The organism is Lacrimispora xylanisolvens (genome assembly GCF_002934545.1).
GTDB lineage: Bacteria > Bacillota > Clostridia > Lachnospirales > Lachnospiraceae > Lacrimispora > Lacrimispora xylanisolvens.
Genome location: NZ_PTJA01000007.1, coordinates 57,672 through 173,014, shown reverse-complemented (window position 1 = coordinate 173,014; position 115,343 = coordinate 57,672). Strand labels below are relative to the sequence as shown.

The 115,343-nt window shown below is 43.0% G+C and carries 114 protein-coding genes, 1 pseudogene and 1 riboswitch (2 of these 116 cut by a window edge); of the genes and pseudogenes, 103 read left to right on the top strand and 12 right to left on the bottom strand.

The annotated features are described in order from the left end of the window. Positions 1 to 224 carry the final stretch of a hydrogenase small subunit gene (locus tag BXY41_RS14465; RefSeq protein WP_242980204.1) on the top strand. The gene continues 673 nt to the left of window position 1, outside the view, so 224 of the gene's 897 nt are visible here — the last part of the coding sequence; its start codon lies beyond the left edge, outside the window; it ends in the stop codon at positions 222 to 224. Position 225: 1 nt separating this feature from the next. Beyond that, positions 226 to 1,602 carry a nickel-dependent hydrogenase large subunit gene (locus tag BXY41_RS14460; RefSeq protein ID WP_104437564.1) on the top strand — a complete coding sequence of 459 codons (1,377 nt, stop codon included), beginning with the start codon at positions 226 to 228 and terminating at the stop codon, positions 1,600 to 1,602. 4 nt (positions 1,603 to 1,606) lie between these two features. On the opposite strand, the gene BXY41_RS26790 is transcribed toward BXY41_RS14460, so the two are convergent. Then, positions 1,607 to 1,774, bottom strand: a complete 168-nt coding sequence (locus tag BXY41_RS26790) for a hypothetical protein (RefSeq protein WP_170072376.1) — start codon at positions 1,772 to 1,774, stop codon at positions 1,607 to 1,609. A gap of 104 nt (positions 1,775 to 1,878) precedes the next feature. On the opposite strand from BXY41_RS26790, the gene BXY41_RS14455 reads away from it, so the two are divergent. From BXY41_RS14455 to nagE, 8 genes and pseudogenes are all read left to right on the top strand, one after another. After that, positions 1,879 to 3,549: a recombinase family protein gene (locus BXY41_RS14455; RefSeq protein WP_104437563.1), complete on the top strand. Its 1,671-nt coding sequence runs from the start codon at positions 1,879 to 1,881 to the stop codon at positions 3,547 to 3,549. Beyond that, positions 3,524 to 3,913: pseudogene (locus BXY41_RS14450) on the top strand (sigma-70 family RNA polymerase sigma factor); the annotation flags it as partial. The gene BXY41_RS14455 and the pseudogene BXY41_RS14450, both read left to right, overlap by 26 nt. A gap of 59 nt (positions 3,914 to 3,972) precedes the next feature. Next, entirely contained in the window at positions 3,973 to 4,539 is a 567-nt protein-coding gene (lepB, locus tag BXY41_RS14445; RefSeq protein WP_104437561.1) for a signal peptidase I, read from the top strand. Between the two features lie 66 nt (positions 4,540 to 4,605). Next, a complete protein-coding gene (locus BXY41_RS14440; RefSeq protein WP_104437560.1) occupies positions 4,606 to 5,226 on the top strand; it encodes a manganese efflux pump in 621 nt (206 codons plus the stop codon). Positions 5,227 to 5,380: 154 nt separating this feature from the next. Continuing rightward, positions 5,381 to 6,208 carry a BglG family transcription antiterminator LicT gene (gene licT / locus BXY41_RS14435; protein ID WP_104437559.1) on the top strand — a complete coding sequence of 276 codons (828 nt, stop codon included), beginning with the start codon at positions 5,381 to 5,383 and terminating at the stop codon, positions 6,206 to 6,208. Between the two features lie 21 nt (positions 6,209 to 6,229). After that, positions 6,230 to 6,721, top strand: coding sequence for a PTS sugar transporter subunit IIA (locus tag BXY41_RS14430; protein WP_104437558.1), 492 nt, complete (start codon positions 6,230 to 6,232; stop codon positions 6,719 to 6,721). Positions 6,722 to 6,729: 8 nt separating this feature from the next. Further along, a complete protein-coding gene (locus BXY41_RS14425; RefSeq protein ID WP_104437557.1) occupies positions 6,730 to 6,984 on the top strand; it encodes an HPr family phosphocarrier protein in 255 nt (84 codons plus the stop codon). Between the two features lie 72 nt (positions 6,985 to 7,056). Continuing rightward, complete coding sequence (nagE, locus tag BXY41_RS14420) at positions 7,057 to 8,493, top strand: N-acetylglucosamine-specific PTS transporter subunit IIBC (protein WP_104437556.1); 1,437 nt, start codon at positions 7,057 to 7,059, stop codon at positions 8,491 to 8,493. Positions 8,494 to 8,551: 58 nt separating this feature from the next. On the opposite strand, the gene BXY41_RS14415 is transcribed toward nagE, so the two are convergent. Continuing rightward, positions 8,552 to 9,097 carry a nitroreductase family protein gene (locus tag BXY41_RS14415; protein ID WP_104437555.1) on the bottom strand — a complete coding sequence of 182 codons (546 nt, stop codon included), beginning with the start codon at positions 9,095 to 9,097 and terminating at the stop codon, positions 8,552 to 8,554. 121 nt (positions 9,098 to 9,218) lie between these two features. Between BXY41_RS14415 and BXY41_RS14410 the strand changes: the two genes are divergently transcribed. Together BXY41_RS14410 and fliB are read left to right on the top strand one after the other, a co-directional pair. Continuing rightward, the gene (locus BXY41_RS14410) at positions 9,219 to 9,560 is read left to right on the top strand and encodes a winged helix-turn-helix transcriptional regulator (RefSeq protein WP_170072374.1); all 342 of its coding nucleotides are present in this window, start codon (positions 9,219 to 9,221) and stop codon (positions 9,558 to 9,560) included. Positions 9,561 to 9,563: 3 nt separating this feature from the next. After that, positions 9,564 to 10,724 (top strand): flagellin lysine-N-methylase, encoded by a 1,161-nt coding sequence (gene fliB / locus BXY41_RS14405; RefSeq protein ID WP_170072372.1) that lies wholly within the window; start codon positions 9,564 to 9,566, stop codon positions 10,722 to 10,724. A 10-nt stretch (positions 10,725 to 10,734) separates the two neighbouring features. Here the strand turns inward: fliB and BXY41_RS14400 are convergent, their stop codons facing one another. Both BXY41_RS14400 and BXY41_RS14395 read right to left on the bottom strand, forming a co-directional pair. Continuing rightward, positions 10,735 to 11,427, bottom strand: a complete 693-nt coding sequence (locus BXY41_RS14400) for an LrgB family protein (RefSeq protein WP_104437554.1) — start codon at positions 11,425 to 11,427, stop codon at positions 10,735 to 10,737. Further along, positions 11,408 to 11,791 carry a CidA/LrgA family protein gene (locus BXY41_RS14395; protein ID WP_104437553.1) on the bottom strand — a complete coding sequence of 128 codons (384 nt, stop codon included), beginning with the start codon at positions 11,789 to 11,791 and terminating at the stop codon, positions 11,408 to 11,410. Before BXY41_RS14395 ends, BXY41_RS14400 begins: the two co-directional genes overlap by 20 nt. Before the next feature lie 139 nt (positions 11,792 to 11,930). On the opposite strand from BXY41_RS14395, the gene BXY41_RS14390 reads away from it, so the two are divergent. The 4 genes from BXY41_RS14390 (at position 11,931) to BXY41_RS14375 (ending at position 15,008) form a co-directional block, all read left to right on the top strand. Beyond that, positions 11,931 to 12,464 (top strand): phosphatase PAP2 family protein, encoded by a 534-nt coding sequence (locus tag BXY41_RS14390; RefSeq protein WP_242980203.1) that lies wholly within the window; start codon positions 11,931 to 11,933, stop codon positions 12,462 to 12,464. Between the two features lie 51 nt (positions 12,465 to 12,515). Next, positions 12,516 to 12,613, top strand: a riboswitch (THF riboswitch). A 61-nt stretch (positions 12,614 to 12,674) separates the two neighbouring features. Then, complete coding sequence (locus tag BXY41_RS14385) at positions 12,675 to 13,247, top strand: folate family ECF transporter S component (protein WP_104437552.1); 573 nt, start codon at positions 12,675 to 12,677, stop codon at positions 13,245 to 13,247. Between the two features lie 187 nt (positions 13,248 to 13,434). Next, a complete protein-coding gene (locus BXY41_RS14380) occupies positions 13,435 to 14,271 on the top strand; it encodes an Mrp/NBP35 family ATP-binding protein (RefSeq protein WP_104437551.1) in 837 nt (278 codons plus the stop codon). 26 nt (positions 14,272 to 14,297) lie between these two features. After that, complete coding sequence (locus BXY41_RS14375) at positions 14,298 to 15,008, top strand: GTP pyrophosphokinase (protein WP_104437550.1); 711 nt, start codon at positions 14,298 to 14,300, stop codon at positions 15,006 to 15,008. Positions 15,009 to 15,075: 67 nt separating this feature from the next. On the opposite strand, the gene BXY41_RS14370 is transcribed toward BXY41_RS14375, so the two are convergent. Beyond that, entirely contained in the window at positions 15,076 to 16,332 is a 1,257-nt protein-coding gene (locus tag BXY41_RS14370; RefSeq protein WP_104437549.1) for a sensor histidine kinase, read from the bottom strand. Beyond that, positions 16,329 to 17,003, bottom strand: a complete 675-nt coding sequence (locus BXY41_RS14365) for a response regulator transcription factor (protein ID WP_104437548.1) — start codon at positions 17,001 to 17,003, stop codon at positions 16,329 to 16,331. Before BXY41_RS14365 ends, BXY41_RS14370 begins: the two co-directional genes overlap by 4 nt. Positions 17,004 to 17,222: 219 nt before the next feature. Here BXY41_RS14365 and BXY41_RS14360 point away from each other — a divergent pair, with 219 nt between their 5' ends. The 9 genes from BXY41_RS14360 to BXY41_RS14320 all read left to right on the top strand — a co-directional run bounded on the left by BXY41_RS14360 (position 17,223) and on the right by BXY41_RS14320 (position 27,965). Then, positions 17,223 to 18,314 carry an S-layer homology domain-containing protein gene (locus BXY41_RS14360; protein ID WP_104437547.1) on the top strand — a complete coding sequence of 364 codons (1,092 nt, stop codon included), beginning with the start codon at positions 17,223 to 17,225 and terminating at the stop codon, positions 18,312 to 18,314. Positions 18,315 to 18,328: 14 nt separating this feature from the next. Next, positions 18,329 to 20,104, top strand: coding sequence for an HlyD family efflux transporter periplasmic adaptor subunit (locus BXY41_RS14355; RefSeq protein ID WP_104437546.1), 1,776 nt, complete (start codon positions 18,329 to 18,331; stop codon positions 20,102 to 20,104). A 64-nt stretch (positions 20,105 to 20,168) separates the two neighbouring features. Next, positions 20,169 to 20,828 (top strand): ABC transporter ATP-binding protein, encoded by a 660-nt coding sequence (locus BXY41_RS14350; RefSeq protein ID WP_104437670.1) that lies wholly within the window; start codon positions 20,169 to 20,171, stop codon positions 20,826 to 20,828. Continuing rightward, complete coding sequence (locus BXY41_RS14345) at positions 20,812 to 21,990, top strand: ABC transporter permease (RefSeq protein ID WP_185140365.1); 1,179 nt, start codon at positions 20,812 to 20,814, stop codon at positions 21,988 to 21,990. The genes BXY41_RS14350 and BXY41_RS14345 overlap by 17 nt, the downstream gene beginning before the upstream one ends. Before the next feature lie 130 nt (positions 21,991 to 22,120). Then, positions 22,121 to 23,113 carry a dipeptidase gene (locus BXY41_RS14340; RefSeq protein ID WP_104437669.1) on the top strand — a complete coding sequence of 331 codons (993 nt, stop codon included), beginning with the start codon at positions 22,121 to 22,123 and terminating at the stop codon, positions 23,111 to 23,113. 103 nt (positions 23,114 to 23,216) lie between these two features. Next, positions 23,217 to 24,872, top strand: a complete 1,656-nt coding sequence (locus BXY41_RS14335) for a Na/Pi cotransporter family protein (protein ID WP_104437545.1) — start codon at positions 23,217 to 23,219, stop codon at positions 24,870 to 24,872. Between the two features lie 39 nt (positions 24,873 to 24,911). Beyond that, positions 24,912 to 25,601: a response regulator transcription factor gene (locus BXY41_RS14330; protein WP_104437544.1), complete on the top strand. Its 690-nt coding sequence runs from the start codon at positions 24,912 to 24,914 to the stop codon at positions 25,599 to 25,601. Positions 25,602 to 25,642: 41 nt separating this feature from the next. Next, the gene (locus BXY41_RS14325; RefSeq protein WP_104437668.1) at positions 25,643 to 27,046 is read left to right on the top strand and encodes a sensor histidine kinase; all 1,404 of its coding nucleotides are present in this window, start codon (positions 25,643 to 25,645) and stop codon (positions 27,044 to 27,046) included. 31 nt (positions 27,047 to 27,077) lie between these two features. Further along, positions 27,078 to 27,965 (top strand): DegV family protein, encoded by an 888-nt coding sequence (locus tag BXY41_RS14320; RefSeq protein ID WP_104437543.1) that lies wholly within the window; start codon positions 27,078 to 27,080, stop codon positions 27,963 to 27,965. 4 nt (positions 27,966 to 27,969) lie between these two features. Here BXY41_RS14320 and BXY41_RS14315 read toward each other — a convergent pair whose 3' ends face one another. Beyond that, entirely contained in the window at positions 27,970 to 28,320 is a 351-nt protein-coding gene (locus BXY41_RS14315) for a NusG domain II-containing protein (protein ID WP_104437542.1), read from the bottom strand. A gap of 183 nt (positions 28,321 to 28,503) precedes the next feature. Here BXY41_RS14315 and BXY41_RS14310 point away from each other — a divergent pair, with 183 nt between their 5' ends. The 14 genes from BXY41_RS14310 to BXY41_RS14245 all read left to right on the top strand — a co-directional run bounded on the left by BXY41_RS14310 (position 28,504) and on the right by BXY41_RS14245 (position 43,942). Then, the gene (locus BXY41_RS14310) at positions 28,504 to 30,435 is read left to right on the top strand and encodes an FMN-binding protein (protein WP_104437541.1); all 1,932 of its coding nucleotides are present in this window, start codon (positions 28,504 to 28,506) and stop codon (positions 30,433 to 30,435) included. Positions 30,436 to 30,548: 113 nt separating this feature from the next. After that, the gene (locus BXY41_RS14305) at positions 30,549 to 31,064 is read left to right on the top strand and encodes a Gx transporter family protein (protein ID WP_104437667.1); all 516 of its coding nucleotides are present in this window, start codon (positions 30,549 to 30,551) and stop codon (positions 31,062 to 31,064) included. An 89-nt stretch (positions 31,065 to 31,153) separates the two neighbouring features. After that, on the top strand, positions 31,154 to 32,671 hold the full coding sequence (galT, locus tag BXY41_RS14300) for a UDP-glucose--hexose-1-phosphate uridylyltransferase (protein ID WP_104437540.1): 1,518 nt from the start codon (positions 31,154 to 31,156) through the stop codon (positions 32,669 to 32,671). Between the two features lie 141 nt (positions 32,672 to 32,812). Continuing rightward, positions 32,813 to 33,676 (top strand): YitT family protein, encoded by an 864-nt coding sequence (locus BXY41_RS14295; protein ID WP_104437539.1) that lies wholly within the window; start codon positions 32,813 to 32,815, stop codon positions 33,674 to 33,676. Between the two features lie 215 nt (positions 33,677 to 33,891). Further along, complete coding sequence (locus BXY41_RS14290; RefSeq protein ID WP_104437538.1) at positions 33,892 to 34,935, top strand: ABC transporter substrate-binding protein; 1,044 nt, start codon at positions 33,892 to 33,894, stop codon at positions 34,933 to 34,935. A 145-nt stretch (positions 34,936 to 35,080) separates the two neighbouring features. Beyond that, the gene (locus BXY41_RS14285) at positions 35,081 to 35,995 is read left to right on the top strand and encodes an ABC transporter permease (RefSeq protein WP_104437537.1); all 915 of its coding nucleotides are present in this window, start codon (positions 35,081 to 35,083) and stop codon (positions 35,993 to 35,995) included. Positions 35,996 to 35,997: 2 nt separating this feature from the next. Next, positions 35,998 to 36,795 (top strand): ABC transporter ATP-binding protein, encoded by a 798-nt coding sequence (locus tag BXY41_RS14280; protein WP_104437536.1) that lies wholly within the window; start codon positions 35,998 to 36,000, stop codon positions 36,793 to 36,795. Positions 36,796 to 36,986: 191 nt separating this feature from the next. Further along, positions 36,987 to 38,579, top strand: coding sequence for a C40 family peptidase (locus BXY41_RS14275; RefSeq protein ID WP_104437535.1), 1,593 nt, complete (start codon positions 36,987 to 36,989; stop codon positions 38,577 to 38,579). Between the two features lie 130 nt (positions 38,580 to 38,709). Then, entirely contained in the window at positions 38,710 to 39,636 is a 927-nt protein-coding gene (locus tag BXY41_RS14270; protein ID WP_104437534.1) for an NTP transferase domain-containing protein, read from the top strand. After that, on the top strand, positions 39,636 to 40,235 hold the full coding sequence (locus BXY41_RS14265; RefSeq protein WP_104437533.1) for a nucleoside-triphosphatase: 600 nt from the start codon (positions 39,636 to 39,638) through the stop codon (positions 40,233 to 40,235). Before BXY41_RS14270 ends, BXY41_RS14265 begins: the two co-directional genes overlap by 1 nt. A 3-nt stretch (positions 40,236 to 40,238) precedes the next feature. After that, positions 40,239 to 41,255 (top strand): FecCD family ABC transporter permease, encoded by a 1,017-nt coding sequence (locus BXY41_RS14260; protein WP_341457841.1) that lies wholly within the window; start codon positions 40,239 to 40,241, stop codon positions 41,253 to 41,255. A gap of 12 nt (positions 41,256 to 41,267) precedes the next feature. Beyond that, complete coding sequence (locus BXY41_RS14255) at positions 41,268 to 42,074, top strand: ABC transporter ATP-binding protein (protein WP_104437532.1); 807 nt, start codon at positions 41,268 to 41,270, stop codon at positions 42,072 to 42,074. Further along, positions 42,047 to 42,790, top strand: coding sequence for a DUF364 domain-containing protein (locus BXY41_RS14250; protein WP_104437531.1), 744 nt, complete (start codon positions 42,047 to 42,049; stop codon positions 42,788 to 42,790). The genes BXY41_RS14255 and BXY41_RS14250 overlap by 28 nt, the downstream gene beginning before the upstream one ends. A 30-nt stretch (positions 42,791 to 42,820) precedes the next feature. Further along, positions 42,821 to 43,942 carry an ABC transporter substrate-binding protein gene (locus BXY41_RS14245; RefSeq protein ID WP_104437530.1) on the top strand — a complete coding sequence of 374 codons (1,122 nt, stop codon included), beginning with the start codon at positions 42,821 to 42,823 and terminating at the stop codon, positions 43,940 to 43,942. On the opposite strand, the gene BXY41_RS14240 is transcribed toward BXY41_RS14245, so the two are convergent. From BXY41_RS14240 to BXY41_RS14225, 4 genes are all read right to left on the bottom strand, one after another. Beyond that, positions 43,939 to 44,916: an aldo/keto reductase gene (locus tag BXY41_RS14240; RefSeq protein ID WP_104437529.1), complete on the bottom strand. Its 978-nt coding sequence runs from the start codon at positions 44,914 to 44,916 to the stop codon at positions 43,939 to 43,941. The two genes, BXY41_RS14245 and BXY41_RS14240, sit on opposite strands and share 4 nt — an antisense overlap. Before the next feature lie 65 nt (positions 44,917 to 44,981). After that, complete coding sequence (locus tag BXY41_RS14235) at positions 44,982 to 45,572, bottom strand: TetR/AcrR family transcriptional regulator (protein WP_104437528.1); 591 nt, start codon at positions 45,570 to 45,572, stop codon at positions 44,982 to 44,984. A gap of 141 nt (positions 45,573 to 45,713) precedes the next feature. Next, complete coding sequence (locus tag BXY41_RS14230; RefSeq protein WP_104437527.1) at positions 45,714 to 48,026, bottom strand: hydratase; 2,313 nt, start codon at positions 48,024 to 48,026, stop codon at positions 45,714 to 45,716. A gap of 3 nt (positions 48,027 to 48,029) precedes the next feature. Beyond that, positions 48,030 to 49,361 (bottom strand): citrate synthase, encoded by a 1,332-nt coding sequence (locus tag BXY41_RS14225; RefSeq protein WP_104437526.1) that lies wholly within the window; start codon positions 49,359 to 49,361, stop codon positions 48,030 to 48,032. 402 nt (positions 49,362 to 49,763) lie between these two features. Between BXY41_RS14225 and BXY41_RS14220 the strand changes: the two genes are divergently transcribed. From BXY41_RS14220 to pgeF, 35 genes are all read left to right on the top strand, one after another. Continuing rightward, a complete protein-coding gene (locus BXY41_RS14220; RefSeq protein ID WP_207715626.1) occupies positions 49,764 to 50,456 on the top strand; it encodes a ClpP family protease in 693 nt (230 codons plus the stop codon). 61 nt (positions 50,457 to 50,517) lie between these two features. Then, on the top strand, positions 50,518 to 53,247 hold the full coding sequence (locus BXY41_RS14215) for an FtsK/SpoIIIE family DNA translocase (protein WP_341457840.1): 2,730 nt from the start codon (positions 50,518 to 50,520) through the stop codon (positions 53,245 to 53,247). Positions 53,248 to 53,298: 51 nt separating this feature from the next. Then, complete coding sequence (locus BXY41_RS14210) at positions 53,299 to 54,969, top strand: formate--tetrahydrofolate ligase (RefSeq protein WP_104437524.1); 1,671 nt, start codon at positions 53,299 to 53,301, stop codon at positions 54,967 to 54,969. A 13-nt stretch (positions 54,970 to 54,982) separates the two neighbouring features. Beyond that, positions 54,983 to 56,467, top strand: a complete 1,485-nt coding sequence (locus BXY41_RS14205; RefSeq protein ID WP_104437523.1) for a UDP-N-acetylmuramoyl-L-alanyl-D-glutamate--2,6-diaminopimelate ligase — start codon at positions 54,983 to 54,985, stop codon at positions 56,465 to 56,467. A gap of 112 nt (positions 56,468 to 56,579) precedes the next feature. Then, entirely contained in the window at positions 56,580 to 57,944 is a 1,365-nt protein-coding gene (locus BXY41_RS14200) for a UDP-N-acetylmuramoyl-tripeptide--D-alanyl-D-alanine ligase (RefSeq protein WP_104437522.1), read from the top strand. Positions 57,945 to 57,968: 24 nt separating this feature from the next. After that, a complete protein-coding gene (priA, locus tag BXY41_RS14195) occupies positions 57,969 to 60,197 on the top strand; it encodes a replication restart helicase PriA (protein WP_104437521.1) in 2,229 nt (742 codons plus the stop codon). A gap of 17 nt (positions 60,198 to 60,214) precedes the next feature. Continuing rightward, positions 60,215 to 60,709, top strand: a complete 495-nt coding sequence (gene def, locus BXY41_RS14190) for a peptide deformylase (RefSeq protein ID WP_104437520.1) — start codon at positions 60,215 to 60,217, stop codon at positions 60,707 to 60,709. Continuing rightward, the gene (gene fmt / locus BXY41_RS14185) at positions 60,709 to 61,644 is read left to right on the top strand and encodes a methionyl-tRNA formyltransferase (RefSeq protein WP_104437519.1); all 936 of its coding nucleotides are present in this window, start codon (positions 60,709 to 60,711) and stop codon (positions 61,642 to 61,644) included. Before def ends, fmt begins: the two co-directional genes overlap by 1 nt. Positions 61,645 to 61,683: 39 nt before the next feature. After that, on the top strand, positions 61,684 to 62,400 hold the full coding sequence (locus BXY41_RS14180) for a zinc metallopeptidase (protein WP_104437518.1): 717 nt from the start codon (positions 61,684 to 61,686) through the stop codon (positions 62,398 to 62,400). Continuing rightward, positions 62,393 to 63,727, top strand: a complete 1,335-nt coding sequence (rsmB, locus tag BXY41_RS14175; protein WP_104437517.1) for a 16S rRNA (cytosine(967)-C(5))-methyltransferase RsmB — start codon at positions 62,393 to 62,395, stop codon at positions 63,725 to 63,727. The genes BXY41_RS14180 and rsmB overlap by 8 nt, the downstream gene beginning before the upstream one ends. A 1-nt stretch (position 63,728) precedes the next feature. After that, positions 63,729 to 64,766, top strand: coding sequence for a dual-specificity RNA methyltransferase RlmN (gene rlmN, locus BXY41_RS14170; protein ID WP_104437516.1), 1,038 nt, complete (start codon positions 63,729 to 63,731; stop codon positions 64,764 to 64,766). A gap of 20 nt (positions 64,767 to 64,786) precedes the next feature. After that, complete coding sequence (locus BXY41_RS14165; RefSeq protein ID WP_104437515.1) at positions 64,787 to 65,530, top strand: Stp1/IreP family PP2C-type Ser/Thr phosphatase; 744 nt, start codon at positions 64,787 to 64,789, stop codon at positions 65,528 to 65,530. Then, complete coding sequence (gene pknB, locus BXY41_RS14160) at positions 65,527 to 67,683, top strand: Stk1 family PASTA domain-containing Ser/Thr kinase (protein WP_104437514.1); 2,157 nt, start codon at positions 65,527 to 65,529, stop codon at positions 67,681 to 67,683. The genes BXY41_RS14165 and pknB overlap by 4 nt, the downstream gene beginning before the upstream one ends. Positions 67,684 to 67,693: 10 nt before the next feature. Beyond that, positions 67,694 to 68,572, top strand: coding sequence for a ribosome small subunit-dependent GTPase A (gene rsgA, locus BXY41_RS14155; protein ID WP_104437513.1), 879 nt, complete (start codon positions 67,694 to 67,696; stop codon positions 68,570 to 68,572). Position 68,573: 1 nt separating this feature from the next. Then, positions 68,574 to 69,236: a ribulose-phosphate 3-epimerase gene (gene rpe, locus BXY41_RS14150; protein ID WP_104437512.1), complete on the top strand. Its 663-nt coding sequence runs from the start codon at positions 68,574 to 68,576 to the stop codon at positions 69,234 to 69,236. Continuing rightward, on the top strand, positions 69,233 to 69,892 hold the full coding sequence (locus BXY41_RS14145) for a thiamine diphosphokinase (protein ID WP_104437511.1): 660 nt from the start codon (positions 69,233 to 69,235) through the stop codon (positions 69,890 to 69,892). Before rpe ends, BXY41_RS14145 begins: the two co-directional genes overlap by 4 nt. A gap of 96 nt (positions 69,893 to 69,988) precedes the next feature. Beyond that, positions 69,989 to 70,576 (top strand): ECF transporter S component, encoded by a 588-nt coding sequence (locus tag BXY41_RS14140; RefSeq protein ID WP_104437510.1) that lies wholly within the window; start codon positions 69,989 to 69,991, stop codon positions 70,574 to 70,576. A gap of 10 nt (positions 70,577 to 70,586) precedes the next feature. After that, positions 70,587 to 71,426, top strand: a complete 840-nt coding sequence (locus tag BXY41_RS14135; protein ID WP_104437509.1) for a pyridoxamine kinase — start codon at positions 70,587 to 70,589, stop codon at positions 71,424 to 71,426. Positions 71,427 to 71,556: 130 nt separating this feature from the next. After that, positions 71,557 to 72,846 (top strand): serine--tRNA ligase, encoded by a 1,290-nt coding sequence (serS, locus tag BXY41_RS14130; protein ID WP_104437508.1) that lies wholly within the window; start codon positions 71,557 to 71,559, stop codon positions 72,844 to 72,846. Between the two features lie 60 nt (positions 72,847 to 72,906). After that, complete coding sequence (locus BXY41_RS14125; RefSeq protein ID WP_104437507.1) at positions 72,907 to 73,272, top strand: VOC family protein; 366 nt, start codon at positions 72,907 to 72,909, stop codon at positions 73,270 to 73,272. 11 nt (positions 73,273 to 73,283) lie between these two features. Continuing rightward, entirely contained in the window at positions 73,284 to 73,949 is a 666-nt protein-coding gene (locus tag BXY41_RS14120) for an alpha/beta fold hydrolase (RefSeq protein ID WP_104437506.1), read from the top strand. An 86-nt stretch (positions 73,950 to 74,035) separates the two neighbouring features. Beyond that, positions 74,036 to 74,386, top strand: coding sequence for a YlxM family DNA-binding protein (gene ylxM / locus BXY41_RS14115; protein WP_104437664.1), 351 nt, complete (start codon positions 74,036 to 74,038; stop codon positions 74,384 to 74,386). Positions 74,387 to 74,397: 11 nt separating this feature from the next. Beyond that, positions 74,398 to 75,753 (top strand): signal recognition particle protein, encoded by a 1,356-nt coding sequence (gene ffh / locus BXY41_RS14110; protein WP_104437505.1) that lies wholly within the window; start codon positions 74,398 to 74,400, stop codon positions 75,751 to 75,753. An 84-nt stretch (positions 75,754 to 75,837) separates the two neighbouring features. After that, positions 75,838 to 76,080: a 30S ribosomal protein S16 gene (gene rpsP / locus BXY41_RS14105; RefSeq protein WP_104437504.1), complete on the top strand. Its 243-nt coding sequence runs from the start codon at positions 75,838 to 75,840 to the stop codon at positions 76,078 to 76,080. A gap of 15 nt (positions 76,081 to 76,095) precedes the next feature. Beyond that, a complete protein-coding gene (locus tag BXY41_RS14100) occupies positions 76,096 to 76,323 on the top strand; it encodes a KH domain-containing protein (RefSeq protein WP_104437503.1) in 228 nt (75 codons plus the stop codon). Positions 76,324 to 76,455: 132 nt separating this feature from the next. After that, complete coding sequence (gene rimM, locus BXY41_RS14095; protein ID WP_104437502.1) at positions 76,456 to 76,965, top strand: ribosome maturation factor RimM; 510 nt, start codon at positions 76,456 to 76,458, stop codon at positions 76,963 to 76,965. A gap of 21 nt (positions 76,966 to 76,986) precedes the next feature. After that, positions 76,987 to 77,733, top strand: a complete 747-nt coding sequence (gene trmD / locus BXY41_RS14090; RefSeq protein WP_104437501.1) for a tRNA (guanosine(37)-N1)-methyltransferase TrmD — start codon at positions 76,987 to 76,989, stop codon at positions 77,731 to 77,733. 167 nt (positions 77,734 to 77,900) lie between these two features. Next, positions 77,901 to 78,992, top strand: coding sequence for a tetratricopeptide repeat protein (locus BXY41_RS14085; protein WP_104437500.1), 1,092 nt, complete (start codon positions 77,901 to 77,903; stop codon positions 78,990 to 78,992). Positions 78,993 to 79,007: 15 nt separating this feature from the next. Further along, entirely contained in the window at positions 79,008 to 79,541 is a 534-nt protein-coding gene (locus tag BXY41_RS14080; RefSeq protein ID WP_104437499.1) for a metalloprotease family protein, read from the top strand. A 194-nt stretch (positions 79,542 to 79,735) separates the two neighbouring features. Then, positions 79,736 to 80,083 carry a 50S ribosomal protein L19 gene (rplS, locus tag BXY41_RS14075; RefSeq protein ID WP_104437498.1) on the top strand — a complete coding sequence of 116 codons (348 nt, stop codon included), beginning with the start codon at positions 79,736 to 79,738 and terminating at the stop codon, positions 80,081 to 80,083. A gap of 62 nt (positions 80,084 to 80,145) precedes the next feature. Beyond that, positions 80,146 to 80,697: a signal peptidase I gene (lepB, locus tag BXY41_RS14070; RefSeq protein ID WP_104437497.1), complete on the top strand. Its 552-nt coding sequence runs from the start codon at positions 80,146 to 80,148 to the stop codon at positions 80,695 to 80,697. Positions 80,698 to 80,706: 9 nt separating this feature from the next. Then, the gene (gene ylqF / locus BXY41_RS14065) at positions 80,707 to 81,552 is read left to right on the top strand and encodes a ribosome biogenesis GTPase YlqF (protein ID WP_104437496.1); all 846 of its coding nucleotides are present in this window, start codon (positions 80,707 to 80,709) and stop codon (positions 81,550 to 81,552) included. A 71-nt stretch (positions 81,553 to 81,623) separates the two neighbouring features. Next, positions 81,624 to 82,280 carry a ribonuclease HII gene (rnhB, locus tag BXY41_RS14060; protein WP_104437495.1) on the top strand — a complete coding sequence of 219 codons (657 nt, stop codon included), beginning with the start codon at positions 81,624 to 81,626 and terminating at the stop codon, positions 82,278 to 82,280. Beyond that, positions 82,273 to 82,614 carry a YraN family protein gene (locus BXY41_RS14055; RefSeq protein ID WP_104437494.1) on the top strand — a complete coding sequence of 114 codons (342 nt, stop codon included), beginning with the start codon at positions 82,273 to 82,275 and terminating at the stop codon, positions 82,612 to 82,614. The genes rnhB and BXY41_RS14055 overlap by 8 nt, the downstream gene beginning before the upstream one ends. Before the next feature lie 13 nt (positions 82,615 to 82,627). Continuing rightward, positions 82,628 to 83,482 (top strand): peptidoglycan editing factor PgeF, encoded by an 855-nt coding sequence (gene pgeF, locus BXY41_RS14050; protein ID WP_104437493.1) that lies wholly within the window; start codon positions 82,628 to 82,630, stop codon positions 83,480 to 83,482. A gap of 63 nt (positions 83,483 to 83,545) precedes the next feature. On the opposite strand, the gene BXY41_RS14045 is transcribed toward pgeF, so the two are convergent. Then, positions 83,546 to 84,724 (bottom strand): ribose-phosphate pyrophosphokinase, encoded by a 1,179-nt coding sequence (locus BXY41_RS14045; protein WP_104437492.1) that lies wholly within the window; start codon positions 84,722 to 84,724, stop codon positions 83,546 to 83,548. Positions 84,725 to 84,927: 203 nt separating this feature from the next. On the opposite strand from BXY41_RS14045, the gene BXY41_RS14040 reads away from it, so the two are divergent. The 29 genes from BXY41_RS14040 to BXY41_RS13905 form a co-directional block, all read left to right on the top strand. Then, the gene (locus BXY41_RS14040; RefSeq protein WP_104437491.1) at positions 84,928 to 86,286 is read left to right on the top strand and encodes a DUF512 domain-containing protein; all 1,359 of its coding nucleotides are present in this window, start codon (positions 84,928 to 84,930) and stop codon (positions 86,284 to 86,286) included. 3 nt (positions 86,287 to 86,289) lie between these two features. Next, positions 86,290 to 87,618, top strand: a complete 1,329-nt coding sequence (gene der, locus BXY41_RS14035) for a ribosome biogenesis GTPase Der (RefSeq protein ID WP_104437490.1) — start codon at positions 86,290 to 86,292, stop codon at positions 87,616 to 87,618. Positions 87,619 to 87,620: 2 nt separating this feature from the next. Further along, entirely contained in the window at positions 87,621 to 88,265 is a 645-nt protein-coding gene (plsY, locus tag BXY41_RS14030; RefSeq protein WP_104437489.1) for a glycerol-3-phosphate 1-O-acyltransferase PlsY, read from the top strand. Between the two features lie 10 nt (positions 88,266 to 88,275). Next, complete coding sequence (locus tag BXY41_RS14025) at positions 88,276 to 89,283, top strand: NAD(P)H-dependent glycerol-3-phosphate dehydrogenase (RefSeq protein ID WP_104437663.1); 1,008 nt, start codon at positions 88,276 to 88,278, stop codon at positions 89,281 to 89,283. A gap of 152 nt (positions 89,284 to 89,435) precedes the next feature. Further along, positions 89,436 to 90,653 carry an ABC transporter substrate-binding protein gene (locus BXY41_RS14020; protein WP_104437662.1) on the top strand — a complete coding sequence of 406 codons (1,218 nt, stop codon included), beginning with the start codon at positions 89,436 to 89,438 and terminating at the stop codon, positions 90,651 to 90,653. An 87-nt stretch (positions 90,654 to 90,740) separates the two neighbouring features. After that, complete coding sequence (locus BXY41_RS14015; protein WP_104437661.1) at positions 90,741 to 91,622, top strand: branched-chain amino acid ABC transporter permease; 882 nt, start codon at positions 90,741 to 90,743, stop codon at positions 91,620 to 91,622. Between the two features lie 9 nt (positions 91,623 to 91,631). Then, positions 91,632 to 92,708 carry a branched-chain amino acid ABC transporter permease gene (locus BXY41_RS14010; protein ID WP_104437488.1) on the top strand — a complete coding sequence of 359 codons (1,077 nt, stop codon included), beginning with the start codon at positions 91,632 to 91,634 and terminating at the stop codon, positions 92,706 to 92,708. Between the two features lie 2 nt (positions 92,709 to 92,710). Beyond that, positions 92,711 to 93,469 (top strand): ABC transporter ATP-binding protein, encoded by a 759-nt coding sequence (locus BXY41_RS14005; protein ID WP_104437487.1) that lies wholly within the window; start codon positions 92,711 to 92,713, stop codon positions 93,467 to 93,469. Between the two features lie 13 nt (positions 93,470 to 93,482). Then, positions 93,483 to 94,193 carry an ABC transporter ATP-binding protein gene (locus BXY41_RS14000; RefSeq protein ID WP_104437486.1) on the top strand — a complete coding sequence of 237 codons (711 nt, stop codon included), beginning with the start codon at positions 93,483 to 93,485 and terminating at the stop codon, positions 94,191 to 94,193. Positions 94,194 to 94,347: 154 nt separating this feature from the next. Further along, positions 94,348 to 95,127 carry an ABC transporter permease gene (locus BXY41_RS13995; RefSeq protein WP_104437485.1) on the top strand — a complete coding sequence of 260 codons (780 nt, stop codon included), beginning with the start codon at positions 94,348 to 94,350 and terminating at the stop codon, positions 95,125 to 95,127. Between the two features lie 6 nt (positions 95,128 to 95,133). Continuing rightward, positions 95,134 to 95,928, top strand: coding sequence for an ABC transporter permease (locus BXY41_RS13990; RefSeq protein ID WP_104437484.1), 795 nt, complete (start codon positions 95,134 to 95,136; stop codon positions 95,926 to 95,928). A 20-nt stretch (positions 95,929 to 95,948) separates the two neighbouring features. Beyond that, positions 95,949 to 96,950 (top strand): ABC transporter ATP-binding protein, encoded by a 1,002-nt coding sequence (locus BXY41_RS13985; RefSeq protein ID WP_104437483.1) that lies wholly within the window; start codon positions 95,949 to 95,951, stop codon positions 96,948 to 96,950. Further along, positions 96,937 to 98,253, top strand: a complete 1,317-nt coding sequence (locus tag BXY41_RS13980; RefSeq protein WP_170072370.1) for a helix-turn-helix domain-containing protein — start codon at positions 96,937 to 96,939, stop codon at positions 98,251 to 98,253. Before BXY41_RS13985 ends, BXY41_RS13980 begins: the two co-directional genes overlap by 14 nt. A 48-nt stretch (positions 98,254 to 98,301) precedes the next feature. After that, positions 98,302 to 99,777 (top strand): stage IV sporulation protein A, encoded by a 1,476-nt coding sequence (spoIVA, locus tag BXY41_RS13975; protein WP_104437481.1) that lies wholly within the window; start codon positions 98,302 to 98,304, stop codon positions 99,775 to 99,777. Positions 99,778 to 99,821: 44 nt separating this feature from the next. Continuing rightward, positions 99,822 to 101,423 (top strand): MBL fold metallo-hydrolase RNA specificity domain-containing protein, encoded by a 1,602-nt coding sequence (locus tag BXY41_RS13970; protein WP_104437480.1) that lies wholly within the window; start codon positions 99,822 to 99,824, stop codon positions 101,421 to 101,423. A 21-nt stretch (positions 101,424 to 101,444) separates the two neighbouring features. Continuing rightward, positions 101,445 to 101,924, top strand: coding sequence for a ribonuclease HI (rnhA, locus tag BXY41_RS13965; RefSeq protein WP_104437479.1), 480 nt, complete (start codon positions 101,445 to 101,447; stop codon positions 101,922 to 101,924). 124 nt (positions 101,925 to 102,048) lie between these two features. Further along, on the top strand, positions 102,049 to 102,894 hold the full coding sequence (locus BXY41_RS13960; RefSeq protein ID WP_104437478.1) for a lysozyme inhibitor LprI family protein: 846 nt from the start codon (positions 102,049 to 102,051) through the stop codon (positions 102,892 to 102,894). 142 nt (positions 102,895 to 103,036) lie between these two features. Beyond that, positions 103,037 to 103,186 carry a hypothetical protein gene (locus tag BXY41_RS26785; protein ID WP_170072368.1) on the top strand — a complete coding sequence of 50 codons (150 nt, stop codon included), beginning with the start codon at positions 103,037 to 103,039 and terminating at the stop codon, positions 103,184 to 103,186. Positions 103,187 to 103,237: 51 nt separating this feature from the next. Further along, a complete protein-coding gene (alaS, locus tag BXY41_RS13955; protein WP_242980211.1) occupies positions 103,238 to 105,844 on the top strand; it encodes an alanine--tRNA ligase in 2,607 nt (868 codons plus the stop codon). A 140-nt stretch (positions 105,845 to 105,984) separates the two neighbouring features. Then, positions 105,985 to 106,161 carry a 30S ribosomal protein S21 gene (gene rpsU, locus BXY41_RS13950; RefSeq protein ID WP_003504099.1) on the top strand — a complete coding sequence of 59 codons (177 nt, stop codon included), beginning with the start codon at positions 105,985 to 105,987 and terminating at the stop codon, positions 106,159 to 106,161. Between the two features lie 130 nt (positions 106,162 to 106,291). Further along, entirely contained in the window at positions 106,292 to 106,558 is a 267-nt protein-coding gene (locus tag BXY41_RS13945) for a YabP/YqfC family sporulation protein (RefSeq protein WP_104437476.1), read from the top strand. A 25-nt stretch (positions 106,559 to 106,583) separates the two neighbouring features. Continuing rightward, complete coding sequence (yqfD, locus tag BXY41_RS13940) at positions 106,584 to 107,828, top strand: sporulation protein YqfD (RefSeq protein ID WP_104437475.1); 1,245 nt, start codon at positions 106,584 to 106,586, stop codon at positions 107,826 to 107,828. Next, on the top strand, positions 107,815 to 108,831 hold the full coding sequence (locus BXY41_RS13935) for a PhoH family protein (RefSeq protein WP_104437474.1): 1,017 nt from the start codon (positions 107,815 to 107,817) through the stop codon (positions 108,829 to 108,831). The genes yqfD and BXY41_RS13935 overlap by 14 nt, the downstream gene beginning before the upstream one ends. Continuing rightward, a complete protein-coding gene (gene ybeY / locus BXY41_RS13930; protein WP_104437473.1) occupies positions 108,821 to 109,318 on the top strand; it encodes an rRNA maturation RNase YbeY in 498 nt (165 codons plus the stop codon). Before BXY41_RS13935 ends, ybeY begins: the two co-directional genes overlap by 11 nt. Continuing rightward, complete coding sequence (locus tag BXY41_RS13925; RefSeq protein ID WP_104437472.1) at positions 109,315 to 110,469, top strand: DUF3048 domain-containing protein; 1,155 nt, start codon at positions 109,315 to 109,317, stop codon at positions 110,467 to 110,469. The genes ybeY and BXY41_RS13925 overlap by 4 nt, the downstream gene beginning before the upstream one ends. Then, entirely contained in the window at positions 110,456 to 112,132 is a 1,677-nt protein-coding gene (locus tag BXY41_RS13920; protein WP_104437471.1) for a putative polysaccharide biosynthesis protein, read from the top strand. The genes BXY41_RS13925 and BXY41_RS13920 overlap by 14 nt, the downstream gene beginning before the upstream one ends. A 54-nt stretch (positions 112,133 to 112,186) precedes the next feature. Further along, positions 112,187 to 112,573 carry a hypothetical protein gene (locus tag BXY41_RS13915; RefSeq protein WP_104437470.1) on the top strand — a complete coding sequence of 129 codons (387 nt, stop codon included), beginning with the start codon at positions 112,187 to 112,189 and terminating at the stop codon, positions 112,571 to 112,573. 68 nt (positions 112,574 to 112,641) lie between these two features. Beyond that, positions 112,642 to 113,856: a BaiN/RdsA family NAD(P)/FAD-dependent oxidoreductase gene (locus tag BXY41_RS13910; protein ID WP_104437469.1), complete on the top strand. Its 1,215-nt coding sequence runs from the start codon at positions 112,642 to 112,644 to the stop codon at positions 113,854 to 113,856. A gap of 7 nt (positions 113,857 to 113,863) precedes the next feature. Beyond that, on the top strand, positions 113,864 to 115,343 hold the 5' portion of the coding sequence (locus BXY41_RS13905; RefSeq protein WP_104437468.1) for an NAD(P)/FAD-dependent oxidoreductase. Its footprint extends 116 nt past the window's final position; only the first 1,480 of its 1,596 coding nucleotides appear in the window; the start codon lies at positions 113,864 to 113,866; its stop codon lies beyond the right edge, outside the window.

Below are 115,343 nucleotides of genomic sequence, written 5' to 3'. Positions count from 1 at the left end.
ATTATGATTCTGGAATATTTGCAACAAAGCTGGGAGAAGAGACCTGTATGTACATGCTGGGATGCCGGGGACCTGTGACACAGACAGACTGTCCGATCCGCAAATGGAATGGGCACGTAAACTGGCCGATTGGTGATGATTCACCCTGTATTGGCTGCGCCCAGTTTGGATTTCCAGATGCCATGGAACCATTCATTACTTTTGATACCATGAGGAAGGAGTAATATGGCGGACACAATTATCATCAATCCAGTTACAAGAATTAACGGATTCATGGAAATAGCAGCAGAAGTAGGAAATAATGTCATTACCGATGCACGCACCAAAGGCCTTATGTTCCGTGGCTTTGAAAAAATGCTGACAGGCAGAGCGCCTTTGGATGCGGTTTATTTTACACAGCGGATCTGTGGAATCTGCTCAACCGCCCATTCCATGGCCTCAGCCCTTGCCCTTGAAGATGCTCTGGGAATTGTACCCTCAGAACAGGGAAGATATTTAAGGGATCTGCTTCATGCATGTGAATTTCTTCAGAATCATTTAAGGCATCTCTATCAGTATACGCTTCCAGACTATGTAAAGCTGCCGGAAGGCTACCCTCTTTTTAAAACGGATCACAACGATTACCGATTGCCTGATAATGTTAATGAACGCATGGTAAATGATTATTTTGAATCAATGGAATATAGCAGGAATGCACATAAAATGCTGGCAATTCTGGGAGGAAAGGCACCTCACAATCATGGGGTTTTTATAGGAGGAATCACATCTCCTGTAACCGCTGATATGATTATAGCCATTAAATCCATACTATTTGGGATTGAAAAATTTATTACTGAAAAAATGCTGCCGGATGTATACGAAATAGCGGCTTATTATTCGGAATATTATCATTTTGGCGGAGGCTATGGGAATCTTCTGACTTATGGCTGTTTTCAGCATTATAAGGAACTGGGGACTTTATATGTAGATCCATATATTTATACAAATGAGCAGTATTCCCATTTAGATCCGGAACTCATTACCCAGTCAGATGAATATGCCTGGTTTAATGAAGCCAATGAGCCAGACAGGGAGAAACCAGAAGCTTATTCCTGGATCAGGGCGCCCAGATACAACGGGGTACCTTTTGAAGTGGGGCCATTGGCAAGACAATGGTTGTCAGGAGAGTACAGACATGGAATATCTGTCATGGACAGAACCATTGCACGGGTTCTGGAAGCGAAAAAAATAACCCAGATCATGAATACTCTTTTGGAGAATCTGATTCCAGGTGTGCCCATGCAGCAGGAATATGTGATACCGGCTCAGGCCAATGGAAAAGGACTCATTGATACAACCAGAGGATCACTTGGACACTGGCTGACAATTGAGGATGAAAAAATCCTGTTCTACCAGGTTATCACTCCATCTGCATGGAACTTATCCACTCAGACAGGAGAGAAAAAAGGGACAGCAGAACAGGCGCTTATGGGCGCACCGGTGAAAGATGAATCTATGCCAGTTGAAATAGGAAGAATTATCAGATCCTTTGACCCTTGCGTTTCCTGTGCCACTCATGTAATCATCCCCGGAAAAACCAGTAAAATCATTCCGGTTGTCTGACTGCCTAAGTGCTTTCTGCTTTTATTGCATCTAAAAGCGATTTCTTTTGGTCATTTGGGCAGTGAAGCAGGCGGACTGACTGCATTAATACCTGATTGTGAATAACAGCCGCCCTTCTGCCCAGTTCTTTTTTATCTTCTTCCGTTTGAGGATTATATACGATCATGTTCATAGAGAATACCTTGAAATTCAGGGTTACTATATTTGTATGTTATTCTGCGTGTCCGGTATGTTTGAGGACGCGTTTTCCATGTGAAAACAAGGAGGATTTGTGTGATGGAAGACAGAAATCAGCCGTTTGCCATATATTCAAGAAAATCCAAATTTACCGGGAAGGGAGAAAGCATCGGCAATCAGATTGAGCTTTGCAAGCAATATATCATAACTCATTACGGAGAATCCTTTGCAGACAGTGCCCTGATTTTTGAAGATGAGGGTTTTTCCGGAGGAAATTTAGAGCGCCCCCAGTTTCAGCAGATGATGAAAGAAGCAAAGAAAAAGAAGATTTCAGCAATTGTATGCTACCGCCTTGACCGGATCAGCCGTAATATTGGAGATTTTGCCAATCTGATCGGAGAATTGAACCATCTGGAAATTTCATTTATTTCAATTAAAGAGCAGTTTGATACATCATCACCCATGGGAAGGGCTATGATGTATATTGCTTCTGTATTTTCCCAACTGGAAAGAGAAACCATTGCAGAACGAATCCGGGACAATATGCATGAACTTTCCAAAAGCGGAAGATGGCTTGGGGGAAATACCCCAACCGGGTATCAGTCTGAACGGGTAACTTCTGTAACTATTGACGGGAAGCAGAAAAAGGCATATAAACTGAAACGGATTCCCCAGGAGGCAAAGCTGGTAAAGCGGATTTATGAAAAATTTCTGGAAACCGGTTCCCTGACACAGACGGAGACTTATCTCATACAGAATGGATACAAAACAAAGCAGGGACGTTTATTCAGCCGTTTTGCAATTAAGGCCATTCTTTCAAACCCGGTGTATATGATTGCAGATCAGGAAGCCTATCAGTATCTGAAAGAAAAAAAAGTAGAACTTTTTGCTGACCCCGCTGATTTTAAAGGAATCCATGGTATTATTGCATATAACCGGACGTTACAAAAGCAGGGCAAAGCCCATGAGATGAAAGAGATGGAAGAATGGATTGTGGCAATCGGTAAACATGAGGGGTTGATTCCTGGAGCGGAATGGGTCAGTGTCCAGCGACAGCTGGAACGGAATAAATCAAAAAATTACCGCAGACCCAGAAGCAATGTGGCACTTCTTTCCGGCATTCTTGTATGCGGGAATTGCAATCACTATATGCGGCCCAAGCTTTCCGGCAGATATAATGACCGGGGAGAACAGATCTATTCCTACCTCTGTTCCATGAAAGAAAAAAGCCGTATGAAGTGCTGTGCAATAAAAAATGCCGATGGAAACCTGTTAGACAGACTGGTGATTGAGGAACTTAAAAAAATTTCTGAAGACAAAAGAGAATTCACCAGGCAGCTGGAGGAAGGCAGGAAGCTGCTGAAGGAAGAAAAGCAGGATTATGAACAGGATGTCAGCCGCCTGGAGGAGGAGTTGTCTCAAACTGAAAAAGAGATTGATGGTCTTGTGACGTCAATCAAAGTTGCCGGGGGAACGGCGGCATACGACTATATAGTCAGGCAGATTGATGAACTGCATAAAAAGAAAGAACAGATCCTGACCCAGATTGAAGTCTGTAAGGAAACCGCCATGGGGAAAGAATTGACTGATCTGGAATTTGATCTGTTAAAAGATACCCTGTCCAATTTTGAAAAGACTGTGGAGTTTATGGATGTGGAACAGAAACGGGCTGCAATCCGGATACTGGTAAAACGGGTTGTCTGGGATGGGGATACGGTCCATCTCTATCTGTCAGGTTCTAAGGAGCCGCCTTGTGACTCTAGCAAATGAGATCCTAATGCTCCTTCGTGCTAATAAAAAATATTCAAAAGAGGTGTCTTTATATGAACCCATCGGTGTAGACAAGGATGGAGAAACTGTAAGCCTTCTGGATGTGATCGAAATGGAAAATAAAGAGACGTTAGAGACCATCATATTAAAACAGGACATCAAAGAACTTTATGAAGTATTTGATTCCTGTCTGAAAGACAACGAAAAAACAATTATAGGGATGCGCTATGGACTTCATGGCGGCAGGGAATACACCCAGAGGGAGATCGCAGATCTCATGGGAATTTCGAGATCCTATGTATCAAGACTGGAAAAAAAGGCACTGGAAAGGCTGAGGACAGAATTAAAAAGAAATGGGATATAAAACGTTGATTCTGCCCTGTCCATTTGATACAATAATAAAAAACAGTCAAAGGAAAAAATATGAGCGTAAAAAAGGACAGTAAAGTGGAAGAGCCTCTTAACTGGAAGAGGGAGCTGTTTGAATGGCTGAAGATCATTGTCATTGCGGCAGCGATTGCATTTTTTATCAATACGTTTCTTATTGCCAACAGCAAGGTACCAAGCGGATCCATGGAGACCACAATTATGACAGGTGACCGGTTAATTGGATCAAGGCTGGTTTACCGGTTTGGCGGAGAACCCCAAAGGGGTGATATCATTATATTTGATCACATGACCGGGCCTGGAAATGAAGAGATTCATCTGGTGAAGCGGATTATCGGGCTGCCGGGAGAGACGGTAGACATTAAGAATAACCATGTTTATATCAATCAGTCCCAGACCCCTCTGGAAGAACCATACTTAAGGGAACCCATGGAGTCAGAGGATTATCACTTCACCGTGCCTGCTGGATGTTATCTGATGCTGGGAGATAACCGGAATAATTCAGCCGATGCCAGATACTGGAGTGATCCCTATGTGCCGGAAGATAAGATACTTGCAAAAGTTTTGTTCCGCTATTATCCAGGAATAAAAAAAATCAGTTAGTAATTATAAGGTGCCAAACCAAAAGCCTGTGAATATATTAAAATAAAAAGGGTAGTTCGATAAAACATGCGTAATATTTTCATTTTGGTTCTGGCGCTGAGTACAGATACATTTGTTGCCAGCATTGCCTATGGTGCAAACAGGGTAGGCATTTCATGGATAAAGGTAATTGCGGCTAATGCAATCTGCAGCGGCTGTCTTGGGGCAGCCCTGTTATTCGGCAACGTGATCGATGATTTTGTGCCGGAAGCATTCGCGAAAGGGGTAGGGTTTTCCTGCTTATTCTTTTTGGGAGTGATGAAGCTGCTGGACTATACCATAAAAAAATACATCAACAATCACGTTCATGTACACAAAGACCTGACTTTTTCTATTTCGGGACTTAGCATTATTATTAACATATACGGGAATCCTATGGCAGCTGACTGGGATGATTCAAAAACGCTGTCCTGGAAAGAAATGATTATGTTTTCACTTGCCATGTCCATTGACAGTCTGGTGGCGGGCGCCCTGTCCGGTTTTCTTATGATTAATCCGGGATATGCAACTCTGGCAGCTCTTTTTGTTGGGATTGCCGTGATGTATGCCGGACTTTTCCTGGGAAAACGGCTTGCTGCATTAAAAGGTTGGGATTTGTCCTGGCTCAGCGGTGTTCTGTTTTTATTTCTTGCTTTTAGTAAGTTATAAAAATCTTGACATTTAAATAGAAATTTGCTATAGTTAGGGAAATGAATATTAATTCGGATTGTTACTGGAAAGCAGGCAAAACCAATTTTGATTAAGAAAATAACATGTTATTTTCATAGTCAAAGTTGGTTTTTTTATTGATAAGAGGTAATTTATGAATATTGATAAGATCATTAATAACAATATTGTAACTGCAATTGAGCCGGATGGTAAGGAAGTAGTCATCATGGGCAGAGGAATTGGTTTTGGCACAAAGGCGGGACGCCCGATTGCAGAGAACAAAATTGAGAAAACCTTCCGGTTAGACAGCCAGAACAGTCTGGATCAGTTTAAGGAACTGCTTGTGAAGCTCCCACTTGAACACTTAAAGGCATCGACAGAAATCATCGCCTATGCAAAAAGTGTACTTAACAGGACATTGAATCAGAATATCTATATCACACTGACGGATCATATTAATTTCGCCATTCGCCGCTTTAAGGAAAATATGGTTTTTTCAAATCCCATTCTTAGCGAGATTAAGACATTCTATAAAGAAGAGTACCTGGTGGGAGAATATGCAGTTGCACTGATTGAGAGAAGTGTGGGTGTACGGCTTCCTGTAGATGAGGCTGGATTTATAGCAATGCATATTGTAAATGCAGAACTCAATACGGCTATGAATAAGACGATGGATATGACAAAGCTGATTCAGAATGGAGTCAAAATAGTGAAAGAATTCTTTTCCATGGAACCGGACGAGGGATCTTTAAATTATCAGAGATTTATTACCCACCTGCGGTTTCTTGCCCAGCGTATTCTGACCGGAGAGTTGTTAAACAGCGGAAATACAGAATTCAGTAATATCATAGCAGGAATGTATCCGGAAGAGTATGCGTGCAGTTTGAAAATTAAGGAATTTATTTTTGAATCATATCATCATGATGTAACAGAAGAGGAGACTGCATATCTGGCAGTCCATATCAAAAGAATGAGGCTTTAGAAGAAAGGGGTACCAGTCGGCATGTTTGAAGCGTGGAAGAAGCATTTAAAAAGAGGGGGCGGTAAAAAGGAGGAAATTCTGGCGCCTGTGGAAGGATTGGCAGTACCGTTAAGTGAAGTGAAGGATCCTGCTTTTAGTCAGGAAATCCTGGGAAAAGGAATGGCTATTATTCCTTCAAAAGGCAGAATTGTGGCACCGGTAAGCGGAGTGCTGTCAGTGATGTTTGAGACAATGCATGCAGTCAGTATTACGGCAGATAACGGAGCGGAAGTAATGATCCATGTAGGCCTTGATACGGTTCAACTAAAAGGAGAGGGGTTTCAATCCTTTAAAAAACAGGGGGAACGGGTAAAGGAAGGAGAACTTCTGCTGGAATTTGATCTGGAAGGGATTAAGGCAAAGGGTTATGACCTGATTACTCCGGTCATTATTTTAAATACCATGGAGTATCCCGATATGAAATGTCATGTTGGAAAGCAGATTATGGAGCTGGAACCAATCATTGAATTGTAGGTGGCTGAATGAAAGAGTATCAATATGTAGTGGAAGATCCAATGGGACTTCACGCCAGACCCGCTTCCATGATTTTTATAGAAGCAGGGAAATACATGTGTTCCATAGAAGCTTATTGGAATTTACAAAAAGCCGATTGTAAAAGTCTTCTTGCCATCATGGGACTTGGAGCAAAAAAAGGGGATGAAGTCATCTTCCGCTTTGAGGGAGAGGATGAAGATGCTGCATACTACGCAATACGGTCTGTATTAGATAAAAAGTGATCGTAACCTGCTTACCTGCAGGTGAAGATAAAAAATGTCCGGCAGGACAAAAAAAGAAAGGGGTTTCTTTTTATGATGAAGTATTTGCAAAAACTAGGTAAGTCGTTGATGCTTCCGGTAGCGTGTCTGCCGGCAGCAGGGATCCTGATGGGAATTGGTTACTGGATTGACCCAACGGGATGGGGGGCAAACAGTGCCATTGCTGCCTTTTTGATTAAGGCAGGCGGAGCCATTATCGATAATATGGCGATTCTATTTGCCATCGGTGTTGGCGTAGGTATGTCAGACGATCATGAAGGTACTTCCGCTCTGGCAGCCCTGGTATCATGGCTGATGATTCAGACAATTCTTTCCCCGGCAGTAGTTGCAATGTTAAAAGGCATCGATGTCAGTGCTGTGAATCCGGCATTTGGAAAAATCAATAACCAGTTTATTGGTATTGTTTCCGGTTTAATTGGCTCCAGCTGTTATAACCGGTTTAAGAGCACAAAGCTCCCAGATGCACTGGCTTTTTTCAGCGGAAAACGTTCTGTTGCCATAGTTACGGCACTGTTTTCCCTTGTTGCCTGCCTGGTATTGTTTTTCGTATGGCCGGTAATTTATACCGCATTGGTAATATTTGGTAAAGGAATTCTGGGTCTTGGTGCAGTAGGAGCAGGTATCTATGGCTTCTTTAACCGTCTTCTTATCCCATTTGGCCTTCACCATGCCTTAAACTCTGTTTTCTGGTTTGACGTTGCCTCAGTAAATGACCTTGGAAACTTCTGGACCGGAAAAGGTGTGCTGGGTCAGACTGGTCAGTATATGACAGGCTTCTTCCCGGTTATGATGTTTGGTCTTCCGGCTGCAGCCCTTGCCATGTACCATACTGCGAAACCTGGAAGGAAAAAACAGGCTTATGGTCTTTTGCTGGCAGCAGCAGTCTGTTCATTTTTTACAGGAGTTACAGAACCGCTTGAATTTGCATTTATGTTTCTTGCACCCGGATTATATTTAATCCATGCCATCCTGACCGGAATATCCTTAACCATCTGTGCAATGCTTCCGGTACGTGCCGGATTCAATTTCAGCGCCGGATTCGTTGACTGGTTTCTTAGCTTTAAAGCTCCTATGGCTGTTAATCCTCTGTTTATTATTCCTATTGGTCTTATTTACGGTGGGATTTACTATGCAGTGTTTAGATTTGCTATTGTGAAATTTAATTTTAAAACACCAGGACGGGAAGATGATGATATTGATGAATCCGTAGCTGTATTAAAGAACAACGATTTTACATACGTTGCTTCTGTTATTTTAGAAGGAATCGGCGGTAAAGAAAACGTTGTAAGCATTGATAACTGTATCACCAGACTCAGACTGGAAGTAAAGGATTATACCCTGGTAAATGAAAAGAAGATAAAGTCAGCAGGTGTAGCCGGAGTAATCAGACCTGGAAAAACCAGTGTTCAGGTTGTGGTTGGAACTCAGGTACAGTTTGTTGCGGAAGAATTTCAGAAACTATGTAAATAAATATAAAAGCGGGGGTGCACTGCATCCCCGCTTTTCATGCTCTGCCAATTTATGGCAGTTATTGCTTCGTATCATCTTTTGTTTCAGAGAAAGAACCATGGAAAACGGTCTGCGAACGATCCAGACGTTCATCATGTAATTTGTTAGGTTCTGCATCATCTGCGGGATGGCCCATCAGCAGGATTGAAACAGGGACTATGTGTTCTGGTATGTGATATGTTTTTATTACTTTTTCCGGATCGAAATGCCCCACCCATGTAGAGCCAATGCCCAATTCAGATGCCTGCAGCATCATATGGGTAGTGACAATGGCGGCATCAATTTCCCCCTCATCTTTCCCATCAAATTTTCGTTTCCAGCTTACGTTTTTATCGTAACAGGTGAGAAGCGCCAACTGATGGTTAAATTTAAAAGGCATACAAAGACTGAGCCCGGACAAATCAGTTTCATTATCAAGCACAAGAATTCTCTGCGGCTGGTAATTGCAGGCGGTAGGCGCAGTACGGCCTGCCTCCAGAATGAGATCCAGCGTCTCTTTTTCTACTTTTTTATCGCTGAACTTTCTGACAGAGTAGCGATCCTTTGCCAATTCTATAAATTTCATTCCAAACCTCCGTTGACTATATTTGACATTTACATAGAAAGTATATATGATTATAACACATACTTCAAGTATGAACATTTATGTTATATACTAAACTATTGGTTAGTATTGAGGAGAAGACATGGATTTTAATAATAAATTTGGAAATTGTCCAATATATTATACAATTTCAAAAATTGAAGGAAAATGGAAGTGGGTCATATTATATAAACTTTGTAAATGCAGTGTATTAAGATATAACCGGTTATGGGAAGAATTACAGCCGATTGCCCATAGAACCTTAAGCAAACAGCTTAAGGAGTTAGAAGCGGATGGATTAGTCCATCGGGAACAATACAATGAAGTCCCGCCCAGAGTGGAGTATTCCCTTACCAAAGATGGGGAAACACTTGCCCCCATTTTGAATCTCATGTCAGAATGGGGAGCGCAGCGCATCAACCAGGAAATTCTGGGATTGGAGTAGATTATGCAGTTTACAATACCTCACTATTATCACAGTTTCCATTGTATTGCAGCCCAGTGCAGCGACACCTGCTGTGCAGGCTGGGCAATTATGATAGATGATCAATCCATTAAAAAATACAGGGCTCAAACCGATTCCCTGGGCAAAAAGCTTTTAAATGGAGTGGATTGGAAGAAGGGCTGTTTTAAACAGAAATCTGGCAGATGTGCTTTTTTAAACGAAGCAAATCTTTGTGATATTTACACCGATGCAGGACCTTCCATGCTTTGTAAGACCTGCAGGCAATACCCCAGGCATACGGAAGAATACGAAGGGGTACGGGAACTTTCTTTGTCAATGTCCTGTGAAGAAGCGGCAAAGCTGATTCTGGGGCTGAAAGAGCCGGTCCGTTTTCTTACAAAGGAAGATGACCGGGAAGAGTCTTATCCTGAGTTTGATTTCTATCTTTTTTCAAAGCTCATGGATGTAAGAGAGGAGGTTATCACTCTTTTACAGAATCGAAACAGGGACATCCCGTTAAGGGCGTCTATGGTTTTGGGACTGGTTCATGATTTACAAAGAAGGATCAGGGAAGGGAAGCTGTATCAGACGGAGGAACTGACTGCCAGATACAGGAATCCTTCATGTGAAGAATTTTTCCGCATGAAACAGCGGGAATACAGGGTTTCTGACAGAGAACGCTATGAAATAATGAAAAACTGGTTTCCACTATTGGACAAGCTGGAAGTTTTAAACCAGGAATGGCCATTTTATATTGGGGAGTTAAAGGCCCTGCTTACTGATAAGGGACCAGAGTATTATGAAAAAACAAGAGAGAATTTTTATGAATATCTGGATTCTGAGCCAGAAAGAAAGAGGGAGTGGAATCAGTGGCTGGAGCAGCTTTTGGTTTACTTCATTTATACGTATTTTTGCGGAGCTGTTTATGATGAGCAGCCTTATGTAAAAGTGAAGATGGCTGTTATCTGTACCATATTCATCGCAGAACTGGCTCAGGCAGTTTATATTCAAAACGGAGGCAGCCTTACTTTTAACGAGTTTGTACGGCTGGTTCATCGGTTTTCCAGGGAAACTGAGCATTCGGATCTAAATCTTAATGCAATGGAGAACGCGTTTCGGACAGAAAAAACCTTTGGGCTGAAAGAAATACTCAAAGTATTATAATATTGCATAGTTAGATAAAATTAGCAAAAATAGAAGCGAATACAACCGTACAAAGCCCGGAAGTTGCGATGGCAAGACTGCTCATGGCGCCTTCAATTTCACCGATTTCCATTGCTTTTGTAGTGCCTACCGCATGTGATGCAGATCCGATGGCAATGCCTACTGCAACCGGATCTGTAATTTTAAATATCCGGCAAACCGATTCTGCGATAATGCTGCCTAATATACCGGTTACAATAATACTGGCAACCGTAATTGTCACAAATCCTTTCATCTCCTCTGAGATTCCCATTGCAATGGCAGTAGTTATGGATTTTGGTAGAAAGGTTACATATTCCTGATGGTTTAAGCCAAACACTAATGCAAGAAGCAATACGGTACACATGGTAGTGAGTACGCCTGTCAGAGTTCCTGCAATAATTGCTTTGGAATGCTTTTTTAACAGGTTTAACTGACGGTATAATGGCACAGCCAGGCATACGGTTGCGGGAGTTAACAGATAACTGATGTATTTTGCACTTTCATTATAGACCGTATAATTAATCTTAAAGACGGACAGGAATGCCATTACAATTAGAATTGAGATTAACAGGGGATTAAAAATGGCCAGTTTAAAACGTTTCTTAAGCTGAACCCCCATTTCATAACTGACAAGGCTCAAAACCGAGCCAAAAAATAAAAAATCACCGATTGTCTGATTCATGATCCGTTCCTTTCTTCTTTTTATCGGTTTCAATAAAAAACTGGGTTACTTTTCCTGTCATTATCATAACAATAACCGTGGAGAAAAGTGTTATAACCAGAAAAGGTATGAGAATTGGCCGAAGGGAGCCCCACGAATCCAAAAGTCCGACTGCCGCAGGGATAAAAAGCATGGGCATAATTTCCAGTAAAAAATCACTGACATCCTCAACTGCTTCAAGGGGAATCAACCCGGTTTTTAAGCCTAAAAGCATAAGAATAAGACCATAGATACTGGCAGGTACGGGAAGTGGTATAAACAGATGAATCACTTCCCCTGCAAGTGAGATAAATAAAATAATGCCGAATTGTCTTATGTGTTTCATGACAAAGCCTCCTGTATTTCCTGTCGAAAATTCAACTATGCTTAATCCTATACGAAATTCTTTACGTTGTCAAATGATTTAAGAAAAATTAAGATTGTAAATAAATGTGGGATTTTCCATAACAAAGGAGTATGAAACAATGTTATATCAAATAGAATTTGCTTTTTTATATGCACTGCAGTCTCTGCATAATCCATGGCTTGATCAGGTCATGGTCCGTATTACAAGTCTGGGAGACCATGGATTTATCTGGATTTTAATTGGTGTGGTGCTGTTTTGTATCCCCAAAACCAGAAAAATGGGAATCGGTGTATTGCTAAGCCTGGGGGTAGGACTTCTTTTTGGAAATATGATACTGAAAAATCTTGTAGAAAGGCCCAGACCCTGCTGGATTGATACCAGTATTCCTCTTTTAATTCAGAATCCCAGGGACTTTTCCTTTCCTTCCGGTCATACGCTGGCTTCCTTTGAAGGAGCGATCAGCATCTGGCTCTATAATAAAAAGCTTGGAGTTCCCTTTCTGATCCTGGCTTTGCTCATTGCATTTTCCAGAATGTATTTATTTGTACACTTTCCAACCGATGTGCTGGGAGGCGCTGTTCTTGGGATTTGTATTGCCTTATTGATACACCACTTAATAGAAAGAAATATTTGTGTTGAAAAAAACACTTGATTTCTTAAGAATGTATGTTATACTGATGGCGATACAAAACTAAATAAAAGTCGCAGAGTAGACTTGTGTGCGTTAAGTGCCAGCTGAACAGGGAGTTGTCAGCAGGACGAAAAGATTTTCTTGCGGTACACGAGTCGCATCCCGCTGCACCAGAAGATAGGTGTCTTATCTCCGGTCGTAGTCTGAGGTCTGCAAAGGAGGTATTTTTTTATGAAAAAATTCGTCACTTTGTTCACCGATTCTTACAGAGAGTTGAAATCTGTAAGAACAATCACTGCCGCAGCCATGTTTGCCGCAGTTGCCATTATTTTGGACATGTTCTCCATTCAGCTGGGAAGCTACATCAAGATTACGTTTTCATCTATTCCCAATGGAATCATTTCCTACTTATTCGGTCCGGTAGTGGGTGGACTGTTTTCCGGAAGCCTTGATGTGCTGAAGTATTTATTAAAGCCCACCGGCGCCTTTTTTCCCGGACTTACCATGGTTACGGCCCTGGCAGGAGTCCTGTACGGCATTCTGTATTATAAGAAGCCGATTACCTTAAGAAGAATTCTCATATCCAAACTGGTGGTCATGCTGATCTGCAACGTGATATTAAACACCCTTTGCCTCTCCATACTGTATGGAAAAGGATTTATGGTGTTGCTGCCGGCAAGAGCGCTGAAGAATCTGGTTATGTGGCCCATCGATTCTATGATTTTTTATACCTTACTGAAAACCATGGATTCCATCGGTATTTTCCGAACCATTCGGAGTGTTCATCTGCTTCATACAAAATAACCACAAAACCCCGGAGTGTCAATGCGATGCTCCGGGGTTTTTTACGGATAAAAAAATGTCGTATTTTGTAACCTGAATCAGTTAAAAGGACACAGGCATTGGTAAAATACATAGACATAAGATCAATTTCGTAATATAATCTTAGGTATATGTCTGTAAATAACAGTTTTAACAGGAGGAATGAATCATGAGTGAGAGTTGTACTCATAATTGCAATACTTGCGGAGAAAGCTGCGGAAGCAGGGAAGAGGCCCAGACCAGTTTCTTAGAACCGCTTAATCCGTCCAGCATAGTAAAAAAGGTAATTGGAGTGGTAAGCGGAAAAGGCGGCGTTGGTAAATCGCTGGTAACTTCCATGATGGCAGTAAGCATGAGTGGAAAGGGATATAAAACGGCGATCCTGGATGCGGATATCACAGGACCTTCCATACCGAAGGCATTCGGTTTATCAGATAACGGTGTAGGAATGACACCAAACGGACTGATGATTCCTGCAGTCAGCGCAACAGGAATCGAAGTCATGTCAGCAAATTTAATTCTGGATCAGGAGACAGATCCGGTTATCTGGAGAGGACCGGTCATAGCTGGTGCAGTAAAACAGTTCTGGCAGGAAACTCTTTGGGAAAATGTGGATTATATGTTTGTTGATATGCCACCCGGAACCGGCGATGTGCCACTGACCGTATTCCAGTCACTGCCTCTCGATGGCATTATTATTGTAACCTCTCCCCAGGAACTGGTATCCATGATTGTTGGAAAAGCAGTGAATATGGCGAAGAAGATGAATATCCCAATTCTTGGGCTTGTGGAAAATATGAGTTATTTAAGCTGTCCTGACTGCGGAAAGCAGATTGCTGTATTTGGTGAAAGCCATATCGATGAGGTGGCTGAAAATTACGGTATAAAAGTACTTGCCAGAATCCCCATTGATCCTAAGATTGCTGCTTCAGTGGATGCAGGAACCGTAGAGTATTTAGAGGCGCCATGGCTGAAAGATGCAGTTGACGCAGCAGAGGCGGTTTAACCGGAACTGCTTTTTGAGGTATAAGAATGAATATTAATATGAACCCTAACAGTGAACTGAATCAGTCGATTGTAAAAGTTCCCAATCTGGTTTCAGTTCCAGACCCCCTGATTAAGCAGGCGTATCAGTTCCAGGAAGCTATGATGATGTATACCTGTGCCATTCGTGAGGTTAAGACAAAGCTGGAAGTATTAAACGATGAACTATCGGTTCGTAACTCCAGAAATCCCATTGAACTTGTTAAATCCAGAGTAAAGAAGCCGGTTAGCATTGTCGAAAAATTAAAGCGCAGAAACCTTCCTGTCTCTCTGGAGTCCATGATGGAAAACTTAGATGATGTGGCTGGTATTCGAGTTATCTGTTCCTTTTTAGACGATATTTATGCAGTGGCAGATATGCTTGCAAGACAGGATGATGTCCATATCATTGCTATAAAAGATTATATCAGTCAGCCTAAAATCAATGGTTACCGCAGTTACCATATGATCATTGAAATTCCTGTTTTTTTCTCAGATCAGAAAAAATGGATGCGGGTAGAGGTTCAGATTCGAACCATGGCCATGGACTTTTGGGCCAGTCTGGATCATCAGCTGAAATATAAAAAAGAAATGCAGGAATATTCCCAGGAGATCAGTGATGAACTGCGGGAATGTGCAGATGTAATCGCCCAGACCGATGAGAAGATGCTTAATATCAGAAAGCGGATTGAGGAACAGGGGATTACTGTGACGAAATAAATGGAATAAACATAATAAGGGTCAGGCTGTTACGGTTTATCATCTCCGTAACAGCCTGACCCTTAATTCATTGAATATGGGAAATGACTGGTAATGTAACAGTAAATATGGTTCCGGTTTCCGCACTGCTGGCAACACTTATTTTTCCTTTGTGCCGGTCCACAATTGTTTTTGCAATAGAAAGTCCCAGACCGTAGCCGCCTTCTTTGTGGACTCTGGATTTATCAGTTCTGTAAAACCGTTCAAATATGTGCTCTTGCTCGGTGGGTGATATGAGCTCTCCCGTATTGATAATGGTAAGTACTCCGTGACCAGCCTGTTTTTTAAGAAAAACGGATACAGAGCCATTGGCACCGGCATACTTGCAGGCATTATCCAAAAGAATGGTTATTAACTGTTTAAACTGGGCTTCCATTCCTTCTATAAAAACATCAGTCTGAATGTCATTATCCAGAGTAACCTTGCTTTCAAAAGCGACCGATTCAAAGAGCAACACACCATTTAAAACCAGTTCACTGAAATCAAGAGGGAGCTTTGAGATCTGAACTGCTTCTACGGATTCCGTATCCGAGCGGGCAAGGAAAAGAAGTTCTTCCACCAGCTGTCTCATCCGATCCGCTTCCTCTTTCGTATTCATCAGCCATTTTTCCTGCTCTTTGATGGTGCGCTCTTTATGGGTGGAGAGAATCTGTAAATTCGCCAGTATCACAGTAAGAGGAGTTTTTAATTCATGAGATGCATCGGCTATAAACTGATTTTGCTGATCCCAGGCTTTTTTTACAGGCTTTAACGCCAGATGAGAAAGAAACAGGCTTAAAATAAAAAATAATATGATAGCTGTAAGGAAGACCAGAATGCAGTTAACCAGTAAAACCTCTAAGGCATCCCGTTCATAGCTTTGATCTGCAAAACCAATTTCCATTCCGTTCCTTCCGGGCATTTTCATATAACGGAGAGAGTAATCTTTTAAGACCCCTTCTGTACTGTCTGTACCATTGACCAGCTTTATTAAGGATGAGGCTAATTCATCAGATACTGTAATATTATTTTCCTCAATTTTTTCAATGGTATTATCGGATTTTAATGTGATGATAAATACAGGGATGATAGGCAGCGGATTTTTTCTCGGCCGCCGGCCAAATTCCACCTTGTCTGGCGGCATTTTAAAACGTTCATGACTCAGGGACTGAATGAGAGCCATGGAGGTATCCCTCATGATCCGTTTCCGGTTTGAGACGTAAAATGTACCCATTACTACGGCAAGTATACTGATAACAAAGCACATATTAGTGAGTATAAACTTGATTCTTAACTTCTTAATCATTTGGATTCCTCCAGGCGGTATCCTACCTTTCGTACAGTGGTAATCTCTGCTTTTGAACCAAGAAAATGAAACTTTTTACGTAGAAATGAGATATAAGCTTCTACGTTATTATCCTCCGCATCCGAGTCAGATCCCCATACCCGGTTGATTAAAGTATCCTTTGATATAATTTTTCCGATATTGCTCATAAGGATTCTTAACACTTCGAATTCTTTATAGCCCAGATGAATGGATTTGGTTTTACACCACAAATCATTGGTTGACAGATTTAATTTTAAATCTCCAAACACCATTTCTTCTACGATTACTTCCCCCTGTCTGCGGGAAAGCGCCCGGATACGAGCCAGTAGTTCTTCCGGTATAAATGGTTTTGTCATATAATCATCGGCACCTTTATCCAGTCCGGTTACTTTATCACTTACGTTGTCACGCGCTGTAAGCATTAGTATGGGAGTCTGTATTTTAGCTTCCCGAAGCTTCTCAACAATCTGAAAACCATTCTCACCAGGGAGCATCACGTCCAGAATTATCACATCATATTCTCCTGACAGACCGCAGTATAAACCATCTTTTCCGTTAAAAACCAGATCAGTCTGATAATGCTGTTCCTTCATAATCTGTCCTATGGCTTCTGCCAGTCTGACTTCATCTTCCACAATTAACAGTTTCATGGTTAAGCTCTCCTTTGCTTTATTTATTATAGCCTTAAAAATTCATTTAAGCAATCAAATGCCTGTTTTTTCATTATAAGGGTACTGCCTTAAAATAAGCTGAAATACTAAAAACCAGACAGTTCTTAATTTCAGGTTAATTTCAGTTTCCCATCACAAAGCCATCACAACGATTTGTTAAGATATTAAGAAATCTTATAAAGGAGAGGAGAAACTTAAATGAATGCACGAAGAGCGGCGGCTTCACTAGCAATTGTTTTGGCTGCGACGGCGGTTACACCGATGAGAGCAGAGGCATCAGCCAATTTTGATTTAAGAAAAAAAGTCATCGGTATATCGGGTATTATGAATATAACCAATACCGCTATGTCTGTCACACGCGGAGAATTTGCCGCCATGCTGGTAAATGCTTCTTCTTACCGAAGCACAGTAAGCAGTTTAAGCAATACTTCTGTATTTGCGGATGTGCCAAGAGATGGTGAATATTCGGCTCAGATCCGGATTGCGGCAGAACAGGGGTGGATGAATGGTTATCTGGGAGGTGTATTTAAACCGGATGATTACATAACCCTTCAGGATGCAGTAAAAGGGGTTCTGGCATTATTGGGATATAAGAACACTGATTTTACAGGTGACCAGACAGGATCCAGACTTTCCAAATACCATTTTCTTGAACTGGATGAAAATATTAACAGGGAAGCCCAGGAAGTATTGAAAAAGGATGACTGCATCAACCTGTTTTATAATCTGCTGAAGACAAATAATACCTCCGGGACCATGTATGGAAAGATTTTAGATTGTGAATTGACCGAAGATGGAGAAATCAATCCGTTTACCATGGTGGATAACAGCTTAAAGGGACCCAAAGTGGTTCGAAGCAAGAGCAGTCTGAACAATTATCTGCCCTTTAAACTCAAAGATGCCAATGTGTATCTGGATGGGGAGGCAGTGTCCAATTCCAGTGATGCGATTACTGTGGCACTGGAAAGTTCCGATGGAGTACTGGTTTATTATCATTCCTTGTCCAAAACGGTATGGCTTTATACGGTTGGGACGGAAAATGAAAGCGGGCGGTCCGCGGCATTTGGTGAAATTACAAACATCGTTTATAATTCCACAGATTTAATGAATCCAAGTGCCATCATTCTGGATGATGGAAACACTTATACTCTTACCAGCACCGAGATGCAGTTCGCATTTTCTTCATATGGGGATTTGAGAGTCGGAGATACCGTAAATCTTGTTTATACCCTTTCCACCAATAGCAACGGAGATGAAACAAGGACTGTCATTGATTATATAGAAGATTAGCGGGAGAGGCCGGAATGAAAAAAATCATCCAGAAAATTTTAAAAAGTGATCAGAAAAAAAGAAATGGAAAGCGGAAAAAGATTTTTATTATTCTGCTTCTGATCATTGCTGCATTGGCAGGGATATTTTTTGCTTTCTCATACAAAAAGAGTAAGGAAGCAAATGCCCAGGCAAAAAAAATCAAAACTGCAGTTGTAACAAAAAGAGACATCTCATCAAAATTATCTTCTTCCGGAACCATTTCTCCAAAGAATACTTATGATATCACCTCGCTGGCGGAAGGAGAGGTGATAGAAGCCAATTTTGAAGAGGGTGATGAAGTGGAAAAGGGTCAGGTTTTATACCGGATTGACAGCTCTTCGGCGGAAACCCAGCTGACCTCTGCAAACAATTCTCTTGAACGGGCACAGGAAAGTTATCAGGTAGCATTGGATAATTATAATGATGCTTTAACGGATTACAGTCAAAATACATATAAATCTACGGAAACTGGATATATCAGTTCATTGTCTATAAAAGAAGGGGATAAAATCAGTGATAAAACGGAAATAGCCTCTATTGTAGATGACAGCATTATGAAAATCAAGCTTCCGTTTCTCTCTGGAGAGGCAGCCCAGATACCGGTTGGAAGCACCGCAGTTTTAACTCTTTCGGATACGGGCGAACAGGTAAATGGAACGGTCGTTTCTGTAGGAAACATGGATGTAACCCTGACTGGAGGCAGAATTGTCCGCTATGTCACCATGGAAGTCCAAAACCCCGGAGGTCTGACAAAGGATATTTCTGCAACGGCAACAGCGGGAGGTTTTGTATGTACGATGGAGGGGACATTTGAAGCAAAACTTGAGACCACAATGAAAGCGGATCTTCCGTCAGGAGTTGAGGTAAGTGCATTGCTTGTGCATGAGGGTGACTACGTGACCAAAGGAACTCCGGTTTTTACCATAGAAAGCAAAAGTGCGGCAGCCCTTATTCGTACCTATAAGGATGCCCTGGATAAAGCAGAATCATCTCTGGAGTCTGCGAAAAATTCTCTGGATAACACTCAGGAAACCTACGATAATTATACGATTACTGCACCTATATCAGGTAAAGTAATTACAAAAAGCATCAAGGTGGGAGATAAGATTACAAAGAGCACCAGCGGCAGCACTACACTTGCAACGATCTATGACATGTCCAATTATACCTTTGAAATGAGTGTGGATGAGCTGGATGTCAAATCAGTGGCAGTGGGGCAGAAGGTGGAAATTACTGCTGATGCTGTAAGCGGAAAGACATTTTCCGGTACAGTTACCAATGTAAGTCTGAAAAGCACCACAACCGATGGGGTAACAAACTATCCGGTTACCATTACCTTAGATGATGGCATGGACGACCTGCTTCCCGGCATGAATGTGGATGGGGTCATTGTGTTAAATGAGGCTTCTGACGTGCTTACCATTCCGGCCGATGCACTGATACGGGGTAATAATGTTTATATAAAGGATGATACTGTAAAAGAAGCAAATGGAGCTGTCCCGGCAGGATTTAAAGAAGTTGAAGTGAAAACCGGATTAATTAATGATGATTATGTGGAAATAACTTCGGGCCTTGAAGAAAATCAGGAAGTCTATGTTGCTCAGACTACAGTAAGCAATACCAGTAAAAACGCCGGAATGCCAGGAGAAATGGGAGGTCCTCCAGGGGGAATGGGCGGTAACATGGAACGGACAGGACGAAGTGGAAGCGGAAGTGGAAATAATAATAACAGAGGTAACAGCGGCGGCGGTCAGTCCCGTTCAAAATAATGAGGAGGAATGGAATGTGGCAGAGCCCTTAATTGAATTAAAGGAGATCTACAAGGTATATCAGATGGGAGAGGAAGAGGTACGTGCAAATGACGGAGTGACCATGACCATATTCCGGGGAGAATTTGTTGCCATCGTGGGCAAGTCAGGCAGCGGGAAATCCACTCTTATGAATATTATAGGCGCTCTTGACGTTCCAAGTGATGGTACATATCTCCTGGGTGGAGAAGATGTGGGAAGTATGACTGACAATCAGCTGGCACAGATCCGGAACAAAATGATCGGCTTTATTTTTCAGCAGTACAATCTGCTCCCCAAATTAAACCTTCTGGAAAATGTGGAACTGCCCTTACTCTATGCCGGAGCCGGAACTGAAGAGCGAAAAGAACGGGCCATGGCGTCTCTGGAGCGGGTAGGACTGGCAGACAAGTGGAGAAATCTCCCAAACCAGTTATCGGGCGGACAGCAGCAAAGAGTATCCATAGCCAGAGCTCTGGCTGGAAATCCTTCTCTGATTCTGGCAGATGAACCCACAGGTGCACTGGACTCCAAAACCAGCCGGGATGTACTGGATTTCTTAAAGGAACTAAATAATGAGGGCAACACCATTGTAATGATTACTCATGACAGCAGCATTGCTTTAGAAGCACGGCGGGTAATAAGGGTACACGATGGTAAGATTAATTTCGATGGAGACGTAAATGAATATTCTGCAATCCTTTAAAATGGCTCTGAAAAGTATCTGGGGGAATAAGATGCGTTCTTTTCTCACCATGCTGGGTATTATTATAGGTGTGGCATCGGTAATTATCCTGGTCAGTATTGTAAATGGTCAGATGTCTTATATGAAGGACAGCTTTACCAGTATGGGTACCAATCAGATGACGGTCCGTTTAACCAACTTAACAACCAGATATGCAGATGTAGACGAAATGTACCAGTTTTATAACGATAACAAGAATTTATTTTCCCATATGACACCAAGTGTATCGGTGAGTGCCACGTTGAAATATGGAACAGAATCTCTGGATGATACCACAGTAACAGGAGTCAGTGAGGATTATTTAGGCATGAAGGATCAGACTCTTGACGCAGGACGTTTTATTTCCTATTCTGATATTGCTTCCAGACAGAAGGTGTGTGTGGCAGGGTATTACATTGCCTGGAAATTATATGGAAGCGTGGAGAATGCCTTAGACAAAACAATTAAAATAAATGGAAGCGCTTACCGGATTGTAGGGGTCATATCCAGACAGGATGAGGATGAACTGGAAGCCGGAGGAACGGATGATATTTTATATCTTCCATACAGCAGCGCTGCAAAAATGAACAATACAGCAAAAATCAGCAATTATGTGTTTGCAACATCAGATACAGATTATACGGCAAAAGCCAAAGAGTCCCTGGAAACATTTTTGATGGGTATATACAAAGATGACAGTCTGTTCCGCGTCACTGCAATGAGTGAGATGCTGGAATCGTTAGATTCCATGATTGCCATGATGTCCATGGTCCTTGGGGGTATTGCCGGAATTTCACTTCTGGTGGCAGGTGTGGGAGTTATGAATATTATGCTGGTATCAGTATCGGAACGAACCAGGGAAATCGGAATCAGGAAGGCTCTGGGAGCAAAAAAGAAACACATTATGCAGCAGTTTGTAATTGAAGCGGCTGTCACCAGTTCTCTTGGAGGAGTGGTTGGGATTGTAGTGGGCTCCGTAGCAACCACACTGGTGGGAGCTGCCATTGGAATTGATGCAACACCTACGCCGGGCGCGGTGATTGTATCGTTTAGTGTATCAGTGGGAATCGGACTTTTGTTTGGATACATGCCGGCCAGCCGTGCTGCCAACTTAAGCCCTATTGATGCACTTCGAAGTGAATAACAAAGGAATAATTTCTTGCAAATGTGTCATAGGAGTGATACTATTTGCATAGGTACCAAAGGAGTAGCTCTTTTACGGCTACTCCTTTTCGGGCGTAAGAGAATCTTTGTGATAGGAAAGGATAATGAGAATGAATGTTGCAGATATGCATTGTGATACCATAGCGGAGCTTTATTACAGAAGGCAGGCGGGAAAAGAAGGTTCTATCTTAAAAAATGACTGCCATATCGATTTGGAGAGAATGAAAAAAGGGAATTACTGTCTGCAGAATTTTGCCCTGTTTACAGAACTGACAAAGCATGAAAGACCATTTGAATACTGCATGAAGCTGCTGGACTTATTTTATACGGAACTGGAATTGTATGGGGATTTAATTGGAATTGTCACAACATATGAGGATATTGAGAAAAACCGGAAGGAAGGCCGGATGTCTGCCATGCTTACCATTGAGGAGGGCGGTGTCTGTCAGGGGGAAACGGCATTTTTGCGTAATTTTTACCGCCTGGGAGTCCGGATGATGACGCTTACCTGGAATCACATCAATGAACTGGCTTATCCAAACCGAATCCGCATTGAGAAAGAAGAAGCATTTTTTGAACCGGAAACCGAACACGGGCTTACCGAAACGGGGATTGTTTTTGTGGAGGAGATGGAACATCTGGGCATGATTATTGATGTATCTCATTTATCCGATGCAGGTATTTATGATGTGTTCCGTCACACGAAAAAACCTTTTGTGGCAAGTCACTCCAATGCAAGAACCATAGCATCCAATCCGAGGAATTTAACCGACGAGATGATAAAAATGCTGGCAGAGCGGGGCGGAGTTACAGGAATTAATTTTTGCGGGGATTTTCTTCATGACTGGAAGAAAGGGGAGAAGTCACTTAGCCGCATTCAGGATATGGTCTCACATATAAAGCATTTAAAGAAGATCGGAGGAATTGGCTGCATTGGCCTGGGATCGGATTTTGATGGCATCGGAGGAGAGCTGGAGATGAAGTCTCCGGAAGATCTGCCACTTTTAGAAGCATGCATGAAAAAAGAAGGCTTCTCCGATTCTGAAATTGAGGCTGTTTTTTATGGCAATGTACTTCGTGTATATAAAGAAATTTTACAGTAAGACAAAATTTTACATAAATTTTACAATTGCATGCATAATACTTTACATAGATTTGATATGATGCTTACATAACATGACTTGTCATGAAATACAGGAGGATGATATGTCAATTACGGATGTACAAATGCTGTTTCAGTTTATCGGGGGGCTGGGGATGTTCCTTTACGGAATGGATGCCATGGCTGATGGACTACAGAAATCTGCAGGACATAAGATGCAGCAATTGCTTGGAGCATTAACAAGCAATCGGCTGATGGGTGTTTTGCTTGGAACGGGAATTACCGCTATCATTCAGAGCAGTTCTGCCACTACAGTAATGGTGGTTGGATTTGTCAACGCCGGTATCATTAATCTTCAGCAGGCAGTGGGCATCATTATGGGTGCAAACATTGGTACAACTGTTACCAGCTGGATCGTCTCCATGAGTGAATGGGGAGAAATGTTAAAGCCGGAATTTTTTGCGCCTGCACTGGTGGGCGTTGGCGCTCTTTTTAATTTATTTGCAAAGAGTGAAAAGAAAAAACAAATCGGTCAGATTTTAGTTGGTTTTGGTGTTTTGTTTATTGGTCTTACTTTTATGTCTGTATCCATTACCCCTTACAAAGATGCTCCCATATTCGGACAGGCATTTTCTGTACTTGGCAGAAATCCCATCCTTGGAATACTGGCGGGACTTGTGGTAACCGGCATTATACAAAGTTCTTCCGCTTCTGTGGGTATTTTACAGACACTTGCACTCAATGGAATTGTTAACTGGCAATCTGCTATTTTTATCACATTGGGGCAGAATATCGGTACCTGCGTAACTGCATTGCTTTCCAGTCTGGGAGCGAACCGTACCGCCAAACGTGCTGCTGTGATACATCTTCTCTTTAATGTAGTGGGTGCCTTTATTTTTGGAATAATTATGTTTATTCTATTTAAGCTGAATCCGGTACTTGCATCCTCTTCTATTACCAGCGTAGAGATATCCATATTCCATACGGTATTTAACGTAACGAATACCATTATCTTATTTCCTTTTGCAGGGCTTCTTGTGAAAGCTTCCGGGATTTTTGTGCGGAGTAAAGAAAAAGAAGAAGAGCAGGATCCTGAAAGCGAAATGAAACGTCATTTGGATGAGAGAATTCTGGAAACTCCTTCCTTTGCCATTGAAAATGTAAATCACCAGGTGGTGAATATGGGATATGCTGCACTTGAAAATTTTGATGTGGCAGCAGATGCTCTTTTGAGCAGTGACGTATCCGAAATAAAGCAGGTGGAGAAGCTGGAACAAAAGATTGATCATTATGAGAAACTGCTGACAGATTATCTAATAAAAATCAATAATCAATCCTTAAATGAAGAACAGCATATGCTTGTTAAAAACCTTTTCTATACAGTCAGTGACTTTGAACGTGTCAGCGATCACTGTGAAAACTTATCAGAGCTTGCAGCGGAAAAAGCCAACCGTAAGATTATCTTTTCCAAGGAAGCAGAAAGCGAAATGAGAGAAATGCTGAACGCTGTACGCTCTTCTTTGGAACATGCTGTGAAAGCAAGAGAAACTTCCGATATGTCAGAAGTACGTGCTGTCGTTCACAGTGAGGAAAATGTAGACAGCCTGGAAGAAGAATTAAGAGAACGTCATATTGAACGTTTGTCTGCCCAGACTTGTAAACCGGAAAACGGAGTCATATTTTTGGATGCATTAAGTAACCTGGAGAGAATTTCTGACCATGCACATAACATTGCAGGTTACGTAAAGGAAGAAATATAAGAAACATACTTAAACTTTTTTAGACAGAAAGGAGAATGTATGGAACGAATCTATGTGGTAGAGGATGATGACAATATCAGGGACTTAATAAAAATTGCCCTGGAAGGCTTTGGGTATGAGGTGTCTGCGCATGAACTGGCAGAGGAAGCCTTAAAGTGTATGGAAACGGACAAACCCGCACTGGCTGTCTTTGATCTTATGCTTCCTGGTATGGACGGATTGTCGGCGATACGTAAAATCCGGAAAAATGATTCATTAAAAGACATTCCCATTCTTGTCCTGACAGCGAAAGACCGGGAGTTTGACAAAGTGGCCGGTCTGGATGGCGGTGCAGATGACTATATGACAAAACCCTTTGGCGTCATGGAACTTGCGGCGCGCATCCGCAGTCTGTTACGCCGGAGTACAAAAAATCAGGGATCTGAGGATGAACTGGAACAGTATTGCCTGAATTTAAACAAGAAGACCAGAGAAGTTTACTGTGACGGAGTAAAGGTTGAGCTTACCTTAAAAGAGTTTGAACTGCTGCAATATCTTATGGAGAATCACAATAAAGTAGTGACCAGAGACGAACTGCTTAATCACATCTGGGGATATGATTATGATGGGGAAACCCGGACTCTTGACATGCACATCCGTACGCTGCGGCAGAAGCTGGGGGAGAACGGCGGTTCCTGCATTAAGACGGTTCGAGGGGTGGGTTACCGCTTTATTAAAACGGAAGAATGATGGAAAAAAACAGGCGGTATAAAATGGCAGAAGGAGGCACTATGAAACAGGCGATCTTTTTAAAATTTATTCAGATTATTCTTGTAGTACTGGTGTTAAGCAGTTCTATATTTTATATTGCCTCCAGCAGTGCTTTGCTTAAAAATTCCAGAAAAGACATGAAATATACATTAAAGGCTATGGATGAGGTTCTTGATTACAACGGGGATTTAGAGAAGGAAATCGGAGACCTGAAGCCAACATTAAGTGAAAACCGTAGCCGTTTCACCGTCATTAGCCTTGATGGAACCGTAGCGGCCGATACTGGAGAAGTACCGGTCGCTTCTTTGGATAATCACGGAGACCGGGAAGAGGTAAAGGAGGCACTGGCAGATGGGTCAGGAACTGCCAGACGTTATTCAAAGACCCTAAAGGAGAGTATGCTTTATGTTGCAATCCGCTCTTCCAAATCCGATTACATTCTTCGAATGGCAATTCCCTATACCGGTATGAAAGAAAATTTAATTCTTCTTCTCCCTGCGGTATGGCTTAGTTTTCTTGCTGCAATCATGTATTCTGCTTTTTCTGCAGATAGTTTCGCTGAGTCGATCACCCGGCCTCTGAAAGAAATATCCCAGGAAATGTTAAAGGTAAACGGTGATTATACAGATCTTTCTTTTGAGCGATATCAGTATCCGGAAATTAATATCATAGCAGAAACCACCACCAGGATGTCAAAGAATGTAAAAGATTATCTGACTCAGATTGAACGGGAAAAGCAGATCCGCCAGGAATTTTTCAGCAACGCTTCTCATGAGTTAAAAACTCCCATTACATCGGTACAGGGCTATGCGGAACTTTTGGAAAGCGGGATTATACAGGATGAAGCACAAAAGGCAGATTTTATAAAGCGCATTAAAAAAGAAGCGGGTAATATGAATAACCTGATTAATGATATTCTTATGATATCCCGTCTGGAGACAAAAGAGGCAGAGGTTTTAAAAAGCGATGTACGCCTTTCCATATTGGTAGAGGATATCATTGAATCCTTAGAACCCCTTGCAGCTTCCCACGAAGTTCTTCTTCATATGGACTGTAAGCCGGTCTGTATCTATGCCAACGGCCAGCAGATGAAGGAATTAATTGGCAATCTGGTCAGCAATGCGGTAAAATATAATAAACCAGGGGGAGAGGTATGGATCACAGTTCGTGAGGAAGACCGCAATGTGATTATACGGGTAAAAGATAATGGGATGGGGATTCCAAAAGAATCATTAGGGCGTATATTTGAACGGTTCTACCGGGTTGATAAGGGGAGAAGTAAAAAACAGGGCGGAACCGGTCTTGGCCTTTCCATTGTAAAGCATATTGTAAACTTTTATCATGGCACCATTACGGTGGAATCAACCATTGATGTTGGAACGGAATTTATGGTTAAAATTCCGGTCCAGGGAAAAACACTATAAAAAAGCCGTTTCAGGCAGGAGGTGTACGGGTATGGGAAATTTTGTTTTAACCTGTTGTTCCACGGCAGACATGAAAAAGGGATTTTTTGAAAGCCGCAAGATTCCATATGTCTGTTTTCATTACACAATAGATGGGGTAACTTATCCGGATGATTTAGGGGAGAGCATCCCATTTGAAAAATTTTATGAGCGGATTGCCAAAGGGGCAGCACCTTATACCTCTCAGGTAAATGTTGAGGAATACTGCAATTTCTTTGAACCGATTTTAAAAGAAGGAAAGGATATTCTGCATCTGACCCTGTCTTCCGGGATTTCAGGTACTTATAATTCCGCCTGTGTGGCAGCAAGTGAGATGCGCCAGAAATATCCGGGAAAGACCATTATCATACTGGATACACTGGGGGCCTCCTCCGGTTATGGACTTTTAACCGATGCAGCAGCGGATTTGCGGGATAATGGAGCCACATTAGAAGCGGCAGCACAGTGGGTTATGAATAACCGGCTTTCTGTACACCATTGGTTTTTCTCCACAGATCTTACCAGCTTTAAACGGGGAGGTAGAATATCTGCCACTTCTGCCATGCTTGGAACTGTTCTGAATATCTGTCCTCTTATGAATATAGATGATACCGGACATTTAATTCCAAGACAGAAAATAAGGACAAAAAAAAGAGCCATTCAGGAAATGGTAAAAATGATGGAACTCCATGCCCAAAATGGTTCCCGTTATAACGGAAAATGTGTAATTGCCCACTCCGCCTGTGAGACCGATGCAAAAGAGGTGGCGGCACTCATTGAGAGCCGCTTCCCCATGCTGTCAGGAAAAGTAATTATTAACAGCATTGGCTGCGTAATCGGTTCCCACACAGGTCCTGGAACGGTGGCACTATTCTTTTTCGGAGATAAAAGAACGGATTAGTTGTTTAATTCCCCATAATCTGGGCAATCATACGATTGGGCAGGCAGACAATGCTTTCCCCTGTCTGTTCAATTGTGCCCTGATGGATACAGATTTTGTCGGGGCAGGTTGCATCGGAGACGTGCACCTTTCCGCCTTGAATCACAATGCGGTTGGTTCCGCTCTGATATCCGTTTACTAAAATCTCTGCATCATGGTTTAGATCCAGCTTTTCCACAACTTTGCCATCTACGGTGATCTCAAGATATCTGGCAGGCTTTGAAAAAATGATCTTGTTCACAAGGAGGAGAATGCAGGATATTGCTATAATAATAACAATTAATATGACTTCTTTCTTATGCTTTTTAATTTCCATTCTTACAGATCCTCTTACTTATTTTCTATCATTCATAAACAGAAGGGCTTAATAACAAGCCCTGTTTCATTATAACATAAATTTCCCATTCCTTCCAAATATAATTAAAATTTCATAAAGTCGTTGCCGTAACCGTTAAGAGTGTGTTAAAATAAAGTCAAACTTTATAAAACAGGAGGAGATATGAATAAAAGTAACGCAAATGCTAAACGAAACGGATATATTGGGTTAGGAGCCATGATTTTACTGGCTGGCGCTACTGTTTTTGGAACAGATCCACTTTATAAGGCGATTGACAACAGTGTTAGACCCGAAATCTATATTCCGGGTACCTATACAGGTACTGCGAGAGGCTACGGCGGGATCGTCACCGCAGATGTAACAGTATCAGGAAAGACCATTGACTCTATTGTTGTAAATGGAGAAAAGGAAACTCTGCTCAATATGGTATTGCCGGGGCTGACGGATTCCATACTTGGAAAGCAGTCCACAGAGGTGGATGCAGTTTCCGGGGCAACGCTTAGCAGCAATGCCATAAAGGAAGCGGTGGATCAGGCTCTTGCCAAGGCAAGAGGAGAAAAGCCGGAAGATGTACCGGAGACAACGAAAGAGGCTTCTGAGACTTCCGCTTCTTTAAAGGATGGAACCTATACTTATGAATCACCGGAATTTGATGAGAACGGATTCAAAGACCAGGTGAGTATGACCGTGAAGGGGAATGCAATTACAGCCCTTACCTGGGACTGCATAAAGGAAGATGGAACCAAAAAGAGTCAGCTTTCCATGGATGGAAAGTATGTAATGACAGAGAAAGGCCCCAAGTGGCATGAGCAGGCAGAAGCAGTGGTAGGTTATGTTTTAGAGCACCAGTCCCTGGATGGATTGGTGAATGAAAAAGGCTATACCGATTCCGTATCTTCTGTCAGCATCAACTTAATGGGATTTGTAAACGGAGTGAAAGACTGCTTAACCCAGGCCGCCGGTGAAGGTGAGAGTCAGACATCAGCGTTAAAAGAAGGAACCTATACTTACGAATCCCCCAAGTTTGATGAGAACGGATTCAAAGATCAGGTTAGTATGACTGTGAAGGGGAATGCAATTACAGCTCTTACCTGGGACTGCATAAAGGAAGACGGAACCAAAAAGAGCCAGCTTTCCATGGATGGAAAGTATGTAATGACCGAGAAAGGTCCCAAGTGGCATGAGCAGGCAGAAGCGGTGGTCGGTTATGTTTTAGAGCACCAGTCGCTGGACGGATTGGTGAATGAAAAAGGCTATACCGATTCCGTATCTTCTGTCAGCATCAACTTAATGGGATTTGTAAACGGAGTAAAAGACTGCTTAACCCAGGCCGCCGGTGAAGGTGAGAGCCAGACATCAGCGTTAAAAGAAGGAACCTATACTTACGAATCCCCCAAGTTTGATGAGAACGGATTCAAAGATCAGGTTAGTATGACTGTGAAGGGGAATGCAATTACAGCTCTTACCTGGGACTGCATAAAGGAAGACGGAACCAAAAAGAGCCAGCTTTCCATGGATGGAAAGTATGTAATGACAGAGAAAGGTCCCAAGTGGCATGAGCAGGCAGAAGCAGTAGTCGGCTATGTGCTGGAACACCAGTCTTTAGAAGGCCTTGTGAATGATAAAGGTTATACCGATTCCGTATCCTCTGTCAGCATCAACTTAATGGGATTTGTAAACGGAGTGAAAGACTGCTTAACCCAGGCAGCAGGTGAAAGTGAGAGCCAGACATCAGCGTTAAAAGAGGGAACCTATACTTACGAATCCCCCAAGTTTGATGAGAACGGATTTAAAGATCAGGTAAGTATGACCGTTAAGGGAAATGCAATTACAGCTCTTACCTGGGACTGCATAAAGGAAGACGGATCCAAAAAGAGCCAGCTTTCCATGGACGGAAAGTATGTAATGACCGAGAAAGGTCCCAAATGGCATGAACAGGCAGAAGCAGTGGTGGGTTATGTTTTAGAGCACCAGTCACTGGACGGATTGGTGAATGAAAAAGGTTATACCGATTCCGTATCCTCTGTCAGCATCAATTTAATGGGATTTGTGAACGGAGTGAAGGACTGCTTAACCCAGGCGTCAAATCAGTAGAAGTGTATAATCCCGGAAACCGGCAGGAAAAGCCCTTTTCCGGGATTTTTCTTTTTACACAGGCGGGCAAGTGTGATAAGATAAAATCTGCAGGTAAAAAAAGGAGATTTGAAATGAATAAAAAGAAATCGGCACACATGGCCGCACTTTACGGAATGCTGATTGCCCTTGCCTTTGTTCTCAGTTTTGTTGAAAGTCTCATTCCTATTTCCCTGGGCATTCCGGGAGTAAAACTGGGGCTGGCAAATCTGGTGACCGTTGTGGGGCTTTATACGGTGGGAACCACAGGAACCATAGTCGTTTCTCTTCTTAGAATCGTCTTGACAGGATTTACGTTTGGCAACTTATTTGCCATGCTCTACAGCCTGGCTGGCTGGGGGCTGAGTATTGTCATTATGATTCTTTGTAAAAAAAAGAAATGGTTTGGAACTTCGGGAATCAGTATCCTTGGCGGGATCGGTCATAATATCGGACAGATTACGGTTGCGGCATTTGTGGTAAAGCAGGCGGGTGTATTCTTTTATCTTCCGATGCTGTTAATAGCAGGTACGGCAGCAGGGCTTGTCATTGGCATACTGGGGTCGATGATTATCACCAGAATTAGAATTGTTATAAAAAAATTGTATTAAATCAGAAAGATATTATATTGTGTTAAGGCTTTGTCAAAGGTATAATGGGAGAGACAAAAGATGGAATGAAATCCAGGAGGAATAGCAGAATGATTGATAAGGCAATTAAGAAACTGGTAACTTATGGGCTGGATACAGGGCTGATCAGTGAAGATGACCGTTATTATGCAGTAAATCAGATTCTCGACGTATTGTGGATGGACGAGTATGAAGAACCCCAGGAAGAAATGGGGGATATAGATTTGGAGGAGGTGTTAGCCGAACTGCTGGACTATGCCTTTGAAACTGGTATCATTCCTGAAAACAGCACTACATACAGGGATTTGTTTGACACCAAGCTGATGAACTGCCTGATGCCAAGACCAAGTGAAGTGGAAACCAGATTCTGGGGATTATACAATCATCAGTCACCTCAGGCAGCTACTGAGTATTATTATAAGCTGAGCCAGGATTCTGATTATATCAGGCGGTATCGGATTAAGAAGGATATGAGATGGGTGACTGCTTCCAAATATGGAGATCTGGATATCACCATCAATTTATCAAAGCCGGAAAAAGATCCCAAAGCAATCGCAGCTGCGAAGCTTGCAAAACAAAGCGGTTATCCCAAATGTCAGCTTTGCATGGAAAATGAGGGGTATGCAGGGAGAACCGATCATCCTGCCAGAAACAATCACAGAATTATTCGTTTAAAGATCAATGACAGTCAGTGGGGATTTCAATATTCGCCATACGTTTACTATAATGAACACTGTATTGTTTTCAATGGAAAACATACACCAATGAAGATCGAAAGAGATACTTTCGTAAAATTATTTGATTTTGTAAAACAGTTTCCTCATTATTTTCTGGGGTCTAATGCAGACCTTCCCATTGTTGGAGGATCTATTTTATCCCACGACCATTTCCAGGGTGGCAATTATGATTTCGCAATGGCGAAAGCCAGGGAGGAAGAACTGTTTTGCATCAAGGGGTTTGAACATGTGACTGCCGGCATTGTGAAATGGCCTATGACTGTATTACGTACAAGAAGCAGCAACCCGGAGGATTTAATAGAACTTGGGACAAAAGTGCTGGAAGCATGGAGAGCCTATACCGATGAATCTTTATTTGTATTTGCAAACACCGAAGGACAGCCACATAACACCATTACCCCTATTGCAAGAAAACGTGGAGATGAATACGAACTTGATCTGGTACTGAGGAATAATATTACAACGGAAGAATTGCCTTACGGAGTTTATCATCCTCACCAGGAGCTGCACCACATTAAGAAAGAAAACATCGGGTTAATTGAAGTAATGGGACTTGCTGTGCTTCCTTCAAGACTGAAGTCTGAGTTAAATCTTATATCAGAATACCTGCTTGAAGGCAAAGACATAAGAAGCAATGAGTTGATTGAAAAACATGCTGACTGGGTCGATTCCTTCCGTGCAGGGTACCAGTCTTTTACGAAAGACAATGTGGATGAAATATTAGAAAAAGAGGTTGGCCTTGTGTTTGAACGGGTGCTTGAAGATGCAGGTGTGTTTAAATACGATGAGGCAGGAAGAGCCGGATTTAAGCGTTTTCTTACCAGTATGGGGTTTGAACCAGTGTCACAATAGAAAGACTGTGAGACTATCAGAGAGAATCATGTTTGTAATTATCTTCCCTTTGAGTTATATTCTAGTGGGAACGGATGGAAAATCTCCGTTCACTGAATACGGAACCGGACTGATGAGCCGGAGGGGGACATATTAACAGTCATGAAGCAGATAGAAAATAAAACACTGAGAACGCTTACGGAGTATGGACTGATTACGTTCAGTATCTGGATTATGGTGGTGGGGATTTACTTTTTTAAATTTCCCAATAATTTTGCTTTCGGAGGTGTGACCGGGCTTGCGACTGTGATCAGCGCATTAACCCATTGGTCAGCAAGTCAGTTCACGACGATTGTGAACACGGTACTGCTTGTACTTGGATTTCTGTTTTTAGGAAGAAGTTTTGGTGTTAAGACTGTTTACGCCAGTGTCCTGATGTCGGTTTTCTTATATATTCTGGAAAAGGTTTGCCCGATTTCCGGACCATTGACAAAAGAACCGCTGCTGGAATTGATTTTTGCCATACTTTTGCCAAGCGTTGGTACGGCGATCCTGTTTAATATCGGAGCATCCAGCGGAGGAACCGATATTATTGCCATGATACTAAAACGATATACCAGCTTTAACATCGGGACTGTGCTGTTATTAGTGGATGTAACCGGAGTGATCATCGCTTATTTTGTTTTTGGGCCGGAAACCGGACTGTTTTCTTCCCTGGGACTGATGGCTAAATCACTGGTAATTGACGATGTTATTGAGAATATGAATCTTTGCAAATGTTTCAGCATCATCTGTGATGATCCAGCTCCCATTTGTGATTATATTATTCATGGCCTCAATCGAAGTGCTACGGTATATGAAGCCCAGGGGGCTTTCAGTCATCATAAAAAGACGGTGATTCTTACAACGATGAAGCGTTCTCAGGCACTGAAGCTTAGAAATTATATTCGAAATGTAGAACCGTCAGCATTTGTGCTCATTTCTAATTCAAGTGAAATTATTGGCAAGGGTTTTCTTGCCAGTTAAAAGATAAAAAAACCGAAGGACCAATGTTCTTCGGTTTTTTGTATAATAAATACTGCTTATATTGGTAAAAATAAGTCTAAAATCACGAAAATGCACTTTAACACTTTAAAAACACATAAATTTAAAGTAATAAAATTGACGGAGGTTATTTTTTGTAGTATGATACAAATTAAGTTCTTAACAGGACAAGTTTTAGAAGGAAGAGGAGAGAAATTATGAAAAAGAAAGCGAAAGCATTATCCCTGGCTCTTGCAAGTGTTATGATGTTATCCCTTGCTGCATGCTCCGGTAAGGCACCGTCAACAACAGAGACAACGGCTGGCACAACCGCAGCGCAGAGCTCTGAAAAAGCCAGCGAGGCTGCAACCACTGCAGCGGCAAAAACAGCAGATGGAAAACAGTATAAGATCGGAGTTCTTCAGCTGGTTCAGCATACGGCTCTTGATGCTTCTAATAAAGGATTTATTCAGGCCCTTGATGACGCTGGATTAAACTATACCGTTGATCAGCAGAATGCTTCCGGTGACCAGCCAACCTGCCAGACCATAGCAAGCAAGCTGGTGAATGATGGAGATGATTTAATTCTTGCCATAGCAACTCCGGCAGCTCAGGCTGTAGCAGGCGCAACCAGTGAGATCCCGGTTCTTATAACCGCTGTAACCGACCCGGCTGCATCTGACCTGGTTACAAGCAATGAAGCGCCAGGAGGCAATATTACCGGTACCTCAGATCTGACTCCTGTAAAAGAACAGATCTCATTATTAAAGAAGATTCTTCCAGATGCCAAGACTGTCGGTGTTCTTTACTGTACTGCAGAATCCAATTCTGAAATCCAGGCAAAGATGGCAAAAGAAGCAATTGAAGCGGCTGGAATGACCGCGGTGGATTATACCGTTTCAAGTTCCAATGAGATTCAGACCGTTGTTACCTCCATGGTTGGAAAAGTAGATGCCATTTATGCTCCCACAGATAACACCATTGCAGCTGGTATGACTACGGTAGCGATGATTGCCAATGAAAATAAAATTCCTACAATCTGCGGAGAAGAAGGAATGGTAAAAGCAGGCGGACTTGCAACGTATGGGATTGATTACTATGAGCTTGGTTATTTAACCGGCAAGCAGGCAGTGAAAATCTTAACCGAGGGTGCAGATGTTTCTAAAATGCCCATTGAATATCTTCCCCTTGAGAAGTGCAAACTGTCTGTAAACGAAGAAACAGCAAAGACACTGGGGATTGATTTATCCGGTCTGAAATAAGAATAATTATAAATGGAAGAATTGAGCAGGCGGCCTGGAAAACGACCGCCTGTAATCCATAGATGCTTTACATAAAAGATGAATCAGACATTTTTTATGTAAGGCATTTATGCCTGTGAAAAGAAAACATACGGAGGAATGATAGATGAGTGGTTTACTGGTATCCCTTCAGGACGCGGTAGTTCAGGGAGTTTTATGGGGGATTATGGTATTAGGAGTTTATATTACTTATAAGTTGCTTGATATTGCAGATCTGACGGTAGACGGAAGCTTTGCATTAGGCGGCTGTGTCTGCGCCGTAATGATACTTAACTTTCATGTAGATCCCTGGATTGCCCTGGCAGTGGCGGCGATTGCAGGAATGGCAGCTGGTGCAGTAACGGGATTGTTACATACAATCTTTGAAATTCCCGCTATTTTGGCTGGAATATTAACCCAGATCGGATTATGGTCCATTAATCTTCGGATCATGGGAGGGAAGAGTAACGTTCCCCTTTTAAAAACAGATACAATTATGTCCAGATTTATTGATTTTACCGGACTGAATAAACAGATCGCTTCTCTTGTGATCGGTATTGGAATCGCAGTGATCATGATTGCGCTTCTTTACTGGTTTTTTGGAACGGAAATTGGCAGCGCCATGCGTGCAACCGGAAACAACGAATCCATGATCCGTGCCCAGGGCGTTAATACCAACTGGACCAAGCTTCTGGCACTTGTTATCAGCAATGGACTGGTGGGAATTTCAGGCGGACTGGTCTGCCAGAGTCAGAAATATGCAGATATCGGTATGGGTACCGGAGCCATTGTTATCGGTCTTGCTGCCATTGTTATCGGTGAGGTACTGATGGGAAGGCTTCGTTCCTTTGGAAGCAAGCTGACCTCTGCCGTGGTAGGTTCTGTGATTTATTTTGTAATCCGTGCCGTGGTATTAAGAATGGGTATGAATGCCAATGATATGAAACTGTTGTCAGCAGCGATTGTTGCAGTGGCTCTTTGCGTGCCTGTTGTAGTGAGAAAGCTTCGTCTGAAGAAATCTTACACAGAAGGAGGAGAATAATCATGCTTGATATTAAGAATGTAAGAAAGACCTTTAATAAGAATACAATCAATGAAAAAAAAGCGCTGAATGGCATTAACCTCCATCTGAATGAGGGAGATTTTGTTACAGTCATTGGCGGTAACGGAGCCGGAAAGTCTACCATGTTAAACATGGTTGCCGGCGTATATCCCATTGACTCCGGAAAGATTGAGATTGACGGAATTAACATTTCCAGATATCCGGAATATAAAAGAGCACAGTACATCGGAAGAGTCTTTCAGGACCCTATGATGGGGACAGCTGCCGGCATGGAGATTCAGGAGAATATGGCACTTGCTTACAGAAGAGGGAAGGCAAGAGGCTTAGCGTGGGGAATTAAATCTGAGGAAAAGGCATTTTATTATGAAGCGATTCAAAAGCTTGGGCTTGGACTTCAGGACCGTATGACCAATAAGGTGGGACTGTTATCCGGTGGTCAGAGACAGGCGCTTACACTTTTAATGGCGACCCTCCAAAAACCAAAGCTGCTGCTGTTAGATGAGCATACGGCTGCACTGGATCCCAAGACAGCAAGAAAAGTTCTTGATATTACCCAGGAGATTGTAAAGGAACAGAATCTTACGACACTCATGATTACACATAATATGAAAGATGCCATTTCCATTGGCAACCGGTTGATTATGATGCATGAAGGCCGTATCATCTATGACGTTTCCGGAGAGGAAAAGAAAAAACTGGAAGTGGAAGATCTGCTGAAAAAATTTGAAGAAGCCAGCGGAGAGGAATTTTCCAATGACCGTATGATTCTGGCAAAATAAAATGAATAACAGGACTTAGGAGGAATGAAATCCTCTGGTCCTGTTTTTTAATTGGTTCGTAACACAATCTTAATAAATTTTTGAAACTCTGTTGTCGCAAAATGTAATAAATTGTGATATACTGTAGCAGATAAGCTCATAATCTGAATCGGTAAATCGATGTATATATGAGGATGGAGAGAGAATACAGAATGGAAAATAACAACGAGAAAAAAGACTACATAATCCGTTTGGATAAAGCAAAAAAAAACCGTAATAAGAATGATTATAAAAAGATTTTAATACTCGCAGGTTCTGCAATTCTTCTGGTGTCTGTTGCAGGTGCAGCAGGAATTACTGCAAGCAGGCAAAAAAGTGCAAAACCCGCAGCAGCCACAGGTTCGGAAGCACTTGCAGTTGAAACAAAGGCTGCTGATGATACAGCTGAAAAGGAATCACAACAGAAGGAACAGGAAGCCAAAGAGAAAGAAGATGTCATTAATTCTTATAAGAATCTGGGTATCGTCCAGGTAAGCGGATATTTAAACGTCCGGAAAGAACCGGGGACAGACGCAGATGTAATTGGAAAACTGCAGGGAGACAGTGCCTGTGATATTTTAGAGGATAACAAACAGGGCTGGTACCGGATTTCCTCCGGCGGAATTGAAGGTTATATTACTTCCGAGTTTGTAATTACCGGAGAAGAAGCTAAGAAGAAGGCACAGGATCTGGTGAAATTAAGAGCAGTGGTGCAGACTGACAATTTAAATATCAGAAAAGATCCGTCTAAAGATTCCGATGTCGTAGGACAGGCACTGACCGATGAACGGTATGAAGTAGTGGGTCAGACCGATGGCTGGGTGCAGATTCCCACTGGATATCTGTCTTCCGACTACGTAAAACTGGAATATTCCATGAATGAAGCCAGGAAGCTGGATTTAAAGGCCATGGTCTTTAACTTTTATAAAAATATCGGTATCTCCGATGTGGATAATTACTTAAATGTCAGGGAAGAACCCAATGAGAACGGAAAGATTATTGCCAAGATGCCAAGTAAGGCAGCCGGTAATATTCTGGAGACAACCAGTGATGGCTGGTATAAGATCCAGTCTGGAAAAGTAACCGGTTATGTGAAGTCAGATTTTATTCTCACCGGTCAGGCAGCAAAGGATGAGGCCATGCAGGTGGCTGAACTGATGGCAGTGGTGAATACTGACATGCTCAATGCCAGAACCGAACCATCTACCGATGCCAAGATCTGGACACAGATATCCAATAACGAGAAATATCCTGTATTAAAACAGATCGATGGCTGGATTGAAATTGAGCTGGAAGAAAACAGCAGTGCTTTTGTATCTACCGATTACGTTGATGTACGATATGCGCTGCCGGAAGCAATCAAATTCTCACCCCTGGAAGAAAAAGCCAATGCCCAGTCTTCCTTAAGAACCCAGATTGTTAATTATGCCCTTCAGTTTTTAGGCAATCCCTATGTATGGGGAGGAACAAGCCTGACCAAAGGTGCGGACTGCTCTGGATTTACCATGTCCATCTATTCAAAATTCGGCGTAGGTCTTCCTCATTATTCCGGATCCCAGGCAGGTATGGGAAAAGCGGTTAAATCAGGAGAGATGAAGCCTGGCGATCTGCTCTTTTATGCCAGCAGCGGCGGAAAGATTAATCATGTTGCCATGTATATTGGTAACGGGCAGATTGTTCATGCTGCCAGCAGGAGAAGCGGAATAAAGATTTCCACATGGAATTATCGTACTCCTGTGAAGATAAGAAACATGGTGGGAGATTAATAGAATCCCGGAACGAAGTTAAGTTCGTTCCGGGATTTTTGCGTCTTTTTCGGGTTTACAAATATTTTCCAATCAATTATAATCAGGATAGCGTAATGTTTTTAAAAATATAACGGTAGGAGGAATTGGTTTGAAAACAGGTGCTGTTATTACCGCGGCAGGCAATCATCGTTCTGCCAACGGATTTAGTCCGTTGCTGCCAATTGGTCATACTACAGTGATCAGAAAGATCATAGTGACATTAAAGCAATGCGGTGTTGATCCCATTGTGGTGATTACTGGCCAGAATGCAAAGGAAGTAGAAAAGCACATTTCCAAATTACGGGTGATATGTTTAAGAAATGAGGAGTATGAAAACTCCCAGATGTTTGACAGTGTTGGAATGGGTCTTCGCTATATAGAGGATCTGTGTGACAGAATTTTAATTCTCCCCCCTAAATTTCCATTGCTTCTTCCTGAAACAATTAAAACCATAATGAAATGCAATGGGAAAGCCTCCTGTCCGGTATATGACGGAAGAAGGGGGCATCCCGTTATGATTCATAAAGATCTGATTCCGGCCCTTCTGACATACCGGGGGGAAAGAGGACTGGGAGGGGCCCTGAGGCAGGAAAAAGTAGATGGGCTGATGAAGGAAATCCTGGTGAACGATAAAGGAATCATCGAAACGGTTGAAACAGATCACGATGCTGTCCGATATCCGGCTGTGGGACATACTATAGTCCATCCCACTGTCAGTCTGGCTTTGGAATTAGATGAAGTATTTTTTGGCCCCGACATGGCACAGTTTCTCAGGCTGATTGAGCATGCAGGGTCAATGCAGACTGCATGCCGCCAGATGAATATGTCTTACAGCAAGGGTTTTAAACTATTAAAAAACGCAGAAAACCAGCTGGGGTATCCGCTTCTGAATACACAGTCAGGTGGATCGGAGGGAGGATTTTCCCAGCTTACGCCCAAGGCATTGGCTTTGATGGAAAACTATATGGCGCTGGAAAAAGAGTTAAAAGAAAAGGCAGAAGAACTGTTTTTAAAATACTTTAGGGAGGGTTTGTGATGAAACAGAAAAAGAGCCTTTTTTTAACAGGAAATTCGGGAGAGGGCAAGACCACACTTCTTTTTCAGTGTCTGAAGCCATATCGGGCTGTTACGGGCGGATTCTTTTCCCAACGGCTGGTTAGTGAAAGCGGGGACACCGTTGGTTTCCGGCTGGCATCTGCAAATGAGGAGTGGGAGCCTAAGATCTGTTATCAGGACGGTCTTACCAATATCTTTCTTAAACGTACGAAAGAGGGAATGGTATCATTTCCAGAGGTATTTCAAAAGGAAGGAAGAGAACTTCTTACCAGTCATGGAGATCATAAGCTGATTCTACTGGATGAGATTGGCGGAGTGGAGCTTTTGATTCCTGAGTTTATGGAAGCGGTTTACGCCTGCTTAAATGGTCCAAAGCCCTGTATTGGGGTCATTAAGAGCCGGAATAATTTTGCAATGATGATGGCCCGCAATGGGGGAAACTCTTCTGCTTTCCATCTGCGTGATGAGCTGGAAGAATCTGTAAGAATGAGTCTTCGCAATCAGCTGCTAACCTATCATCGTAAGGATGAGGAAGCAGTCAGGGAGAAGATCTTAAAATATCTAAGAGAAGGGATTTAAAAAGTGGAAGACAGGGAGAAGCGTTATAACAATCGGCTTTTTATGATCGGTGGGGTTTTTGTGGTTTGCTTCTTTGGTTCTTTCCTTCTGGGACGTTATCCTGTTTATCCGGCGACGCTGGTGAAGGTCCTGCTGTCACGGGTTTTTCCCATTGAAGTAACCTGGCAGTCACAGGTTGAAACGGTTATTTTTAATGTCCGGCTACCAAGAGTATTGATGGCGGCACTGATTGGTGCAGGACTTTCCTTTGCCGGAGCAGCTTATCAGGGTATTTTTAAGAATCCCATGGTTTCCCCTGATGTCCTGGGAGCATCATCAGGTGCAGGATTTGGCGCAGCATTCGGATTATTTTTTTCTCTGGGATATGGAGGCGTTTCCTTATGCGCATTTATCTTCGGTTTATCCGCTGTGGGGATTGTGTGTATTGTAAGCAGCCGTGTTCCTTATAATCAGGTGCTGGGACTGGTGCTTTCCGGTATTATGGTTAGTTCTCTTGCCAATGCGGCGGTTTCCTTCATCAAGCTTGTGGCGGATCCAACCAATACACTTCCAGTGATTACATACTGGCTTATGGGGAGCCTTGCGTCCATTCGCCAAAAGGATGTTTTCTTTGCGGCTCCATGGATTATATTGGGCATCATCCCTATTTATCTTCTCAGATGGAGAATCAATATATTAAGCCTGGGGGATGAAGAAGCAAGGAGTATGGGCATTCATACAGGGCGGCTCAGGCTGGCAGTTGTTCTTGGAGCTACTCTCATTACATCTGCATCCGTATCGGTAAGTGGTTTAATCGGCTGGGTGGGACTGGTCGTCCCTCATCTGGCCCGTATGCTGGTTGGCAGCGATTACAGGCGGCTTTTACCAGCCTCACTTTTAATGGGAGGAAGCTTCCTTCTGATTGTTGATAACGTTGCGAGACTGATTACAACCAGTGAGATACCCATTGGGATTCTGACCGCGTTTGTAGGCGCGCCATTTTTCCTGTATCTGATTTTAAAGGAAGGGAAAAGGCTTTAAAGGGAGGACATTATGGAACTGATGATTAAGGATCTGGAATTTTCCTATCAAAAGCATCCGGTTTTAAAAAGAACCTCCTTTACACTAAAAGGGGGACAGTTAATCTGTGTTCTCGGAAAAAATGGAGCAGGTAAGAGTACCTTGTTTCGTTGTATTCTGGGTTTTTTAAAGGGATTTCAAGGGACAATTCTCATTGATGATATAAGGCTGAACGATTATTCAGAACGGGAGCTTGCAAAAAAGATTGCATATATTCCACAGAATCATAATTTTGTATTTGCTTATCCAGTGATTGATATGGTCATGATGGGAACCGCAGCCTCTCTCTCTCTGTTTGGTTCTCCCGGAAAAAGGGAGAGAGAAAAAGCCTTGGAGGCACTGAAAATGACAGGAATTGAAGGGTTAAAGAATCGGATTTACAGTCAGCTAAGCGGTGGTGAGCAGCAGCTTGTGCTGATAGCAAGGGCAATTACTCAGGAAGCCAGAATTCTATTGTTGGATGAGCCCTGTGCCAGTCTGGATTACGGAAATCAGATCAGAGTCATGAGTGAGTTAAAGAATTTATCTGAAAATGGTTATCTGGTGGTAATGTCCACTCATAATCCGGAGCACGCCTTTTATTTTGCCCATCAGGCCATGGTCATGATGGATGGAAGTGTGAAAGCATTGGGAGAACCTTCTAACGTATTGACGAAAGAACTTCTTGAGAGCCTTTATCAGGTGCCGATTGATATTTATAAGGATGAAAACAGCGGCAGAAAGATATGTATGCCTGGAAAGGAGAACCAGATATGTGGGAATTGTACGACTGTCTCATAGATCCCATTCCGGACGATGTAAAGGTGAGCGGTTATCTTACCGGAACTTACTGCACACTGGTAACAGCAGGAGGGGGTATGGGGGCAGCTGCCACCAATCCTTTGCGTACCATTAAGAGCATGGGGAAAGATGTGCGGGAGATGTCCTGGAAAGAAGCAGCGGGCTTAATTAAATCCTGGAATTTCACAGAGGCCAGTATTGGTGCAGCAGCTATCAATGCTTATTATAATCAGCAGGAGTCACTCAAACATCTTGAAAATACAGGTAAGATTACCATGCTGTCCGGTGAAGATACTTTTTTGGCACATAAAACAGATTTCAGGGGTAAAAAGGTTGCAACGATCGGGCACTTCCGTTATGCCGAGGAATATTTAAAGGAAGCCGGTACCTGCATTATCCTTGAACGGGAGCCAGGAGAGAATGATTATCCCGATACTGCCTGCGAGTTTCTGCTTGAGGATATGGAATACGTATTTATTACCGGATTTACACTGGTGAATAAAACATTGCCAAGATTACTTCACTTAGCACGGAATTCCAAAATAATTTTAGTAGGGCCAAGCATTCCCCTGGCACCCAGGCTTTTTGATTTTGGTGTCAGCGAGCTTGCCGGAACTTTGATACGGGACAGAGAAAAGCTGGAAGAACTTGTAAAAAACAGAGAGCGAAAAGCAGTGGTCCGTGCCGGTACTCCGGTTCGTATCACTGGAAAATAAACATTGCCTCAAAGGCAGAATGGAGGATTTATGAGAAAGTATAAAAGGGGTCTGGTTCTGACAGCGGCACTTTGTACCACGTTCCTGATTTATGGCTGTCAAAAGACAGAAATCAAGGAGACTACAGCTGCGCAGACTGAAATGACTGCCACCGTACCATCATCAGAGAGCACTGGAGAAAAAACAAGGGTGTTTACCGATTCGGCAGGACGGGAGGTAACACTGCCGGAAGAAATTCAGAAAATCGCGCCATCTGGTCCGCTGGCTCAGATCGTCCTTTACACTGTTGCTCCTGACAAGCTGGCAGGTCTGGCATCAGACTTTTCCGATGGTGCCAAAAAGTATATTGATGAAAAATACTGGGGCCTACCCAAGTTCGGACAATTTTATGGGAAGAATGCCAATTTGAATATGGAAGCTTTAATAGCTGCAAAACCAGATGTGATCATTGATATCGGAGAGGCTAAAAAGACTGTAAAGGAAGATATGGATGCATTGTCAAAACAGCTTGGAATACCCGTGGTATTTATCGAGGCAGACTTAAATTCCATGAGCTCAGCCTATCAGATGCTGGGAGAAATCACAGGTGAGACGGCACAGGCTGCAAAACTTGCTGATTACTGTGACAAGACTATGAAAAAATCGGAAGAAGCCAAGGCTTCCTTAGGAGCAGATCAAAAGAAATCTGTTTATTTTGCAAGCGGAGACAATGGACTGCACACCAATGCAGAAGGATCCATACATGCACGTGTAATAGAACAGATCGGAGCTGAGAATGCAGCTAAGGTAGAGAAAGCGTCAAGCGGAGGCGGAAGTGAAGTGTCCATGGAACAGCTTCTCCTCTGGCAGCCAGATATCATTCTGGCAGATTCAAACCCTCTTTATCAGACGATCACAACGGATTCCGTCTGGTCAGAATTAAATGCTGTAAAGGAAGGCCATGTTTATCTCATTCCGTCAGCTCCTTACAGCTTCATGAGTAATCCTCCTTCCGTCAACCGAATGATCGGTATACTCTGGCTGGGCAATCTGGTTTATCCGGAGCAGTATCAGGGAGATATAAAGGCTGACATAAAAGAATTCTATGATCTTTTTTATCATGTACAGCTTACCGATGCCCAGGCAGAGGATATTGTAAAAGCAGGAAATTAATTTAAAAGCTGGTCAATTTCTATCATTTGTTCCTGGGTAAGTGCACCGAATTCCATGGCTTTGGCATTTTCCATGATCTGTTCTGGTGTTTTAAAACCAGGGATAGGAATGGTCGCATTACTTTTTGCCCAGATCCATGCGAGAGACCCCTGTACCAGGGTTCTTCCGTTGCTGGTAAGAATTTCACGTACTGCACTTAGTTTCTCTAAAACTTCTGGTGCAGGCCTTCCGTTTTTAAAGATATCTTCTGTCCAGGAATGGCCTGCACCTCTTACATCATCAGAGGTGAGTACAGAATTATCATTAAATTTTCCACTTAAAAAGCCCATGGCAAGAGGACTGCGGTTGATGCTTGCAAGATTTCTTTCTTCGCAAAGACGGAGCATTTCGGGAGAATCCTGAAGGATATTTAACTTATGCTGAATGGCAGAGCAATTTAAGTTTTCTGAAAAAAGCCTCGCCCCATTGACTAAATCAGTACTCCAGCCGTACGTTCTTATTTTTCCTTTCTCAACCATACGTTCCAGGGTCTCTGCGACACAGTCCATCTCTGACAATCCGATTTCCCAGACATGAAGCTGATACAAATCAATAATATCTGTTTTTAAACGCCTCATCGAAGCTTCGCAGGCTCTTTCAATATATCCGGGAGCCACATTATAACCTTTCAGCGTTCGGGTGGCTTCGTTTCCCATATAACCGAACTTTGTGGCAAGAACCACCTGATTTCTTCTTTCTCCCAATGCTTTTCCAATTAAAGTTTCACTGTGACCAATCCCATATGCATCCGATGTATCAATAAAATTGATACCAAGATCCAGTGCAGTCTGAATGGCCTTTATAGATGTTTCATCGTCTGTGTGCCCATAGCCGTCAATTTTTTCATCCATGTAAAACTGACCTCCGATTGCCCAGCTGCCAATTCCCATGGGACTTACCTCAATACCTGATCTTCCTAAAAATCTGCGTTCCATTGAATTACCTCCTTAATAATATACCAAATGGTTGGTAGGTTATATGATAAAAATAAAGGGGTTATTCACCCTTTTATTCCATTCCAAAAAACATGAAAGCATAAATCCATCTGGCTAAGTCCCTGTTCTAAATTCATTAAACCAGTGGACAAAGTGATACATGTGACCAGATAGTAAAAAGTGGCTGCCATATCAGCCGGATTGAGAGGCTGGAGTTCACCGTTTTTTATGCCTTTTTCCATAACTGAAGTCAACTCAGCAGTAAAAACATCATAACTGTCCTGAGTAAAATGCATAATTTCCTCTTTCATCGGTTCCGGAGGGTAGTAGTATACCATGTTCCAGAAATCCATCTCTGTATTACCCCAGTGGTATTCCAGATAGTCTTTGTAAAGAGAGGACAGCAGCTGTCTGGATGGCAGATCCTGATATTTGCGAAAAATGCTGGTTAAATAAGCATAATGTTTTTTTACAATGATATCAAAAAGCTCCCGAAACAGCTGTTCCTTACTTTTAAAATAAAAATAGAGGGAAGCCTTATTGATTCCTACTTTGGATGCGATTTTTTCCATACGGGCGCCTTCAAATCCATGAAGAGAAAACTCTTCTAATGCTGCCTGCATAATCCGCTCTTTTGTGTCTGCTCCCTGACCCATGGTTCACATTCCCTTCTAAATAACTAAACTAACGGTTGGTAGATAAAATATAACACATCAACCTCATACTGTCAATAGCCATAATCAGGAAAGGCCGCTGCTTACAGGACAGCGAAGTCCTGCAGGCGGCGGCCCGGTAAATTATAACTGGCTGCTTTTGTTTCTGTTGTAATTAATGAGACAACCGGCTTTTACGATTTCCCGTTCTTCTGGTGTCATATCTGCAATATGAAGCTGGATTTCATGGATTGGATTTCCTTCTTCATTTTTTACCACGTAAGCTGGTATGCGATCCATAGCACCGTCAAGAGCAGTGCGGATATCTGGTACATAAATAAAGTCACCGATATCAAAGGAAGGATCTTCATCTAATAAAAATGGCAGCATACCCCAGTTCATAACGTTGGAACGGTAACGCTTGGTAGCATACTCGTTTGCAATGTTGGCAAGACCGCCAAGAACTCTCTGGCAGCTTGCAGCCTGTTCTCTGGCAGAACCGTCTCCTGGCTTCACCGCGTAAATCATACTGCCGATCTCAGTTTCACTGGCTTTTAAATCCGGCTGCTTTAAATATTCCTTCAGAGCATGGAAGGCGCTTTCCAGTTCATGATCTGCCTTAAGCGGGCAGGCACCGGATTTTCTTACCTTTTCAAGCTCATTTACTTCCTTGGAACGTCCTACGTACTCCGGATCACGGCGGGATAAGGTAAATTCCGCAAGTCCCAGAGGATTGGAACGATAGGAGGAAGTCTCACCGGAAGGAATCAACTCATCGGTGGTTGTGACAGGATCCATGATCTTAGAACATACCCGTAATAAAATATTATCAGTGAGTGCACTCATGGAAGGCCAGTCTTTGATATTTGGTCCTAAAATTAAGGATTCGTCTTCCTTGGCCTGTTTGTATCCCTGATAAACACGTCTGTCATAGGAAGAAGAGTCAAACTCATAAGCTGGAACGTTATAGTCGTCTGCAAAGGTTTCGGCTGAAGTAAGATAACCGCCGTTTGCAGCAGTGGCTGCGATAGAGCGTGCATCCATTAATGCCACACAGGATATCTGACCGTTACCAGGTTTGGAACCTTCCCGGTTGGGGAAGTTTCTGGTAGTATGGCGGATGCTTAAGGCATTGTTTGACGGCGTATCTCCCGCACCGAAGCAGGGACCGCAGAAAGCGGTACGTACCGTGGCACCGGCAGCCATCAGCTGGGATATGGCACCTTTTTTCACCAGATCCATATAAACCGGCTGGGAGGACGGGTATACGGAAAGGTTGAAGATATCATTGCCGCAATCCTTTCCTGAAAGCATATGAGCCGCCATCATGACGTTGGAATAATTACCTCCGGCACAGCCGGCAATAACACCCTGCTGAACCATCAGCTTTCCATCTATAATTTTATCCGTAAGGGAAAGGCTTGCTTTCGCTGTTCCCAGAATGTGAGCCGCTTCTTTTTCCACAGTTCTTAAAATATCACCCAGATTATCATTCAGTTCATCAATTTCATAGGTGTTGCTTGGATGGAAGGGGAGAGCAATCATAGGCTTAATGGTGCTTAAATCCACATGAACAACGCCATCGTAATAAGCTACTTCAGCGGGATTTAACTGGGCATAGTCAGATTCTCTGCCATGAAGTTTTAAATACTCCCTTGTATCCTCATCTGTGATCCAGACAGAAGAAAGGCAGGTTGTTTCCGTAGTCATGACATCCACACCGTTTCTGTAATCCGTATCCATGGATGAAACACCGGGACCTACAAATTCCATAATCTTATTTTTTACATAGCCATTTTTAAATACAGCCCCAATAATGGCTAACGCCACATCATGAGGACCTACGTGGGAAGCAGGAGCACCGGTTAAATAAATGGCAACGACTCCAGGATAGGCAACGTCATAGGTATCTTTTAACAGCTGTTTTACCAGTTCTCCGCCGCCTTCCCCGATTGCCATGGTACCCAGGGCACCGTAACGGGTATGGCTGTCAGAACCCAGGATCATGCGGCCGCATCCTGCCATCATTTCCCTCATGTACTGATGAATGACTGCGATGTGGGGAGGAACGAAGATTCCTCCGTACTTCTTTGCTGCAGACAGACCAAATACATGGTCATCTTCATTAATCGTTCCGCCAACGGCACACAGGGAGTTGTGACAGTTGGTCATTACGTATGGAATAGGAAATTCTGTAAGGCCTGATGCACGGGCTGTCTGAATAATTCCTACAAATGTTATGTCATGGGATGCCATGGAGTCAAAACGCAGTTTTAAGTGCTCCATGTTTCCCGATGTATTATGTTTTTCTAATATGGAGTATGCAATGGTACCCTTTTTCGCCTCTTCTCTTGTAATGGGAGTACTTCTCTGGGCGTTTACTTTGGACAGTTCCTCTTCAGGAATCAGCTGAGTACCGTTTACAAGATATGCTCCTCCGTCATACAACTTTACCATAAGTTATCGTTCCTCTCTCTTTTTATAGGGAATGGTTTCCCCCACGTATTTTGTAGCCGGACGCATGATTCTTCCGTCGTACATCTTATTCTCAATGTTATGTGCCAGCCAGCCGGCCATACGTGAGCACACAAATAATGGGGTGTACATGTCTTCGGGTATCTGTAACATATTATAAGCGAAGCCGCTGTAGAAGTCCACATTGTTTGACAAAGACTTGCCGTTTCCAGCGAGACAAGATTTGGCAACCTTTTCAAATTTTGTCAGGAATTCATATTCGTCTTCTCTGTTTTTCTGTTTTGCAAGATTTTCGCAGCAGATTTTTAGCAGATCTGCACGGGGATCTGACACGGTATAAACCGCATGACCAAGACCATATACCAGACCGGAATTATCATAAAAATCTTTTGCCAGTATTTTTTGGATAACCGATTTCATCTGTGCTTCTGTTGCTTTTATTCCAATTTCTTTTTCTATTGCAGTAATCATCTCGCTGCAGCGGATGTTGGCGCCGCCATGCTTGGGACCTTTTAAGGAACCAATGGAAGCGGAGCTGGAGGAGTAAATATCGGTACCGGTAGAGGAAATGACAACATTTGTAAATGTGGAGTTGTTGCCGCCGCCGTGATCCGCATGAATCATCAGCATAATATCTAAAAGATCGGCTTCCTGCTGGGTAAAGACTCCGTCTTTCCTTAACATATAAAGAATGTTTTCTGCCATGGAATATTCCGGCTTTGGATAATGGATCACAAGACTCTCCCGGTCGTAGTGATGTATCTTGCTCTGATAAGCATAGACAGAAAGAGACGGAAGCTTTGCAAGTATATTAATTCCTTTTAACAGAGTCTGATATGGGTCAGTGTTATCCGGGTCCTCATCATAATCGTAAAGAGCAAGAATACTTTTTTGGAGGCTGTTCATTAAATTACGGGAAGGAGTACGCAGCATGTTTTTTTCGAGAAATTCATCAGGAAGGTTGTAGTGCTCACCAAGCAGGGTAGTAAATTCACGCAATTCCTTTTTCGATGGGAGATAACCAAAAAGAAGTAAAAATGATGTTTCCTCAAAGCCGAAACGGGAATTATTTTTTCCGTTTACCAGATCGCTGATTTCAATACCGCGATAGAATAGCTTTCCAGGGACATTTACCTTTTTTCCATCCTCAATTTCATAGCCAACCACGTCGGAAACGCGGGTAAGTCCTACTCGGACTCCGGTACCGTCTTCATTGCGGAGTCCCTTTTTTACGTTGTGTTCTTTGAATAAGTTGTTCGGAATGTCCGTATAGTTTGAGGATTTACCAAACGTCTGTGCAATGAAAAAGTTGTTCATGAGATAAGTTCTCCTTTTTTTCAGATTTAACCACAGGGATTCGTTTAGACAAAAGCAGCGCATAGGGATCTCTCCGGCGCTGCCTTCGTTGGCAATGGAATGTGGTTTTTTATTGTTTCGTAGTTTATCATGTAAAAGCATCAAAGTCAATACCTTGTTGCAATCACAATAAAAATATTGTTACTGACTGGGGAAAATAGAAAAATTACAGTTGTACGTTTGGTTTGCAAAATAAGGCATATTTTTACTGTTTTTTTCACATCATATGAAAGCGATTCAATATTATCAGCAAACAGGAGGTTTTCTTACGTGAAAGAATCTGAAGATAGAAATAACCGTCAGGAAGAGAATGAAGCAGCCAATACAGAAGTAAAAAATGCAGAAGGAACCAGAAAAGAAAATCTGGAAGAGAAAAAAACGGAAAAGGATATTGAACAAAAGGAAGATCAGAAGCTGGAAGAATATGGCCAGATGACCCTTGATGATAATGAGGGGAAACGTAAAATTCATCTGCTGACCATTATCGGTGAGATTGAAGGACATGAGAATCTCTCCAGCAACAGCAAAGCCACCAAATACGATCATGTCCTCCCAAAGCTTGCAGAAATAGAAGATGATGACTCAGTGGAAGGGTTATTAGTTCTTTTAAATACTTCAGGAGGAGATGTAGATGCGGGATTAGCCATTGCGGAGATGATTGCATCCTTAAGTATTCCCACAGTCTCACTGGTTCTTGGAGGCAGCCATTCCATCGGAGTTCCTCTGGCAGTAAGTACCAATTATTCCTTTATCGTTCCCACCGGAACCATGATGATCCACCCGGTGAGAATGACCGGTATGGTAATCGGAGCTTCCCAGACCTATGAGTATTTTGAAATGATACAGGATCGGATTTTAAGCTTTGTCTCCAATCATGCAAAGATTGCTTATGATCAGCTAAAAAGGCTTATGCTTAATACGGAAATGCTTACCAGAGACTTAGGTACGGTACTGGTAGGCGAGGAAACAGTGAAGGAAGGTCTGATTGATGAAGTAGGCGGAATTAAAGATGCGTTAAAAAAATTATATGAACTGATGGAAACTGCTTCCTCTTAGCCGTTGCAATTCTCCCGTTTTTTTTGTATACTGATACCAATGGATAGAAGGGGGAAGTATTGTGCCTGAGACAACAAAGAAGAAGACAACAGCTAAAAAAGGGACAAAAACAAAAAACGGGAGAGCAGGAAACACCAGATCAAGGAAGAATGTGGTTTTGCCGGAACCGGAATTTATCCACTCAGAAGTCGTGATTATTATGTCATTTGCCGCTGCGGCCATTTTGTTTTTAAGCAATTTTCATTTATGCGGAATGGTAGGTGATTTTTTCCGCAGCGTGCAGCTTGGTATATTTGGCGGAATTGGATACATTGCACCGGTATTGATGTTTGCAGGAATCGCATTCTATATTTCAAACCAGGGAAACCCGAGAGCAGTATTTAAGCTGGTCTCATGTGTTTTGGCGCTGGTTTCTTTGTGTGGTTTTTTGCAGCTGCTTTTTGGTGTGAATACAGGAGAGAAAACGGGACTTTTGAATATTTATCTGGAAGCTTCTGTCAGCGGAAAAGGAGGAGGCCTGATCGGCGGTTTACTTGCAGAGGGGCTTGTTTCCATAATCGGAGTGGTGGGAGCTTATCTGGTAACTCTGGTTCTGATCATCATTTCACTGGTCTGCATTACAGAAAAATCCTTTGTGAATATTGTAAAGACAGGAAGCGGAAAGGCGTATCACCATGCGAAAGAGAACATGGACATGCATATGGAGATTCACGCACAGCGCCAGGAACTTAGAAAACAACTGAAAGAAGAACAGAAACTCCGTGGGGTCAATTTAGATGCCACCAGGCTGTCCGCTGTCCAGGAAGAGGAAATTCCGGATAAACCAGATTTTGAGCGGGATCTCTATGAGGAAGAGGAACATACTGGTATCGGTGATATTGCCGATGAGATTGATTCACAGACCAATAAGCTGACAGCAGTCACAGCGGTTGAAACAGAAGAACCAAACCCGGCTGACGTATTCAGAGGAAGCATTTCACCGGAACCGGATGAGGATGACGATGATTCTGTTCCCTTTGAACCAGATGATATCGTGACTCCGTACAAACGAAGTTCGGATGAGGCTTCCTTCTATATGAAGAAGGATGTCAGAACTCTTAAGGAAATGGAACTTGTAGAGGATGATTTCTATCCGGAAGAGCCAGAGCCGCAAGAGCCGGCAATCAGAGAGACATTCTCCATACCAGAGGAGCCCAAACAGGTGGTAACTGCTTCCGGCAAGATCATTGAGACCGACACAGAGGCTCTTCAGAAAAAACTGGAGAAGAAACGGGAAGAATCGCAAAAAGACGATGATTTTAATGTAAGCAAACAGATGATTCAAAAAAAGGAAATTGTGAAACAGGAATATAAGTTTCCACCTCTTTCGCTGCTTAAAAAAGGCAAAGCAGCGGTTTTTTCTGACCGGGAATACAAAGAAACAGCCATTAAGCTGCAGAAAACACTGCAGAATTTCGGTGTGGGAGTAACGGTGACCAATATCAGCTGCGGACCTTCCGTAACCAGATACGAACTCCACCCGGAGCAGGGAGTAAAGGTAAGCAAAATTGTAAGTCTTGCTGATGATATTAAGCTAAGTCTTGCAGCCGCAGATATACGAATCGAAGCGCCCATTCCGGGGAAATCAGCAGTGGGAATTGAAGTGCCCAATAAAGAAAACAATATGGTGTATTTAAGAGATATTCTGGAGGCGGACGGCTTTCAGAAGCACTCCTCCAATATTGCTTTTGCAGTGGGCAAGGATATCGGCGGACAGGTTGTGGTAACGGATATTGCCAAGATGCCCCATTTACTGATTGCAGGAGCGACAGGCTCCGGTAAGTCTGTCTGTATTAATACCCTGATTATGAGTATTATTTTTAAAGCGGATCCTGACGATGTGAAGCTGATCATGGTGGACCCCAAAGTGGTGGAATTAAGTGTTTATAACGGGATCCCCCACCTGCTTCTTCCGGTTGTGACTGATCCGAAGAAGGCATCGGGAGCATTAAACTGGGCGGTTGCGGAGATGACAGACCGTTATAATAAATTTGCCCAGTATAATGTCAGAGAGATTAAAGGCTACAACGCGAAAGTGGAAAGCTTAAAGGACATTGAGGATGAAAACAAACCCCAGAAGATGCCTCAGATCGTAATTATTATCGACGAGCTTGCTGATTTAATGATGGTAGCTCCAGGGGAAGTCGAGGATTCCATCTGCCGCCTTGCCCAGCTGGCCAGAGCAGCAGGAATCCATCTGGTAATTGCCACACAGCGTCCGTCTGTCAACGTTATTACCGGTCTGATTAAAGCGAATGTGCCGTCAAGAGTGGCGTTTGCCGTTTCTTCCGGTGTAGATTCCAGAACCATTATTGACATGAATGGTGCGGAGAAGCTTCTTGGAAAGGGTGATATGCTGTTTTATCCTGCCGGTTATCCAAAACCCATGCGTGTGCAGGGTGCATTTGTTTCCGATTCGGAAGTTTCCAAGGTTGTGGACTTTCTAACGGAACAGGGAATGACACCGGATTACAATCCGGAAGTGGAGAACATGATTGCCTCTGCGCCAACCGCTGCAGATTCCAAAGGCGGCGGAAGTGACCGGGATGAATATTTTATCCAGGCAGGCAGATTCATCATTGAAAAAGACAAAGCTTCCATCGGCATGCTGCAGAGGATGTATAAAATCGGATTTAACAGGGCTGCAAGAATTATGGATCAGCTTGCGGAAGCCGGCGTGGTAGGAGAAGAAGAAGGAACCAAGCCCCGTAAGGTGCTTATGACCATGGAAGAATTTGAAGAGGCGTTTTAGCAAGACGGGAGAGTAAAAAACCATTGCTTACATATAAGGAGGATGATACGTATGAAAACAGATATTGAGATCGCACAGGAAGCAACGATGATACCAATTAAGGAAGTGGCAGCATCCTATGGGATTGCAGAGGACGATTTAGAACTTTACGGCAAATATAAAGCAAAGCTTTCCGATGAATTATGGGAGCAGGTAAAGGATCGTCCGGATGGAAAACTGGTTCTTGTTACCGCAATCAATCCCACACCGGCGGGAGAAGGGAAAACCACCACTACGGTAGGGCTTGGACAGGCATTTGGAAAGATGGGCAAAAAGGCGATGATAGCCTTAAGAGAACCATCCTTAGGACCCTGCTTTGGAATCAAGGGAGGAGCTGCCGGCGGCGGATATGCCCAGGTTGTTCCCATGGAAGATTTAAATCTTCATTTTACCGGAGATTTTCATGCTATTACCTCTGCGAACAATTTACTTTCCGCCCTTCTTGACAACCACATTCACCAGGGCAATGCTCTTGGAATCGATACAAGGCAGATTCTCTGGAAGAGATGTCTGGATATGAATGACCGGGCATTAAGAAATATAGTGGTAGGACTTGGCTCAAAAGCGGAAGGGTTTGTAAGAGAGGATCATTTCGTGATTACGGTTGCTTCTGAAATTATGGCAATTCTCTGCCTTGCAGATGATATGAATGATTTAAAAGAACGGTTGGGACGAATTATTGTTGCATATAATTATTCCGGAGAGCCGGTGACTGCAGCTCAGTTAAATGCAGTAGGCGCCATGGCGGCCCTGCTTAAGGATGCGCTGAAACCCAATCTGATTCAGACTCTGGAGCATACCGGTGCAATCGTACACGGCGGTCCGTTTGCCAATATCGCCCACGGCTGCAACAGCGTGCGTGCCACAAAGACCGCTTTAAAATTAGCGGATGTAGTTGTGACTGAGGCTGGTTTCGGTGCGGATTTAGGTGCAGAAAAGTTCCTGGATATTAAATGCAGAAAAGCTTCCTTAAAACCGGATGCCATTGTTCTGGTAGCCACTGTAAGAGCGTTAAAATACAACGGCGGCGTACCAAAAGATCAGCTGAAAGACGAGAATTTAGAAGCTTTGAAAAAAGGAATCGTAAACCTTGAAAAGCACATTGAAAATATGCAAAAGTACGGCGTTCCCGTTGTCGTAACCCTGAATTCCTTTGTGACAGATACGGAAAACGAATATCAGTTTGTTAAGAATTTCTGTGAGGAAAAAGGCTGCGAATTTGCTTTGTCCCAGGTTTGGGAAAAAGGCGGGGAAGGCGGAATCCAGCTGGCAGAAAAGGTTCTTGAAACACTGGAAAACAAAACCAGTCATTTCGCACCCATCTATCCTGACGACATGAGTCTTGAAGATAAGATCAGTACCGTTGCCAGAGAAATTTACGGGGCAGACGGAGTGACCTATGCGCCATCCGCTTTAAAATCCATCAGAAAATTTGAAGAGATGGGATTTGGCAGCCTGCCGGTGTGCATGGCTAAAACACAGTACTCTTTATCTGATGATCAGACAAAGCTGGGCCGTCCCCAGGGGTTTGAAATAAATGTACGGGATGCTTACGTCAGCGCCGGTGCTGGATTTGTTGTTGTTTTAACAGGCGCCATTATGACGATGCCTGGTCTGCCGAAGAAACCGGCAGCTGATAGTATTGATGTAAATAATGAGGGAGTAATCACAGGATTATTCTGATTTGGAGGTTTTTATGAAGTTTAGTCAGTGGCTTAAGGATCTGGATTATGAATTATTGCAGGGGAATCCTGATGTGGAAGTAGAAGATGTGGTCTATGACTCCAGAAAGGCCAGAAGCGGTGCAGTATTTGTCTGCACCGTAGGCACCAGAGTCGATTCCCATGATTTTATAGCGGAAGTGGTGGAAAAAGGAGTGACTGTTCTTGTTCTGGAACGCAGAGTGAGCGTACCGGAAGGAGTGACTGCCATATTCGTACATAGTGCCAGAGAAGCACTGGCTGTGTTGTCTGCCGCCAGATTTGATTATCCAGCCAAACGTATGGTGACCATTGGGGTGACCGGCACAAAGGGAAAGACCACCACCACCCATATGATAAAGGCCATTTTAGAGGCATGCGGAAAGAAAGTGGGGATGATTGGAACCACAGGGATTGTCATCGGAGAGAAGGTGACTCCCACGGCTAATACAACACCGGAATCTTACCAGCTTCACCAGGCGTTTTATCAAATGGCAGAAGAAGGCTGTGAGTATATGGTTATGGAAGTGTCCTCTCAGGCGTTTAAGATGCACCGGGTGGATGGTCTGACATTTGACTATGGCTTATTTACCAACATTTCCCCCGATCACATCGGACCGGATGAACATGAGAATTTTGAAGAATATTTATATTACAAGTCATTGATTTTTCAGCGTTCCAAAGTGGGCATTATGAATGGGGATGACGAACATTTTAAGGAGGCGGTTAAGGATGCGTCCTGCAAGCTTTATTCTTTTTCCCTTGACCAGGAAGGAACCAGCTTTAAAGCTGAGAATATCCGCTATGTAGCCCAGTCTGATTTTGTGGGACTTGAATTTGATGTAAAGGGAATCTATGAACTGGCTGTCCGTGTCAACATTCCCGGCAGATTCAATGTTGCCAATGCTCTTGCTGCAGTCAGCGTTTTAAGTTTTTTAAATCTGCCCAAGGAAAAGATCTGTCATGGGCTGGAGCATCTAAGCGTAAACGGAAGAATGGAAATCGTTTATTCCTCTGAAAGATGTACCGTTATTGTGGATTATGCCCATAACGCAGTCAGCATGGAGAGTCTTTTAAAGACGCTGAGAGATTATAATCCAAAACGTCTGGTCTGCGTTTTTGGCTGCGGAGGAAACCGCTCCAAAGACCGCCGCTATTCCATGGGCGACAGTGCGGGCCGTCTTGCAGATTTCACCATTCTGACAGCGGATAACTCCCGTTTTGAGAAAACAGAAGACATCATTGCAGATATCAGAAGCAGTATTTCAAAAACGGAGGGAACTTTTATTGAGATCCCTGACAGAAGAGAAGCCATTCGTTACGGCATTTTACATGCAATGCCCGGCGATATGATTGCTGTAATTGGCAAAGGCCATGAAGACTATCAGGAAGTGAATGGGGAACGCCATCATTTTTCTGACAGGGAAGAAATCTTAAACGTTGTACAGAGTACTGAATTTCTTGACAGACTGAGTAAATAGAAATTGCCATAAGAAAAAGAATGCCGGAGGCCGTTGAGGAAATGTGGCTTTCGGCTTTTCCACGGAAGATGGCAGGAATGTGCGCAGGAAGCGGACATGGAACGGAGGAATCATGGTAAATATGACAGGTAAGGAAATACTTGCAGCTACAGGCGGAACACTTCTTTGCGGAAGGGAGGATACGGTTTTAGAACACATCAGTATCGATTCCAGAACCATGAAGGGAAATGATTTATTTGTACCAATTATCGGGGAAAAGGTGGATGCCCATCGTTTTATTGATCAGGCATTTGAACATGGCGCAGCAGCTGTTTTAACCAGCGAGCATGATGTTATGGAATCAGAAAAGCCCTGGATACGGGTTGACGATACGAAAAAGGCGCTTCAGGCAGTGGGGAGTTTTTACAGGGATCGTTTATCTCTTCCCCTCATCGGCATTACAGGAAGCGTAGGTAAGACAACTACCAGAGAGATGGTGGCATGTGCGCTTTCTTCCCGTTATCAGGTTTATAAAACTCCAGGTAACAGCAACAGCCAGATTGGGCTTCCCATCACTCTTTGCGAAATCACACCAGAAGATGAGATTGGCGTGATCGAACTGGGAATGAGTGAACCGGGAGAACTCACCGTGATTGCCAGAATCGCCAGAATCCATATGGCTGTTATAACCAACATCGGAGTGGCGCATATCGAACAGCTGGGATCAAGAGAAAACATATACAGAGAAAAACTGACTATCCAGGATGGCCTTTGTGAAAACGGAATTCTCTTTTTAAACGGAGACGACGATATGCTAAAAGATACAAAAGCAAAGGAAGGCTGTAGAACGATTTTCTATGGAACTGGAGAAAATAGTGATTACAGAGCGGTTGACATCCATTTGGAAGATGGATTCCCTGTGTTCACGGCAGTGCATAACCAGCAGAAAGTCTCTGTACGGTTATCTGTAATGGGAAGCCATAATATTTTAAATGCCATGGTATCTCTGGCGGTTGCGGCAGAAAACGGGATTCCAATGGAAGAAGCGGCAAAGTCCCTGATGAGCTTTAATGGATATAAAAACCGCCAGCAGATTTATGATACTGGTACCTTCACCGTAATTGATGATACTTATAACGCCAGTCCGGTTTCCATGAAAGCGGGGCTTGAAGTTTTAAGTTCTATTACCAAAGCAAAAAGAAAGATTGCCGTACTGGCTGATATGAAGGAGCTGGGAGACCGTTCACCGGAATATCACTACGAAATTGGTACATATATTGCAGCACATCCGGTTGACTGCGTGGTAACACTGGGAGAACTGGCAGGAGAAATCGCCAGAGCAGTAAGGGAGAATGCACCGGAAATTACAGTAAAAGAATTTATGGAACAGGAACCGCTAACCGCTTATTTAAAGGAAGAATTAAAGACGGGTGACTGTGTGCTGTTTAAAGGATCTAACAGCATGAAACTGGGGCAGGTAGCAGAACAGTTTCATTAACCAGTCCGCCTCTGGAGGAAATGAATGTCAGGAACATATGCCAGGATCATTATTGATATTTCTCACGAAAAAGTAGACAGAACCTTCGATTACCGGATTCCCCAGCATTTATGTCAGGAGATTACAGTAGGAACCAGGGTTCTGATTCCTTTTGGCAAGGGGAATACCATGCGTAAGGGATATGTGGTGGGAATTACGGCCAAGGCCAGTTATGATCCGGATAAGATAAAAGAAATCGGAGGAATCGTCACGGATGGGGTATCGGCGGAATCGAGGCTGATCACTCTTGCGTGGTGGTTAAAAGAACAGTATGGCTCTACCATGAATCAGGCACTGAAAACCGTGCTTCCGGTCAAACAGAAGGTAAAGCCAAAAGAAAAGAAAATCATAAGAAGTCTTTTAAACCGGGAACAGTTAAGCAGTGCATTAAGGGAAGCGGAAAAAAAGAGTTACAAGGCAAGAGTCCGGCTTTTTTTGGCACTGCTTGATAATCCTGTGATTCCATACGAAATTGCAGTAAATCAGATGAACCTTTCTGCATCGGCAATAAAGCCTTTGATTGAAAAGGGTGATATTTGTCTTGAATCGGAAGAAATTTACCGCAATCCCATTCAGATAGACAGTCAGGAAGAAAAAAGACTCCGCTTAAATACTGGGCAGCAGATCATTGTGGACAGTTTTAACCGGGACTATTCAGAAGGCAAACGGGATACGTATCTGATCCATGGAATTACCGGCAGCGGCAAAACAGAAGTTTATATGGAATTGATTCAGCGCGTTATTGAAGATGACAGGCAGGTTATTGTTCTGATTCCTGAAATTGCACTGACCTATCAGACGGTGATGCGGTTCTACGGCAGATTTGGAAACCGGGTTTCCATTATTAATTCCCGTTTGTCAGCAGGAGAACGTTTCGATCAGTTTGAACGTGCGAAAAATGGCGATATTGATATTATGATCGGTCCAAGATCCGCTTTATTTACCCCGTTTTCCAGGTTGGGGCTGATTCTTATCGATGAAGAGCATGAAGGTGCTTATAAAAGTGAAACAGTACCAAGATATCACGCCAGAGAGGTTGCTGCGAAGCGGGCACAGATGGAGGACGCATCTTTGGTGCTGGGCTCTGCAACCCCATCTCTGGAAGCTTACACAAAGGCCCTGAGGGGAGAATACCAGTTATTTCGTCTCACGGAACGGGCAAAGAAGGACAGCAGCCTGGCTGAAGTATCGGTTGTGGATCTGAGGCAGGAGTTAAAGGATGGAAACAAGTCCATATTCAGCAGAAAACTGCAGATGCTGATGGAAGAACGGCTAAGGAAAAAAGAGCAGATCATGTTGTTTATAAACCGCAGAGGCTATGCCAATTTTGTTTCCTGCCGTTCCTGCGGGGAAGCCATACGATGCCCTCACTGTGATGTAACACTGACACTGCATAACAACAGCCGGCTAGTCTGCCATTACTGCGGACATACCATTCCTATGCCATCGAAATGTCCCTCCTGCAGTTCCCCCTATATTGCAAACTTTGGAGTGGGAACACAAAAGATTGAGCAGATGACAAAGAAGATGTTTCCCCAGGCCAGAATTCTGCGTATGGATTTGGATACCACAAAAGAAAAGGGCGGACACGAAGCCATACTGTCAGCCTTTGCCGAACATGAGGGTGATATACTCATTGGTACCCAGATGATTGTAAAGGGTCATGATTTTCCTGACGTGACCCTGGTGGGGGTAATGGCAGCTGACTTATCCTTAAACACGCCGGATTACCGGTCTGGAGAGCGGACGTTTCAGCTTCTTACCCAGGCTGCTGGCAGAGCTGGCAGGGATGCTAAGGCAGGAGATGTGATTATTCAGACCTACAGCCCGGATCATTACAGCATTGTTACAGCTGCCAGTCAGGATTACGAGGCGTTTTATAAGCAGGAGATGGCGTTTCGCCGCCTGATGAAATACCCCCCTGCAAGCGGCCTTTTAACCATTCAGTTCTCGTCACGCAATGAGTCCGTTCTCACGGAAACAGCTGCCGCTGCAGGGGCATTTGCAACTGCAATAGGAGAGCCGGAACAGGTTCAGCTGATCGGGCCGGTAGAGGCATCTGTATACAAAATTAATGATATATATAGAAAAATTTTATACTTGAAACAAGAAAACTATGATATACTAATTAAAATCAGGGATCAAATTGATGGTTTTTCAGAAAATCATCCTGAATTGTTTGAACAAGTCTTGATCCAATATGATTTTTCGTAAATGAGAGGACAAATAAAATGGCGATTAGAAAAATTAGAACCATTGGAGATGAAATTTTAAGAAAAAAATGTAAACCTGTGAAGGAGATCACACCAAGAATTACCGATTTAATCAAAGACATGTTTGAAACCATGTATGAGGCCAATGGCGTAGGTCTTGCAGCTCCCCAGGTAGGAATATTAAAGCAGATTGTCGTCATTGATGTGGAGGATGGCAATCAGTACGTTCTCATTAATCCGGAGATTATTGAGACAGACGGAGAACAGACCGGACCAGAAGGCTGCTTAAGTGTGCCTGGAAAATCCGGAACTGTTACCAGACCAAATTATGTGAAAGTTAAGGCATTTGACGCTGATATGCAGCCATTTGTGCTGGAAGGAGAAGAACTCCTTGCCCGTGCCATCTGCCACGAATGCGATCATTTAAGCGGTGAGCTGTTTGTGGATAAGGTAGAAGGAGAAATTGAAGACGTGACTCTGGAAGAAGAGGAAGAGGAGGTTGAGGAATATTGATGAAAGTCATATTTATGGGAACTCCTGATTTTTCGGTTCCTGCCCTTTGTGCACTGGTAGAGGCAGGGCATGATGTAATGGCGGTAGTGACCCAGCCGGATAAACCAAAGGGAAGAGGAAAAGAAGTTTCTACGACACCGGTAAAGGAAAAGGCGCTGGAATATGGAATTCCCGTTTATCAGCCGGTGAAGGCAAGAGATCCTGAATTTGTAAAAATACTGAAAGATTTAAACCCGGATGTGATGGTGGTCGCCGCTTTCGGACAGCTTCTTCCAAAAAGCATTTTAGATATTCCCAAATTTGGCTGTATTAATATCCATGCGTCCCTTCTTCCCAAATACCGTGGTGCATCCCCTATTCAATATGTGGTAATAAACGGGGAAGAGGTAAGCGGTATCACGACCATGATGATGGCAGAAACTCTGGATACTGGAGATATGCTTGATCAGGAAGTTGTTGTTTTGGACAAAAAAGAGACTGGCGGAAGCCTTCATGAGAAGCTGAGCCATGTGGGTGGAAAGCTTCTTATTAAAACTCTGAAAGATATAGAAGACGGTACTGCTGTTTTAAAAAAGCAGGATGAGTCACAAATGTGTTATGTGGGAATGATTAAGAAAAACATGGGTGATATCGACTGGTCCATGGATGCCGTCTCCATCGAACGGCTGATTCGTGGATTAAACCCCTGGCCAAGTGCTTACACAGACTGGGATGGAAAAGTAATAAAACTTTGGGATGCAGATGTGGTGGATCAGGAATATGAAGGCGTCTGCGGCCAGGTAGTGGAAACCGGAAAGGATCATCTGGTGGTGAAAACCGGCAAAGGCGGATTATCCATTAAAGAACTTCAGCTGCAGGGAAAGAAGCGGATGGAGATCGGCGCTTTTTTACGGGGTTACCAGATCGAGAATGGAACTGTTTTTAAACATATGTAAGGAATACAGACAGTATTTTCGGGAAAGGAGAATCTGATTATGTATTATGGTGGAATGATGGGGTATTATATGGACCCCACCTGGATTTTTGTAATCATTGGTGCGTTGTTATCCATGGCTGCATCTGCCAGGGTGACCAGTACTTTTAACAAGTATTCCAAAGTAAGAAGTATGTCCGGAATGACAGGGGCAGAGGCTGCGAAGCGCCTTTTAAATTCCCAGGGTATTTATGATGTTCAGGTAAGACCGGTCAGCGGAAGACTGTCCGATCATTATGATCCCAGAACGAAAACCGTTAATTTATCCGATTCAGTCTATGATTCAACTTCCGTTGCAGCAATCGGTGTGGCGGCTCATGAATGCGGACATGCCATGCAGGATAATACGGGATATGTGCCTTTGAAGCTGCGAGGTGCCATTGTTCCTGCCGCGAATATCGGTTCTCAGGCTGCGCTGCCCATTATTTTACTGGGATTCTTTATCAGCGGTGCAGGCTCACCTTTAGTAAATATTGGTTTGATTTTGTTTTCACTGGCTGTTTTATTTCAGCTGGTTACACTCCCTGTTGAGTTTAATGCCTCAAGGAGAGCAGTGGTTTTACTGGGACAGGTGGGGATTCTGGGAGATGAAGAACTGTCTCACACAAGAAAAGTGCTTGGAGCAGCGGCTCTTACCTATGTGGCAGCACTTGCGGCAACGGTACTTCAGCTGCTGAGACTTGTTATATTATTTGGAGGAAGAAGAGATAATGACTAAAGACACAGACAGCAGGGAGATTGTACTGGATGTTCTTATGGAAATATTAGAACATTCTGTATACAGCCATATAATCCTGCGTCAGGCCTTAAATAAATACCAGTATCTGGATAAAGCAGAACGTTCCTTTATAACCAGGACTGTTGAAGGAACAGTGGAATACTTAATACAAATTGATTACGTCATTGACTTTTTCTCTTCAACAAAGGTAAAAAAGATGAAGCCGGTCATCCGCAGCATTCTGCGGATGTCGGTTTATCAGATTTTATATATGGACCGGGTCCCGGATTCCGCTGTATGCAATGAGGCAGTAAAGCTGGCTGCCAAACGGAAATTCGTTGGTCTGAAAGGATTTGTAAATGGTGTTTTGAGAAACATTTCAAGAAATAAAGAAACTCTGGCCTGGCCGGATGACAGTGTTCGTTATTCTGTTCCTTCCTGGATTGTCTCCATGTGGAATCAGGATTATGGTAAGGAAACCACAAATACGGTTATGGCCTCATTTTTAGAAAACAGTAAAACCATAGTACGCTTAAACAGCTCAAAAGCGGAGAAAGATGAGATTCTTTCCAGTCTGAGGAAACAAAACGTACAGGTGGCAGAGTCGGTCATTTCAGAAGATATGGTCATTTTAGAAAAATTTGATTATATGGAAGGTCTGGAAGCCTTTCAAAAAGGATACATTCAGGTCCAGGATATCAGCTCTGCTCTTGTGGGAGAAGCAGCTGATCCCAAAGAAGGAGATTTTTGCATTGACGTCTGCGGTGCACCAGGAGGAAAGAGCATCCATCTGGCAGATAAGCTGAGTGGAACCGGTATGGTTGAGGTAAGGGATTTAACGGAATATAAGGTGAGTCTGATACAGGAGAATATTGACCGTTGTGGTTTTGACAATATCAGGGCAAAGGTATGGGATGCATTGGTTCCTGATTCTGATTCCGTGGAGAAAGCAGATATCGTGCTTGCTGATTTACCCTGCTCCGGTCTTGGTATTCTGGGAAGAAAACCTGATATTAAGTACAGGGTCAAGCCTGAGAATTTAGACGAACTGGCTTCTCTGCAAAGGGAAATCCTCTCAGTTGTACAGGCATATGTAAAACCAGGCGGTAAGCTTATATTTAGTACCTGTACCATAGATAAAAAAGAAAATGAAGAAAATTTTGCATGGTTTTTAGAGAACTTTCCATTTCAGGCGGTTGATCTGGAGGATAAGTTCAAAGACCAGTTTCAGATAGATTCTTTGAAACATGGATATATGCAGCTTTTGCCGGGAATTCATCCATGTGACGGATTTTTTATCGGTGTATTACAAAAAAAGGTAGAATAAGATGGAAAGAACAGATATTAAATCTCTTAATCTGGAAGAACTGACGGCTTTCCTGGTGTCTGCCGGAGAAAAGCCCTTTCGTGCGAAACAGCTGTACGAATGGATTCATCAGAAACTGGCGGCCAGCTACGATGAAATGACTAACCTTCCAAAAACTTTGAAGGAAAAACTGTCTGAGATGGCAGAGCTTCCTTCTCTTACTGTTGTAGAAGAAAAGATCTCGCAGATAGACGGAACGAGAAAGTACTTATTTGGTCTTTCCGACGGCAATGTGATTGAAAGCGTACTGATGAAATACAAGCACGGCAATTCCGTGTGCATCTCCTCTCAGGTTGGATGCCGCATGGGCTGCCGCTTTTGTGCATCCACACTTGACGGACTTGAACGAAATTTAAGTCCGGCTGAGATGTTAGATCAGATTTACCGGATTCAGAAGATTACTGGTGAACGGGTATCCAATGTCGTAGTCATGGGTTCAGGAGAACCACTTGACAATTATGAAAATCTGGTGCAGTTTATCCGCCTTCTCACTGATGAGAATGGCTTAAACATCAGTCAGAGAAATCTAACGGTTTCCACCTGCGGAATTGTGCCTGGAATTTTAAAACTGGCTGAGGAGAAGTTTCAGATCACTCTGGCTCTTTCCCTCCATGCGCCAAATGATGAGGTGCGTAAAAGTCTGATGCCGGTAGCCAACCGGTATCCTCTTGCAGATGTACTTATGGCATGCCATACTTATTTTGAAAAAACAGGAAGAAGAATTACATTTGAATACAGTCTGGTAAGCGGCGTAAATGACAACTTAAAAGAGGCCTCTGCACTGGCGTCTCTTTTAAAAGCCCAGCATGGACATATCAATCTGATTCCGGTCAATCCCATTAAGGAACGGGATTATGTGCAGTCAGACAGGAAAGCAATTGAGGCATTTAAAAATCTCCTTGAAAAAAACGGAATTAATGTTACTATTAGAAGAGAAATGGGCAGGGATATTAATGGCGCCTGCGGACAGCTTAGGAAAAGTTTTTTAAATCAGGAGTAAAAGGAAGTGAGAATATTACGATGAAGGCTTGTGCTATGACGGATACCGGAAGAGTCCGTTCGGCAAACCAGGACTATGTTTTTTCCTCAATTGAGCCTGTGGGTGTGCTGCCCAATCTGTTTCTTGTTGCAGATGGCATGGGAGGGCATCAGGCTGGAGACTATGCTTCCAGGTTTATTGCCGAAAATCTGGTGGCTCATTTTAAGATGGCAAACGACACCGGAACGGTAGCGGTACTGAAAGATGGAATTGAAAAAGTGAATCAGTTACTGTATCAGGAATCTAAGAAAAAGCCGGAATTAAACGGCATGGGTACCACTCTGGTCGCTGCTGTAGTTGAGGATTCAACCATGTATGTGGCGAATGTGGGAGATAGCCGCCTTTACTTAATCCGTAATCAGCTGAAACAGATTACAAGAGACCATTCTTATGTGGAAGAACTGGTATCATTGGGCCAGCTGGAACGGGGAAGCAAGGATTATCGGGAAAAGAAGAATATTATAACCAGAGCTGTTGGGACGGAAGATAAGCTGGAGATTGATTTTTTTGAAGTCAGCCTGGAGCCGGGAGATTATATACTTTTATGTTCTGACGGGCTTAGCAATATGCTGGAAGATGCTGAAATAGAGGAAATCATATGCTCGGAACTGGAGCTGCCGGAGAAGGCAGAGAAATTAATTACAGTAGCCAATGATAATGGGGGGAAAGACAATATTGCTGTTGTTTTAATGGAACCTCAGCTTGGCAGGGAGGGAAGCTTATGATTTTAAGACCGGGGACATTTTTACAGGACAGATATGAAATACTGGAACAAATCGGTTCCGGAGGTATGTCAGATGTGTATAAGGCCCTGTGCCATAAATTAAACCGCCTGGTTGCCATTAAAGTATTAAAGGAAGAATTCAGTTCTGACAGTAATTTTGTCGGTAAGTTTAAAATGGAGGCTCAGTCAGCGGCCAGACTTTCCCATCCGAACATTGTTAATATTTATGATGTTGTGGATGAGGGTGATCTTCATTTTATTGTAATGGAATTAATTGAAGGAATTACATTAAAAAATTATATTATAAAAAAAGGCTGCCTTGATATTAAGGAAGCCATCGGCATTGCCATGCAGGTTGCACAGGGAATTGCAGCAGCCCATGAGCAGGGGATTATTCATCGTGATATCAAGCCCCAGAATATTATTATTGCAAGAGACGGAAAAGTCAAGGTGGCAGATTTTGGTATTGCCAGAGCGGCGTCTTCCCAGACTATGAGCGCAACAGCAGTAGGATCGGTTCACTACATATCGCCGGAACAGGCGCGTGGAGGTTACAGCGATGTGAGAAGTGACATCTATTCACTTGGTATCACATTATATGAGATGGTTGCCGGCAGAGTGCCCTTTCAGGGAGATAATACGGTTACAGTAGCTCTGGCGCATTTAGAATCTGTGATTACGCCGCCCAGTTATTTTAATGAGATGATTCCGGTGGCATTAGAAAATATCATATTAAAGAGCACAGAGAAAAAGCCGGAATACCGATATTCCAATATGTACGAAGTGATTTCAGACCTCCGTAAGGCTCTGGTTAACCCAAACGGGGATTTTGTACAGAACCATCCCCCTGTGGATGATTCACAGACCGTTATTATCGGGAAACCGGAACTGGAGCAGATCCGTTCCGGCCGTAAGCCTCAGACAGAGCAGCCGGTAAAACGTGCCCCCAAAGGCCAGGAGTATGGTCAGAAATACCAGTCATCGTCCAATTACGACGAAAAGCCGGGATCTGGCAGAAACAGAAGAAATAATAATGACGAGGATATCAATCCCAAGATTGAAAAGCTTTTAACTGCGGCAGGAGTGGTGACTGCCATTATTATTGTTGTAATTCTGGCAATTGTATTTTCCAAAGTGAGCGGATTATTCCGTTCCGGATCCGGAAAAGAAACGGTTGCAACTACAGTTGCCCCCACGGAAGAGACTCTCAGCGAAAAGCAGGTGAAAATGCCTGATGTCAGTGGTCTTGATTCTGAAACCGCAGAAAAGAAGTTAAAGGATAACGGCGGTCTGTATATGAAAATCAGTGAATATGAGTATTCAGATACAGTGGATAAGGGAGATGTGATTTCCCAGGATCCAAAGGCGAATACGATTGTGGATAAATACTCTGCTGTCTATGTGGTAATCAGCAACGGACCTGAGAAGGCCTCCGTTGACTTGAAAAAACTGGAACTTGAATCCATGGATACCGCTTCTGCAAAGTCTCTGCTGGAAGGCAAGGGACTGGTTGTCAATGTAGAACAGAAAAACAGCGATACCGTAGCGGCAGGTAAGGTTATCAGTTATAGCCCGGCTGAGGCAAAAGAGGGTGAAACCATTACCCTGTTTTCCAGCAGCGGACCGGCACTGGTCAATCCGGTTGCTGTGCCCAATCTGGCAGGACAGACACAGGAGGTTGCAGTAGAGATGCTTGCTGACGCCGGACTGGTTCAGGGAACCGTTACCGAAGCTTCTTCTGAGACGGTGGCAAGAGGCAATGTCATCAGTCAGTCTGTTGCGGCGGGAACTCAGGTGGAATCAGGAAGTGCTGTGAATTTTGTAATCAGCACAGGAAACGGACAGGAATCCAAGTATAAATATCTGGCGTCCATTGACAAATCCTTCTCCCTCCAGAACATTATTGGTCCGGGATCAGGAAGTACCCAGCTGACATTAAAAATCCAGCTGAGACAGTCTGTAAATGGACAGGATACCGTTCGGGAACTCATGGGACCCACCACATTAAAAGGGGATCAGATGCTTCCGGTTTCGTTTAAAAATATAGAAGGTGCCTATAATGTAACAAGCGGGTCAGTAGAAATTGTAAATGTGGAAACAGGTGAGGTGGTTAATTCTTACGCAATTACCTTTGTAGCTGTTCCCCAATCCTAAGGAAGCGTATATGACAGGAAAAATATTAAAAGGGATTGCTGGATTTTATTATGTCCACAGTAAGGATGGGAATCTTTACGAATGTAAGGCCAAGGGAATATTCCGGAACAGAAATGTGAAACCTCTTGTAGGAGATGATGTGGAGATTACCGTTCTTGATGAAGCAGAGCAAAAAGGAAACATTGAAGAGATTCTGCCCAGAAAAAATGCCCTGGTGCGCCCTGCGGTTGCCAATGTGGATCAGGCACTGGTTGTGTTTTCCATTACTCACCCGGAACCTAATTTCAATCTGCTGGATCGTTTTCTGGTAATGATGGAATCCCAGGATGTGCCCGTTCATATCTGCTTTAACAAAATTGATCTGTCAGAACATGAAAAAATGGCAGATCTGCGTAAGATGTATGAAGCGGCCGGTTATCCCGTTTATTTTACAAGTATTTATGAGAATAAAGGAATTGGTACTGTGAGAGATATTCTTGCAGGAAAAACCACGGTTCTGGCCGGACCATCCGGTGTTGGCAAGTCATCCCTGACCAATCTGCTTTATCCGGAAGCAGAGATGGAAACCGCACGGATCAGTGAAAAGATCCAGAGGGGGAAACATACCACCAGACACTCGGAGTTATTTGGAATTGGCAACCAGACCTACATGATGGATACACCCGGCTTTAGCTCCATGTATTTAGAGGACATGGAGTGCGGCCGCTTAAAGGAATATTTTCCTGAATTTGAGCCCTATGAGCCGGACTGCCGATTTTTGGGCTGTGTGCACATTGGCGAAAAAGTCTGCGGCGTAAAAGATGCCGTCACAGAAGGAAAAATCAGTCAGAGCCGTTATGATAATTACCGGCTTCTGTATGAGGAACTGAAAGAAAAAAGGAGATACTAACATGCTTATACTTGCCCCCTCAATCTTAGCGGCAGACTTTAAAAATCTTGGACAACAGGTGACCGATACTGCAAATGCGGGAGCCCGGTATATTCATCTCGATGTAATGGATGGCGCGTTTGTACCCAGCATTTCATTTGGAATGCCGGTGATTGCCAGCCTTAGAAGCTGCACAGACCGTATATTTGATGTTCATATGATGGTGGAGGAGCCAGGACGTTATATTTCAGATATTAAAGCGGCTGGTGCAGATTTAATCTGCGTTCACGCGGAGGCATGCAGGCATTTAGACAGGACGGTTAACCAGATTAAGGAAGCCGGACTGAAAGCCGGGGTTGCGTTAAATCCTGCCACCCCACTGTCTGTTCTTGACTGTATTTTGCCAGAACTGGATATGGTGCTGATTATGACTGTGAACCCGGGATTTGGCGGACAGAAATTTATACCGTACACATTGGAAAAGGTAAGAAATCTGCGCTCGATGATAAAACAGCGGGGACTGGAGACTGATATACAGGTCGATGGTGGTGTTACCTGCGATAATGTAAGAGATCTCATTGAAGCAGGTGCCAATGTTTTTGTAGCAGGATCTGCTGTATTTAAAGGTGACGCAGCAGCCAATACCAGAAAATTTTTGGATATTTTTGAGGAATATGAAAGGTGAAAGAACGGACTGGATTAATCGTTACGGGAGGAACCATAGATTTTGATTTTGCCAGGACTTTTCTGGCAGATCAGGCCTTTGATAAAATCATTGCAGTTGATGGAGGTCTTACAGCCCTGTCACAGCTCGATTTAAAGCCGGATGCGGTAGTGGGTGATTTTGATACTGTGGAAGAATCGGTTCTTTCCCAATACCGGAGCTTTTCAGGTGAGATTACATGGGACATTCACAAGCCGGAAAAGGATGAGACAGATACAGAGCTGGCTATTTCTACCGCCATGAATTTAGGATGCAGAAAACTTGTGCTTCTGGGAGCGACGGGAGGCAGGCTTGATCACTTTATGGGCAATCTTCATCTGCTTTATTTCTGCTTAAAGCAGGGAGTGGATGCTTCCATTGTAGACCCGAAAAATTACATTACCATTTTAGATAAAGGAAGAGTATTCGAAGCGGAAAAAATGTGGGGGACTTATATCTCCTTTCTTCCGCTGAGTATGGAAGTAAAAGGGATTACTCTTACGGGATTTAAATACCCTCTGACGAAAAAAGATATTTCCATAGGGACAAGCCTTTGTATCAGCAATGAACTGAAAGGAGAGTCTGGTTCCATTGAATTTGATTCCGGCGTACTGATCTGCGTGGAATCCCACGATTAAACTGGTATGGTTTAATAAGTCAAAACTGGATATTTATATCATTCCACTTGCGTGCTAAGATTAAGTGCAATAAAAGCAGCAAGGGAGGAATTATCCATGAATCAAACAAATAAGACCATTCACAAAGTTTCACTGACCGGGCTTTTTGCAGCCATGTCTTATGTGGTTTTCACATTTCTTCAGTTTAAAATAACACTTCCGGGAGGAGATGCCACTTCCATTCACTTAGGCAATGCTGTCTGTGTACTTGGTGCACTGCTTCTTGGCGGATTATATGGCGGTCTGGGCGGTGCCATCGGGATGACCATCGGTGATTTATTTGATCCGGTTTATATCATATATGCCCCAAAGACATTTGTTTTGAAATTGTGCATCGGACTGATTACAGGATTGGTTGCCCATAGGATCGGCAAGATCAATGAATCCAGTAACAGCAGGCACATTTTTAAGTGGACCATACTGGCGGCTGCCGCCGGACTTTTATTTAATGTGATATTTGATCCTGTGGTGGGATATTTTTACAAGCTTCTTATTCTTGGTAAACCGGCAGCAGACCTGGCTCTGGTTTACAACGTTGCTTCCACTTCCATCAATGCAGTCACATCGGGGATTGTATCTGTTCTGATCTATATGCCCCTTAGAAATGCGTTGGTGCGGTCAGGATTATTTTCCAGAATATCTTAGGAGCATTGGTATGACAAAAGAAAGTAAACAGAAAAAAATAGCTGCAATTCATGACCTTTCAGGCTATGGCCGCTGCTCCTTAACAGTGGCCATGCCAATTATATCTGCATTAAAGGTGCAGTGCTGTCCGGTTCCAACTTCCATATTATCCAATCACACCGGTTTTCCAACCTGTTTTTTCGATGATTATACCGATAAGATGCCTTTATTTCTGGAACAGTGGAAAAAACTGGATCTGGATTTTGATGGCATTTTTACTGGATTTTTAGGTTCCGAGGCTCAGATTGATATCGTTACTGATATGATCCGGAATTTTAAAACAGAAAAAACCATGGTTATTATTGATCCTATTATGGGTGACAACGGGAAGGCCTACCAGACCTATACGAAAGAGATGTGCGGCCGCATGAGAACCCTGGTAGAATCCGGTGATATCGTAACCCCGAACCTGACGGAAGCATGTATTCTCACTGGAAGGCAGTATCGCCCGACCGGCTGGACCAGAAAAGAACTGGCTGATATGGCACAGGAAATAATAAGCATGGGTCCTGGCTCGGCAGTCATTACAGGAGTGAGGGAAGGAGCCTTTGTCACCAATGTGGTGGCGGAAAAGGGCTTAGAGGTGAAGTATCTTAAGTCTTTAAAAGCTGGTAACGACAGACCTGGTACCGGAGATGTATTTGCCAGTATCATAGCAGCCCAGGCTGTCAAAGGTGTGCCTTTGCCGGAAAATGTAAAAAAAGCAGCCCATTTTGTGAAAAAGAGTATTCTTGTTTCGGATGAGCTGAATGTACCCATAGAGAATGGTGTTTGTTTTGAAGAGATCCTGTCTTTGCTTATTCGTCAGTAAAATCGGAAGAGAGATGGGGAATTTTAGGAAAAGGGCTTTTCTTTGCCCTTTTTTTGTAGTATAATCAACGGCAGATTATTATGCGGATTAGATTCGCAGAAAATATTGAGGAAAAACCAGGAGGAATACCATGTTAGATTTAAAGTTTGTAAGAGAAAATCCTGAAATTGTAAAGCAGAACATCAAAAATAAATTTCAGGACAGCAAGCTTGTGCTGGTTGATGAAGTAATTGAACTGGACGAGCAAAACCGCGCAGCAAAGCAGGAAGGAGATGCTTTAAGAGCGGAACGCAACAAACTTTCCAAACAGATCGGTGCCTTGATGGGACAGGGTAAGAAAGAAGAAGCAGAAGAGCTGAAGCGATTGGTAACCGATGCTTCTGACCATCTGGCTGAACTGGAGAAGAAGGAAAGCGAACTGGATGAAAAGATCAAAAAGATCATGATGACTATTCCTAATATTATAGATCCCAGTGTTCCGATTGGTAAGGATGACAGCGAGAACGTGGAAGTACAGCGCTACGGTGAGCCTGTAGTGCCGGAGTTTGATATCCCGTACCATGCAGAAATAATGGAAAGCTTTGACGGAATCGATCTTGACAGCGCAAGAAAGGTTGCAGGCAATGGTTTTTATTATCTGATGGGTGATATTGCAAGACTTCACTCCTCTGTCATTTCCTATGCAAGAGATTTTATGATTGACCGGGGCTTTACTTACTGCATCCCTCCTTTTATGATCCGCAGTGAAGTAGTGACCGGAGTTATGAGTTTTGCTGAGATGGATGCCATGATGTATAAAATAGAAGGAGAGGATCTGTATTTAATCGGTACCAGTGAACATTCCATGATCGGAAAATTTATTGATACCATCCTTCCTGAATCAAAGCTTCCTCAGACACTTACCAGCTATTCTCCTTGCTTTAGAAAAGAAAAGGGAGCTCATGGACTGGAGGAGCGCGGTGTTTACCGTATTCATCAGTTTGAGAAGCAGGAGATGATTGTTGTCTGCAAACCGGAAGAGAGCATGGACTGGTATGAGAAACTGTGGCAGAACACCGTTGATTTATTCAGAACTCTGGATATCCCGGTAAGAACCTTAGAATGCTGTTCCGGCGATCTTGCGGATTTAAAGGTAAAATCTGTGGACGTAGAAGCATGGTCTCCAAGACAGAAGAAATATTTTGAAGTTGGAAGCTGTTCCAATTTAGGAGATGCACAGGCAAGAAGATTAAAGATCCGTGTATCTGGTGAAGATGGTCAGAAATATTTTGCCCACACTCTGAATAATACAGTTGTTGCTCCGCCAAGAATGCTTATTGCCTTCCTGGAGAACAATTTACAGGCAGATGGAACTGTTAAGATTCCCGAGGCATTACAGCCATATATGGGCGGTATGAAAGCACTTGTACCAAAGAAGTAATAACGTTTAAGTCCGGCTTTTTAATAAGGTCGGACTCTTTTTGAAAAGGAGAGAACCGTCATGATTACCTTCAATCACTTCAATTTTAATGTACTTGATCTGGAAAAAAGTCTGAAATTTTATAAAGAAGCACTTGGTCTCTTTCCGGTACGGGAAAAGACGGCCGCGGATGGGTCCTTCCGCCTGGTTTATTTAGGAGATGGAAAAACTGATTTTACACTGGAACTGACTTATTTAACGGACCGCACAGAACCCTATAATCTTGGGGAATGTGAATTTCATCTTGCCTTTCATACCGATGAATATGAAGCGTGCTATAAAAAGCATAAGGAAATGGGTGTAATCTGTTTTGAGAATCCAGGAATGGGAATTTATTTTATCAGTGATCCGGACGGATACTGGCTGGAAATAGTTCCTGCTAAATAAGGAGAAATCAGGTGTTTATAACAGTAAACGGGATCCGGCTTCATTATGAAGTATCGGGCAGAGGACCGGCTGTGATTCTGGTCCATGGAAACGGGGAAGACCACAGGATCTTTAAAGAGACCATAGACCTGCTGGTTAATGATTTTACAGTCTATGCCCTGGACTCCAGAGGACATGGAAAAAGCTCCGGAAAAGAGAATATCAGTTACGATAAAATGGCAAAGGATGTGGCGGAGTTCATCCGGCTCATAGAACTGGACCGTCCTATTTACTGTGGATTCAGCGACGGAGGAATCATCGGGCTTGTGGCAGCGGTAACGTATCCCCGGCTCTTCTCCAGAATGGTGATTTGCGGTGCCAACGCCTATCCGGAAGGGATGAAACGCAGGTGGCTGATTCTGTTTGGGCTTCTTGGGTTTCTGTTTCGTGATCCCAAGGTTTTTATGATGTTAAACGAACCACAGCTATCCGGTAAGGAACTGGAACAGATTTCCATTCCAACTCTCATACTGGCTGGTGAAAGAGATATGGTACTCCCCTCTCATACGGAGTATCTGGCATCAAAGATTAAAACCAGTCTTTTAAGGATTCTGCCTGGGGAAACCCATGGAAGTTATGTAATTCACAGCAGAAAGCTTTATTTTTGTATGAAAAAATTTATCATGAACCGGGAGTAAGCGGAAACCTGATTATTTTTAAAGGGTGTAAAGAAAAAATACTTGACACCTTAAAAAAAGTATTGTATGATATCACAGGTGATGATATGGAGAAGATTGCAAGACAGGGACTTTTGTATGATTTCTACGGAGCTCTGCTGACAGAGCATCAAAGAAACATCTATGAAGATGTGGTATTATACGATTTATCCCTCAGTGAGATTGCACAGGAACACGGAATCAGCCGTCAGGGCGTTCATGATCTTGTAAAGCGATGTGATAAGATATTAGAGGGCTATGAAGAAAAGCTTCATCTGGTAGAAAAATTTGAAAAAACCAAGGGACTGGCAAGAGAAATCCGGAATTTAACGGCGCAGTTTGCCGAGACAAAGGATATGAGTCTGATCCATCGCATCGAAGAGATATCGGGCGAAATCATCGAGCTGGAAGCTCATTAGGAGGGCGTTAGATGGCTTTTGAGAGCTTATCCGATAAGTTACAGAATGTATTTAAGAATTTAAGAGGCAAAGGACGTTTGTCCGAAGCAGATGTAAAGACAGCCTTAAAAGAAGTTAAGATGGCTCTTTTGGAAGCAGATGTTAACTTTAAGGTAGTAAAACAGTTTATCAATGCTGTGCAGGAGAGAGCCATTGGACAGGATGTCCAGAACAGCCTTACTCCCGGCCAGATGGTAATAAAGATTGTTAATGAAGAACTTGTGAAACTCATGGGTTCTGAAACAACAGAAATAGAACTGAAGCCCGCAAGTGAGATTACAGTCATTTTGATGGCTGGTCTGCAGGGTGCAGGTAAGACAACGACCACAGCCAAGATTGCCGGTAAGTTAAAGGCAAAAGGAAGAAATCCACTTTTGGTTGCCTGTGACATTTATCGTCCTGCAGCCATTAAACAGCTGCAGATCAACGGTGAAAAGCAGGGCGTTCCCGTATTTTCCATGGGAGAAAACCAGAAGCCGGCTGATATTGCCAAGGCTTCCATGGCTTATGCAGCAAAGAATGGACAGAATGTTGTGATTCTTGATACAGCAGGCCGTCTTCATATTGATGAAGACATGATGAATGAGCTGATAGAAATAAAAGAAAGCGTTGAAGTTCATCAGACGATTCTGGTTGTTGATGCCATGACAGGACAGGATGCCGTGAATGTAGCCAGTATGTTCCATGATAAGATTGGAATTGACGGTGTCATCATAACGAAGCTGGATGGCGATACAAGAGGCGGTTCCGCATTATCCATCCGTGCTGTTACAGGTAAGCCGGTGCTTTATGTTGGTATGGGTGAAAAACTGTCCGATTTGGAGCAGTTTTATCCGGACCGTATGGCTTCCCGTATTTTAGGCATGGGAGATATCCTTTCTCTGATTGAAAAGGCAGAAACCCAGGTTGATGAAGAAAAAGCCAGAGAACTTTCCCAGAAGCTTAAAAAAGCAGAATTTGATTACAATGACTTTTTAGAGCAGATGACCCAGGTGAAAAACATGGGCGGTATGGCAAGCATTATGAGTATGATGCCTGGCATGGGACAGATGAAGGATATGGATATTGATGAAAAGGCCATGGACCGGGTGGAAGCAATTATCCTTTCAATGACGAACAAAGAACGGACCAATCCCGATTTAATGAAGAACGCGTCTAGAAAACAGCGGGTAGCAAAGGGTGCAGGGGTTGATATCAGTGAAGTGAACCGGATTGTAAAGCAGTTTGATCAGATGAAGAAGATGATGAAACAGCTGCCCGGAATGCTTGGCGGAGGAAAACGCCGCGGTGGCGCAGGACTCCTTGGAAAACTGAAATTACCGTTTTAATATTACTTTGATGTTAGCAAGGCAGATACCTGCGTCGCTATATATAAGTTTCACAATTTAAGATTTAAGGAGGTGAATTAGAACATGGCAGTAAAAATGAGATTAAAAAGAATGGGTCAGAAAAAGGCTCCTTTCTATAGAATTGTAGTTGCAGATTCCAGATCTCCCAGAGATGGCAGATTCATCGAAGAAGTTGGATACTATGATCCTACCACAGAACCAAGCGTAATCAAGTTTAACGAAGAGAACGCTAAAAAGTGGTTAGCAACAGGTGCTCAGCCAACAGAAGTTGTAAGCAAGCTTTTAAAGATCGCCGGTATCCAGTAGTGAGAGGTGAAGCATATGAAGGAATTAGTAGAAGTAATTGCAAGAGCACTGGTTGATAATCCAGATCATGTTGCTGTTACGGAGACTGTAAAAGACGATGAAATCGTCCTTGAACTTACGGTAGAACCTTCCGATATGGGTAAGGTAATTGGCAAACAGGGCAGAATAGCGAAAGCCATCCGCTCTGTTGTAAAAGCAGCAGCTTCCAAAGAAGATAAAAAAGTTACTGTTGAGATACAGTAACTTTTAAAAGACCGCCGACCTGTCGGGAAGACGGTCTTCTTTTGCTTTCATAAACCAAAGGTTTACGAAGCAGCGTCCAGAATTAAGCCGGATAGTAATATCCGGTTTCTTTTATATGATATGGAGAGACAAATGGATAATTTACTAAGAGTCGGAGTGATTTCTTCCACCCATGGGGTAAAGGGAGAAGTAAAGGTGTTTCCAACGACGGATGATTCCGCCCGTTTTAAACAGTTAAAGAAAGTGATTCTCGACACAGGCCGGGAACAGATGGATTTGGAAATTGAGGGAGTAAAATTCTTTAAAAATATGGTCATCCTGAAATTTAAGGGATATGATTCCATTGATGAAATTGAAAAATACAAGGGTAAAGATCTTTTAATCACAAGAGATCTGGCAGTAAAACTGGGCCCTGATGAAAACTTTATTATTGACCTGATCGGTCTTTTGGTGGTAAAAGACGATGGGGAAGAGCTGGGTACATTGACCGATGTAATTAAGACAGGAGCCAATGATGTCTATGAGGTCAAAATGACGGATGGCAGAGAGGTGCTTCTGCCTGCAATTAAAGAATGCGTTCTGAATGTGGATCTGGAGAAGAAAGTTGTAACGGTTCATATGATGGACGGGCTTCTGGACTAAGGATAGGGGTAGAAATAAAGAATGAATTATCATATATTGACGCTTTTTCCTGATATGGTCTTAAACGGTTTAAATACCAGCATTATCGGCAGAGCTGTAGAAAAAGGTCTGTTATCCATAGAAGCAATTGACATCAGAGACTATTCCACAGATAAGCACCACAGTGTGGATGATTATCCCTATGGAGGCGGAGCCGGAATGGTGATGCAGCCTATGCCCATATGCGAAGCTTACGACGATCTGTGTAATAAGATTGGCAAAAAGCCCCGTGTGATTTACATGACCCCCCAGGGAACCGTATTTAATCAGACCATCGCAGGAGAACTGGCAAAAGAAGAGGATCTGGTTTTTTTGTGCGGTCACTATGAGGGAATTGATGAGAGAGCATTGAATCTTGTTGCAACGGACTTCCTTTCCATCGGTGATTATGTGCTGACTGGCGGGGAACTCCCTGCCATGGTGATGATAGACTGTATCTCCCGTTTAATACCAGGCGTATTAAAGAATGAGACATCTGCCGAATTTGAATCCTTTCATGACAATCTCCTTGAGTATCCCCAGTATACCAGACCGGAGGAGTACAGGGGATTAAAGGTTCCGGAGGTTTTGTTGTCCGGACACCATAAAAATATTGACATCTGGAGACGGGAGCAATCCATTAAGCGGACTCTGGAGAGGAGACCGGATCTTTTAGAAGAAGCGGTACTGTCAAAAAAAGAAGTGGAATATTTAAATAAGCTTTTGAAAGAATTGGAAAACGGGGAGTAAATGAACGGTTCTAATGCGGAGAATGCTGCTATTATCAGCAACTCCGCATTTTTTATGGGAAAATCAGGTAATGATTACAGTACTTCACTATTTTTGCTTAATATAACAATATGTGTGACCGATAACTTAAAAGGAGGCTTTATCCAATAAATAAAGGAGTTTAGAAAATGCAGGAAGAACCAAATGTACCAGAAATAAATTACGGACAAGAGGACCAATGGGAAACTGAAAATAGGTGCGGAGCATGTGGGCATGGAGTAATCGACCGTTCTGAAAATGCAGATTCCGTGTTGTGCAGTGCCTGCCGGGAACGATTCATCCGCTACCCGGTTCCGAAACTTTTTATTGTTTTTTCAGCTATTATTATTGTTTTGTTGGGATTCGCTTTTATTCGCTTTCCCAAAGTTATTAAATCCTATAAAATATATGTAAAAGCAGAGGCCAAAGCTGCCAATGGGGATATCGTTGAAGCGATCCAGGGTCTGCATACTGTTGTGGAGCAATATCCGGGTTCCGTTCCTGTTGCAGTCCGGTTGACTGATATTGCCATGGATGGTGGATTTTATGATGATGCGTCGTATGTAATTTCCAACAATTTATCCGGGAAAAAAATGGAGGCAGATACCGTTGCCAGATTGAACCGGTACATAGATAAATTAGACAGATTCTTCAATACTTATGATACTGTTCAGAATATGCAATCTAAGCTGGAGGAGGCCAAATCTAAGGAAGAAGTATTAGAAACGGGCTATGATTATTTAAATCAGCTGCTAAGTGATCCGGAACAGGATAAGGCACTGGTTTATTATTACATGTCCATGTTTGCCCAAGATGCTGGCGAAGCCAGGAGCTGTCTTGAAAACTCCATTCAGGAAGATAATAACATGTTAGACGCAAAGGTTCAGTTAGCCACTCTGTCGCGGCGGCAGGGAGATTTACAATATGCGGAAAACTGCTATAACGAGGTGCTGCTTGCGGATAAAACCTACAGCTCAGCTTCCCGCGGACTTGCAATTATCAGGCTTTTGGAAGGAAAGAAAGAAGAAGGTCTGGATCTGGCTTCAAAAGCATATGAGCAGAATCCGGAAGGGGACTATGTGTGGGAAACTTATCTGATTGCGCTGAAAGAAAACGCAAAGAACGCGGATGCAGATGCACTTGTTAAAGAGTATGTTTCCAAGGGAAATGAATTAGATGCAGATTTTAAGAGTTATCTGGATGGGAACTTATCTCTCCATGAGTATTATATAGACGAATAAGGAGGAGGCCTTGCTATGTTTTTTGTTCCAGGTATCATTGTATCAGTTGTCACGTTTCCAGGTGTAATCATTCATGAACTTGCACACCAGATTTTTTGCCGCCTGATGAGGGTTCCGGTATATGAGGTGAAATATTTTCAGTTTTCTAATCCTTGTGGATATGTGCTGCATGAAGCAACACAGGATCCTCTCAAAACCTTTTTAATTTCTACAGGACCGTTTTTAATCAATACACTGATTGGTATGATCATTTTATCGCCAGCTGCCATAGATTTAATTATTTTTAAAGATTACTCAAATCCATTAAATCTATTATTGGGCTGGATCGGATTTTCCGCTCTTATGCATGCATTTCCCAGTACTGGTGACGCTAAGGTATTGGTAAATAACATACTGAAAAATAAAAATGTTAATGTGCTGGTTAAACTGATTGTTGCACCAGTAATTGGGCTGATCTATGTGGGAGCAATTGGCTCCGTTGTATGGTTAGATGCTATCTATGCAGCAGCCATTGCCATGATTATTCCCAACCTGTTCTTATTATTTTAACAGGATGAAGCTGAAACCACCCGGCATGTTTAGCCTCATTAACTTAAGGGAATAATAATCATTAAAAAAGGTTGCATTCGACAATCCTTTATGTTAAAATACAAAATGTTGTGATGAAAAGGCGATGGTCCTCTGTTACGGATTCCAGTATGAAGTATTAAGAACATCAAATAAAAATCAAGGAGGTTCACACAATGAACGAAATTATTAAGAATATTGAAGCAGCTCAGTTAAAGCAGACCGTACCGGTTTTCCACGTTGGTGATACTGTAAAAGTATACAACAAGATCAAAGAGGGAACCCGCGAAAGAATCCAGATTTTCGAAGGAACCGTTATCAAGAGACAGAACGGCGGAGCCAGAGAAACCTTTACTGTAAGAAAGAATTCTAACGGTATCGGCGTAGAGAAAACCTGGCCATTACATTCCCCTTCCGTAGACAACATTGAAGTTGTAAGAAAGGGTAAAGTAAGAAGAGCGAAACTGAATTACTTAAGAGACAGAGTTGGTAAGGCTGCTAAGGTCAAAGAACTGGTTAAATAATTCCGGAACATTTGAGAGGGACAATGTAAATTGTCCCTTTCTTTAGTAGGTGGGGTATCATAATGGATTTTTATCATAGTGAAGATAATAACAGGCTCCGCCATTTTGTCAACTGGATCGTTGACATCGTTGTAGTGATTGCATTTGCATGGTTTCTGGTCTATGCTTATGGAACTCAGATCGTTATTGCGGGACATTCCATGCTTCCCCTTTTTGCGTCTGGCGATGTTGTATTAATGGATCGCCTGTCCTATGATTTTGGGAAGCCCGACCGGTTTGATGTGGTTGTGTTTCAAAGAGAAGACCAGAAGATGAATGTAAAGCGTATCGTTGGACTGCCAGGAGAGACGGTGCAGATTAAGAACGATGAGATCTATATTAATGGCGAAAAGTTAGAAGAACCGGCAGGACTTGGCCGGATATCCCTGGCGGGGCTGGCTGAAAAGCCAATGAAGCTGGGTGAAGAGGAATATTTTTTATTAGGAGATAACCGGGACAGCAGTGAAGACAGCCGTTTTTCCAATATCGGAAATGTAAGCGGCAGTCAGATCAAAGGGAAAATATGGTTACGTATGCTGCCCTTAGTAAAGTTGGAATTAATTCGTTCGAAATAGAGGAATGTTATGAATATACAATGGTATCCAGGTCATATGACCAAAGCCAAAAGGGCAATGAAAGAAGATATCAAATTAATTGATTTGATTATCGAACTGGTAGATGCAAGAGTGCCTTTAAGCAGCCGAAATCCGGATATTGATGATCTGGGCGCGGGAAAAGCCCGTCTGGTTCTGCTGAATAAATCGGATCTTGCAGACGAACGGTGTAACAATGCATGGGCGTCTTATTTCGAAGAAAAAGGATGCCACGTTGTAAAAGTGAATTCAAAAAGTGGTGCAGGCTTAAAATCAATCAATGGTGTTGTTTTGGAAGCCTGTAAGGAAAAGATTGAACGGGACAGGAGAAGGGGGATTTTAAACCGACCGGTACGTGCCATGGTAGTGGGAATCCCCAATGTGGGGAAATCCACATTTATTAACTCCTTTGCAGGCAAAGCCTGTGCAAAGACCGGCAATAAACCAGGTGTTACAAAGGGGAATCAATGGATCCGCCTGAACAAAAGCCTGGAACTTCTTGATACACCCGGAATCCTGTGGCCAAGATTTGAAGATCAGCAGGTGGGGATCCGTCTTGCTCTCATTGGTTCTATCAATGATGAGATCTTAAATAAAGAAGAGCTTGCCATGGAACTGATCCGTTTTTTAATGAGCTCCTATCCTCAGGTGTTGTCGGAGCGTTATGACCTGTCTGCGGAAGATCCCCTGGAGGGCCTGATGCAGATCGCCAGAGCCAGAGCTTGTCTTGCAAGAGGCGGGGAACTGGATTTAAACCGGGCATCCAATCTGCTGATTGAGGATTTCAGAAGCGGTAAATTAGGACGTCTCACTCTTGAGACTCCGCAGCAATCATAAGAATACATCCATGGACCGGCTCATTTTCAGAGCAGGTCCATGTTTTTAATGAAATTACTGGAGAGAATAAGATGAGAAAATTAACGGAAGAGAAACGGTTAGAAGAGCTGAAACGATTGGAAGTAATGAAGGAATTTGAACGGGAATATGAGGCTCATGTACTGGTTTGCGGAATTGACGAAGCCGGAAGGGGACCTTTAGCCGGACCTGTGGTTGCCGGAGCGGTTATTTTACCCAGAGATTGTGAAATCCTTTTTCTCAATGATTCCAAAAAGCTGTCTGAGAAACGCAGGGAAGCTTTGTTTGAAGAAATACAGGAAAAAGCACTGGCAATCGGGCTTGGAGTGGCAGGTCCGGACCGGATTGATGAGATCAATATTTTACAGGCAACTTATGAAGCCATGAGAACAGCAGTTTCCAAGCTGGGAATGCTGCCGGAGGTTTTATTAAATGATGCGGTGACCATTCCGGGTCTTACGATTCCCCAGATTCCCATTGTGAAAGGGGATGGAAAAAGTGTGTCAATCGCAGCTGCCAGTATTATGGCAAAAGTAACCAGAGATCATATGATGGAAGAGTATGATAAACTTTTCCCTCAATATGGTTTCGCAAAGCATAAGGGATATGGCACAGGCGCCCATATCGCGGCGCTGAGGGAGTTTGGCCCCTGCCCCATACACAGACGGAGTTTTATTAAGAATTTCGTGTCTGGGGAGAATTGTGAATAAGAGAGAGACCGGATCCAGGTTTGAAGAGATCGCTGCAGATTATTTACAGCATGCCGGCTATGAGATTCTGGAGCGGAATTACCGGGATCGGTCAGGAGAAATTGACTTAATAGCGAAAGATGGAAGCTATTATGTTTTTGTAGAGGTGAAATACCGGGAAAATGCCAACATGGGTGACCCTGCTGAAGCGGTGGATGCAAGAAAGCAGCTGAAAATCAGGAATACAGCCAGACGGTATTTATATAGGAACCGGTTAGGGGAATCTGTCCCTTGCAGGTTTGATGTAGTGGCCATCTTAGGTCAGGAAATCCGATTGATTTCGGATGCATTTTAAAGGAGGTGCTGGAATGAGTGTTATATGGAAGCGTAAAAATATAAAACCGGGAATGAATTATATGGAGTCAGATCCGGTGCCTTATTTATCCTTTCCTATGCTGGAAAAGACAGGAATGGTGATCCAGGGATTTTCCACAAAGCTTGGGGGAGTCAGTCAGGGCAAATTTGCAACCCTTAATTTTACATTTACAAGAGGAGATAATCCGGATCACGTAATGGAGAATTACAGGAGAATGGCTGCAGTACTTGGGGTGGATGAAAAAAGGATGGTTTTGTCTTATCAGACCCATACCACCAACGTCCGTCTTGTTACGGAGGAGGATGCAGGCAAGGGAATCGGTAAGGAAAGAGATTATAAAGATATAGACGGGCTTATTACCAATGTCCCGGGTATTACTCTGGTCACTTTTTTTGCAGACTGTGTTCCTCTATATTTCCTGGATCCTGTACACAAAGCCATTGGACTCAGCCATTCGGGCTGGAGAGGTACTGTAAGCCGTATGGGGGCAGTGACCATTGAAAAAATGAAGGAAGCTTTTGGAACCAGAGCAGAAGATTTACTTGTCTGTATTGGTCCCAGTATCTGCGGAGACTGTTATGAGGTGGGGGAAGAGGTTGCCCTGGAATTTAAAAAGGCATTTGCGAAAGAGAACTGGAATCAGATCCTTCGGGAAAAAGACAATGGCAAGTTCCTGCTGGATTTGTGGAAGGCCAATGAGATTCTGTTAAAAGAGGCAGGCGTGAAGCCGGAACACATACAGACAACCGATATCTGTACCCACTGCAATTCAGATTATCTGTTTTCCCACCGTACCTGCGGTAATGAAAGAGGGAATCTGGCAGCATTTCTGAGTTTAAAAGAATAGAGATATAAAAATCCGGAAGAACATTTGAATTCTTCCGGATTTCTATTCCATAAAACAACTGGCTTATGCTTTGTATTTTTTCAGCAGCTGCTGAATCTTATCCGTTGAGGATAATGCTGTACTAATAGATACATCGTGGTTTAAGGAATTTACAATTGCGGCGATATACTTGCTGATGTCGGCTTCTACATACCACTCTCTGTTAAACAGCTCACTGGGACGGTAATTTAAGTTTGTGGTCACAACTCTGTCGATGTATCCTTTTCTGTAAAAGTCATCAAACTTATCAAGACCATTGGTAAACAGACCGAAGGTGCAGCATACAATGACCTTGTCTGCTTTGCGCTCTTTTAATTCCCTGGCAGTATCCAACATGCTTTCTCCCGATGAAATCATATCATCTACGATCAGCACTGTTTTTCCTTCTACGGAGGCACCGAGGAACTCATGGGCTACGATGGGGTTGCGTCCGCCTACAACCTTGGAATAATCTCTTCGTTTGTAGAACATACCCATATCCACGCTTAAGTTGTTGGCAAGGTATACGGCACGGTCCATGGCGCCTTCATCAGGGCTGATAACCATCATGTGTTCTTTGTCAATCTTTAAATCAGGGTATTGTCTTAATACTGCTTTAATAAACTGGTATGTGGGCATGAAATTGTCAAAGCCGTTTAATGGGATGGCGTTCTGCACTCTGGGATCATGGGCATCAAAGGTAATGATATTGCTTACTCCCATATTCACCAGTTCTTCTAATGCCATTGCACAGTCAAGGGATTCCCGTTTGGTTCTCTTGTGCTGGCGGCTTTCATATAGAAATGGCATAATTACGCTTACTCTGTGGGCTGTTGCTGTACATGCACCGAGAATACGCTTTAAATCCTGAAAATGATCGTCAGGAGACATGTGGTTTGTATATCCGTTCACTGTATAGGATATGCTGTAATTAGTAACATCTACCATCGCGAAAACATCAGTACCCCGGACGGATTCCTTGACGATTCCTTTCGCTTCGCCGCTTCCAAAGCGAGGACACTCGCAGTTTAGAAGATATGAGTCGATATCGTAACCGCGGTAATGAAGATCTGCCTCACGGCGCTTTAATTCCTCGATATCGTTTCTGCGAAAACCGACAATATGGTCATTTACCTTCCTGGCCAGTTCCCCGCAGCTTTCCAGCGCTGCGATCTTTAGGGGAGCAACAGGTAGCTGGTCGTTAAATACATAATCATTTGCCATGACAAAGATTCCTCCATAATAAATGAACAGCCAGTCGTAAGACTGCCTGTTTTATAATCTTACATCTTTTTATACCATTGAATGACAGAATGCGTCAATAGTCTTTCCTGTATTTCAGTGAAAAAAACAAAAAACGCTTCCTTTACAAAGAGTGACAATCTTGTTATGATATAAAAGATAGCTGCAGAAAGGTAAATATAGAAATGAGCAAAAGAGGACATGTTATAAAAGCTGTAGACACCGGTTCTATTGCAGAAGAACTGGAACTGGAACCAGGAGATGAAGTTCTTTCCATCGACGGACATGAACTGGAAGACATCTTCGATTATGAGTATTATGTAAACAGTGAATCCATTCTTATGACCGTAAGGAAGAAAAACGGAGAAGAGTGGGAATTAGAAATAGAGAACCAATATGAAGATTTAGGTCTTACCTTCGAGAATGGTCTGATGAGTGAGTACCGTACCTGCAGGAATAACTGCATTTTCTGCTTTATTGACCAGATGCCTCCTGGAATGAGGGATACCCTTTATTTTAAAGACGACGATTCCAGGCTTTCATTCTTACAGGGAAACTATGTCACTTTAACCAACATGAGTGAACACGATATTGCGCGGATCATAGAGTTTAAACTGGCACCGATTAATATATCAGTACACACCACAAACCCGGAGTTAAGATGCAGGATGCTTCATAACCGGTTTGCGGGAGAAGCCCTTTCAAAGATTGACCGGCTGTATGAGGCAGGAGTATCCATGAATGGGCAGATTGTGCTCTGCAAAGGGGTGAATGACAAAGAAGAACTGGAACGAACCATAAGTGATTTGTCAAAGTATCTGCCCTACATGGAAAGCGTCTCCATTGTGCCGGTAGGCGTATCCAAATTCAGAGACGGTCTGTTTCCATTAAGCCCCATTGAGAAAGAGGATGCCGTATCCGTTTTAGAGATCGTGGAACGATGGCAGAAAAAGCTTTATAAAGAATATGGCAGCCATTTTATCCATGCCAGTGATGAGTTTTACATTTTGGCTGAGAGGCCTATGCCGGAGGAAACAAGATATGACGGCTATATTCAGCTGGAGAACGGCGTGGGTATGCTGCGGCTTTTAGAGACTGAGGTGAAAGATGCCCTGAAAGAAGAAGCGGCAGTTGATGCAGCAGAGGAACTTTCCATTGCCACGGGAACCCTTGCAGCCCCATTTATTGAGCAGCATGCACGACTGGTAAGTGATAAGTTCCCGGGACGAACCATTCATGTCTACCCCATTGTCAATCATTTCTTTGGGGAGCAGATTACCGTTGCGGGTTTAATTACCGGTCAGGATTTGATTGCCCAGCTGAAGGGAAAACCACTTGGGAAGAGACTTCTCCTCCCTGAGTGTATGTTTCGCAGCGGAGAAGAGGTATTTCTTGATGATCTGACCCGTCAGGATGTACAAAATGCTTTACAAGTACAGGTAGATATTGTAAAATCAAGCGGTCAGGATTTCGTTAACGCTGTTTTAGGATACGTAAATAATAAAAAACCTTCTTATGACGGATATGAATTAAAGGAGATATAATATATGAGTAAACCAGTAGTAGCCATCGTAGGCCGCCCCAATGTGGGAAAGTCTACGCTGTTTAATGTTTTAGCCGGTGAGACCATTTCCATTGTAAAGGATACACCGGGAGTGACCAGAGACCGTATTTATGCTGACTGTACCTGGCTGAATATGAATTTTACCCTGATTGATACAGGCGGAATTGAACCGGACAGCAGCGATGTCATTCTTTCCCAGATGAGGGAACAGGCAGAGATTGCCATTGCTACAGCAGATGTTATCGTATTTATTGTGGATGTACGCCAGGGTCTGGTAGATGCGGATTCAAAGGTGGCAGATATGCTTCGCAAATCCAAAAAACCGGTTGTTCTTGCAGTGAATAAGGTAGACAGCTTCCAGAAGTTTGGCAATGATGTATATGAATTTTATAATCTGGGAATCGGAGATCCCATTCCGGTATCAGCAGCTTCCAGACTGGGATTAGGTGATCTGCTTGATGAGGTTGCCAAGCATTTCGGCACATTCCAGGCAGAAGAGGAAGATGATGACCGCCCAAGAATTGCCATTGTGGGAAAACCAAATGTTGGTAAATCTTCTATAATTAATCAGCTTCTGGGTGAAAACCGGGTTATCGTATCCAATATTGCAGGAACCACCAGAGATGCCGTAGATACGGAGATCGTCCATAATGGCACGGAATACGTATTTATTGATACGGCCGGACTGAGAAGAAAGAGTAAAATCAAAGAAGAACTGGAGCGTTACAGCATAATCCGTACTGTAACAGCTGTCGAGCGGGCCGATGTGGTGGTAGTTGTAATTGACGCAGAAGAGGGCGTTACCGAACAGGATGCCAAGATCGCAGGAATTGCCCATGAACGGGGCAAGGGAATTATTGTGGCTGTGAACAAGTGGGATGCCATTGAGAAAAATGACAAGACCATTTATGAATACACCAAAAAGATTAAAGATACTCTTTCCTTTATGCCTTATGCGGAATTTATCTTTATCTCAGCTAAGACCGGACAGAGAATGAGTAAATTGTTTGAATTGATCGATATGGTTCGTGAGAATCAGACTCTTCGTGTAGCAACCGGAGTTTTAAACGAAATTATGACGGAAGCAGTCGCTCTTCAGCAGCCGCCTTCGGATAAAGGCAAGCGTCTCAGACTTTATTATATGACCCAGGTAGCCGTTAAGCCGCCGACCTTTGTCATCTTTATAAACGATAAAGAACTCACCCATTTCTCCTACACAAGATATCTTGAGAACAAGATCAGGGATGCGTTTGGATTTAAGGGAACCTCCTTAAAATTTATTTATAGAGAGCGGAGCGGAAAGGAACAATAATTATGGAAAGAATGATCTGCCTTATTGCAGGATACCTTTGCGGACTGTTGCAATCCGGTTATTTTTACGGGAAAACACATAAAATTGATATCAGAAAATACGGAAGCGGAAATTCCGGCACCACCAATGCGCTGCGGGTTATGGGACCAAAAGCAGGAGCTGTGGTCTTTTTCGGTGATTTTTTAAAGTCGTTGCTTCCCTGCCTGGCAGTCCGTCTGGTGTTTCAGAATCAGCCGGAGATGATTTATCTTTTGATTTTGTATACCGGTTTTGGTGTCATTCTGGGTCATAATTATCCCTTCTATCTGCAGTTTAAAGGTGGAAAGGGAATTGCGGCCACAGCAGGTCTTATTATGGCGGCAGATTTAAGAATGACGCTCCTGTGTCTGACTTCTTTTATATTAATTGTGTTAATTACGAGATACGTATCTCTTGGTTCACTGGTTGTAGCAACTATATTCCTTATCTGGATGTGTGTATTTGGATCCATGGGCGCATACGGAATTGGTCAGAATCTTCTGCCGGAATTTTACATAGTTGCGGCTTTAATCAGCGGTCAGGCGTTCTGGCGCCACCGGGCGAATATCGGCAGACTGATTCATGGCAAAGAAAATAAAATATCTTTTGGATCCGGAAAAACAAAATGAGGTGAGTCATATGGCTAAAATTGGAATCATCGGATCAGGCAGCTGGGGTATGGCATTGTCTGTACTTCTATATAATAATGGACATGAGGTAATGGTGTGGTCTGCTTTACCGGAGGAAATAAGGGAGATGCAGCAGACCCACCGCCATCATACACTTCCAGACCTTGTACTTCCGGATCATATGGTATTTACAGAGGATCTGGAAGAAACCATGACAGGAAAAGATCTGCTTGTCACAGCAGTACCTTCTGTTTACGTGAGATCAACGGCAAAGCGGATGAATCCGTTCTGCCGTTATGGTCAGGTGGTTGTAAATGTAGCAAAAGGAATTGAAGAATCCAGTCTGATGACATTATCAGAGATTCTGGAAGAAGAACTTCCTATGGCTGACGTAGCTGTGTTATCCGGCCCAAGTCATGCGGAGGAAGTAAGTAAGAGCCTTCCTACCACCTGTGTGGCAGGTGCAACAACGAAAAAGACAGCCGAATACATTCAGAGTCTCTTTATGAGTGAGGTATTCCGGGTTTATACAAGCCCTGATATTTTAGGAATTGAGCTTGGCGGGTCTTTAAAGAATGTAATTGCACTGGCAGCGGGTATTGCAGACGGACTGGGTTATGGAGATAATACGAAGGCTGCTTTAATTACAAGAGGCATCGCTGAAATTTCAAGACTGGGTACGGCTATGGGTGGAAAGATTCAGACGTTTGGCGGTTTGTCCGGTATTGGTGACCTGATTGTAACCTGTGCCAGCATGCACAGCCGGAACCGGAGAGCAGGAATTCTCATGGGTCAGGGTAAGACCATGGAAGAGGCAACCAGCGAAGTAAAAATGGTAGTGGAAGGTATTTACTCCGCAAAGGCCGCACTTGCTCTGTCACAGAAATATGAGGTGTCCATGCCTATTGTGGAGCAGGTAAACGCGGTGCTTTTTGAGGGCAAGTCTGCATCTGAGGCGGTGCGGGATTTGATGCTTCGGGATAAAACGATTGAAAGTTCTGATATTCCGTGGGAATAATCCAAAAGTAGACTTTATTTTATTATTTTAAAACAAAATTAGATTGACATTTTTTAAAAGCCATTCTATTATAAAGACTATGTATACGTTACAACGTTAATGTGTCGTATATAAAATTGTTTCATGAGGAGGAATGGATTGTGAAAAAATCTATGAAAAAGTTACTGAGTCTTGGTTTGGCAATCGCCATGGCGGCATCTTTAACTGCCTGCGGAAGCGGTAAAGCTTCTGAGGGCACAACCGCAGCTGGAACAGAAACCAAGGGTGAAGCACAGACCACCGCAGCCGGCGGCGCAGCAACAGGAGAGGGCACAATTAAGATCGGCGGGATCGGCCCAATCAGTGGTAGTACTGCAATTTACGGACAGGCTGTAAAGAATGGCGCAGAACTGGCAGTGAATGAAATCAATGCAAACGGCGGTATTAACGGAGCAAAGATTGAATTTAATTTCCAGGATGACGAGAATGATACGGAAAAATCAGTGAATGCTTACAATACCTTAAAAGACTGGGGTATGCAGTTACTGGTAGGAACAGTTACTTCCGCTCCCTGTATTGCAGTTGGAGCTGAATCAAGCAACGATAATATGTTCCAGTTAACCCCATCCGGATCTGCAGTAGACTGTACCAAGTTCGAAAATCAGTTCCGTGTATGTTTCTCAGATCCAAACCAGGGTGCCGCTTCCGCACAGTACATCGGTGAAAACAAACTGGCGACTAAAGTAGCAGTTATTTATGACAGCTCTGATGTTTACTCATCTGGTATTCATGACAAATTTATATCCGAAGCAGCAAATCAGGGCATTGAAATTGCATCTGATGAAGCATTTACAGCAGATAACAACACAAACTTCTCTGTACAGCTTCAGAAAGCACAGGATTCCGGTGCAGAACTTGTTTTCCTTCCTATTTACTATTCCCAGGCAGCTTTAATTCTTGCCCAGGCGAAACAGATGGGATATGCTCCTGCATTCTTTGGCTGTGATGGTCTTGACGGACTTCTTACAGTAGAGAATTTTGATACAAAACTTGCTGAGAATGTAATGCTTTTAACACCTTTTGCAGCTGATGCAAAGGATGATCTTACTCAGAAATTTGTAACTTCTTTTAAAGAGAAATACAATGAGACTCCAAACCAGTTTGCAGCAGATGCATATGATGCAGTTTACGCTGTAAAGGCAGCAGCTGAAAAAGCTGGTGTTACAGCAGATATGGACGCTTCCGCAATCTGTGATAAGTTAAAAACTGCAATGACTGAGATTTCTATCAACGGTCTGACCGGTGAAAATATGAAATGGTCTGCAGACGGAGAACCGGATAAGGCTCCAAAAGCAGTAAAAATTGTAAACGGCGTTTATACAGCAATGTAAAATGACCCGCTGGAGGGCCGTCCAAGGGACGACCCTCTTCTTTGATATAATTTTCTTGAATAAAGACGAATGAGGTGCGTTGGTATGATGAGTTTCATATCCTATTTTATTAATGGTTTAAGCCTTGGCAGTGTTTATGCAATCATTGCTCTTGGATATACCATGGTATATGGCATTGCCAAGATGCTTAACTTTGCTCATGGCGATGTTATTATGATTGGAGGATACGTGGTGTTCACAGTTGTCAGCACAATGGGCTTAGGTCCTGTTGCGGGCATTCTCCTTGCGGTTATTCTATGTACTGTATTGGGCGTGGTCATTGAGGGCGTCGCTTATCGTCCTTTACGTATGGCAAGTCCTCTGGCAGTTCTGATTACGGCAATCGGTGTGAGCTACCTGCTTCAAAACATCGCACTGCTTGTTTTTGGTTCCAATCCAAAGTCCTTTACCTCTGTTGTAACAGTTCCGGCATTAAAGCTGGCAGATGGAAAGCTTACGATCTCCGGAGAGACCATCGTTACAATTATCAGCTGTGTTGTCATAATGATTGGTCTGACTACATTCATTAAGAAGACAAGAGCAGGACAGGCCATGCTGGCAGTATCCGAAGACAAGGGCGCAGCCCAGCTGATGGGAATTAATGTAGACGGCACCATTGCACTTACCTTTGCAATTGGTTCTGCTCTGGCTGCCATTGCAGGTGCACTTCTTTGCTCCGCCTATCCGACCCTTACTCCATATACCGGTTCCATGCCTGGAATTAAGGCATTCGTAGCTGCTGTATTTGGTGGAATCGGTTCTATTCCCGGTGCATTAATCGGAGGCCTGCTTCTGGGTGTGATTGAAAACTTAAGCAAGGCTTACATTTCATCCCAGCTTTCCGATGCCATCGTTTTTGCAGTTCTCATCGTTGTCCTTCTTGTGAAGCCTACCGGTATTCTCGGCAAGAAGATCAACGAGAAAGTATAGGTGGACGAAATGGAAAAAAGTACAGCAAAAAAGTTTCATATTGATAAAACATTTAAAACAAATTTAATTACTTACAGCATTGTAATTGCAGCATTTATTATTGTACAGATATTAATTTCTGCTGGACAGGTCAGCAGTCTGATGAAGGGTCTTTTAGTGCCTCTTTGTATTTACAGCATTATGGCGATTTCTTTGAATCTGACTGTTGGTATTCTGGGAGAACTCAGCCTTGGTCATGCAGGTTTTATGTGTATGGGAGCGTTTGCCAGCTCTATATTCTCCATCTCCATGATGGAATCCATACCCAGTGCAGGCATTCGTTTTTTCTTTGCAATTCTAGTGGGCGCAGCAGCAGCTGCAGCTGCCGGTATTGTTGTGGGAATCCCTGTTTTAAGGCTGAGAGGTGACTATCTGGCAATTGTAACACTGGCTTTTGGCGAAATTATTAAGAACGTTGTGAATGTACTTTATCTTGGAAAGGATTCAAACGGATTTCATTTTTCCATGAAAAATGCCATGGCTCTTAAGATGGAAAAAAGCGGAACAATCATATTAAATGGCGCACAGGGAATTACCGGTACACCGAAAAATTCCACCTTCGCCATAGGTGTAATTCTTACCTTAATTACCCTCTTTATTGTCCTTAACCTGATCAATTCCAGATCCGGACGTGCAATCATGTCTGTCCGCGATAACAGAATTGCAGCAGAATCCATTGGAATTAATATAACCAAGTATAAACTTATGGCATTTACCATCTCTGCCTCCCTTGCAGGAGTAGCCGGTGTTTTATACTCCCATAATCTTTCTTCCCTGACAGCCACTCAGAAGAATTTTGGCTATAACCAGTCCATTATGATTCTGGTGTTTGTGGTACTTGGAGGAATCGGGAATATCCGGGGATCTATGATTGCGGCAGTCATTCTGACGCTGCTTCCTGAGCTGTTAAGAGGATTAAATGCTTATCGTATGCTGATTTATGCCATCATCCTGATCGTCATGATGATATTTAACTGGAGTCCGAAGCTGATCGATTTCAGAAAACGTTATTTTCATTTGAACAGGGCGAAGAAGGAGAGGGTATAATCATGGCTTTACTTGAAATTAATAACCTTGGAATTTCATTTGGCGGTCTTCGGGCCGTGGATAATTTCAGCATTACCATTGAAAAGGGACAGCTGTATGGTCTGATCGGACCAAACGGTGCGGGAAAAACCACGATTTTTAACCTTTTAACCGGAGTTTATAAACCAAACGCCGGTACCATATTATTGGATGGCAACAATATTACCGGAAAGAAAACGGTAGATATTAATCGTGCCGGAATTGCGAGAACATTTCAGAATATCCGTCTTTTTAAGGATCTGACGGTTCTTGATAATGTTAAAACAGGTCTTCACAACAGTCATCCCTATTCCACCGTTGCCGGAATTTTAAGGCTTCCTAATTATTATAAAGTTGAAAAGCAGATGGATGAGAAAGCAGTTGAGCTTTTAAAGGTCTTTGATCTGGATAAAGAGAAGGATACCCTTGCGTCCAATCTGCCTTATGGAAAGCAGAGAAAGCTTGAGATAGCAAGAGCGCTTGCCACTGGTCCAAAGCTTCTGCTTCTTGATGAGCCGGCTGCAGGTATGAATCCCAATGAAACGGCTGAACTGATGGATACCATACGTTTTGTACGGGATAATTTTGATATGACCATTCTGTTAATAGAACACGATATGAAGCTTGTCTCCGGGATTTGTGAGCGTTTGACGGTGCTGAATTTCGGTCAGGTGCTTACCCAGGGTAAAACAGCGGATGTGCTTCATGATCCGGAAGTCATCAAAGCATATCTGGGAGAATAAGGAGGCTTTCTACATGGCAATACTTGAAGTAAAAAATCTGGAAGTATATTATGGCGTTATTAAGGCGTTAAAAGATATTTCCTTTGAAGTAAAAGAAGGGGAGATTGTTGCATTGATCGGTGCCAATGGTGCTGGTAAAACAACCACTCTTCATACAATAACCGGTCTGATTAAGGCAGCATCCGGCAACATCCAGTTTGATGGTCATGATATCACCAAAATCAGAGGGGATAAAATCGTAGGCATGGGCATGGCCCACGTTCCGGAAGGAAGAAGGGTTTTCGCAGCTTTAAGCGTTTATGAAAACCTGAAACTGGGTGCCTATACAAGAAGAGATAAGAACGAGATTGAAGAAACTCTTCAGATGATCTACAAGCGTTTCCCCAGACTGTTAGAAAGAAAGAACCAGCCTGCAGGTACATTAAGCGGCGGCGAACAGCAGATGCTTGCCATGGGACGTGCCCTCATGAGCCACCCCAAGGTTATTGTACTGGATGAGCCGTCTATGGGACTTTCACCAATTTATGTGAATGAAATCTTTGATATCATACAGGAAATCAATAAATCAGGCACAACTGTACTTTTAGTGGAACAGAATGCAAAGAAAGCGTTATCCATAGCAAACCGTGCTTACGTTTTGGAAACAGGCTCCATTGTATTAAGCGGAGATGCCAAAGAACTGATGAATGATGATTCGGTTAAGAAGGCATATTTAAGTGAATAAAACAGACATAACAGATGCCGCAGCAAGGCTTTTCCTTGCTGTGGTATTTGTTTTTGCGGCTTAAGAGCAAAAAGTTTGTCCAAAAAATCAAGAAAGGAAAGGCTGATTATGGTAAGATAGGTTCCGGGTATTCCAAAACCAAAGGAGGAAGGATATGTACTGGGTACTTATAAAATGCTGCTTCCGGCAGCAATTTCAGTATAAATGGAATCTGCTTTTTCAGATGGCTGGTGACTGGCTTGGTATCTACATAAAAATCTGTATCTGGCAGGCAATTCTAAATGCAGGCAGTATAAAGAGCATTAATTTTGAAACATTAGTTTCTTATTCCGTTATAGCTGCCCTGGTCAGTGGGCTGTTGTATTCAAGGGTGGCAGAGGAACTGGCAGACCGTTTCCGGACAGGGATGATTGCAATTGATTTTATCCGCCCCATTTCTTTAAAATGGTACTATTTCTTTGGACAATTAGGAGAGAATCTGTATCACGTTCTCTTTGAAGGAATTTTCATTGCAGCAGTGTCATTTATAATTTGGAAGCTGCCCATTCCGGGAGCAGGAACTGTTTTGGTTTTTCTGGTCAGCCTGTTTTTGGGACTATTGATTATGTTTTTTATCCAGTACACCATAGGACTGCTGGTCTTTTGGATGAAAGACGGCACTTATACGCGCATGATAGCAGATGGGTTATTTCTTCTTTTTTCTGGAATTGATATTCCGCTCTGGTTTTATCCTGAATGGCTGAAAACGTTATGCGATTTTCTCCCTTTCTCCTATGTGGCATTTAAGCCTGTTTCTATATGGCTTGGTATGCAGGAGGCACAACAGTGGCAGAAAATATTGCTCATTCAGCTTTCCTGGGTACTCATTCTGTTTATGGCAGAACGGCTTTTATGGAAACAGATTCAAAGCAGTGTAGAAATACAGGGAGGTTGATTGTTCATGTTTGGTTTATATGGTGCGTTTGCTAAAGTCGCTTTCCTGACACAGCTGGAATACAGAGGACAGTATTTTATGCGTATGATTGCTAAATTGCTGGGCTGGTCTTCCGGTTTTATCCTGCTGGTTATTTTACTGAATAAAGTGGGACCTGTGGCAGGCTGGGGGTTATATGAGATTCTTCTTCTATATGCCTTTGATGTTCTTTCTTATTCCATAGCAGGAACGTTTTTTATGGGAGGTTTCGGTAAGCTGCCACGATTGATTCGAAGCGGAGAGCTGGATGGAATTTTAACCAAACCGGTGAATCCTCTTATTTATCTGATCTGCACGAAAATAAGCGCTGGGTATACCAGTAATTATGTGATAGCCGGAGCAATGATAGGAATCAGTCTGCACAAACTGGGGGTCTCTTTGTCCTTTTATCAGTTGATCTGGCTGATTCTCGATATAGCCGGTGCTTCGCTGATACAGGCCGCTGGTTTCATGGTAACAACAATTCCTGCATTCTGGTTTTTAAAAAGCGACGGGCTTTATCGCCTTTTTTACAGGAACCTCACCAGCTTTCTCCAGTATCCCCTTACGATTTACCATGGTGGTATCCGGTTTTTGCTGACCTTTTTACTGCCATATGGATTTATTAATTTTTATCCTGTCCAGTTATTTATTAACAGGCAGGAGGGAGTGCCGTCACCGGTTTTTCTGTTCCTCACACCATTTGTGGGAGCATTTGTATTTTTTATTGCTTACAGATTCTGGAACAAGGGGCTTAACGCGTATCAGAGCACGGGATCGTAAAATAGAAGCGGAGGGTAACAATGTCATATATTACAGTTGATCATGTAACCAGAGAATTTAAAAGCTTTAAACGTCCTGAGGGATTAAAAAAAGCTCTTTCCACCTTGTTAAACCGCAGCTATGAGGTGAAAAAAGCAGTGGAAGATCTATCTTTTTCCATAGAAAAAGGTGAACTGGTGGGATACATCGGACCAAATGGAGCCGGGAAATCCACAACCATTAAAATGCTGACTGGAATCATTACGCCTACCAGCGGAACCATAAAAACCGGAGGATTGGTCCCATGGGAAAACAGAAAAGAAAATGCAAAACACATTGGTGTTGTATTTGGCCAGAGGTCACAGCTCAACTGGGACCTGCCCATGGAAGATACCTTTGAGCTGTACCGAAGAATGTATGGTACTGATAAAGTACAGTTCCGGAAAAATACGCAGATGTTTACAGAACTTTTAGCGATGCATTCTTTTTTAAATAAACCGGTAAGGCAATTAAGCCTTGGGCAGAAAATGAGAGCAGAGCTGGCGATTGCTCTATTGCACGATCCTGATATTTTATATCTGGACGAACCAACCATCGGACTTGATGTCGTGGTAAAGGATAAAATAAGGAGGTTTGTAAGAGAGTTAAACCGTGAGAAGAAGACAACGGTAATTCTTACAACCCATGATATGGCGGATATAGAAGAAATCTGTGACCGTATTATTATGATTGATCACGGAACGCTGATGCTGGACCAGAGCCTTGCCTCGTTTAAATCACAGGGAGCAGACCAGTATTATGTGGAGGTTGCATTCAAAAACTTAAAAAAACCCTTGTCTTTCCATGGTGCAGAGCTTATGAAAGAGCAGCCTTTTTGTCATACTTACAGGATAAATCCCAGACTTGTTTCCATGAATGAACTGCTAAGCAGCATTTCGGAACTATTTGAGGTTACAGACATAACAATTAAGAAGCCAGAAATTGATGAAATTGTACGAAAAATATACACCTCTCAATCAGGAGAACAAAGTGGACAGTTATAATGTGTTAAATGTTGCGATTCAATATGTGGAAGATCACATCAAAGAAACAATATTACCGGAAGAGGTTGCAGAGGCCTGCAATTATTCCGTTTCCAATTTAAAATACTTATTTCATAAAGTATTCCAGTATGGGATGATGGAATATGTAAACAGAAGAAAGATTTCAGAAGCAGCATGCCGGCTGATAAAAACACAGGATTCGGTCTGTTCGGCAGCCTTTTATTATGGATTCGCCTCACAGGAAGTTTTCACCAGAGCATTTTATAAGATATGGCAGGAGACCCCGGGGGTATACAGAAAGAAAAGGCATTTTTACGGTCTTTATCCAAAACAGGAGTTTCATTGCGACGAATGCGGTGTTTTTCGCAGGCGGTTTGATTTAAGCGGCCTCATAGAAGAATTAAATGCAAGAGACTGCTCGACAATTGTTTGTTTTGATATTGTAGGAATCCGTTTTATTAAAACCTGCTATGGAAAAGATGCCGGAGAGGCCGCCGCTTTACATGCCCTGCAGCGAATGGAAGAATTAATGGGCACAGATTGCAGTCTTTACCGGCTGGCAGGCGATAAGTTTGCTGTGAATTTAGGAGGAGCAGGGTATCCGGCTGCCAGGAACGCAGCATTAGAGGTTCTAAAGGCCAATGGCACCAGTTTTATTTTTAAAGGAAATGAAATTTTCTTATCCATGTTTGCCGGAGTGACTCAGATAACTGCCAGGGGAATTACTTCAAAACAGCTGTTTGATAAGTTAAATCTTACCATAGAAGAGGCTCATAAGAGGCTGTTTCGGAATTTTACCAGTCCTTACGGATTTCCTGCTTTTGGACTTTTCTACGATGATGCTTCCGGCCTTTACAAAGGCAAGGTCAGCCATGCACACAGGGAAACAGGAAAAGACGGTCATGGATTTAGCTGCAGGATCCCCTGCGAGGAAATAAACTATTTCTTTTCTATTGATGACGAAACAGAACCGGTCTGCTGGAATACAACAGAAAAAGAATACCATCTGTTTTTCCCGGATGGTGAGGACTGGTATCGGAAAACAGTTTATGACAGCTCAAAAGAGGTGGTGAGAGAACATTATTATATCATCAGAAACTTACGGTATCATAAGGATCAATCCTTAACCTATACCTTGCTGCATTTGGAAATTACCCTCACTGCAGATGGCCGGGTGATGACGCTCAATGGCGGTGAATTAAAGGAGGTCCTAAGTCAGGGAATCATTTCTAAAAAAGAGTATCGTAAAATTATAAATACCGGTAAATCCATCCTTAACCGGATCGAAAAGAAAAGGGAATAATCTTTTCACCCCCGCATATTATGTAACAGCACAGAAGGGGGAATCTTTATGGACAATTATAACGTATACAATGATATCAAAGCCCGGACCAACGGAGAAATCTACATCGGAGTTGTTGGCCCCGTCAGAACAGGAAAATCCACCTTTATCAAGCGTTTTATGGAATTGATGGTACTGCCGGGCATGGAAGACGAACACCAGAAAACTCAGACAAGGGACGAACTGCCACAAAGCGCAGCCGGCAAGACCATTATGACGACGGAACCTAAATTTATTCCCAAAGAGGCCGCAACCATCCGCCTGGGAGATGAGATTGAAACCAAGGTCCGCCTGATCGACTGCGTGGGATTTATGGTAGATGGAGCAGCCGGCCATATTGAAAATGAAGAAGAACGTCTGGTAAAAACACCATGGTTTGATTATGAGATTCCATTTACGAAAGCGGCGGAAATTGGAACCAGAAAAGTTATCAATGATCATTCCACCATCGGAGTTGTTGTTACCACAGACGGTTCTATCGGTGAGCTGAAGCGCCCCAACTACATAGCTGCAGAAGAACGTACCGTTTCGGAGCTTAAAAATCTTGGAAAACCATTTCTTATACTGCTCAATTCTGCAAAACCATATTCAGAGGAAACCGTTGCCCTGGCAAACGATATGAATCAGAAATATGGTGTAACAGTAATGCCTATTAACTGTGAACAGTTAAAGAAAGAAGATGTGGGAAATATTCTGGAACGGGTATTAAAGGAATTCCCCGTAACGGAAATGGATTTTTACATTCCAAAATGGCTTGAAATTCTTCCTGCCACTCACTGGTTAAAGGCTCAGGTAATTCAGGCAGCGAAAGACATGGTAAAAAAGGTTGCACAGATGAAGGATGTATCTTCCGGGTTATTTAACGGAGAAACAGAGAGTATCCGCGGGATTAAAGTCCAGAACATGAACATGGCAGACGGAAGCGTATCCGTTGATATGGATGTGGATGACAGCTATTACTATCAGATTTTAAGTGATTACGTGGGAATTCCCATTGAAGGGGAATATCAGCTGATGCAGACCTTAAGTGAACTGGCAAAAATGAAAAAAGAATATGAAAAGGTCAATCAGGCCATGAGTCAGGTCAGACTGAAAGGCTATGGGGTTGTGACTCCGGAACGTTCAGAAATCATGCTTGATGAGCCTGAGGTAATTAAACATGGGAATAAGTACGGCGTAAAAATGCGTGCGGAAGCCCCTTCCATTAATTTAATCAAAGCCCATATTCAGACTGAAATTGCCCCGATTGTAGGCAGTGAGCAGCAGGCAGAGGATTTAATTGCCTATATTAAGGAAAATGCAAGAGAAAGTGAAGAAGGTATCTGGAACACCAATATCTTTGGAAAATCCATTGAACAAATTGTAGAAGACGGAATTCAGACAAAAGTATCTCAGCTTACGGAAGATTGTCAGATGAAGCTGCAGGACACCCTCCAAAAAATTATTAACGATAGTAATGGCGGTATGATTTGCATTATTATCTAAATTAATGGTATAATAGGAAAAACAAATACAAAAGGAGGGCTTTTATGAAATTGACATTCATCGGCGCAGCCCACGAGGTAACCGGAAGCTGTCATTATCTGGAAGCGGCAGGGTTAAGGGTTCTTGTGGACTGCGGAATGGAGCAGGGGATTGACCGATTTGAAAATGCCAGCCTGCCTGTCAGCTACGCTCAGATTGATTATGTGCTGCTGACACACGCCCACATTGACCATGCAGGGCTGCTTCCTTTTATTTATGCCAGAGGCTTTCGGGGAAAGGTGATTTCTACCGATGCCACAGCTGATCTTTGCGCAATCATGTTAAAGGACAGTGCCCACATTCAGGAGTCAGAGGCAGAATGGAAAAATCGGAAAGCAAGGCGTGCAGGTCTTCCGGAAGAAGAGCCCCTTTACGGAATGAATGACGCCATGGGGGTATTGGAACTGTTCCGGTCCTATCAGTATAACGAAAAAGTAGAACTGGAAGATGGCTTCACCATTCGGTTTACCGACGTGGGTCATCTTCTTGGTTCCGCTTCCATTGAAACCTGGATCAGAGAAGAAAACTGCTCCAGGAAAATTGTTTTCTCCGGCGATATCGGCAACAAGAATAAGCCGTTAATCCGCGATCCGCAATATATAAAGGATGCCGATTATGTAGTGATGGAATGTACCTACGGGGATCGTCTCCATGGCAAAATACCAGATCATGTAAGTGTGCTTGCAGGCATTGTCCAAAAAACCCTTGACCGGGGCGGGAATGTGGTAATACCTGCTTTTGCTGTAGGAAGAACCCAGGAGCTGCTATATATGTTCCGGCGGATTAAGACCGAGAAACGGATTACAGGACACGATGGATTTGAGGTATACGTTGACAGCCCTCTTGCCGTTGAGGCAACACAGATTTTTAAAGACAATCTGGCAGATTGTTATGATGAGGAAACCAGGGATCTGGTTATGAATGGGATTAACCCCATATCATTTCCTGGTCTGAAGCTTTCCGTAACCAGTGAAGATTCCAGAAACATCAATTTTAATTCAAAGCCCAAAGTTATTATATCGGCTGCAGGAATGTGCGATGCCGGACGTATCCGGCACCATTTAAAACATAATCTGTGGCGCCCGGAGTGTACCATTGTCTTTACGGGCTATCAGTCCATAGGGACGCTTGGCAGAAGCCTGATCGATGGAAGCACCGATGTAAGGCTTTTTGGTGAAACCATACAGGTGGAGGCCCATATTGAACAGATGGGTGGGATGAGTTCCCACGCAGATATGGAAGGATTGATTGCCTGGTTGAATGCATTTGAAGAAAAACCGCGACAAGTATTTTTGGTTCATGGCGATGATCTGGTCTGCAATTCCTTTGAACAGCTTTTAAGAAAAGAGTATGCTTACGAAGTGAGTGCACCCTATTCTGGTTCCATCTATGATCTGGCTCTAGGCAGATGGGTGGATGAAACAGAAGGAATCGCAGTGGTCAAAGCGCCCGAAACTGCTAAAAAACCGGTTGGCGTTTATGGCCGGCTGTTTGCTGCAGGTGAGCGTCTGCTGCAGGTAATCCGTCATAATGAAGGCGGAGCCAATAAAGATCTGGCAAAATTTGCGGATCAGATTAATTCATTGTGTGATAAATGGGACAGATAAGAATAAGGAGAACGTGAGAAATTGACAAAGGTACAATTATTTACAGATGGAGCTGCAAGAGGAAATCCTGACGGACCGGGAGGTTACGGCGCGATTTTGCAGTTTACAGATTCCACAGGGCAGCTCCATGAAAAATCCATGTCTGCAGGATATGTGAAAACTACGAACAACCGGATGGAACTGATGGCTGCCATAATAGGTCTGGAAGCGTTAACACGCCCATGCCAGGTGGAGCTGTATTCCGATTCCAAATATTTAACGGATGCATTCAACCAGCACTGGATTGATAACTGGGTGAAAAATGACTGGAAAAGAGGTAAAAGCGGTCCTGTAAAGAATATTGATTTATGGGAGCGCCTGCTGAGGGCAAAAGAGATGCATCAGGTGACGTTTCACTGGGTAAAAGGACATGCTGGTCATCCGATGAATGAAAGGTGTGATGTTCTGGCAACCAGTGCAGCTGACGGACATGATCTGCTTACGGATGAAGGCATTTCCTAAAGAGATAAAGTTGTGTTAAAACTTACATATCTCTTACAATCTCTTACTAAATCCAGTTTCCTATTTTCTTTCTTTTTTATTTGTGATATGGTAATTTTATTAAATCATGTTAGGATGAAAAGTCATGAATAGAAACAGAGGGATTTGGATTGTAATAGGAAGTATACTGGTCGTCGGTATCCTGGTGACCTTTGCTACCTTCAGCTTTGTTAATGGTAAAGACAGCACAACGAATTCTTCCGTAGTTTCAGGATATTCCGAGGACAGCCCGCTTTCAAAAGAAGAAAAAGCAGCAGGAAGCGATGCTGTCCGGCAGATCTCTCCGGATATCATGATGCAAAAAGAAGTACAGAAGAAATCAGCTGCCGTTGAAACGGAAGCATCTTCGGAATCAACCACCTCTGAAGAGAATAGCGATACTGCCCAGCTTCAGGATACCCAGGGTCCGATGATGAAGCGTGCACTTATGGCAGAGCCGGCTGCAGGCGATACAGAACCATCCGAAGAAAGTGAAGCCCAGTCAGTAGGCCCGGAACCTGTCATTACACCGATTACTCCGGATTCAAAGGCCAAGACAGCCCTGGTGGCTGTTCCTGATGAAAGTGCAGATTATTTCAGGAAGCATCTCAAAGAATTGGATACTCAGATTAAAAAGATGAGAGAGGATTCCGCAGACTCTAACACATATTCCATGAAAGCCCTGGCCGACAAAGAACTGAAGCTGTGGAACCGGGAGCAGAATACAATATATGAGGCGATTTCTGAAAGCCTGCCCGAAGATTCAAAAAGAAAGCTGGAAGCATCACAGCAGTCCTGGATTAAAGACAGGGATATGAAAGCGGAGGAAGCTGCGAAGAAGTACAGCGGCGGTTCTCTGGAAGAACTGGAATTTACTGCTTCTCTGGCGGAATCCACCAGAGAGAGAGCTTATGACCTGATCACAGAGTATGAGGAATTTCTTTCTCCATAGAAGAAACTAAAAAGTACGGTTTTTGCCGTACTTTTTTCTATTGTGTAAAAAAAATAACAAATGAATATCTTGCTAAATAAAATCCCTTGTGATAGGATAATAAAATGAGCGATATTATAATAACTTTCGGGAGGAAAAAATAATGACAGAAATATTTGCAAGTTTCCTGGGAACCGCTATTAAATTCCTGTTTTTCCTGTTTATTTCCTGGGGAGGAATTGTATGCGGAAAGAAATACAGAGATCATAAAGACGCCGCCAGTGCCGCAGCTGGTGCGAATGAGACTAAATAACAAACGGAGGACAGTAACGTGAATAACTACGGTGTGAATGAGCTGAGGAGAATGTACCTGGAATTCTTTGAGAGTAAGGGACATTTAGCGATGAAAAGCTTCTCCCTGGTTCCACATAATGATAACAGCTTGTTATTGATCAACTCGGGTATGGCACCCTTAAAACCTTATTTTACAGGTCAGGAGATTCCTCCAAGAAAACGAGTAACAACCTGCCAGAAGTGTATCAGAACCGGTGATATTGAGAATGTTGGCAAGACTGCCCGCCACGGCACATTTTTTGAGATGCTTGGCAACTTTTCATTCGGAGATTACTTTAAGAATGAAGCAATTCACTGGTCATGGGAATTTTTAACAGAGGTAGTCGGACTGGATCCGGACAGGCTGTATCCTTCCGTATACTTAGACGATGATGAAGCATTTGAGATCTGGAACAAAGACATCGGTATTGCGCCAGAGCGTATCTTCCGGTTTGGTAAGGAAGATAACTTCTGGGAGCACGGAGCAGGTCCTTGTGGTCCTTGTTCTGAGATTTATTATGACCGCGGTGAAAAATATGGCTGTAAAAAGCCAGGCTGTACCGTAGGCTGTGACTGTGACCGTTATATGGAAGTATGGAATAACGTATTTACCCAGTTTGAGAACGACGGTCAGGGAAACTATGAAGAATTAAAGCAGAAGAATATAGATACAGGTATGGGTCTGGAACGTCTTGCAGTAGTGGTTCAGGATGTGGATTCCATTTTCGATGTAGATACAATTAAAGCGCTTTTAAACCGCGTTGCAACCCTTGCCAATACAGAGTATAAAAAGGATGGAGATGTTGATGTATCCCTCCGTCTTATCACTGATCATGTGCGTTCCTGTACTTTTATGATTTCCGATGGTATTATGCCGTCCAATGAAGGAAGAGGATATGTACTGCGCCGTCTTTTAAGAAGGGCTGCCCGTCATGGAAGACTGATAGGCATTGAAGGCAAATTCCTTGCGGATTTATCGACTACTGTGATTGAACTTTCAAAGGATGGCTACCCGGAACTGGAAGAGAAAAAGGCCATGATATTAAAGGTTCTTACGCAGGAAGAAGATAAGTTTAATAAGACCATTGACCAGGGTCTTGCCATTTTAAATGATCTGGAAGAAGATATGGTAAAAAAAGGAATCAAAGTTCTTTCCGGAGAGGATGCGTTCAAGCTTTATGATACCTATGGATTCCCTCTGGATTTAACTCTTGAGATTCTGGAAGAAAAACAGCTTGGTGTGGATGAAGCAGGCTTTAAGGCAGCCATGCAAAAGCAGCGGGAAACTGCCAGAAACGCAAGAAAGACCACCAATTATATGGGCGCAGATGTAACGGTTTACCAGTCCATTGATCCATCTCTTACCACAGAATTTACAGGTTACGACAGTCTGGTTTGTGATACGGTAATCACTGCACTTACCAGTGAAAGTGATCTTGTGGAAGCGCTGACTGACGGAGAAACCGGAACAATTATTACGGAAAAAACCTCCTTCTACGGAACCATGGGCGGTCAGCAGGGTGATACCGGTGTGATTGTCTGTGAAACAGGAGAATTTAAAGTAGAGGATACCATTCACCTTCAGGGCGGCAAAGTCGGCCATGTGGGAAGAGTTGTAAAAGGCATGCTTCAGACCGGTGATAAAGTTACCTGTAAGGTATGCGAAAAGAACCGTCAGAATACAGGAAAGAACCACAGTGCAACCCATCTTCTTCAGAAGGCATTAAGAACCGTGCTTGGAAACCATGTAGAGCAGGCGGGATCCTTCGTAGATGGAGACAGACTTCGTTTTGACTTTACTCATTTTTCAGCATTAACACCGGAGGAGATCCTTAAGGTTGAGACTCTTGTGAATGAAAAAATCAAAGAATCTCTCCCTGTACAGACAGAGATCATGACTCTTGAAGAGGCGAAAAAATCCGGCGCCATGGCGTTATTCGGCGAAAAATATGGTGACAGTGTCCGCGTGGTAAAAATGGGTGACTTCTCTACAGAACTTTGCGGCGGTACTCATATTTCCAATACAGGAGTGATCGGATCCTTTAAGATCCTGTCAGAAACTGGTATTGCGGCTGGTGTCCGCAGAATCGAGGCATTAACCGGAGACGGCTTAATGAACTATTATAAAGAAACAGAATTGACTCTGCATGAAGCAGCAAAAACTGCTAAGACCACACCTGCTTCCCTGACAGCAAAGATCGAATCTCTCCTGGAAGAGATCAAAGCTCTTCATTCTGAAAACGAGAAGTTAAAGAGTAAGCTGGCCAATGATTCCCTGGGTGATGTTATGGATCAGGTAACAGAAGTTAAGGGTATGAAAGTTCTGGCTGTAAAGGTTCTTGATGTGGATATGAATGGTCTTCGAAACTTAGGTGACCAGTTAAAAGACAAACTGGGAGAAGGTGTAATCGTCATCGCATCTGTTCAGGATGGAAAAGTTAATTTAATGGCTGCTGTAACAGATGAGGCTCAGAAAAAAGGAGCCCATGCAGGCAACTTAATTAAAGCCATAGCTTCCCTTGTTGGAGGAGGCGGCGGCGGACGTCCAAATATGGCTCAGGCCGGCGGAAAGAATCCGGCAGGAGTAGATGAATGCTTATCCAAAGTATCTGAAGTAGTGGCTGAACAACTGAATTAATAGCAGGATTAATTGAAAAAATATAAAAAATTTTTCTTGACGTATGGCAGAATTATGCTATAATCATATCAGTGCTATAAAATACCCAAACAGTTGTATTATGCACAAGTACACAACTGGAGGGAGGTTAGGTGTGAGCTATGTCAAATGTAATCGTTAAAGACAACGAGAGCTTAGATAGCGCTTTACGCAGATTCAAAAGAAACTGTGCAAAAGCAGGTATCCAGCAGGAAATTCGTAAGAGAGAGCATTACGAAAAGCCAAGCGTAAGACGTAAGAAAAAGTCTGAAGCTGCAAGAAAACGTAAATATAACTAATTCTTAAAAGATGAATCCCTGGTCTCTTTTCGTGACCAGGGGTTTTTTCGTCTTTTTATGAGCGATAGAATTTTCCCTGTCTCGATTGCATATAGTAGAAAAGAAGAAATCAGAGAGAGGCGAAAAAGTCATGCTGGAGGAAACAAAGGTAAAAGCAGCTTCCGCCTTAAGACTTCCAAAGGATGTGGTTCTTGGAGAGGTGCTTGTGTCGTTTTTGGGACGCCATAGTGTTGTGATCGAAAATTACAGAAGTATTATTTTATATACCGACTGTTTAATCAAGATTCAGGCAAAAAACTGCCGGGTTATCATCGGTGGAAGCCGCCTGATGATCGAGTATTACACCAATGAGGAAATGAAAATTAACGGTTACATTAAGTCCCTGGAATTTGATTAACCGGGAATCGTGGAGGTGTAATTACGTGCTTATATGGTTGAATCATCACTTTTTTGGATATCTTTTGGTTGAGATGACCGGTTTTTCTCCGGAGCGCTTTTTTAATATGTGCAGCGCACATGAAATAGAGGTTTGGGATGTATTTCATATTGGCCATACATACCGGTTTTTTATTACAGTACCGGGATTTCGTAAAATCAAGCCTCTTGTCCGTAAATCGAAGGTCAGACTTAGAATTTTGAAAAAGTTTGGACTTCCTTTTTTTTTATACCGAAACCGAAGAAGAAAATATTATGCAGCTGGATTTTTGGGCTTTCTCATGATTCTTTATGCTCTTTCCCTGTTTATCTGGGATATCGAATTTGATGGGAATCAGATGTATACATACGACACTCTTTTGAAGTTCTGTGAATCAGAGGAGATCCGTTATGGAATGAAAAAATCCAAAATTGACTGTGATGTGCTGGAAGAATCCCTACGAACCCGTTTTCCAGAGATCACCTGGGTTTCTGCAAGGGTATCAGGCACCAGACTTTTGGTTAAGATAAAAGAAAATGAGGTTCTCTCTGACATTCCGGTCAGGGATGAAACTCCCTGTGATCTTGTTGCGCAGAAAGACGGAACGATTACCTCCATGATTGTCAGAAGCGGAGTTCCCAAGGTAAAAATCGGGGATCAGGTGAAAGCCGGAGATGTGCTGGTCAGCGGTACACTTCCCATCATCGGAGATAATGAAGAAGTTGTAAATACCCATTATGTACACTCTGACGGGGATATTACGGCAAGAACGGAGTATCATTATAACAGGAATCTTCCCCTTTTTAAAACCATTGATGTAGAGACAGGAAAAGTGAGAAAAGGACAATATGTAAAAGCATTTCAGTTTTCATTTCTTCTTATGAGACCAAGACCGGAAGGAACCTCGTGGAAACGTACCATGGAGGAAACCCAGCTTCATTTATTTGAAAACTTTTATTTACCCATCTATGTAGGAATGATAACCGGGAAAGAATATATATCATATGAACGTCCTTACACAGATGCAGAGAAGAAAGAACTGGCTGATCAGATGAATCAGAACTTCCAGAAAAAATTATTGGAAAAGGGGGTACAAATTCTGGAAAATCATGTTAAAATACTAGATAATGAATCTTTGTGCCGGATTACCATGGATTTTGTGACAGAAGAACCATTAGGAAAACAGCAAGCACTGGAGATGCAGACAACTGAGGAACCGGAGGAGACAAATAATTCAAATGAGCGTAATTGAAACTATCATAGATATCCCCATTGAACACGAGAAGAATGTATGCGGACAATTTGACAGCTACTTGAAAAAAATAGAACGGACCCTTCATGTTACCATGATTGCCAGGGATGGAGCACTTAAAATTATCGGTCCGGAACAGATGGTACAAAGAGCTAAGAGTGTATTCAGCAATCTGATTGAGCTTTCCAAACGAGGGAATGTAATCGCAGAGCAGAATGTGGATTATGCCCTTTCCCTTTCCTTTACAGAAAGCGACAATCAGATTCTTGAGATAGATAAGGACATTATATGCAGAACCATTAACGGAAAACCGGTTAAGCCAAAGACTCTGGGTCAGAAACAGTATGTAGATCAGATCAGAAAAAAGATGGTGGTATTCGGAATCGGTCCGGCAGGAACCGGTAAGACTTATCTGGCCATGGCAATGGCAATTCAGGCCTTTAAAAACGGTGAGGTTAACAGAATTATTTTAACCAGACCTGCAATTGAAGCCGGGGAGAAGCTGGGTTTTTTGCCCGGTGATCTTCAAAGTAAGATCGACCCCTATTTAAGACCGCTTTACGATGCGCTCTACCAGATCATGGGTGCTGAAAGCTATCTCCACAATGCAGAAAAGGGTCTGATTGAGGTGGCTCCTCTTGCTTATATGCGCGGCAGAACTCTGGATAATGCATTTATCATCCTTGATGAGGCTCAGAACACCACGCCAGCCCAGATGAAGATGTTTTTAACAAGAATCGGTTTTGGTTCCAAGGTGATTGTCACTGGTGACCAGACCCAGAAGGATCTTCCGGCAGGAGCCGTTTCAGGTCTTGATATGGCCATGAGAATCTTAAAGAAAATTGATGATATCAGCTTTTGCCAGCTGACCAGCAGTGACGTAGTCCGCCATCCGCTGGTTCAAAAAATTGTACAGGCTTATGATGAATTTGAGTCAAAGAAAAAGACCAGTGACAGAAAAGTTAAATCGGTCACAGGAAGAAAGGCACATTATGACGATTAATATAGAATACGAAGCGGAGAAAAAGCTGAAAATTCCCTATGAAGAGATTATAACCAGTGTAGTCGAAGAAGCCATAGACTATGAAAACTGCCCTTATGAGGCAGAGATTAATGTTTTAATTACAGATAATGAGGATATCCGACAGATCAATCAGGAATACCGAAACATTGACAGTCCTACTGATGTACTTTCCTTTCCCATGATTGAATATGAATTACCAGCCAATTTTGATCATCTGGAAGAGGAATCCTATGATTCCTTTAACCCGGAGACAGGAGAGCTACTTCTGGGAGATATTGTGGTCTCTGTTGATAAGGTTGAGGAGCAGGCGGAAAAATACGGGCATTCCGTAGAACGGGAGCTGGCATTTTTAATCGCTCACAGCATGCTGCATTTATTCGGTTATGACCATATGCAGGAGGAAGAGCGTCTTGTCATGGAACAAAAGCAGGAAGAAATTTTAAGTCGGAGGGGATACGTAAGATGAGAAAAGGGGTATGGTTTGGTTTTGCGATAGGAATGCTGTCTGCAGCCCTGTTAACTGGCTGCAGTAAAAAATACGAGGAAGTATCTGTTACAAATCTGCAGTCAGAATCACAGAAAGAACAATCGACAGAAGAAATCCGCATAAACAGCAGTACAGAGCAATCCTCCGGGGAAGAGACAGAATCCGGTGAATACTATACCAATGAAGAACGTATCGAAAAAGATGGTAAAATACGCAGCTACTTAACCGGGGAGATGGTGGATGCATCAATCGGAAACCGGAGACCGGTAGCAGTGATGATGAGCAATGATAAGGAGGCTTTGCCTCAATATGGAATCAACCGTGCAGGAGTTGTATATGAAGCTCCGGTAGAAGGCGGAATGAACCGGTATATGGCTATTATAGAAGATTATGATAATCTTTCAAGAATCGGTTCGGTCAGAAGCTGCCGGACATATTATACATACTTTGCACGTGAATTTGATGCTGTATATGCCCATTTCGGGCAGAGCACCTTTGCCAAACCTTATTTAAACAACCTGGATCATATCAATGGTCTTGAGGCCATTGGTTCTGTGGCATATTTTCGTTCCTCTGACCGGAAATCTCCTCACAATGCCTATACCAGCGGAGAACGGTTAAACAAGTCCATAGAAAAGCTGGGCTTTAAAAGGGAATATAATTCTGACTATAAGGGACACTACCGGTTTGCCAAAACAGGTCATGAGGTTACCTTAAAAGATGCAGAAAGTGTAAAGGATGCTTATAAGGTTTATCCTGGCTATGTTTATAATAAGCCATGGTTTGAGTATCATGAGGATGACGGGCTTTATTACAGATATCAGTACGGAAAAGCTCATCAGGGAGACGAAGGACAGATCAAAGTGAAGAATATCATACTCCAGTATTGTCCCTCTGCTCATTATGCAACAACCGAATATCTTAACATTAATGTTCACAATGATTCGTTCGGAATGTATGTGACCGGGGGCCGGGCTATTCCGGTGAAATGGTCTAAGGATGGAGAATTCGGGCCCACACATTATTACGATATGGAGAATAACGAGATCATCCTGAACCAGGGGAAGACCTGGGTTTGCATTGTTTCGGCACAGGATTCTCCCAAAGTAGAAATTTATGGAAAACAGTAAGACAGGCAGAAAAACAAATAAAAGGGGCGGTTCCAACTTCCTTGTTCAGGGGATTATACTTGCGGCTGCAGGTATAATCGTCCGAATAATCGGAATGTTTTACCGGATCCCCTTGGCAGATATTCTGGGAGATGAAGGAAACGGCTATTATAGCTCGGCTTTCTCCATCTATTCCATTTTATTGATTGTCTCCTCCTACAGTCTTCCCACTGCAGTTTCCAAGATGGTTGCTGTAAGGCTGGCGAGAAAGGAATATATTAATTCCATAAAGGTGCTGAAAGTATCTTTGTTTTATGGAACGGTGGTAGGGGGTCTGGGAGCCGCAGTTTTATGGTTTGGAGCGGATTTATTTGCCAATGACTTTTTAAAGATGCCCTATACCAGCTATGCCTTAAAAACACTGGCTCCCACAATTTTAATTATTGCGTATCTCGGAGTCTTCAGAGGATATTTTCAGGGAATTGGCACCATGCTTCCAACGGCCATTTCCCAGATTTTTGAGCAGATTGTCAACGCAGTCATCAGCATCTATGCAGCAGCCATGCTCTTTCAGGAGGGAGTCCGTTCCAATGCGCTCTACGGATCTACCCAGTATTCCTATGCGTTTGGTGCAGCAGGTGGAACCATAGGTACTGGAGCAGGTGCACTTGCCGGGCTTTTATTCCTTTTATTTATCCTGTTCAGCTACCGGCCTGTTATGAAACGACAGTCAAGAAGAGACCGTTCCGGATATCTGGAGACGTATGGCAGTTTGTCGGCAGTATTGATTATGACGGTTCTTCCCATTGTATTCAGCAGTGTGGCGTACAATATCAGCATTGTTGTTGATAACAGCATCTATGGTATCAGTATGGCTTCTATGGGAATGGGAGCTCCTGAAATTGCCGCCAACTGGGGAATCTATTCCGGTAAGTACCGGCTTCTTTTTAATATTCCGGTGGCGATAGCCAATTCTCTGGCTTCTGCCTTAATCCCATCCCTGTCACAGGCGGTGGCGGAAAGAAGCAGACCTCAGATTATCAGAAAGATATCCATGGTAATTCGTTTTTCCATGATCATTGCAATTCCTTCCACTGTGGGACTGACTGTCCTTGCAGGACCTATCTGTAATCTGTTGTTTAGCAGAAGTGATAACGTTTCCCTGATTAAGATGATGATCTATGGTTCCTCAGCTGTTGTATTTTTCTCTCTGTCAACGGTCACCAATGCAGTCCTTCAGGGGATTAATCATATGAAGACGCCTTTAAAGAATGCAATTATTTCCCTGATTCTTCATGTGGGAATTCTTTGGGTGATGCTGTATCCCTTTAAGATGGGGATCTATGGAGTTTTATATTCCAATATATTGTTTGCACTGACCATGTGCCTGCTCAATGGTTTTTCGATCCGGAGATATTTAAATTACAGACAGGAGATTAAAAAGACGTTCTTTCTTCCCACTCTGGCAGCGGGAATTATGGGTGCTGTCTGTTATGGAGTCTATTTCCTGGTACATGCTGTCTTAAAACATAATATATTGGGAGTTTTAGCAGCTGTCGCTGCAGCAGTGATTGTATATGGAGTTTTACTGTTAAAATTCCAGTGTGTTGATGAATCAGAGTTAAATGGCTTTCCCGGAGGGAGAAAATTGGCAGGTATTGCAAGAAAATACCATCTTTTGTGATTAAAATGTAAGAAGAAAGCAGATACTATACTTACGTGAAGGAGGTATTAACTCATGAAGAAGTATATGTTCTGCTTTCTATTATTTGTTGCGGCATCTGCGATCTGTCTGGGAGTCGGCTTTGCCATTACCAAAGACAGTGTACGACCGGAGGAGGCCCTCCCTGGGGCAACCATAGAAACCGAAACTGTGACGGAAGCGCAGATAGTCATAAATCAGGAAGAGGCAAAGCCTGCCAATGCTGAAAGTAAGGATAAGTATTATCTTGTATCAGAGGATGGGTATTTACTCGTCCTCTATCAGGATAAAACAACCATCTGTCTTTATACCCATATGCCGGTGACAGATTTTCCGGAAGAAGAAAGAGGAAAGCTGATGGATGGAATCTGGTTTTCTTCCATGGTTGAAGTATTTAATTATCTGGAATCCTATACAAGTTAAATGAAATGTGATTGATATTTTACCATAAAGCAGATACAATAGGTCTGACTGAATGTAAGGAGGACAGGATGAAACAACAGATCATAATTATAGGGGCTGGAGCTTCTGGTCTGGCAGCTGGCATTTCAGCAGCCAGAGAGGGAGCTTCTGTTACAATTATGGAACATACAGCCAGGCCGGGAAAGAAACTTCTTTCAACCGGTAACGGGAAGTGCAATATTACCAATCTCCAGCTTCCAAAAGATGCTTACAGGGGAAATCAGCCGGATTTTGTATTTCCGGCACTTCATACAGTTACGGTAAGCCAGACCATGGATTTTTTTAGAGAGTTGGGAATCGTGCTCACAGAACGAAATGGATATGTGTATCCCAACTCGGGACAGGCATCTACTGTTTTGGAGGCAATGCTGTTTGAACTGGAGCATCTGGGTGTCCGGATAATGACAGAATGTCCTGTAAAAGAAATCAAAAAGGATCTGACTGTGATTACGGATCATGGCAAACATAGAGGTGACAGGATTATTCTTGCAGCTGGCTCCATGGCAGCTCCCAAAACAGGATCTGATGGCAGCGGTTATAGCCTTGCCAGTAAGCTGGGGCATCATATTATAGAGCCTCTGCCTGCTCTGGTTCAGCTTCGCTGTAAGGAAAAATGGTACAAACAGGCGGCAGGAGTCCGAACGGATGCGCTTGTGACTCTTAAGATAGATGGGAAGGCCGCGGCCTCAGACAGAGGAGAGCTTCAGATCACCGATTATGGAATCTCCGGAATCCCTGTTTTCCAGATCAGCAGATATGCGGCAAGAGCCCTGAATGAAGGAAGAAAGGCTGAGGCACAGCTGGATTTTCTTCCGGAGCTTTCCCCTACTGACTTAGAGAAGCTTCTTTTAACCCGGCACAGACAATTTGGTTACAGACCGGCGGAGGAATTTTTACATGGTGTTTTAAATTCAAAACTGGCAAAGATCCTTTTAAAAGAGGCTGGTATTGGCAGAGAATCCTGGGTAAAAGAGATAACAGAGAAAGAGATTAAAAATCTGGTACACTGTATCAAGGAGTTAAAAACAATCATCGTTTCTACCAACACGTTTGACCAGGCTCAGGTATGCAGCGGAGGTGTGGATACGAGAGAGGTAGATCCTGTTACAATGGAATCGAAACTCATCAGAGGACTCTATTTTTCAGGAGAGATTCTTGATGTAGACGGCATCTGTGGAGGTTACAACTTACAGTGGGCATGGTCCAGTGGAATAACGGCTGGAAGCCATGCAGGAAGAGGATAAATAAAATATGATAAGAATTAGTCAATTAAAACTTGGAGTGAATCATACAAAAGAAGATTTACTGGTAAAGGTTTCGAAATTACTTCGGATTCCGGTAGCTGGGATGACATCTTACGAAATAATCAAACAATCGGTTGATGCCCGTAAAAAAGATGCCATTCGTTTTATCTACACCATTGACATTGAGACAAAAGATGAAGAATCAATTGTACATAGAGTGAAAGATGCCAATGTTACACTGGCAGTGAAAAAGGAATATCAGTTTCCACAGTGCGGGACAGAAGCTTTGGCAAACCGTCCTGTTATAGTGGGGTCAGGTCCTGCAGGACTGTTTTGCGCAATTATGCTGGCAAGAAGCGGATACCGTCCCCTTATTCTGGAACGGGGAGAAGATGTTGATAAGAGACAGCAATCCGTGGATGGTTTCTGGAATGGAGGATTATTAAATCCAAATAGCAACGTACAGTTTGGAGAAGGCGGAGCAGGAACTTTTTCTGACGGAAAATTAAATACTCTGGTTAAGGATCCTGTGATGCGGAACCGAAAAGTTTTAGAACTGTTTGTGGAATTCGGTGCAGACCCATCTATTTTATATGTGAACAAGCCTCATATCGGTACGGATGTACTAAGCAAAATTGTAAAAAACATGAGAGAAGAAATTATTCGTCTCGGCGGAGAGGTTCGTTTTAACAGTCTTGTTACTGACATTCTGATGAAAGACGGCAATATCTCTGGTGTAATGGTAAATGAAAGGGAAGAAATTCCAGTGGATACTTTAATTCTTGCCATCGGACACAGTGCCAGAGATACGTTTCATGTGCTGGAACGAAGAGGGGTTCCCATGGAAGCCAAAGCATTTGCTGTCGGACTCAGAATCCAGCATCCCCAGGAAGAAATTAACCGCTCCCAGTATGGGAAAGACGCTCCGGAGGTTCTTGGGGCGGGGGATTATAAACTTACCCATCAGTGCAAAAGCGGTAGAGGGATCTATACATTTTGCATGTGTCCCGGGGGATATGTGGTGAACGCTTCTTCAGAAGAAGGTCGGCTGGCTGTCAATGGAATGAGTTATCATAAGCGGGATGGCGAGAATGCAAACAGTGCTCTGATCGTTACTGTAACTCCCGATGACTTTGGCGATGACTCACCTCTTGCAGGAATTGCCTACCAGAGGAAACTGGAAGAAGCGGCTTATCAGCTGGGCAAGGGTAATATACCAATTCAGCTTTACGGAGATTTTAAGAATAATTGCAAGTCAGGCACCTTTGGAGATGTGAAACCGGCGTTGAAGGGCGGGTATGAATTCACCAATATGAGAGAAATACTTCCGGACTATATATCGGAATCAATTATAGAAGGCGTTGAGGCTTTTGAAGGAAAAATCCGGGGCTTTCGCAGAAAGGATGCCATACTGGCAGGCGTGGAAAGCAGGACTTCATCTCCGGTCAGAATTACCAGAGATGAGGCATTTGAAAGCAGGATCAGAG

Bases quoted from the DNA above. Each gene is read 5' to 3' on its own strand.
- BXY41_RS13910 (WP_104437469.1), top strand. From the start codon at position 112,642: ATGAAACAACAGATCATAATTATAGGGGCTGGAGCTTCTGGTCTGGCA.
- der (WP_104437490.1), top strand. From the start codon at position 86,290: ATGAGTAAACCAGTAGTAGCCATCGTAGGCCGCCCCAATGTGGGAAAG.
- licT (WP_104437559.1), top strand. From the start codon at position 5,381: ATGAATATTGATAAGATCATTAATAACAATATTGTAACTGCAATTGAG.
- spoIVA (WP_104437481.1), top strand. From the start codon at position 98,302: ATGGACAATTATAACGTATACAATGATATCAAAGCCCGGACCAACGGA.
- ybeY (WP_104437473.1), top strand. From the start codon at position 108,821: ATGACGATTAATATAGAATACGAAGCGGAGAAAAAGCTGAAAATTCCC.
- rplS (WP_104437498.1), top strand. From the start codon at position 79,736: ATGAACGAAATTATTAAGAATATTGAAGCAGCTCAGTTAAAGCAGACC.
- BXY41_RS14250 (WP_104437531.1), top strand. From the start codon at position 42,047: ATGTGGGAATTGTACGACTGTCTCATAGATCCCATTCCGGACGATGTA.
- rpsP (WP_104437504.1), top strand. From the start codon at position 75,838: ATGGCAGTAAAAATGAGATTAAAAAGAATGGGTCAGAAAAAGGCTCCT.
- BXY41_RS14330 (WP_104437544.1), top strand. From the start codon at position 24,912: ATGGAACGAATCTATGTGGTAGAGGATGATGACAATATCAGGGACTTA.
- rpsU (WP_003504099.1), top strand. From the start codon at position 105,985: ATGTCAAATGTAATCGTTAAAGACAACGAGAGCTTAGATAGCGCTTTA.
- BXY41_RS14360 (WP_104437547.1), top strand. From the start codon at position 17,223: ATGAATGCACGAAGAGCGGCGGCTTCACTAGCAATTGTTTTGGCTGCG.
- fliB (WP_170072372.1), top strand. From the start codon at position 9,564: ATGCAGTTTACAATACCTCACTATTATCACAGTTTCCATTGTATTGCA.
- BXY41_RS13990 (WP_104437484.1), top strand. From the start codon at position 95,134: ATGTTTGGTTTATATGGTGCGTTTGCTAAAGTCGCTTTCCTGACACAG.
- BXY41_RS14310 (WP_104437541.1), top strand. From the start codon at position 28,504: ATGAATAAAAGTAACGCAAATGCTAAACGAAACGGATATATTGGGTTA.
- BXY41_RS13985 (WP_104437483.1), top strand. From the start codon at position 95,949: ATGTCATATATTACAGTTGATCATGTAACCAGAGAATTTAAAAGCTTT.
- BXY41_RS14210 (WP_104437524.1), top strand. From the start codon at position 53,299: ATGAAAACAGATATTGAGATCGCACAGGAAGCAACGATGATACCAATT.
- BXY41_RS13925 (WP_104437472.1), top strand. From the start codon at position 109,315: ATGAGAAAAGGGGTATGGTTTGGTTTTGCGATAGGAATGCTGTCTGCA.
- BXY41_RS14440 (WP_104437560.1), top strand. From the start codon at position 4,606: ATGCGTAATATTTTCATTTTGGTTCTGGCGCTGAGTACAGATACATTT.
- BXY41_RS13945 (WP_104437476.1), top strand. From the start codon at position 106,292: ATGCTGGAGGAAACAAAGGTAAAAGCAGCTTCCGCCTTAAGACTTCCA.
- BXY41_RS14425 (WP_104437557.1), top strand. From the start codon at position 6,730: ATGAAAGAGTATCAATATGTAGTGGAAGATCCAATGGGACTTCACGCC.
- rimM (WP_104437502.1), top strand. From the start codon at position 76,456: ATGGATAATTTACTAAGAGTCGGAGTGATTTCTTCCACCCATGGGGTA.
- BXY41_RS13920 (WP_104437471.1), top strand. From the start codon at position 110,456: ATGGAAAACAGTAAGACAGGCAGAAAAACAAATAAAAGGGGCGGTTCC.
- BXY41_RS14100 (WP_104437503.1), top strand. From the start codon at position 76,096: ATGAAGGAATTAGTAGAAGTAATTGCAAGAGCACTGGTTGATAATCCA.
- rnhB (WP_104437495.1), top strand. From the start codon at position 81,624: ATGAGAAAATTAACGGAAGAGAAACGGTTAGAAGAGCTGAAACGATTG.
- BXY41_RS14275 (WP_104437535.1), top strand. From the start codon at position 36,987: ATGGAAAATAACAACGAGAAAAAAGACTACATAATCCGTTTGGATAAA.
- BXY41_RS14365 (WP_104437548.1), bottom strand. From the start codon at position 17,003: ATGAAACTGTTAATTGTGGAAGATGAAGTCAGACTGGCAGAAGCCATA.
- BXY41_RS14430 (WP_104437558.1), top strand. From the start codon at position 6,230: ATGTTTGAAGCGTGGAAGAAGCATTTAAAAAGAGGGGGCGGTAAAAAG.
- BXY41_RS14340 (WP_104437669.1), top strand. From the start codon at position 22,121: ATGAATGTTGCAGATATGCATTGTGATACCATAGCGGAGCTTTATTAC.
- BXY41_RS14375 (WP_104437550.1), top strand. From the start codon at position 14,298: ATGAATATTAATATGAACCCTAACAGTGAACTGAATCAGTCGATTGTA.
- priA (WP_104437521.1), top strand. From the start codon at position 57,969: ATGTCAGGAACATATGCCAGGATCATTATTGATATTTCTCACGAAAAA.
- BXY41_RS14000 (WP_104437486.1), top strand. From the start codon at position 93,483: ATGGCAATACTTGAAGTAAAAAATCTGGAAGTATATTATGGCGTTATT.
- BXY41_RS13915 (WP_104437470.1), top strand. From the start codon at position 112,187: ATGAAGAAGTATATGTTCTGCTTTCTATTATTTGTTGCGGCATCTGCG.
- BXY41_RS26790 (WP_170072376.1), bottom strand. From the start codon at position 1,774: ATGAACATGATCGTATATAATCCTCAAACGGAAGAAGATAAAAAAGAA.
- alaS (WP_242980211.1), top strand. From the start codon at position 103,238: ATGTACCTGGAATTCTTTGAGAGTAAGGGACATTTAGCGATGAAAAGC.
- BXY41_RS14370 (WP_104437549.1), bottom strand. From the start codon at position 16,332: ATGATTAAGAAGTTAAGAATCAAGTTTATACTCACTAATATGTGCTTT.
- BXY41_RS13995 (WP_104437485.1), top strand. From the start codon at position 94,348: ATGTACTGGGTACTTATAAAATGCTGCTTCCGGCAGCAATTTCAGTAT.
- BXY41_RS14460 (WP_104437564.1), top strand. From the start codon at position 226: ATGGCGGACACAATTATCATCAATCCAGTTACAAGAATTAACGGATTC.
- BXY41_RS14245 (WP_104437530.1), top strand. From the start codon at position 42,821: ATGAGAAAGTATAAAAGGGGTCTGGTTCTGACAGCGGCACTTTGTACC.
- trmD (WP_104437501.1), top strand. From the start codon at position 76,987: ATGAATTATCATATATTGACGCTTTTTCCTGATATGGTCTTAAACGGT.
- rlmN (WP_104437516.1), top strand. From the start codon at position 63,729: ATGGAAAGAACAGATATTAAATCTCTTAATCTGGAAGAACTGACGGCT.
- def (WP_104437520.1), top strand. From the start codon at position 60,215: ATGGCGATTAGAAAAATTAGAACCATTGGAGATGAAATTTTAAGAAAA.
- BXY41_RS13970 (WP_104437480.1), top strand. From the start codon at position 99,822: ATGAAATTGACATTCATCGGCGCAGCCCACGAGGTAACCGGAAGCTGT.
- BXY41_RS14400 (WP_104437554.1), bottom strand. From the start codon at position 11,427: ATGAATCAGACAATCGGTGATTTTTTATTTTTTGGCTCGGTTTTGAGC.
- BXY41_RS14350 (WP_104437670.1), top strand. From the start codon at position 20,169: ATGGGAGAGGAAGAGGTACGTGCAAATGACGGAGTGACCATGACCATA.
- BXY41_RS14045 (WP_104437492.1), bottom strand. From the start codon at position 84,724: ATGGCAAATGATTATGTATTTAACGACCAGCTACCTGTTGCTCCCCTA.
- rsgA (WP_104437513.1), top strand. From the start codon at position 67,694: ATGACAGGAAAAATATTAAAAGGGATTGCTGGATTTTATTATGTCCAC.
- BXY41_RS14320 (WP_104437543.1), top strand. From the start codon at position 27,078: ATGGGAAATTTTGTTTTAACCTGTTGTTCCACGGCAGACATGAAAAAG.
- lepB (WP_104437497.1), top strand. From the start codon at position 80,146: ATGGATTTTTATCATAGTGAAGATAATAACAGGCTCCGCCATTTTGTC.
- ylqF (WP_104437496.1), top strand. From the start codon at position 80,707: ATGAATATACAATGGTATCCAGGTCATATGACCAAAGCCAAAAGGGCA.
- galT (WP_104437540.1), top strand. From the start codon at position 31,154: ATGATTGATAAGGCAATTAAGAAACTGGTAACTTATGGGCTGGATACA.
- pknB (WP_104437514.1), top strand. From the start codon at position 65,527: ATGATTTTAAGACCGGGGACATTTTTACAGGACAGATATGAAATACTG.
- BXY41_RS14020 (WP_104437662.1), top strand. From the start codon at position 89,436: ATGAAAAAGTTACTGAGTCTTGGTTTGGCAATCGCCATGGCGGCATCT.
- BXY41_RS14335 (WP_104437545.1), top strand. From the start codon at position 23,217: ATGTCAATTACGGATGTACAAATGCTGTTTCAGTTTATCGGGGGGCTG.
- BXY41_RS14080 (WP_104437499.1), top strand. From the start codon at position 79,008: ATGTTTTTTGTTCCAGGTATCATTGTATCAGTTGTCACGTTTCCAGGT.
- BXY41_RS14015 (WP_104437661.1), top strand. From the start codon at position 90,741: ATGAGTTTCATATCCTATTTTATTAATGGTTTAAGCCTTGGCAGTGTT.
- lepB (WP_104437561.1), top strand. From the start codon at position 3,973: ATGAGCGTAAAAAAGGACAGTAAAGTGGAAGAGCCTCTTAACTGGAAG.
- rsmB (WP_104437517.1), top strand. From the start codon at position 62,393: ATGACTAAAGACACAGACAGCAGGGAGATTGTACTGGATGTTCTTATG.
- BXY41_RS14235 (WP_104437528.1), bottom strand. From the start codon at position 45,572: ATGGGTCAGGGAGCAGACACAAAAGAGCGGATTATGCAGGCAGCATTA.
- BXY41_RS14395 (WP_104437553.1), bottom strand. From the start codon at position 11,791: ATGAAACACATAAGACAATTCGGCATTATTTTATTTATCTCACTTGCA.
- BXY41_RS14040 (WP_104437491.1), top strand. From the start codon at position 84,928: ATGAGCAAAAGAGGACATGTTATAAAAGCTGTAGACACCGGTTCTATT.
- BXY41_RS14415 (WP_104437555.1), bottom strand. From the start codon at position 9,097: ATGAAATTTATAGAATTGGCAAAGGATCGCTACTCTGTCAGAAAGTTC.
- BXY41_RS14225 (WP_104437526.1), bottom strand. From the start codon at position 49,361: ATGAACAACTTTTTCATTGCACAGACGTTTGGTAAATCCTCAAACTAT.
- BXY41_RS14265 (WP_104437533.1), top strand. From the start codon at position 39,636: ATGAAACAGAAAAAGAGCCTTTTTTTAACAGGAAATTCGGGAGAGGGC.
- BXY41_RS14355 (WP_104437546.1), top strand. From the start codon at position 18,329: ATGAAAAAAATCATCCAGAAAATTTTAAAAAGTGATCAGAAAAAAAGA.
- BXY41_RS14295 (WP_104437539.1), top strand. From the start codon at position 32,813: ATGAAGCAGATAGAAAATAAAACACTGAGAACGCTTACGGAGTATGGA.
- serS (WP_104437508.1), top strand. From the start codon at position 71,557: ATGTTAGATTTAAAGTTTGTAAGAGAAAATCCTGAAATTGTAAAGCAG.
- BXY41_RS13935 (WP_104437474.1), top strand. From the start codon at position 107,815: ATGAGCGTAATTGAAACTATCATAGATATCCCCATTGAACACGAGAAG.
- BXY41_RS14230 (WP_104437527.1), bottom strand. From the start codon at position 48,026: ATGGTAAAGTTGTATGACGGAGGAGCATATCTTGTAAACGGTACTCAG.
- ffh (WP_104437505.1), top strand. From the start codon at position 74,398: ATGGCTTTTGAGAGCTTATCCGATAAGTTACAGAATGTATTTAAGAAT.
- BXY41_RS14315 (WP_104437542.1), bottom strand. From the start codon at position 28,320: ATGGAAATTAAAAAGCATAAGAAAGAAGTCATATTAATTGTTATTATT.
- pgeF (WP_104437493.1), top strand. From the start codon at position 82,628: ATGAGTGTTATATGGAAGCGTAAAAATATAAAACCGGGAATGAATTAT.
- BXY41_RS26785 (WP_170072368.1), top strand. From the start codon at position 103,037: ATGACAGAAATATTTGCAAGTTTCCTGGGAACCGCTATTAAATTCCTG.
- BXY41_RS14140 (WP_104437510.1), top strand. From the start codon at position 69,989: ATGAATCAAACAAATAAGACCATTCACAAAGTTTCACTGACCGGGCTT.
- BXY41_RS14125 (WP_104437507.1), top strand. From the start codon at position 72,907: ATGATTACCTTCAATCACTTCAATTTTAATGTACTTGATCTGGAAAAA.
- rpe (WP_104437512.1), top strand. From the start codon at position 68,574: ATGCTTATACTTGCCCCCTCAATCTTAGCGGCAGACTTTAAAAATCTT.
- BXY41_RS14410 (WP_170072374.1), top strand. From the start codon at position 9,219: ATGGATTTTAATAATAAATTTGGAAATTGTCCAATATATTATACAATT.
- BXY41_RS14200 (WP_104437522.1), top strand. From the start codon at position 56,580: ATGGTAAATATGACAGGTAAGGAAATACTTGCAGCTACAGGCGGAACA.
- BXY41_RS14085 (WP_104437500.1), top strand. From the start codon at position 77,901: ATGCAGGAAGAACCAAATGTACCAGAAATAAATTACGGACAAGAGGAC.
- BXY41_RS14010 (WP_104437488.1), top strand. From the start codon at position 91,632: ATGGAAAAAAGTACAGCAAAAAAGTTTCATATTGATAAAACATTTAAA.
- BXY41_RS14240 (WP_104437529.1), bottom strand. From the start codon at position 44,916: ATGGAACGCAGATTTTTAGGAAGATCAGGTATTGAGGTAAGTCCCATG.
- BXY41_RS14455 (WP_104437563.1), top strand. From the start codon at position 1,879: ATGGAAGACAGAAATCAGCCGTTTGCCATATATTCAAGAAAATCCAAA.
- BXY41_RS14285 (WP_104437537.1), top strand. From the start codon at position 35,081: ATGAGTGGTTTACTGGTATCCCTTCAGGACGCGGTAGTTCAGGGAGTT.
- BXY41_RS14255 (WP_104437532.1), top strand. From the start codon at position 41,268: ATGGAACTGATGATTAAGGATCTGGAATTTTCCTATCAAAAGCATCCG.
- BXY41_RS14180 (WP_104437518.1), top strand. From the start codon at position 61,684: ATGTATTATGGTGGAATGATGGGGTATTATATGGACCCCACCTGGATT.
- plsY (WP_104437489.1), top strand. From the start codon at position 87,621: ATGGAAAGAATGATCTGCCTTATTGCAGGATACCTTTGCGGACTGTTG.
- fmt (WP_104437519.1), top strand. From the start codon at position 60,709: ATGAAAGTCATATTTATGGGAACTCCTGATTTTTCGGTTCCTGCCCTT.
- nagE (WP_104437556.1), top strand. From the start codon at position 7,057: ATGATGAAGTATTTGCAAAAACTAGGTAAGTCGTTGATGCTTCCGGTA.
- BXY41_RS13960 (WP_104437478.1), top strand. From the start codon at position 102,049: ATGAATAGAAACAGAGGGATTTGGATTGTAATAGGAAGTATACTGGTC.
- BXY41_RS14205 (WP_104437523.1), top strand. From the start codon at position 54,983: ATGAAGTTTAGTCAGTGGCTTAAGGATCTGGATTATGAATTATTGCAG.
- ylxM (WP_104437664.1), top strand. From the start codon at position 74,036: ATGGAGAAGATTGCAAGACAGGGACTTTTGTATGATTTCTACGGAGCT.
- BXY41_RS14005 (WP_104437487.1), top strand. From the start codon at position 92,711: ATGGCTTTACTTGAAATTAATAACCTTGGAATTTCATTTGGCGGTCTT.
- BXY41_RS14135 (WP_104437509.1), top strand. From the start codon at position 70,587: ATGACAAAAGAAAGTAAACAGAAAAAAATAGCTGCAATTCATGACCTT.
- BXY41_RS14280 (WP_104437536.1), top strand. From the start codon at position 35,998: ATGCTTGATATTAAGAATGTAAGAAAGACCTTTAATAAGAATACAATC.
- BXY41_RS14025 (WP_104437663.1), top strand. From the start codon at position 88,276: ATGGCTAAAATTGGAATCATCGGATCAGGCAGCTGGGGTATGGCATTG.
- BXY41_RS14390 (WP_242980203.1), top strand. From the start codon at position 11,931: ATGTTATATCAAATAGAATTTGCTTTTTTATATGCACTGCAGTCTCTG.
- BXY41_RS14385 (WP_104437552.1), top strand. From the start codon at position 12,675: ATGAAAAAATTCGTCACTTTGTTCACCGATTCTTACAGAGAGTTGAAA.
- BXY41_RS14380 (WP_104437551.1), top strand. From the start codon at position 13,435: ATGAGTGAGAGTTGTACTCATAATTGCAATACTTGCGGAGAAAGCTGC.
- BXY41_RS14305 (WP_104437667.1), top strand. From the start codon at position 30,549: ATGAATAAAAAGAAATCGGCACACATGGCCGCACTTTACGGAATGCTG.
- BXY41_RS14165 (WP_104437515.1), top strand. From the start codon at position 64,787: ATGAAGGCTTGTGCTATGACGGATACCGGAAGAGTCCGTTCGGCAAAC.
- BXY41_RS14325 (WP_104437668.1), top strand. From the start codon at position 25,643: ATGAAACAGGCGATCTTTTTAAAATTTATTCAGATTATTCTTGTAGTA.
- BXY41_RS14290 (WP_104437538.1), top strand. From the start codon at position 33,892: ATGAAAAAGAAAGCGAAAGCATTATCCCTGGCTCTTGCAAGTGTTATG.